Origin of the sequence: Amycolatopsis marina (genome assembly GCF_900111885.1) — a bacterium.
GTDB lineage: Bacteria > Actinomycetota > Actinomycetes > Mycobacteriales > Pseudonocardiaceae > Amycolatopsis > Amycolatopsis marina.
Genome location: NZ_FOKG01000008.1, coordinates 1 through 115,343 on the forward strand (window position 1 = coordinate 1; position 115,343 = coordinate 115,343).

The following is a 115,343-nucleotide window of genomic DNA, read 5'->3' on the forward strand; positions in this document are numbered from 1 at the left end:
CGCCGACTGGGTCCCATCGGGATGAGCGAGGAAAAGGACTCCGCCCAGATGGCCCGCGAGCAGGCCCAGGCCGATGCCGGGCACTCCGACGGCTCTGGGGACGAGGACGTGCGCGGCGTGGTTCCGCAGATCGAGCCGACTCCGGGAATGCCGGAACGCATGGGCGCGCGACGCCGTAAGGACCGCGTCATGAAGATCCTGCACACTCTTCCGCACGCGGCGCAGGAGGGCATCATCGAGTCCCTCACACCGGAGGAACAGCAGCACTACGGGGTGCACCCGCACATGCTTGTCGGCGCGGGCAGCCACCCGCGTCAGCAGGGTGGACCCGTGCCGACGCAGCACAGCGGGCAGTTGCCGACCGAGCAGATCGCGGATGTACCCGGCTCCGGCTGGCGCGAGCCCGGCCAGAGCGATTCACCGGGCAATGGCGGCACGGACGGATTCAGTGGCTCGCACCGGATCCGTCCGCGGGAGCCAGGTCAGGGACCTTCGTGAGTGATACCCGGCGGCCGCCTGCTTCGGCCGGCGGCGAGGACCCAGCAAGGCGAGGACTTCGATGAGTTCATCGGCCACCACGGCCAAGATCCCGGGTATCGGAATGTTGCGGGAAACCGGGAAGCTTTTCGCGCTCGGTCTCGACATTATTCGCGGGATCTTCCAGCGCCCGTTCCAGCTGCGTGAGTTCATCCAGCAGTCCTGGTTCATCGCCAGCGTCACCATCCTGCCGACGGCGCTGGTGGCGATTCCGTTCGGCGCGGTCATCTCGCTGCAGTTCGGTTCGCTGGCCCGCCAGCTGGGCGCGCAGTCCTACACTGGTGCGGGCAGTGTGCTCGCCACCGTCCAGCAGGCCAGCCCGCTGGTGACCGCGTTGCTGGTCGCAGGCGCAGGTGGATCCGCGATCTGCGCCGACATCGGCTCCAGGACCATTCGCGAAGAGATCGACGCGATGGAAGTGCTCGGCGTGTCCGCCGTCCAACGGCTGATCGTGCCGAGGGTCCTCGCCTGCATGCTGGTCGCGATGCTGCTCAACGGCATGGTCAGCGTCATCGGGGTGCTCGGTGGCTATTTCTTCAACGTGGTGCTGCAGGGTGGTACCCCGGGCGCCTACCTGTCCAGCTTCTCCGCGCTCGCGCAGCTACCCGACCTGTGGGTGGGAGAGATCAAGGCGCTGATCTTCGGGTTCATCGCCGCCATCGTCGCCTCCTACCGGGGGCTGAACCCCTCCGGTGGGCCGAAGGGTGTCGGTGATGCGGTGAACCAGGCGGTCGTCATCACGTTCCTGCTGCTGTTCGTGGTGAACTTCGTGATCACTCTGGTGTACCTCCAAATCGTTCCGCCGAAGTTGGGGTGAAGGAAAAAATGTCATCATTCACCCAGAACGCGAAGCGAGTCGCGAACCGGCCACTCGAGACACTCGACGTGCTCGGCGACCAGATGTCGTTCTACGCGCGGGCACTGGCCTGGATTCCGCGCACCCTGCGGCGCTACATGCGCGAGGTGCTGCGCCTGCTCGCCGAAGTGAGCTTCGGCTCCGGCTCGCTGGCGGTCATCGGCGGCACGGTAGGCGTGATGATCGGCCTGACCCTGTTCACCGGCGTGCTCGTCGGTATCCAGGGGTTCTCGGCACTGAACTCGATCGGCACATCGGCGTTCACCGGCTTTCTCACCGCGTTCTTCAACACCAGGGAGATCGCACCACTGGTCGCGGGGCTGGCGCTGTCGGCGACGGTCGGCGCGGGCTTCACCGCGCAGCTCGGTGCCATGCGGATCTCCGAGGAGATCGACGCGCTCGAGGTGATGGGCGTGCCGAGCGTGCCCTATCTGGTGACCACCCGGATCGTGGCCGGCTTCATCGCCGTCATCCCGCTGTACATCATCGGCCTGCTCAGTTCCTATGTGGCCTCCCGGTTGGTCGTGATCTATGTGTACGACCAGTCCGCGGGGACGTATGACCATTACTTCGAGCTGTTCCTGCCACCGCAGGACGTGTTCTATTCCTTCATCAAGGTGCTGATATTCAGTGTGTTGATCATCTTGACGCACTGCTACTACGGGTACCGGGCCTCCGGCGGCCCCGCCGGTGTCGGCGTCGCCGTCGGCAGGGCGGTGCGGCTGACCATCGTGACCGTTGCGGTCGTGAACTTCTTCATCGGCTTCGCCATCTGGGGCACCACGACGACGGTGAGGATCGCGGGATGAGTACGAAAGGCGCACTGGTCACGCTGCGGCGCAGACTCCTCGGGCTGGCACTCGTTGTGGTGCTCATCGGCCTCGTCGGGCTGAGCGTCGCGTTGTACAACAAGGCGTTCAGCAAGTTCGTCAACGTGACGTTGCAGGCAGGCGAGATCGGCAACCAGCTGATCGAGCGGTCCGACGTGAAGGTGCGCGGGCTGATTGTCGGCTCGGTGCACCAGATCAGGGTGACCGAGACGGGAGCGGAACTCGCACTACGGCTCGACCCTGCCTCCGCCGAGCTGATCCCGGGCAACGTCTCGGCGCGGTTCCTGCCCAAGACGTTGTTCGGCGAGCGGTTCGTCGCGCTGCAGATCCCGGAAAACCCCTCGTCGGAGTCCATTCGCGACGGTGCTGTCATTCCGCAGGACCGGACGTCCAGTGCGGTGCAGGTCGAGGAGGCCTTCGACTCACTGCTTCCGGTGTTGCAGGCAGTCCAGCCGCAGAAGCTCTCCAGCACTCTCACCGCGATCTCCACCTCGCTGCAGGGCCGGGGAAAGCCGCTCGGCGAGACGCTGTCCGAGCTGGGTGTCTACATTGGCGACCTGAACCCGCACCTGCCGGAACTGCAGGAGAACCTGACCGAGCTGGCCGCCTTCTCGGACAACCTCTCCGAGGCCGCACCGGACCTCGTGCAGACGCTGGAGAACCTGACGACGACCTCGCGCACGTTCGTGGAGAAGCAGCAGGCGCTGCAGACCATGTTCGGCTCCCTGACGACCGCGTCGATGGACCTGCAGGCCTTCCTCGAAGCCAACTCCAGCAACATCATCGCGCTCGGGAAGAGTGCCCGCCCGACGGCCGAGCTGCTCGCGAAGTACGCGCCCGAGTACCCCTGCGTCATCGGGCAGATGGCCGAGGTGCTGCCCAAGGTGGACGAGGCACTGGGCAAGGGCACCAGCAACCCCGGCCTGCGTGCGACGATCGAGATCACCGCCAACCGTGGCCCCTACAAGCCAGGTCAGGACGAGCCGGAGTTCAACGAGTCGCGCGGACCCCGTTGCTACGACATGAAGGAGTTTCCGCAGCCGTTCCCGCAGCACCCGCCGGAGGGGCCGATCGACGACGGCAGCGAGCATCCGGCCCCCGCCCGATCGCAGAACGACGGGTTGAACCCCGCGGCAAATGCCGCGAACGCGGGCGGTTACAACGGCGGCGGCGCCCCCGCGGGCAACCCGGCGCACACCTCGGCCGAGCACGATTTCCTGGCCCAGCTCGTCGGTCCGCAACTGGGTATGGCGCCGGATGACGTGCCCGGCTGGAGCAGCCTGCTGGTCGGGCCGCTGTACCGCGGAGCGGAGGTGCAGGTCTCGTGAACAGGACCGCGCCCGCTAGGACAGGGGAAGGATCATGAGGGGACTCGCCGCGCCGCTGGCCAAGCTGATCACCTTCATCGTGGTGACCGTGGTGTTCACCGCGGTGCTCGGGATGAGCATCGCCAACGTGAGCTTGAGTGACGCCAACACCTACTCGGCCCGGTTCGTCGACGCCACCCAGGTGCTCGAAGGTGACGACGTGCGCATCGCCGGCGTCCGCGTCGGCCAAGTGACCGGCATCGACATCGTCGACCGCAGGCAGGCCGAGGTCGAGTTCGAGGTCGACGCGGGGCGCGAGCTGCCCGCCGGGGTGACCGCGGCGATCAAGTTCCGGAACCTCGTCGGCCAGCGCTACATCTCCCTGGGCCGGGGCAGTGACGAGACCGGCGGGGTGCTCGATCCGGGCTCGACCATCCCGCTCGAGCGGACCAAGCCCGCCCTCGATCTCACCGAGCTGTTCAACGGGTTCAAACCGCTCTTCCGCGCACTGTCGCCGGAGGACGTCAACAAACTGTCCTATCAGGTCATTCAGGTGTTGCAGGGCGAGGGTGGAACCGTGGAGAGCCTGCTCTCCCACACCGCGTCGCTCACCAGCACCATCGCGCAGAAGGACCAGGTGATCGGTGAGGTCATCGACAACCTGAACAGCGTGCTGGACACCATCAACGCGCGCACCCCGCAGCTGAACGACCTCATCATCCGGTTGCAGCAACTGGTGTCCGGGCTCGCGGAGGACCGCAAGCCGATCGGTGACGCCGTCGAGTCGCTCGGCACGCTCGCCACCACGACCTCCGGCCTGCTGGCCGAGGCGCGCGAGCCGCTCAAACAGGACATCGAAGCACTGGGCACGCTCACCAAGAACCTCAACGACAGCGAGGCGATCGTCGAGCACTTCATCCAGTTCATGCCGGAGAAGGTCGCCACCCTCACCAGGACGGCCGACTACGGTTCGTGGTTCAACTTCTACCTCTGTTCCGCTTCGGGCAGCGTGCAGATCCCCGGCTTGATGAGCGCACCGGTCGACCTGCCGCTCGCCCCGGCGACCCGAGAGCGGTGTGGCGCATGAAGTCCTTCCAGAAACGGAATCCAGTACCCATCGCGGTCGTCGGAATCGTCCTGATGGTGCTGGGCCTCGTCGCCGCGATGAACTCCGACGACCTGCCGATCATCGGCGGGGGCACCACGTACACCGCGGAGTTCAGCGAGGCCGCCGGCCTCAAGGCGGACGACAGTGTGCGCGTCGCGGGCGTGAAGGTCGGCGCCGTGGACACGGTGGAACTGGCCGGTGACCGCGTACTGGTGACCTTCAAGGTCAAGGACGCCTGGCTCGGCGACCGCACGAACGCCTCCATCAAGATCCAGACACTGCTCGGCCAGAAGTTCCTCGCGCTGGACCCGGTGGGCAAGGAATCCCTCGACCCGGGAACGCCGATCCCGTTGGAACGCACGACAGCGCCCTACGACGTGCTCGAGGCGTTCCGCGGACTGTCCACAACGGTCGACGAGATCGACACCCAGCAACTCGCCGAGAGCTTCGAGGCGATCGCGGGCACCTTTGCCAACACCCCGGACGATGTCAGGGGAACCCTGTCCGGTCTCTCCGAGCTGTCGGAGACGATCTCGAAGCGTGATCAGCAGCTCGCCACCCTGCTGGCCAACACCCGCCAGGTGAGCCAGACACTGGTGGACCGCGACGCCGAGGTGACGAGGCTGCTGGAGGACGGCAACAAACTGCTGGAGGAGGTGGCCCTGCGCAAGCAGGCGATCACGGCGCTGCTGGATGGCAGCCGGACGCTGGCCACCGAACTGCAGGGCCTGGTGGACGACAACAACGAGCAGATCGGCCCGGTTCTGGGACAGCTGGACCAGCTGACGTCGATGCTGCAGCGCAATCAGGACGCGCTCGGTGAGGGCATCAAGAAGTTCGCCCCGTTCATCCGCGTGTTCACCAACACCATCGGTAACGGCCGCTGGTTCGACAACTACATCTGCGGCCTGCTCCTGCCCTCCGTCGGCCCGCTCAACGAAGAGGGGTGCAACCCCCGATGACCGACACACGTTTCGGCCAGCTTGCTCTGGCGAGGCGCGATCGTCCGGCCGTAGCCAGGCCTCAGCTGGGTGCGGGTGTCGCGTCGCATGGGTCCGCCGGCCTGCCTCCAGCCGCCCGAGCCCTTCGGACGGAACGCGCCCGCACCGGCTTGGTTGGTGATGCTCGATGACTGACACACGTTTCGGCCAGTCCCTGGCACGGGGTGTCGCCATCGCCTGCGTGCTCGCACTCGTGGTGGCGGGTGGCCTGTGGTGGACGCTCAAGGACGCGAGCGTCAAGCTCGTCACCGCCTACTTCCCGACCACGGTCGGCCTGTACGAGGGCAACGACCTGCGCGTGCTCGGTGTTCAGGTCGGTGAGGTCGTGTCCATCGAGCCGATGGGCGACAAGGTGAAGGTGGCGATGGAGTACGACCGGGCCGTGCAGGTCCCGGCCGACGCCAAGGCCGCCATCGTGGCCCCGTCCCTGGTCAGCGATCGCTACGTGCAACTTGCCCCCGCCTACACCAAAGGACCGGAGCTCGATGACGGCGCAGACATCTCGCTGGACAACACCGTCGTGCCGCTCGAGGTGGACGACCTCTCCGAAAGCCTGAGCCGGGTGAGCGAGGCCCTCGGCCCCAACGGCTCGAACAGCAACGGCGCGCTCTCCGACCTGCTGGACACGACGGCCGAGAACTTCGAGGGCAACGGCCAGGCACTGCATGACACGATCACCAAGCTGAGCCAGGCCGCGGGCACCCTCTCCGGAAACTCCGACGACCTGTTCGCCACCATCACCAACCTGAGTGAGTTCTCCACGACCCTGGCCAACAGCGACGGCCAGATCCGGCAGTTCGAACGGCAACTCGCCGACGTGAGCGGCTTCCTTTCGGGGGAACGGCAGAACCTGGCCGCGACCGTCAAGCAGCTGGGTACGACCCTCGGCTCCGTCGAGCAGTTCATCGAGGAAAACCGCGGCCAAGTCAAGTCCAATGTGGACAAGCTCGCGAGTGTGACGCGGGTGCTGGTCGAACAGCGCGGAGCCCTTGCCGAGATCCTCGACGTCGCCCCGGTCGGCCTCGGCAACCTCGTCAACACCTACAACGCCTCGTCCGGGACCCTGGACGCCAGGTCGAACCTGAACGAGCTCACCCAGCCGCCCATCGTGATGATCTGCAACCTGCTCAAGCAGACCCCGGACGCGCTCGACCTGCTCGGCGACGTCTGTGGCGAGATCGCCCCGCTGGTCGACGGAGTGGTGCCGCTGCCGTCGGTCGCGCAGACGATCAACGCGCTGGAGAACGGAAAGCTGCCACCGCTGCCGCTGCCACTGGCAGGTCAGGTCTACGGCACCGCCGGACAGGGAGGTGGCCAGTGATGCCTGCGAACGCGCGCCGCGGAGGCGCACGAAGGAAGCTCGCGGCCCTCCTGCTCTCCGGTGCGATCGTGCTGCCTGTCGCCGGCTGCAGCGACTTCGAGGGCATCTACGACATCCCGCTGCCCGGGGGTGCCGCGCTCGGCGAGGATCCGTACACGGTCACCGTCCGGTTCCGCGACGTACTTGACCTCGTGCCGCAGGCCGGAGTCCAGGTCAACAACGTGCCCGTCGGCCGGGTCGAGGAGATCCGCCTCGCCCCTGACGGCTGGACCGCCGAGGTGCTCGTGCTCGTCAACGGCGACGTGCGACTGCCCGCGAACGCGCTGGCCAACGTCCGGCAATCCAGTCTGCTCGGCGAGAAGTACGTCGAACTCGCCTCGCCTGCCGAGGACCAGGCCGTCGGTCAGCTCACCGACGGCGCCCTGATCCCGATCGAGCGCACCGACCGCAGCGTGGAGGCAGAGGAGATCCTCGGCGCACTGTCGATGCTGCTCAACGGTGGTGGTGTCGAGCAGCTCAACACCATCACCAAGGAGCTGAACAACGCGTTCGAGGGCAACGCCCCGGACCTCAAGGCGCTGCTGAACAACGCCAACGAGCTGGTGACGAACCTCGATACGCAGTCCGGCAACATCACCCGCGCCCTGGACAGCCTGAACCGTCTCTCCTCCACCCTGAACAACCAGAAGGACCAGGTCGTCACCGCGCTCGACGACCTCGCACCCGGTCTGCGGGTGCTGGAGGAACAACGCGGGCAGCTGGTGACGATGCTGCAGGCGCTGCGGGAGTTGTCCGGAGTCGCGGTCGAAACGGTGAACGCGAGCCAGGAGGACCTGGTCGCCAACCTCAAGGCGCTCCTGCCGACTCTGCGCAAGCTCGGGGAAGCCGGTTCGGACCTGCCGAAGGCGCTGGAGATCCTGCTGACGTTCCCGTTCACCGACGCCGCGGTGCCCTCGGTCAAGGGCGACTACTTCAACCTGTTCGCCACGATCGACCTGAACCTCGGTGAGGTGCTGGCCAACCTCGGCCGCAGCAGGCAGAACCCGTTGCAGGACGCGCTGCCGGAGGGACTGGCCGGTGGGTCGACCGACGCGGAGTCGCCGTCGGCTCCGCCGTTGCCCCTGCCCGACGCGGGCGGCCTGCTCCCGCAGGGGCCGTCAGGCGATTCGGGTGATGGCCCCAGCGGTGGGCAGACCCGGCCGCAGGAGACCGGCGTCGGCGGGATCTTCGGGCTGCTTTCAGGAGGTGCGGGCTGATGTTGGTGCGCAAGACGAGGATCCAGTTGATCGCGTTCGCGGTGATCGCGGTCGTGTCGGTGGTGTACGCACTGGCCCGATTCACCGAGGTGGACCGCGTGTTCGGCGCCGAGGGCTACACCGTACGGCTGCAGCTGGACGAGTCCGGCGGCATCTTCACCAACGCCGAGGTGACCTACCGCGGCTACAACATCGGCCGCGTCGGCGACCTGTCGCTGACCGCGGACGGTCTCGAGGCCGAGCTGAACATCGAGCCGGACATGCCCGCGGTGCCTGCCGACCTGCGGGCAGTGATCGCCAACCGTTCCGCGGTGGGGGAGCAGTTCGTCGACCTCCGCCCCGAAAGCGAGGGCGGGCCGTTCCTGGATGACGATTCGGTGATTCCGGCCGAGCGGGCGGCCACCCCCCTCGGCACCGACGAGCTGCTCGCCGACCTGACCGACCTGACCGACTCCGTGCCGGTCGACTCGCTGCGCACCGTCGTGGACGAGTCCTACACCGCCTTCCAGGGCACCGGCGACGATCTGCAGATCCTGCTGGACACCGCGAGGGACTTCACCAGGGCGGCACAGGAGAACCTGCCGCAGACGGTCAACCTGCTGGAGCAGGGGGGCACGGTGCTGCGGACGCAGAACGAGCTGGCCGGTTCGTTCAAGTCCTTCAGCAAGGACCTCAACGACCTCAGTGCGACGCTGAAGGAATCCGACGGAGACCTGCGGACCCTGGTCGACGTCACTCCGCAGCTGGCCAACCAGGTCAGCGAGGTGCTCGCCGAGTCCGGCCCCGGCGTCGGCGCACTGCTGGCGAACCTGCTCACCACGTCCAACCTGCTGGTGACCCGGCTCGACGGGCTCGAGCAGGGACTCGTGACCTATCCGCTGCTGAGTGTCGGCGCGCATTCGGTGGCGCCCGGTGACGGGACGGCGCACCTGGGACTGGTGCTCAACCTGTTCGACCCGCCGTCCTGCGTCAAGGGCTACCCGAAGGCGGAAGCCATGGCCGCGGGCGACGAAGGCGCTTACCGTCAGGGCAGCGAGACGACCCCGAGACCGCCGGATTCCGACGCCTACTGCGCCGAGCCGGCAGGCAGCCCGATCAACGTGCGCGGCGCGCAGAACGCACCGTACAACGGCGTTCCGGTCGCTCCGAGCGACGAGCAGGTGGCCGCGAACGCGAGCCGGTCCCAGGAGTCGCTGGCCTTCATGCGCGGGGTGCCGGGCGTGGCCGGTGGGCCGGGGCTTTCCCTGAACAGCCTGGGCGAACTCCTCGGTCTACCGGGCTGACGCTCATATCACATCGGCAACCTACTCTGGAGTATTATGAGTTCCGAGGAGCAGCGGACCGAGTCCGCCGCAGACGTCGATGAGACCGCCGACGTCGAACATGTCGATGACGAGCGTTCGGCGGACACCGCCGAGGACGGCTCCGGCGAGGCCGAGTCGAACGCCGACGGCCAGCAGGATGCGGAGAAGGCCGCCCGGAACGAGACGCTGAAGCGGCGTCTCGTATTCGGCTCGGCAGCGCTCGCGGCCGCCTCGATCATCGCTGCCGCTGTGTTCGGCGTCCTGTGGTGGATCGCCGCCTCGGACGACGACGCCGATCTTGCCCAGACCCGCGAGGAGATCGTGCGCGTCGGCAGCTCCGCGGTCCAGGCGTTCACCGAACTCGACTACACGAAACCGGACGAGTACTTCGACCGCTCCGCCGCGGCGGCCACCGGTGAGCTGGCCGAACAGATCAACGCGGGCCGGGAAGCCAACAAGAAGGCGATGGTCGAAGCCAAGACCACGGCCTCCACCAAGGTGCTGGACCTCGCCGTCGCCGAACTCAACGAGCACGAGGGCAAGGCGAGCTTCCTCGCCGCCATCCAGGTCGAGGTCAAGCAGGGCGAGCAGTCCAGCGTCAAAGCGATGCGGGTCGAGGTCCAGATGACGCGCGTCGAGGAGGACGGCGAGCAGACCTGGAAGGTCTCCGGGATCAGCCAGGTCCCCGTCGTCGGCGCCGCCCAGTAAGCCACGCAGATCGGAGAACCCGTTGTCACCGTCTCGCCGTAACCCCAATCCGGGTCCCTCGCGCCGCCCGAGGGTGGCTGGTCTGCGTAAGCCATCCAGCGGGCACAGCCCGAGTCCGAGCCCCCGCTCCGAGCAGGAGACCCCAGAGCGCGAGTCCGTGGCTGCGGAAGCGGTGGAGCCCACGTCCGACACCGCGTCGACCGAGCCCACCGCGTCGACCGAGAACGCTGATGTCGCCCAGCCTCCCGAGGCCGGCACCGCTGAGGCCGAGGTCGGCGAGGTGGACGCGCTGACCGGTGAGCCGGAGGTCGATCAGCAGCAGCCGAAGCCAAGTCCTCGCCGTAAGGCAAGGGACACGGGCGTCCCCAAGCCGTCGAGTGAAACCGAGATCGACACCGACCAGCTTGAGCAGGCTGATGCCGAGCCCGCGAAGGGCAGGGAAACCGATGCGGAGGAAGGCGCGGCCGTAGGAGCCACCGCCGTCACCGGTGGCGCCGGTTCGCGCCGATCCCGGACGCCGTTGATCGTCGGGCTGCTCGTGATCGCGGTGCTGTTCGCGGGGCTGGCCGTGTTCTTCCGTATCCAGGGCGCCGAGGCGCAGTCGGCCACGAACAACACCGCACTGGTGGATGTGGCCCGCACCGCGCAGGTCAAGCAGGAGACCGGTGCCGCCGTCGAGCGGCTGTTCTCCTACGACTACAACGACATGGAAAAGACCGAGAAGGCCGCGGACGAGCTGCTGCTCACCGACGAGGTCCGTGAGCAGTACGCGCAGCTGCTGTCGGAGGTCAAGCGGGAGGCGCCGAAGCAGAAGATGGTGGTGACCGCGAAGGTCACCCGCAGTGGAGTGATCATGCTGGACGACAACAGGGCCAAGGTCCTGTTGTTCATCGACCAGACCTCCACCAGGACGGACAAGAACCAGACTTCCGCAGGCGGGGCGCAGATGTCGGTGGACGCGGAGTTCCGCGACGGCGCATGGAAGATCACCAACCTGAACGCCTACAACGACCTTCCCCAGTCCGCTCCCGCGCCCGAGGGCGAAAAGGCTCCCGAAGGCAACTGACGGGCTGTCGGCGCACGGTCCTGTCGGCGCCGGACCCGGGTGATGAACCAGGTCGCGGCGATGATCAGCACTGCGAAAAAGAGCAGGCCACCCCCGAGAGCAACTTCACTCCGATGCCCGGGATCAGGCGACCGACCGTGCCAGGACGGCCTGGCAGAAAGCAGTACCCACGGTCGGTGTGGACAGGCTCACCCTGCGCCAACCGGAGCAGAACATGCCGTGACGCTTGACTCGTGGACCCGGTGGGTTCACGCTTACTGCCAACGGCCTCGCTCATGCGGGAAGCGGGACCGAAGACGTGACGACCGAGGCTGGGCCCCGTCTGGCGTGCCCCCTCGACAGACGCCGTCTTTGAAGCTAGACTGCTTCTTTGCGCTGCCCACTTTCAGGCTGCCCAAACGTGGTAGCTATGATGGCGGGCACCACCGCATAGAGAAGCTTGTCACGACCCGGCTTGCGCACGAGCTTGTGAGCAGCTTCTCGAACACACTGACAGTTCGTGTTATCAGTTGCTAACGCGGCTGCGCAACCGCTATGTCCCCGGAAGGACGCATCTTGGCAGTCTCTCCCGCGAACCAGGCCACTGCTGCGACCACCTCGGCTGTATCCGCCTCAGAGTCAACGGGAATTCCCGGAGCCCCCAAGCGTGTCTCCTTCGCGAAGATCCGCGAGCCGCTGGGTACCCCGAACCTGCTGGACGTGCAGCTTCGATCGTTCGAGTGGTTCACCGGCAGCGAGGCGTGGTTCGAACGCCGCGTCGAGGAAGGCGAGGAGAACCCGGTCGGCGGTCTCGAAGAGGTACTCAACGAGATCTCCCCGATCGAAGACTTCTCCGGCTCCATGTCCCTTTCCTTCTCCGACCCACGCTTCGACGAGGTCAAGGCCTCCGTCGAGGACTGCAAGGACAAGGACATGACTTACGCGGCGCCGCTGTTCGTGACCGCCGAGTTCGTCAACAACAACACCGGCGAGATCAAGAGCCAGACGGTCTTCATGGGTGACTTCCCCGTGATGACCGACAAGGGCACGTTCGTGATCAACGGCACCGAGCGTGTCGTGGTCTCCCAGCTCGTGCGGTCGCCCGGTGTCTACTTCGACACCAACGTCGACAAGACGACCGACAAGGACGTCTACAGCGTCAAGGTGATCCCGAGCCGCGGCGCGTGGCTCGAGTTCGACGTCGACAAGCGCGACACCGTCGGCGTGCGGATCGACCGCAAGCGCCGCCAGCCGGTCACCGTGCTGCTGAAGGCGCTCGGCTGGACCACCGAGGCGATCCGCGAGCGTTTCTCCTTCTCGGAGACGCTGCTCGCGACCCTCGAGAAGGACCACACCGCGGGTACCGACGAGGCGCTGCTCGACATCTACCGAAAGCTTCGTCCCGGAGAACCGCCCACCAAGGAGAGCGCGCAGGCCCTCCTGGAGAACCTGTTCTTCAAGGACAAGCGCTACGACCTGGCCAAGGTCGGCCGGTACAAGGTCAACAAGAAGCTCGGGCTGTCCACGTCCTACGACACGGGCACCCTCACCGAAGAAGACATCGTCACCACGATCGAGTACCTGGTCCGGCTGCACGCCGGCGAGGACAAGATGACAGCGCCGTCGACGGGTGACCAGGAGATCCCGGTCGAGACCGACGACATCGACCACTTCGGCAACCGCCGCGTACGTACCGTCGGTGAGCAGATCCTGAACCAGATCAGGGTCGGCCTCTCCCGCATGGAGCGCGTGGTCCGCGAGCGGATGACCACCCAGGACGTCGAGGCGATCACGCCGCAGACCCTGATCAACATCCGCCCCGTCACCGCGGCGATCCGGGAGTTCTTCGGGACCTCCCAGCTGTCGCAGTTCATGGACCAGAACAACCCGCTGTCGGGTTTGACCCAGAAGCGTCGCCTGAACGCGCTCGGCCCGGGCGGTCTGTCCCGTGAGCGTGCCGGTATGGACGTCCGCGACGTGCACCCCAGCCACTACGGCCGGATGTGCCCGATCGAGACGCCGGAAGGCCCGAACATCGGCCTGATCGGCTCGCTGTGTTCCTACGCGCGGGTCAACCCGTTCGGTTTCATCGAGACGCCGTACCGCAAGGTCGTCGACGGCCAGGTCACCGACCAGGTGGACTACCTGACCGCGGACGAGGAGGACCGGTTCGTCAAGGCGCAGGCCAACGCGCCGATCGACGACGACGGCCACTTCGTCGAGGACCGCGTGATGGCGCGGCGCAAGGGTGGCGAGGTCGAGCTGATCGACCCGCAGGACGTCGACTACATGGACGTGTCGCCGCGGCAGATGGTCTCCATCGCCACCGCGATGATCCCGTTCCTCGAGCACGACGACGCCAACCGTGCGCTGATGGGCGCCAACATGCAGCGTCAGGCCGTGCCGCTGCTGCGCAACTCGGCGCCGCTGGTCGGCACCGGGGTGGAGCTGCGTGCCGCCGTCGACGCCGGTGACGTGCTCGTCGCCGAGCAGGCCGGTGTGGTGGAGGAGCTGTCGGCGGACCTGATCACGGTCATGCACGACGACGGCACCCGCAAGAGCTACGGGCTGTACAAGTTCCGCCGCTCGAACGCGGGCACCTGCTTCAACCACCGCCCGATCGTCAACGAGGGCGACCGCGTCGAGAAGGGGCAGGTCATCGCCGACGGCCCCTCCACCGACAAGGGTGAGATGGCGCTGGGCAAGAACCTGCTCGTCGCGATCATGCCGTGGGAGGGCCACAACTACGAGGACGCCATCGTCATCTCGCAGCGGCTCGTCCAGGACGACGTCCTGACCTCGATTCACATCGAGGAGCACGAGATCGACGCGCGGGACACGAAGCTCGGCGCCGAGGAGATCACCAGGGACATCCCGAACGTCTCCGAAGAGGTGCTCGCCGACCTGGACGAGCGCGGCATCATCCGGATCGGTGCCGAGGTTCGCGACGGCGACATCCTGGTCGGCAAGGTCACGCCCAAGGGTGAGACCGAGCTGACCCCGGAGGAGCGCCTGCTGCGGGCGATCTTCGGCGAGAAGGCGCGCGAGGTGCGCGACACCTCGCTGAAGGTGCCGCACGGTGAGACCGGCAAGGTCATCGGCATCCGGGTGTTCTCCCGCGAGGACGACGACGAGCTGCCCCCCGGCGTGAACGAGCTGGTCCGGGTCTACGTCGCGAAGAAGAGCAAGATCCAGGACGGCGACAAGCTCGCAGGCCGCCACGGCAACAAGGGCGTCATCGGCAAGATCCTGCCGGTCGAGGACATGCCGTTCATGGAGGACGGGACCCCGGTCGACGTCGTGCTGAACACCCACGGTGTGCCGCGACGGATGAACATCGGCCAGATTCTGGAGCTGCACCTCGGCTGGCTGGCCTCACAGGGCTGGCAGGTCGACGGCGACCCCGACTGGGCGAAGAACCTGCCGCAGGAGCTCTACGACGTCGAGCCGGGTACGAACACCGCGACGCCGGTGTTCGACGGCGCGAAGGAGCAGGAGCTGACCGGGCTGCTCGGGTCGACCAAGCCCAACCGGGACGGCGACCGCATGGTGCAGCCGAACGGCAAGGCGACCCTGCTGGACGGCCGCTCCGGCGAGCCGTTCCCGTACCCGGTCGCGGTCGGCTACATGTACATCCTGAAGCTGCACCACATGGTGGACGACAAGATCCACGCACGCTCGACCGGTCCGTACTCGATGATCACCCAGCAGCCGCTGGGTGGTAAGGCACAGTTCGGTGGCCAGCGCTTCGGTGAGATGGAGTGCTGGGCGATGCAGGCCTACGGCGCGGCATACACGCTGCAGGAGCTGCTCACCATCAAGTCCGACGACGTGCTCGGCCGCGTGAAGGTCTACGAGGCCATCGTCAAGGGCGACAACATGCCCTCGCCGGGGATCCCCGAGTCGTTCAAGGTGCTGCTGAAGGAACTTCAGTCGCTTTGCCTGAACGTCGAGGTGCTTTCCAGCGATGGGGCCGCGATCGAGATGCGCGACTCCGATGACGAGGACCTCGAGCGCGCCGCCGCCAACCTCGGTATCAACCTGTCCCGCAACGAGTCGCCCTCGGTGGACGACGTCGTGCAATGACCGCGCGACCCGGACTGGGCCTGGTCTCCACAGGCCCAGTCCGGGAAGCCAACCCCTCTAGCCATAGGGATTCCTGGGGATTGACCCCAGGCCCCCGATCAGACCCCAAGGGGATGCAACGACGTGCTGGACGTCAACTTCTTCGACGAACTCCGGATCGGCCTGGCCACCGCAGACGACATTCGACAGTGGTCCTTCGGCGAGGTGAAGAAGCCGGAGACGATCAACTACCGCACCCTGAAGCCGGAGAAGGACGGGCTCTTCTGCGAGAAGATCTTCGGCCCCACCCGGGACTGGGAATGCTACTGCGGTAAGTACAAGCGGGTCCGCTTCAAGGGCATCATCTGTGAGCGTTGTGGCGTCGAGGTCACCAGGGCCAAGGTGCGTCGTGAGCGGATGGGCCACATCGAGCTGGCCGCCCCGGTCACTCACATCTGGTACTTCAAGGGCGTTCCGTCCCGCCTCGGTTACCTGCTCGACCTGGCCCCGAAGGATCTCGAAAAGATCATCTACTTCGCGGCCTACGTCATCACCAGCGTGAACACCGAGCTGCGGCACAACGACCTCCCGACGCTCGAGAACGAGATCAACATCGAGCGCAAGAACGTCGAGTCCAAGCGCGACGCCGACATCGAGGCACGGGCGCAGAAGCTCGAGGCCGACCTGGCCGAGCTGGAGGCCGAGGGCGCCAAGTCCGACGTCCGCCGCAAGGTCAAGGAGGGCGGCGAGCGGGAGATGCGCCAGCTCCGCGACCGGGCCCAGCGCGAGCTGGACCGGCTCGAGGAGGTCTGGACGACCTTCACCAAGCTCGACGTTCGCCAGCTGGTCGTCGACGAGCTGCTGTACCGTGAGCTGGTCGACCGCTACGGCGAGTACTTCACCGGTGGCATGGGCGCGGAGTCGATCCAGAAGCTGGCGACCGAGTTCGACGTCAACGCCGAGGCGGAGAGCCTGCGCGAGACGATCCGCAGCGGCAAGGGGCAGAAGAAGCTCCGTGCGCTCAAGCGGCTCAAGGTCGTCGCGGCCTTCCAGGCCACCGGCAACGACCCCCGTGGCATGGTCCTCGACGCCGTTCCGGTGATCCCGCCGGAGCTGCGGCCGATGGTGCAGCTGGACGGTGGCCGCTTCGCGACCTCCGACCTGAACGACCTGTACCGCCGGGTGATCAACCGGAACAACCGCCTCAAGCGACTGATCGACCTCGGTGCGCCCGAGATCATCGTCAACAACGAGAAGCGGATGCTGCAGGAGGCCGTCGACGCGCTGTTCGACAACGGCCGCCGCGGCCGTCCGGTCACCGGCCCGGGTAACCGGCCGCTGAAGTCGCTGTCCGACCTGCTCAAGGGCAAGCAGGGCCGCTTCCGGCAGAACCTGCTCGGCAAGCGCGTCGACTACTCCGGCCGTTCGGTCATCATCGTCGGGCCGCAGCTGAAGCTGCACCAGTGCGGTCTGCCGAAGGACATGGCGCTGGAGCTGTTCAAGCCGTTCGTGATGAAGCGGCTGGTCGATCTGAACCACGCGCAGAACATCAAGTCCGCCAAGCGGATGGTGGAGCGCTCGCGGCCGCAGGTGTGGGACGTGCTGGAAGAGGTCATCACCGGCCACCCGGTGATGCTCAACCGTGCGCCGACGCTGCACCGCCTCGGCATCCAGGCCTTCGAGCCGCAGCTGGTGGAAGGCAAGGCCATCCAGCTGCACCCGCTGGTCTGTGAGGCGTTCAACGCGGACTTCGACGGTGACCAGATGGCCGTGCACCTTCCGCTGTCCGCGGAGGCGCAGGCCGAGGCGCGCATCCTGATGCTGTCGGCGAACAACATCTTGTCGCCCGCGTCGGGCCGCCCGCTGGCCATGCCGCGTCTGGACATGGTCACCGGTCTGTTCCACCTGACCAGGCTGGACGAGAGCGCACCCGGTGCGGGTCTGGCGTTCTCCTCCACCGCCGAGGCGATCATGGCCTTCGACCGCAAGGTCATCGGCCTGCACGCTCCGGTGAAGATCAGGGTCACCGACCGGCAGCCGGCCAAGGCCGACGAGGCCGAGCTGGTGGAGAAGGGCTGGGAGCCGGGTCAACCCTGGCTCGCGGAGACCACTCTTGGCCGGGTCCTGTTCAACGAGTTGCTGCCCGCGGACTACCCGTTCATCAACGAGCTGATGCCGAAGAAGCGGCAGGCAGTCATCGTGAACGACCTCGCGGAGCGGTACTCGATGACCCAGGTCGCGCAGACCCTGGACCGCCTCAAGGACGCCGGCTTCTACTGGGCGACCCGTTCGGGTGTCACGGTGGCGATCTCCGACGTGCTCGTGCCCGAGGAGAAGCAGGGCATCCTCGACGAGTACGAGGGCAAGGCGAGCCAGGTCGAGAAGCGCTACCAGCGTGGTCAGCTCTCGCACACCGAGCGCAACAACGAGCTGGTGAAGGTCTGGGCGCAGGCCACCGAGGACGTCGCCAAGGTCATGGAGGCGCACTTCCCCGACGACAACCCGGTCGCGATGATCGTCAAGTCCGGGGCGGCGGGCAACATGACCCAGGTCCGGTCGCTGGCCGGTATGCGTGGTCTGGTGTCCAACCCGAAGGGTGAGTACATCCCGCGCCCGATCAAGGCCAACTTCCGTGAGGGCCTTTCGGTGGCGGAGTACTTCATCGCCACCCACGGTGCTCGTAAGGGCCTGGCCGACACCGCGCTGCGTACCGCCGACTCGGGTTACCTGACCCGTCGTCTGGTGGACGTGTCGCAGGACGTCATCGTTCGCGAGACCGACTGTGGCACCAGCCGCGGTATCAACATGATCATCGGTGAGGTCACCGCCGACGGCCGCGTCCTGCGCGACCAGCACGTGGAGACCAGCGTCTACGCACGCACCCTCGCCACGGACGCCGCGGACTCCTCCGGGAACGTGGTGCTCAACGCGGGTGACGACCTCGGCGACCCGGCGATCGAGAAGCTGATCTCCAGCGGGATCGTCAAGGTCAAGGTCCGCAGCGTTCTGACCTGCGAGTCCGCGGTCGGCGTGTGTGCCACCTGCTACGGCCGCTCGATGGCGACCGGTCAGCTGGTGGACGTCGGCGAGGCCGTCGGTATCGTCGCCGCGCAGTCCATCGGTGAGCCGGGTACCCAGCTGACGATGCGTACGTTCCACCAGGGTGGTGTCGCCGGTGACGACATCACCACGGGTCTGCCCCGTGTCACCGAGCTCTTCGAGGCTCGTGTGCCGAAGGGCAAGGCGCCGATCGCCGACGTCGACGGCCGCGTGCGGATCGAGGAGAGCGAGCGGTTCTGGAAGATCACGCTGATCCCGGACGACGGCAGCGAGGAGATCGTCTTCGACAAGCTGTCCAAGCGGCAGCGACTCGCGGTCGGGCCGAACGGCCCGCTCGCCGACGGTGACCACGTCGCGGTCGGTGCGCAGCTGCTGGAGGGTACTCCGGACCCGCACGAGGTGCTGCGTGTGATGGGCCCGCGGGAGGCGCAGATGCACCTGGTGGACGAGGTCCAGAAGGTGTACCGGGCGCAGGGTGTGTCGATCCACGACAAGCACATCGAGGTCATCGTCCGGCAGATGCTGCGCCGGGTGACGATCATCGACTCCGGTGCCACCGACTTCCTGCCGGGCGAGCTGCCCGAGCGGACGAAGTTCGAGGCGACCAACCGGAACTCCGTGGCCGAGGGTGGCGAGCCCGCCTCCGGTCGCCCGGTGCTGATGGGTATCACGAAGGCCTCGCTGACCACGGACTCGTGGCTGTCCGCGGCGTCGTTCCAGGAGACCACGCGTGTCCTGACCGACGCGGCGATCAACGGCCGTAGCGACAAGCTCGTCGGTCTGAAGGAGAACGTGATCATCGGTAAGTTGATCCCGGCTGGTACGGGCATCAACAAGTACCGCAACATCCAGGTGCAGCCGACCGAGGAGGCCAGGGTGGCGGCGTACGCCATCCCGTCCTACGACGACGGCTACTACACCCCGGACGTGTTCGGTACCGGTACCGGTGCGGCGGTCCCGCTGGACGACTACGACTTCGGTCGCGACTTCCGGTAGCCCCACCCGGCCTGGGCCCGCCCAGGCCACCCACCGACACGGCAGGAGCCCCCGCCCCACACAGGGACGGGGGCTCCTCCCGTTGGCGGGGGAGTGCGTTTAGCGGGCTGAATGTCGTCAGTGGGGCCCTGGTCCGACGTTGGTAGTCGGCCAAACCGGGCAAGAACGGGCAAATCGTTGACCTAACCTCTGGTGTTACTTCACCCTGCCGGGTGTCACATTCTCGAGTAGGTGGAGATCGCCCATGCACAGACGTATCGGCAGACTTCTCGTCGCGATGCTGCTCGCCCTCGCGACCTCGGTCGTGGGAGGCACGCTCGTCGCGGCGCCCGCTCAGGCAGACAGCTGCTACACCTGGGGGAGGACGCTGTCCCAGGGCATGTCCGGCAGCGACGTGCGACAACTGCAGATCCGCGTCTCCGGCTACCCCGGCTACGGCGGCGTGATCGCACTGGACGGCGAGTACGGTCCCGCGACGAAGGCGGCCGTCACTCGGTTCCAGCGGGCCTACGGGCTCGGCGCGGACGGGATCGCGGGACCCCAGACCTTCAACAAGATCTACGCCCTGCAGGACAGCGACTGCACACCGGCCAACTTCTCCTACGGTGAGTTGAACAACTGCAACTCCTCCTGGTCCGGTGGACCGTTGTCGGCGTCAGCGGCCAAGGCGAACGCCCTGGTGTCGATGTGGAAGCTGCAGGCGATGCGCCATGCCCTCGGTGACCATCCCATCCGCGTGACCAGCGGGTTCCGCAGCTATGCGTGCAACAACGCGGTCGGCGGCGCGCCCAACAGCCGCCACCTGTACGGCGACGGTGTCGACCTCGGCTCCGGCCCACACTCGCTGTGCACCCTGGCGAAGCAGGCACGCAACCACGGCTTCCGCGGCATCCTCGGCCCAGGATTCCCCGGCCACAACGACCACACCCACGTGGACCACCGCTCGAGCCGCTACTGGGACGCCCCCAGCTGCGGCATCTAACGCCCGAGGCGGCGCTCGTGCCGGGTCGCGTCCCAACGGCCCGGCACCCGTGACGACATTTAGCCCGCTAACTGCAGGTCCCGGCCCTGGACGTCGCAGGGGTGCGGGGAGTGCGTTTAGCGGGCTGGATGTCGTTCGGGGGTCACTTTTCGGCGGCGGCGGTGAGGGCATCCAGATGCGCGAGGAGGGTTCGGCCGGATAGCCGGCCGCCCTGGTGTTCGGTCGAGATCATCCCGCCGCCGTGGCGGAACTTCTTGCGCGGCGAGTACGACGACGAGTCGAACAAGGGGAAGATCTTCCGCTCCCATTCCAGGAAGGCCGGGTAGAGCGTGAGTCGTCGGTCGGCGACAGCCTGGGACACGCCGGCCGTGGAGAACCCGTCGTACGGGGTACTCGTGGCGGCCAGGCTGACCACGTAGTCGTACCGCCAGCGATATGAGTGCCCGCCGTGTTCGAACGACGTTGCACCGGTCACCCGCGTGCGTTGTTGCCGGGCGTGAAACGTGTACCCGCGATGTTCCCCGAGTACCTCGAGGTGGGTCCGCGGGAGTTTGTTGTCCTCCCAGGACGCCGGTATGGATCGGTCGTCGGCGGCCGCGGCGCGGCGGCCGCGGACAGTCGGGCCCGTCTTCACCAGCCATCCGTGCTTACGTGCCAGCAACGGCAGGATGAGTCGGAAGAGTTTTCCCGGTAGCCGACGCACACACCACCAGGCAAGAGCGAGGAAGGCCACGCCGACCAACGCCCACCCCGCAGGCCCGTCGGGCAGCCAATAGAGCAGCTCGTCCACCGGTCCGGTCAGCTCCTCACGTCAGATGTCCAGGTAGCCTTCGGTCTCTTCCTTGGAGTAGTCCGTACCGGTCTCGTCGTACTCGCCGGCCTTCTGCGCGTTCCCGGCGTTGCGCAGCAGCTTGTCCGGTCCGGCGTTCGAGCCGGTACCCAAGCCAGCCTGGGCGACCGCGGTGTCGTTGACCTGGCCGAGCATCGACTTGCCGAAGCCTCCCTGCAGGCGCCCGCCGAGCGCCCCGTCCTTGCCGTAGAACTTGTCCCAGGCCTTCGTGCTGCCGCCCATGATCGACATGTCCGCGTTCCGGCTCAGCTGACGGGACTCGTCCATCGCCCGCTTGAAGCCGGTGCGGAGGCTGCCCATCCGGGTCTTCAGGCTACGCAGGAACGCCAGGAAATCGTCCAGCAGCTTGCGCAGCTTGGCGATCATCCTGCTCACCTTGCTACCGGTGGACACGGCCCGCACCGTGGTGGCGGTGCCCGCGGCGGCGGTCGACGCCCCGGCCGTGGGAATCGCCGCGGCGAGCGCCGGGATCCAGATCATGATCAGCCAGGTGATGAGCTCGGTCAGCAGTGCCTTGACGAAGTCCTCCACAACGGTCATCACCATGCTGGACATCTGCAGCAGCTGGGATACCTCTCCCGCCTGCCCCGCGACACCGTCGATGCCTTTGGCGAACTCGCCGAGCTTCGTTCCCGCGGCTTCGGAAGCCTCACCGCCCCAGGTCTGCAGGGAGGTCTTCAGGTCTTCCTCGAACTTCTGCCGGAGCTCGACGACCCCCTTGCCGATGGCGTCGAAGTTCTCCGCGGCCTGTGACAACGCGGGCCCGTCACCGCTGACGAAATGAATCGCGTCCTCCAGCGGCTGGCACACACTGATCAGGAAGCCGAGTCCCTGACCGACGAGCCAGCCGATGGGATCGGTCGCGATCCCGAGCGCGGCACCACCGAGAGACTGGATGAGCCCGGAACTCTCCGACGCGAGGGCACTGATCTCCGAACCGGTCGCGCCGTCGCTGAGTTTCGAGCCCGCGTCGAAGGCCTTGACGGCGTTCCCGTAGAGGGGAACGGCTTCCTTGGCCTTGTCGCCAATGTCCTTCTCGCCGGTCTTGATGGTGACGCCACCGGCTTCGTGTTCCGTTTCGGCCATGTCCTCGTCCTTCGTGCAACTCAGGGGCCCCATGCCCTCATGTCGAACGGCGTCACCCACGGGAGCCGCGGTGGATCAGTTGTCGATCTGAACCTTGAGTCCATTGAGGAGCGCCTCGACCGCGTCCTCGTGTTGCTGGTAGCCCTCAGCTGCCTTGGTGAACTTGTCGGACCCCGACTGCAAACCGTCCTGGAGGCCGGTGAACAGGTCCTTCAGATCGCCCAGCATTTCCGTGTAGGTGCCCTTGACGAAGATGCCGACGACTCCCCACGACTGGTCGCCGACATCGGCTGTGTCGACGAGTCCGGCGATACCGGACGCGGTGCCCTTCTGGTTCGCGAGCTTGCCCGCATAGGTCCGCAGTTCGTCCTCGCTGACATTGAATCCACCGCTCACCAGGACTCCTCCTCGCCGAAATGTTCAACCATCATGACGCCCGTCCTCTACGACCACGGACTGCTCGCGGTGGTTCCGCGCATTCGCCTTTTCCCTGGCGACGACCATGGTGAGCAGCACTCCCGGTATCGCGGCGACGATCCCGAGCGCCATCAGGAGCCCGGCGTTCGTCGCGTTGGCCAGCAGCGGATTCGGCCACAGTGGACCGATGGCCACCCTGATGGTCTCTCCGGCGGCGGGCAGTTGTTCGAAAGCGAGCCATTGCACGTGATCGAGCACGTGGTTCTCCCCGTGCAGCAGGTACTCCCCGCTCACCGTCGTCCTGGAGGTCATCGAGCTGCCCTGGTGGCTACCGGTGACGTGAAGTTCGACGTCGTAGGCGAGGCCGATGAAGTACGTCAGCCCGTTGATCATCGTGTTGGCCGCCAGGATGAGGAAACACAGTGCTCCGCCGCCGAGGAACATCCGAGGCCAGACCGAATCGATGTCGCCGCCCGCCCGCCGCCTGCGCAGCCTGCCGAGCACGACGACCAAATAGGTGATCGCGAGCGGGGCGAACACGAGGAGGCTCACGATCGTGACCAGCCCGCTCACTCCGACAGCGACGACGAGCCAGGTGACGGTGGTCGCGATCCCCAGCAGCCACGCCAGCGTCAGCGCCCACGTCTTCGCTCGGCCACTCCACTTGCCGCCCAGATATCCCAGTCCGGCGGCCGCGCCATAGCCGAGAACGATCAGCGCGGGCAGTTGTTCTTCGAATGTCACCGGGACGCCCTCAGCGATCGTCGTCGAAGAGGTTCTTCAAGAAATCGTCGCCCTGACTCCCACCCGAACTCGGCGGCGGGGGAGCGGACGACCCGGGCCGGTCGTCGGCACGCAGGAAGGACTGCTCGGAGAAATCGTCGTGCTGTTCGGTCTCGGCGGGCTGCTGGGCGGGCGCGGCCTCCGCCACCCGCGCGCGCAGGTCCTCCATCGGCGTGCCCAGCAGTTCGGACTGCGTCTCGAGGACCTGTTCGGTGAGCTGCAGGTCACCGCCCATGTGCTGGTCGACGATGGTGGCCTGCATCCGGGCCGACTCGGCGACCGCCTGCTGCAGTGTGGACATCAGGGTCGCCGAAAGTGCCTGGGGGCGCTGCTTCAGTGCCTCCTCGGTGAGGGTGATGTCCTTGACGGACCCGCCGGGGCCCGCGACCACGGTCACCGACCGGTCGGGCGACACAGCCGTCGCCTCGAGTGCGGTCAGTTCGTTCTGCATCTCACCGATGCCGGCGAACTGGTCGTCGATCCGCTTGATTTTCGACTGGAACTGCTCGAACTGGGCAACGAGTTGCTCGAACTCCGCTGACAACGATTCCTCCGACTGGGTGCGGGCCTCGACGTTCGTCATATCTTCGCGCTCGCGGACCAGGATGATGCATCGGGTCTTGGAGTGGGGCGAGTTTCCCCCGTTTCGGTTCCGAACTTTCAGCTGGACATCAAGCAAGATCAGGTACACTCCGCGGTCGCGGGCCCCGGGGGTCTGCGTGCGGGGCCGCCAGGATGACGTCGTGACCGGGCCTCGCGGTGGCGCGGTGGCGCCCGCCTGCGCCGTTAACCCACCCCCGATGTGGCCGCGGTATGGACGGGCGGGTATCTTTGACGACCGTGCCCGGCAGGCGTCGGGCCGCTCCGTGTGCCATGCGTTCACGATGGGGTGCTCAGGCACCCGATCAACGGCCGAGGTGCCGCGGAGTTCCACGGAAATCCCGATGGGAAGTTACCGGATCCACGGATCCTGACGCGGGCCGACACGCCCGACCGCGGGGGCCGGGGAAGACACGTAAAAGCTAGACGCGACAGAGAGCTGGTCCATTGCCCACGATCCAGCAGCTGGTCCGCAAGGGCCGCCAAGACAAGGCTGCCAAGCAGAAGACTGCGGCCCTCAAGGGGAGCCCGCAGCGGCGTGGCGTGTGCACTCGCGTGTACACCACGACTCCGAAGAAGCCGAATTCGGCGCTGCGCAAGGTCGCGCGTGTGAAGCTGACCAGCGGCATCGAGGTCACCGCCTACATTCCCGGTGAGGGCCACAACCTGCAGGAGCACTCGATGGTGCTCGTGCGCGGTGGTCGTGTGAAGGACCTGCCGGGTGTCCGTTACAAGATCATCCGCGGTTCCCTCGACACCCAGGGTGTCAAGAACCGCAAGCAGGCGCGCAGTCGGTACGGCGCGAAGAAGGAGAAGAGCTAATGCCCCGCAAGGGTCCGGCCCCGAAGCGGCCATTGATCTCCGACCCCGTCTACGCCTCACCGCTGGTGACCCAGCTGGTGAACAAGGTGCTCAAGGACGGCAAGCGCTCGCTCGCCGAGCGGATCGTCTATGGCGCGCTGGAAGGCGCTCGCGAGAAGTCCGGCACCGACCCGGTCGTCACGCTGAAGCGCGCACTCGACAACGTGAAGCCCACCCTCGAGGTGAAGAGCCGCCGCGTCGGTGGTGCCACTTACCAGGTGCCGATCGAGGTCAAGCCCGGTCGTTCGACCACCCTTGCACTTCGTTGGATCGTTGCCTTCTCGCAGCAGCGCCGCGAGAAGACCATGATCGAGCGCCTGCAGAACGAGCTGCTCGATGCGAGCAACGGCCTCGGGGCCAGCGTGAAGCGCCGCGAGGACACCCACAAGATGGCCGAGTCCAACAAGGCCTTCGCCCACTACCGCTGGTAACGAAGGCTGGCGAGGGCAGCAAGGGCGATCCAGACCCGGCCCGGCCGGCCGAGTTGCCGACTCCCACGTTTGAGACAGGGGAACATTCTCGTGGCACGTGACGTGCTGACCGACCTGAACAAGGTCCGCAACATCGGCATCATGGCCCACATCGACGCCGGTAAGACCACCACCACCGAGCGGATCCTGTACTACACCGGGATCAACTACAAGCTCGGCGAGGTGCACGACGGCGCCGCGACGATGGACTGGATGGAGGAGGAGCAGAAGCGGGGTATCACCATTACCTCGGCTGCCACCACCACCTTCTGGGCCGACCACCAGATCAACATCATCGACACCCCCGGCCACGTCGACTTCACCGTCGAGGTCGAGCGCTCCCTGCGAGTGCTCGACGGCGCCGTTGCCGTCTTCGACGGCAAGGAGGGCGTCGAGCCGCAGTCCGAGCAGGTCTGGCGGCAGGCGGACAAGTACGAGGTTCCGCGCATCTGCTTCGTCAACAAGATGGACAAGCTGGGTGCGGACTTCTACTTCACCGTCGGCACCATCGAGGAGCGCCTCGGTGCCCGGCCGCTGGTCATCCAGCTGCCGATCGGCGCTGAGAACGACTTCCAGGGTGTCGTCGATCTGGTCCGGATGAAGGCTCTGACCTGGCGTGGCGATGTCAAGAAGGGCGAGGACTACGAGGTCGAGGACATCCCGGCCGACCTTGCCGACAAGGCTGTCGAGTACCGGGAGAAGCTGGTCGAGGCCGTTGCCGAGGCCGACGACGCCCTGATGGAGAAGTTCTTCGGCGGCGAGGAGCTCACCGAGGCCGAGATCAAGAACGGCATCCGGAAGCTGACGATCGCCCGCGAGGCCTACCCGGTGCTCACCGGTTCCGCCTTCAAGAACAAGGGCGTGCAGCCCATGCTCGACGCGGTCATCGACTACCTGCCGTCGCCGCTGGAGGTTCCGCCGGTCGAGGGCACGCTGCCCGACGGCGAGACCACCGTGGTGCGCGAGCCCTCCACCGAGGAGCCGTTCTCCGCGCTGGCGTTCAAGATCGCCGCGCACCCGTTCTTCGGCAAGCTCACCTACATCCGGGTCTACTCCGGCAAGATCTCCTCCGGCACCCAGGTCGTCAACGCGACCAAGGAGCGCAAGGAGCGCATCGGGAAGCTCTTCCAGATGCACTCCAACAAGGAGAACCCGATCGAGGTCGGCCAGGCCGGACACATCTACGCGGTCCAGGGCCTGAAGGACACCACCACCGGTGACACCCTCGCCGACCCGCAGAACCCGGTCGTGCTCGAGTCGATGACCTTCCCCGCGCCGGTCATCGAGGTCGCCATCGAGCCCAAGACGAAGGCCGACCAGGAGAAGCTCTCCACCGCGATCCAGAAGCTGGCCGAGGAAGACCCGACCTTCCAGGTCAACCAGGACGAGGAGACCGGTCAGACCATCATCAAGGGTATGGGCGAGCTCCACCTCGAGGTGCTGGTCAACCGGATGAAGACCGACTACAAGGTCGAGGCGAACATCGGTAAGCCGCAGGTCGCCTACCGCGAGACGATTCGCAAGACGGTCGACAAGCACGACTATGTGCACAAGAAGCAGACCGGTGGTTCCGGCCAGTTCGCGAAGGTGATCGTGAAGCTGGAGCCGCTCGAGACCACGGACGGTGCACTCTACGAGTTCGACAACAAGGTCACCGGTGGCCGCGTGCCGCGGGAGTACATCCCGTCGGTCGACGCGGGCGCGCAGGACGCCATGCAGTACGGCGTACTGGCCGGCTACCCGCTCGTCGGGTTGAAGTTCACCTTGTTGGACGGTGCGTACCACGAGGTCGACTCTTCGGAGATGGCATTCAAGATCGCCGGTTCGATGGCGATGAAGGAAGCCGCGAAGAAGGCGAGCCCGGTACTGCTGGAGCCGATGATGGCGGTCGAGGTGACCACGCCCGAGGACTACATGGGTGATGTCATCGGCGATCTCAACTCCCGTCGTGGCCAGATTCAGGCCATGGAGGAGCGGGCGGGGACGCGCGTCGTGAAGGCGCTCGTGCCGCTGTCGGAGATGTTCGGTTACGTGGGCGACCTGAGGTCTCGGACCCAGGGTCGTGCGAACTACTCCATGCAGTTCGATTCCTACGCCGAGGTTCCGTCGAACGTCGCGAAGGAAATCATCGCGAAGGCCACGGGAGAGTGAGCATCGCAGTGAGCGCCAGCGAGCGAGGAGCGGAGCGATTCCGGGGCCTTCGATCAGGCGCAGTGGCTACGGGCGAATAGTCCGTTAGCCCGCGGGCGCGAGGGGGCTTCCTGAGGTCCGCACAACCGACCAGTTAGGTCGCCGTTCGACAGCCACGTCGGCCGGCGAGCAAGCTAAAAAGTCCAGGAGGACATTCCAGTGGCGAAGGCGAAGTTCGAGCGGAGCAAGCCGCACGTCAACATCGGAACCATCGGTCACGTCGACCACGGGAAGACCACTCTGACCGCGGCGATCACCAAGGTTCTGCACGACAAGTACCCCGAGCTGAACCAGGCTTCGGCGTTCGACCAGATCGACAACGCGCCGGAAGAGAAGCAGCGCGGCATTACGATCAACATCTCGCACGTCGAGTACCAGACCGAGAAGCGCCACTACGCGCACGTCGACGCTCCTGGTCACGCTGACTACATCAAGAACATGATCACCGGTGCCGCTCAGATGGACGGTGCGATCCTGGTGGTCGCGGCGACCGACGGCCCGATGCCGCAGACCCGCGAGCACGTGCTGCTCGCGAAGCAGGTCGGCGTGCCGTACATCGTCGTGGCGCTGAACAAGGCCGACATGGTCGACGACGAGGAGATCCTCGAGCTCGTCGAGCTGGAGGTCCGTGAGCTGCTGTCGAACCAGGACTTCCCGGGCGACGACGCCCCGGTCGTCAAGGTTTCCGGCCTCAAGGCCCTCGAGGGTGACGAGAAGTGGGCCGAGACGATCATCGAGCTCATGCAGGCCGTCGACGACAACGTGCCGGACCCGGTGCGTGACCTCGACAAGCCGTTCCTGATGCCCGTTGAGGACGTCTTCACGATCACCGGTCGTGGCACCGTCGTCACCGGTCGTATCGAGCGCGGCATGGTGAACGTCAACGAAGAGGTCGAGATCGTGGGTATCCGCGAGAAGGCCACCAAGACGACCGTCACCGGTGTCGAGATGTTCCGTAAGCTGCTCGACTCGGGTCACGCTGGTGACAACGTCGGTCTGCTCCTGCGTGGCATCAAGCGTGAGGACGTTGAGCGCGGCCAGGTCGTCGTGAAGCCCGGCACCACCACGCCGCACAACTCCTTCGAGGGCTCGGTGTACATCCTGTCCAAGGACGAGGGTGGCCGTCACACGCCGTTCTTCAACAACTACCGTCCGCAGTTCTACTTCCGTACCACCGACGTGACCGGCGTCGTGACCCTCCCCGAGGGCACCGAGATGGTCATGCCGGGCGACAACACGGACATCAGCGTCGAGCTGATCCAGCCGGTCGCCATGGACGAGGGTCTGCGGTTCGCCATCCGTGAGGGTGGCCGGACCGTTGGCGCGGGCCAGGTCACCAAGATCAACAAGTAGTTTTCGGTGAGACCCGGGGGCAACTCACCCCCGGCTTTCACTTGAAAAACTGCGTGTGCGAGACTATTAGGGTTGCTCGTTACGGGGCGGCCGAATCTCTGTGGAGATCGGCCGCCCCCGCGCGAGTGCCCGGGGCTCGTGATCACCACGAGTCGGAAGCGGTGGACGTTCGCGTGCACCGGCTTCCAGTTACCGAGAGACCTACCGGCACACGACGATCCTGCGGGATCGGTCTGCGCACGGGGCGCGACACGCCCGACCGCGTGGACCGGAGACAGGCTCGTTGACGTGCGGGATAGCGGCACGAGACGACCCCCTTGGCCGCCCGAACGTCGCGAGACGGATCGGCGATCGAGGGTGGGCCGGCAGGGTCTGCCCGAGAAGTCGATTCTCGGGTTGGCCGAGGACAGAGACGAAGGAACGAGCTGCCACCATGGCGGGACAGAAGATCCGCATCCGGCTCAAGGCCTACGACCACGAGGCGATCGATGCCAGCGCGCGCAAGATCGTTGAGACGGTGACGCGCACCGGCGCCTCGGTCGTTGGCCCGGTGCCGCTGCCCACCGAGAAGAACGTTTACTGCGTCATCCGCTCGCCGCACAAGTACAAGGACTCGCGCGAGCACTTCGAGATGCGCACGCACAAGCGTCTGATCGACATCCTCGACCCGACGCCGAAGACGGTGGATGCGCTCATGCGCATCGACCTTCCGGCGAGCGTCGACGTCAACATCCAGTAAGCGCGTTGGGCGAGCGGCGGAGATAAGAGACTCATGTCTGACAGGCAAGTGAAGGGCATCCTGGGCACCAAGCTCGGCATGACGCAGGTCTTCGACGAGAACAACCGGATCATTCCGGTGACCGTCGTGCAGGCCGGGCCGAACGTGGTGACCCAGGTGCGCAACCAGGAGACCGACGGCTACAAGGCCGTACAGCTGGCTTTCGGCGCTATCGACCCGCGCAAGGTCAACAAGCCGGTGAGCGGTCACTTCGGCAAGGCCGGTGTGACCCCGCGGCGTTACCTCGTGGAGCTGCGTACGACCGACGCCGAGACCTACGAGGTCGGCCAGGAGATCACCGCTGAGGTGTTCGACGCCGGCGCCGTGGTCGACGTGACCGGAACCAGCAAGGGCAAGGGCTACGCCGGTGTCATGAAGCGGCACGGCTTCAAGGGCCAGGGCGCCAGCCACGGTGCCCAGGCCGTGCACCGCAAGCCTGGCTCGATCGGTGGCTGTGCCACCCCGGGCCGTGTCTTCAAGGGCATGCGGATGGCCGGCCGGATGGGCAACGACCGAGTGACCACCCAGGGTCTGACCGTGCACGCCGTGCGTGCCGAGGACGGGCTGCTGCTGATCAAGGGTGCGTTGCCCGGCCCCAGGGGCGGCGTGGTGTTCGTCCGTAACGCCGCGAAGGGTGGTGCAACCTCATGAGCACGCTCGAACTGAAGACCCCGGCCGGTAAGGCCGACGGCACCGTCGAGCTGCCCGCCGAGATCTTCGACGTGCAGGCCAACGTGCCGCTGATGCACCAGGTCGTGGTGGCCCAGCAGGCCGCCGCGCGCCAGGGCACGCACTCGACGAAGACCCGTGGCGAGGTCGCGGGCGGCGGCAAGAAGCCGTACCGCCAGAAGGGCACCGGCCGGGCCCGTCAGGGTTCGATCCGCGCGCCGCAGTTCGTCGGTGGTGGCACGGTGCACGGCCCGAGGCCGCGCGACTACGACCAGCGCACTCCGAAGAAGATGAAGGCCGCCGCACTCCGTGGCGCCCTCTCGGATCGGGCCCGCGCAGGGCAGTTGCACGTGGTGACCGAGCTGGTCAGCGCCGACGCTCCGTCCACCAAGGGCGCGAAGCAGGCACTGGCGGCCGTGACCGAGGCCAAGCGGATCCTCGTGGTGCTGCATCGCGACGACGAGTTCGGCTGGCGGTCCGCGCGCAACCTCGACTACGTGCACCTGATCACGCCGGACCAGCTGAACACGTACGACGTGCTGGTCAACGACGATGTGGTCTTCACGAAGGCGGCGTTCGACGCGTTCGTCGCAGGCCCGGCAAAGGGCAAGGGTGCCAAGGCGAGCGCCCGCTCCAGCGAGGTCTCGGAAGGGAGTGACGAGCAGTGAGTTCCGTGGCGATCCCCGACCCGCGCGACATCTTGCTCGCGCCGGTGATCTCCGAGAAGTCCTACGGGCTGCTCGAGGACCACAAGTACACGTTCCTGGTTCGCCCGGACGCCAACAAGACCCAGATCAAGATCGCGGTCGAGAAGGTGTTCGGTGTCAAGGTGGTCAGCGTCAACACGTTGAACCGCCAGGGAAAGCGTAAGCGCACCCGGTACGGCTTCGGCAAGCGCAAGGACACCAAGCGCGCTGTCGTGACTCTGTCGGCCGAGAGCAAGCCGATCGAGATCTTCGGCGGCCCCGCCGCGTAAGGGACTGAGCAGACAATGGGCATTCGCAAGTACAAGCCGACAACGCCGGGCCGGCGTGGCTCGAGCGTCTCCGACTTCGCCGAGATCACTCGGTCGGAGCCGGAGAAGTCGCTGCTGCGTCCGCTGCACGGCCGTGGCGGTCGCAACTCGTCCGGCAAGATCACCACCCGGCACAAGGGTGGCGGCCACAAGCGCGCGTACCGCGTCATCGACTTCCGTCGCAATGACAAGGACGGCGTGCCGGCCAAGGTCGCGCACATCGAGTACGACCCCAACCGCACCGCGCGGATCGCGCTCCTGCACTACGCCGACGGGGAGAAGCGCTACATCATCGCCCCCGAGAAGCTGAAGCAGGGCGACCCGATCGAGAACGGCCCGCGCGCCGACATCAAGCCGGGCAACAACCTGCCGCTGCGCAACATCCCGGTCGGCACCGTGATCCACGCGATCGAGCTCCGCCCCGGTGGCGGCGCCAAGATCGCGCGGTCCGCCGGTGCCCGGGTGCAGCTCGTCGCCAAGGACGGTCCCTACGCCCAGCTGCGGATGCCCTCGGGCGAGATCCGCAACGTGGACGTGCGCAACCGGGCCACGGTGGGCGAGGTCGGTAACTCCGAGCACTCGAACATCAACTGGGGCAAGGCAGGCCGTAGCCGCTGGAAGGGCAAGCGCCCGACCGTCCGTGGTGTCGTGATGAACCCGGTCGACCACCCCCACGGTGGTGGTGAGGGTAAGACCTCCGGTGGTCGCCACCCGGTGAACCCGAACGGTAAGCCGGAGGGTCGTACCCGCCGCCGCAAGCCGAGCGACCAACTGATCGTCCGCCGCCGGCGTACCGGCAAGAAGCGCTGAGCAGGGAGGTAGAAGCATATGCCGCGCAGCCTGAAGAAGGGCCCGTTCGTGGACGACCACCTGCTCAAGAAGGTGGACGTGCTCAACGAGTCCGGCAAGAAGACCGTCATCAAGACCTGGTCCCGCCGCTCCACGATCATCCCGGACTTCCTGGGACACACGATCGCGGTGCACGACGGCCGTAAGCACGTCCCGGTATTCGTCACCGAGGCGATGGTGGGTCACAAGTTGGGCGAGTTCGCTCCGACGCGGACCTTCAAGGGTCACATCAAGGACGACCGCAAGTCGCGCCGCCGCTGAGCGGGCACGAGAGACACATAGGGAAGCAGATGAACGCCCAGAACAACGCCACGGCGACGGCAGAAGAGTTGCCGACCGCCGTCGCGCGGGCTCGCTTCGTCCGGGACTCGCCGACCAAGGTGCGCCGGGTGATTGAGCTCATCAAGGGTCGTAGCGTCAGCGAGGCCCTGGCCGTGCTCCGGTTCGCGCCGCAGTCGGCCAGCGACCAGCTCGCGAAGGTGATCGCCAGCGCAGCGGCCAACGCCGAAAACAACCTCGACCTCGACCCGGACACGTTGTGGATTCGCAACGCGACGGCGGACGAGGGTCCGACGCTCAAGCGCATTCGTCCGCGGGCCCAGGGGCGCGCGTACCGGATCCGCAAGCGCACCAGCCACATCACGGTGATCGTGGAGTCGCGGCCCAAGTCCGAGAAGAGCGCAGCGAAGTCCAAGAGCGGTAAGAAGAAGGCAGGTGGCCGGTAGTGGGCCAGAAAATCAACCCGCACGGCTTCCGGCTGGGAATCACCACTGACTGGAAGTCGCGCTGGTACGCCGACAAGCAGTACGCGGAGTACGTCGCCGAGGACGTGAAGATCCGCAAGCTTCTGTCCACGGGCATGGAGCGCGCGGGCATCTCCAAGGTCGAGATCGAGCGCACTCGTGACCGCGTTCGCGTCGACATCCACACCGCCCGGCCGGGCATCGTGATCGGCCGCCGTGGTGCGGAGGCCGACCGGATCCGTGGCGCGCTGGAGAAGCTCACCAAGAAGCAGGTGCAGCTGAACATCCTCGAGGTGAAGAACCCCGAGGCCGACGCCCAGCTCGTCGCGCAGGGTGTCGCGGAGCAGCTGTCCAACCGGGTGGCCTTCCGTCGTGCGATGCGCAAGGCGATCCAGACCTCGATGCGCTCGCCGCAGGTGAAGGGCATCCGGGTGCAGTGCGGTGGTCGTCTCGGCGGTGCCGAGATGTCCCGGTCGGAGCACTACCGCGATGGCCGCGTTCCCCTGCACACGCTGCGTGCCGACATCGACTACGGCTTCTTCGAGGCCAAGACGACCTTCGGCCGTATCGGTGTGAAGGTGTGGATCTACAAGGGTGACATCGTCGGTGGCCTCAAGGCCAAGGAGGCGCGCGACGCCGCCGCGGCCGCCGAGCGCGCCCCGCGTCGTGACCGTCCGTCCCGTCCGCGCCGTTCCGGCGCCTCGGGCACCACGGCCACCTCCACCGAAGCCGGCCGGGCCGCGGCAGCAGCCCAGGGTGGCGGGCGTACCGACACGGAGGCCGCGACCAGCGAGGCGCCCGCCGTGGCGTCGCCGGACGCGGCAGAGAAGACGGAGGGCTGACGCGTGCTAATCCCACGCAAGGTCAAGCACCGCAAGCAGCACTCCCCGAAGCGCTCCGGTGCCGCCAAGGGCGGCACGAAGGTGACCTTTGGTGAGTACGGCATCCAGGCGCTTGAGCACAGCTATGTGACCAACCGGCAGATCGAGTCCGCTCGTATCGCCATGACCCGGCACATCAAGCGTGGCGGGAAGATCTGGATCAACATCTTCCCCGACCGCCCGCTCACGAAGAAGCCTGCCGAGACCCGCATGGGTTCCGGTAAGGGTTCGCCCGAGTGGTGGGTGGCCAACGTGAAGCCAGGCCGGGTGATGTTCGAGATGAGCTTCCCCAACGAGCAGGTGGCTCGCGAGGCGCTGCGCCGCGCGATCCACAAACTGCCGATGAAGTGCCGAATCGTGACCCGTGAAGGTGGTGAGTTCTGATGGCGAAGGCAGGAGCCGTTGCGGCCTCAGAACTTCGTGAGCTCTCGGCTGAGGAGCTTGTGCTGCGGCTGAAGGAAGCCAAGGAGGAGCTGTTCAACCTCCGGTTCCAGATGGCCACCGGGCAGCTGGACAACAACCGTCGGCTGCGCACGGTTCGGACGGACATCGCGCGCATCTACACCGTGATGCGCGAGCGCGAGCTCGGGCTGTCCGTTTCACCAGATGACTCAGAAGGCGAAGAGGGTGCCGCATGAGCGAGAAGGCTGAGGAGCTCGCGAAGCAGCCGGTACAGAAGGTCGATTCCGACCGGAACTACCGCAAGATCCGAGAAGGCTACGTCGTCTCGGACAAGATGGACAAGACGATCGTGGTCGAGCTCGAGGACCGCAAGAAGCACGCGCTGTACGGCAAGGTCATGCGCTCCACCACCAAGGTGAAGGCGCACGACGAGGAGAACACCGCCGGTACGGGTGACCGTGTGATTCTGATGGAGACGCGCCCGCTGTCGGCCACCAAGCGCTGGCGGCTCGTGCGGATCGTCGAGAAGGCCAAGTAGTACGCAGTTCTAGGCCGCGAAGGCCCAGTTAGACCGAGTTTGTCAGGTCGGAAATCTGGCAGACCAAGAATGGTCAGGAGAAAGAAGTGATTCAGCAGGAGTCGCGACTACGAGTCGCCGACAACACGGGTGCCAAGGAGATCCTGACCATCCGCGTGCTCGGTGGTTCGGGGCGGCGCTATGCGGGTATCGGCGACATCATCGTCGCTACCGTCAAGGACGCCATTCCGGGTGCCAACGTGAAGCGCGGAGATGTGGTCAAGGCCGTCATCGTCCGCACGGTCAAGGAGAAGCGTCGTCCGGACGGTTCGTACATCCGCTTCGACGAGAACGCCGCCGTGCTCATCAAGAACGACAACGAGCCCCGCGGAACCCGCATCTTCGGCCCGGTCGGCCGCGAGCTGCGCGATCGGAAGTTCATGAAGATCATCTCGCTCGCGCCGGAGGTGTTGTGATGAAGGTGAAGAAGGGCGACACGGTCGTCGTCATCGCCGGCAAGGACAAGGGCGCCAAGGGCAAGGTCATTCAGGCCTACCCGGAGCGTGAGCGGGTCCTGGTCGAGGGTGTGAACCGGATCAAGAAGCACACCCGGATCTCGCAGACCCAGCGTGGCGCGCAGTCCGGCGGCATCGTGACCCAGGAAGCCCCCATCCACGTGTCGAACGTGCAGGTCGTCGATTCCGACGGCAAGCCGGCCAGGGTGGGCTACCGCATCGGCGAGGACGGCAAGAAGGTTCGCGTCTCGCGCAGGAACGGTAAGGACATCTGATGACGGCCCCGACGAGCACTGAGAAGATCACGCCGCGGTTGAAGACCCGGTACCGCGAGGAGATCGCAGGCCAGCTCCGCGAGGAGTTCAGCTACGCCAACCCGCACCAGATTCCCGGTGTGGTCAAGGTCGTGGTGAACATGGGCGTCGGTGACGCCGCTCGGGACAGCAAGCTGATCGAGGGCGCCATTCGCGACCTGGCGACCATCACCGGTCAGAAGCCCGAGGTGCGTAAGGCCCGCAAGTCGATCGCCCAGTTCAAGCTTCGTGAGGGGCAGCCCATCGGCGCCCGCACGACGCTGCGTGGCGACCGGATGTGGGAGTTCCTCGACCGCCTGCTGACGATCGCGCTGCCGCGTATCCGCGACTTCCGCGGACTCTCGCCCAAGCAGTTCGACGGCAACGGCAACTACACGTTCGGCCTGACCGAGCAGTCGATGTTCCACGAGATCAACCCGGACGCCATCGACCGCCCGCGCGGTATGGACGTCACCGTTGTCACCACAGCCACGACGGACGACGAGGGCCGGGCGCTGCTGCGCAAGCTCGGCTTCCCGTTCAAGGAGAACTGAGCGATGGCCAAGAAAGCGCTGATCCACAAGGCCGCCAAGAAGCCGAAGTTCAAGGTTCGCGGTTACACCCGCTGCCAGCGTTGCGGGCGCCCGCACTCGGTGTTCCGCAAGTTCGGCCTCTGCCGGATCTGCCTGCGCGAGATGGCGCACGCGGGCGAACTGCCCGGCGTGAGCAAGTCCAGCTGGTAAAGGCCGTACCACAAACTCCCAGTTCGCCACAGGCCCAGGCCGAGTGCCAGGGAACCAGGGCGAGAAAGGTTGACAGGTCACCATGACGATGACCGACCCGATCGCAGACTTCTTGACCCGTCTGCGTAACGCGAACTCGGCGTACCACGACGAGGTTGTGCTTCCGCACTCCAAGATCAAGGCGAACATCGCCGAGATCCTCAAGCGCGAGGGCTACATCGCTAGCTTCCGCGATGAGCCGGGCGAGAAGCACAAGAACCTGGTCGTGGAGCTGAAGTACGGCCCGAACCGTGAGCGCAGCATTGCTGGTTTGCGCCGGGTGTCCAAGCCCGGTCTGCGGGTGTACGCAAAATCGACCGAACTGCCCAACGTTCTGGGTGGCCTCGGCGTCGCGATCATCTCGACGTCCGCCGGCCTGCAGACCGACCGGCAGGCCAAGCGCAACGGCGTGGGCGGCGAAGTCCTCGCCTACGTCTGGTGAGGAAGGGGGACTAAGGCATATGTCACGCATTGGGAAGTATCCGGTCCCCGTCCCTTCCGGGGTCGAGGTGACCATCGACGGTCAGCTGATCACCGTCAAGGGGCCCAAGGGCACCCTGTCGCACACCGTTGCCGAGCCGATCACGGTCCAGCGCGGCGAGGACGGTTCTATCGAGGTCAAGCGCCCGGATGACGAGCGCGAGAGCCGTTCGCTGCACGGTCTGACCCGCACCCTGGTGAACAACCTGGTTGTCGGCGTCACTGACGGCTACGAGAAGAAGCTGGAAATCCACGGCGTCGGTTTCCGTGTGCAGGCCAAGGGTTCGGACCTCGAGTTCGCCCTGGGCTACAGCCACCCGGTGAAGATCGCCGCGCCTGAGGGCATCACCTTCAACGTGGAGAGCCCCACCCGGTTCTCGGTGACCGGCATCGACAAGCAGAAGGTCGGGCAGACCGCGGCGGTTATCCGCAAGCTGCGCCGCCCGGATCCCTACAAGGGCAAGGGCTTGCGCTACGAGGGTGAGCGCATCCGTCGCAAGGTCGGAAAGACGGGTAAGTGATCATGAGCGACACGACTATCAAGCGCAAGCCGGTCGGCAAGGACATCTCGACCCGCCGTCGCGTTGCCAAGGCCCGCCGCCACTTCCGTCTTCGCAAGAAGATCAGCGGCACGGACCAGCGTCCGCGCCTCGTGGTCAAGCGGTCCTCGCGGCACATCACGGTCCAGCTCATCGACGACCTCGCCGGGCACACCCTGGCTTCGGCGTCGACCCTGGAGGCGGACGTGCGCGCGCTGTCGGGCGACAAGAAGGCCAAGGCCGCGAAGGTCGGCGAGTTGGTCGGCGCACGCGCCAAGAGCGCGGGCATCACAACCGTGGTGTTCGACCGTGGCGGCAACGCCTACCACGGGCGGATCGCGGCACTGGCCGACGCAGCCCGCGAAGCCGGGTTGGAGTTCTGACGTTATGCAGTTGCTGGTGAATGGAAGGAAAGCCTGATGCCGGGACGTACACGGCAATTCGGCGGAGGCCAGGGCGGCCCCGGCGGTCAGGGCGGCAACGACCGCAATGACCGGCGCGACCGCAGGGACCGTCGTGATGGTGGCCGTGGCGGGGCGGCCCAGGACAAGACCCCGCACCTCGAGCGCGTCGTAGCGATCAACCGCGTCGCCAAGGTCGTCAAGGGTGGCCGGCGCTTCAGCTTCACCGCGCTCGTCGTCGTCGGCGACGGTGACGGCCAGGTCGGTGTCGGCTACGGCAAGGCCAAGGAGGTTCCCGCGGCGATCGCCAAGGGTGTCGAGGAGGCGAAGAAGAACTTCTTCCGCGTGCCTCGCATCGCCGGCACGATTCCGCACCCCATCCAGGGTGAGGATGCCGCGGGTGTGGTGCTGCTCCGTCCCGCCAGCCCCGGTACCGGTGTTATCGCCGGTGGCCCGGTGCGTGCGGTGCTGGAGTGCGCCGGTGTGCACGACGTGCTGTCGAAGTCGCTCGGTAGCGACAACGCCATCAACATCGTGCACGCGACCGTTGCAGCGCTGAAGGGCCTGCAGCGTCCCGAGGAGGTCGCGGCCCGCCGTGGCCTGCCGCTCGAGGACGTTGCTCCCGCCCGGATGCTGCGTCAGCGTGCGGGTCAGGGGGTCTGAGATGGCTCAGCTGAAGGTCACCCAGATCAAGAGCAAGATCGGCGCCAAGCAGAACCACCGGGACACCCTGCGCACCCTCGGGCTGCGCAAGATCCGGCAGTCTGTGGTGCGTGAGGACACCCCCCAGGTCCGTGGCCTCGTTCACGCGGTGCGGCACCTGGTGACTGTGGAGGAGGTCAAATAATGGCCATCAAGATCCACCACCTCCGGCCGGCACCGGGATCGAAGACCGACAAGATTCGCGTCGGCCGCGGTGAAGGTTCCAAGGGCAAGACCGCCGGTCGTGGCACGAAGGGCACCAAGGCCCGGAAGAACGTGCCCGCCGGCTTCGAGGGTGGGCAGCTGCCCATCCAGATGCGGCTGCCGAAGCTGCGTGGCTTCAAGAACCGGTTCCGTACCGAGTACCAGCCGGTGAACGTGGGCGACATCGCCCGCGTCTTCGCCGACGGTGGCAAGGTCGGCGCCGAGGAGCTCGCCGCCAAGGGTCTTGTCCGCAAGGGCAAGCTCGTGAAGGTGCTCGGCAACGGTGAGGTCGGCAGCGTCAAGCTGGACGTCACCGCCGATGCCTTCTCCGGCAGCGCCAAGGAGAAGCTCGAAGCCGCTGGTGGTTCCGCCACCACGAACTGAGCCACTTCGGCACAGTTATCGCTCGACAGGGCCCGCCCCCGGTTCACGAACCGGAGGCGGGCCCAAGTCGTTTCCCGCCCCTCACCGCTGTCCACGCCCACCACAGCCACCGCCAGCCGCCCCAGTCGCATCCAGCGCCCCCCAGCCCCAGCGCCCCTACCCGAGCGGCCCCGGAATCCTCCCGCCCCCGCCCCCGGTGCGCGTTTAGCGGGCTGGATGTAGGCCCCGCCGCTTGCTCGCCGCCACGCCCGCTACCTGCATTTAGCGGGCTAAATGCACTTCCTGGGCAGGCGCGCGCTCATCCGAGCACCCCTCACCTGATCGGCCCCCTTCAATGGTTGGGAGTCTGGAGAGCCGAAAGGGGTTACTGGCCGGTTGGTCTATACCTCCAGTGCTGAGTCGATACCGTCGGGCCCGCAAACCTGAACCGATTCCGATGCGGGTTCTCCCGCAGGAAGGTCACGGGAATGGCGAATTCGACAATCACGAGAACCACGGGAAGGCGACGGCTTTCCGCGCTGATCGGCGGGGTCGGCACGATGGGCCTCCTGCTGACTGGAGTCACAGCTGCGCAGGCTGCGCCTCAGGAAGCCGAGCACTGCGTCTACTCGGCGTCCACGCAGACCTACACCTGCCATCACAGCCTCACCGAGGCCACGGCCACCGGCAACCGGCTCGCGAAGGCGCAGGGCGATGTCATCGGGGCCACGGTCTTCGAATTCCGCGACTATGGCGGGGCCTCGTTGACGATCACCGTCCCCAAACCGTGCCCCAAGAATGACCGGGTCGATTTCTGGTTGGACCTCGACGAGTGGAAGAACTCGATCTCCTCGGTGCAGGCCTGGTCGTCGTGCTGGATCTGGCTGTATCCGGAGTCCGGTGGCCGAGCCGGACCGTTCAAGGACAAGCATCCGGACGTCGGTAGCTATATCGACAACCGCACGGCCACGGTCGGACTGAGCTGAGCAAGGAGGGATCATGGCAAGGACACGACGACTCGGTGCGACGTTCGCCATTGCCGCACTGGCGGCCGGCGCGATGCTCTCGCCTGGAGTGGCCGCGGCCGAGGACCAGCCGACGGTGCGACAGTTGCTGGAACAGTGCGAGCAGGGAAGAACGGATGTGTGCGAATTCCATCCGAGCGGCTCGCCCGAGGTCTACCGCGGTTCCTACCAGCTGGCCGGTGGCTCGCAGAACTGCTCCCCAGGCAAGTCGACGCGAGTGATTCGCTGGGAGTCCTCCCAGACGACCACCAACAGCGTGGGAGTGACCATCTCGGCGAAGGCCACTCTCGGGGAGGTCTTCGAGGTCGGCTTCGAGACCAGTTACCAGCGTGAGTGGAGCTGGACCACTTCGAAGGCCGACGAGATCCGCCACGAACTGGGCCCGTACCAGGCAGTGGACATCTTCGCGGCACCGATGCGGCAGAAGGTGCGCGGAACGTACGAGATGCACTTCGGTGACCGCTACTACGGCCACTACTACTGGTACGTGCACAACGTCGTGATCGACGGGCCGGACTCCAACCCGGCCTGGGACGTCAAGGTCCAGGAGACCAGCACCGACTGCTAGGAGCATTCAGCCCGCTGAACGCGTTTCGGGGCACAGGTGACCCCTGACCGCGTTTAGCGGGCTGAATGTCGTCTCGGCCGACTGTGGACGCGGCCCGCGGGCGGCGTCTCCGGGCGCGGTACTTGGGGGTTCGGGGCCAGCAAGTCCCGACCTCCGTCGGTATTTGCCGTATGCGTTGCCGGGTGCCACGGCGGGGCTGTTAGAGTCGGCGACACGCTTCGGGACAGATGTGCCCCGAAGCGTTCCTGGCTTGCCCAGTCAGTGAAAAGTGTGTTCCTGCCGGTCATGTGCCGGCCAAGCCGATCGTCGGTTGATCACCGACGACGCCGAGGAGGTCCCCCGCGTGCTCAGCGCCTTCCGCTCGGCTCTCGCGACGCCGGACCTGCGCAAGAAAATCCTGTTCACGCTGATGATCGTGGCTGTGTACCGAATTGGTGCAGTCACTCCAGCGCCTGGGGTTTCCTATCCCAACGTGCAGGCTTGTCAAGCGCAGGTCGAAGAACAGGGCATCTACTCGCTGCTGAACCTGTTCAGTGGTGGGGCGCTCCTGCAGCTGTCCATCTTCTCGACCGGCATCATGCCGTACATCACCGCGAGCATCATCGTTCAGCTGCTCACTGTGGTGATTCCCCGTTTTGAGGAACTGAAGAAGGAAGGACAGGCCGGGCAGAGCAAGCTCACGCAGTACACCCGGTACCTGACCATCGCCTTGGCGATCCTCCAGGCCACCGGTGTCGTGGCGCTCGCCGATCGCGGCGCGCTGTTCCAGGACTGCCCGCAGTCGGTCATCCCGGACAACAGCGTCTACGCACTCGCGCTGATCGTCGTCACGATGACCGCCGGTACCGCGGTCATGATGTGGCTGGGCGAGCTGATCACCGAACGTGGTGTCGGTAACGGCATGTCGGTGCTGATCTTCCTGAACATCGCCGCGCGCATCCCGGCGGAGGGCGCCAACATCCTGAACAACCAGGGTGGCCTCGTCTTCACGTTCGTCTGCTTCCTCGCGCTGGCGATCATCGCGAGCGTCGTGTTCGTCGAGCAGGGGCAGCGCCGAATCCCGGTGCAGTACGCCAAGCGGATGATCGGACGCCGGATGTACGGCGGAACCTCGACGTACCTGCCGATCAAGGTGAACCAGGCAGGTGTCATCCCGGTGATCTTCGGATCGTCGCTGCTGTACCTGCCGGACCTGATCAGCCGTTTGGTCGGGGACCCGAACAGTGCGTCGGGGTGGCAGGTCTTCCTGCAGAACTACGTGGTCGACCAGTCGAGCTTCGTGCACATTCTGCTGTACTTCTCGCTGATCATCTTCTTCACCTACTTCTACATCACGATCACCTTCAACGTGGACGAGCGTGCGGAGGAGATGAAGAAGTTCGGCGGGTTCATCCCTGGCATCAGGCCGGGACGACCGACCGCCGAGTACCTCAACTTCGTGCTCAGCCGGATTACCTTCCCCGGCTCGATCTACCTCGGTTTGGTAGCGATCCTGCCGAACTTCTTCTTGTCCATCACGAACGAGGGGAACAATCAGAACTTCCCGTTCGGTGGCACAGCCGTGCTCATCATGGTCGGTGTTGGACTCGATACCATGAAGCAGATCGAAAGCCAGCTGATGCAGCGCAATTATGAAGGGTTCCTCCGATGACGCGAGTGGTTCTCGTCGGTCCGCCAGGCGCGGGAAAGGGCACCCAGGCAGCGGCGCTGTCCGAGAAGCTCGGTGTTCCCCATATCTCCACCGGTGACCTCTTCCGTGCGCACGTCGGCGAGCAAACGCCGCTGGGTCAGGAAGCGAGGCGGTACCTGGATTCGGGTGAACTCGTTCCTGATTCGGTCACCAACGAGATGGTGCGTGAACGACTCAACGAGCCAGACGCCAAGGTTGGCTTCCTGCTCGACGGCTTTCCGCGCAACACGAAGCAGGCCGAAGTGCTTGGTGAGATGCTCGCCGAATTCGACACCGCGCTCGACGCTGTCATTCAGCTGCAGGTCGCCGAGGATGTCGTCGTGCAGCGTCTGCTGTCCCGCGGTCGATCCGACGACACCGAGGACGTGATCCGGCGCCGTCAGCAGGTGTATGCCTCGGAGACCGCGCCGTTGCTCGAGCACTACTCCGACATCCTGGTCACCGTCGATGGCGTCGGTGATGTCGACGAGGTTTCGTCACGGGTGTTGGACGCATTGCGTAACCGCGAGTGAATCTCAGTGGATTTCGTATCGTCCAGATGTTCCGGCGTGGGCGCATGATCGAGATCAAGACGCCTGGTGAGCTGGAGGCGATGCGCGCGGCCGGGTTGGTGGTCGCGCGTACGCTGGCGGCCGTCACCGCGGCTGCCCGGGCCGGAGTGACGACCGCTGAGCTGGACGAGTTGGCCGAGCAGACCATCCGGGATGCGGGCGCGACTCCGTCCTTCAAGGGGTACCACGGCTTCCCGGGGTCAATCTGTGCGTCGTTGAACGAGCAGATCGTGCACGGAATCCCGTCCGAGGAACAGGCGCTCTCCGAGGGTGACCTGCTCTCTGTGGACTGCGGCGCGATCCTGGACGGGTGGCATGGCGACTCTGCCGTGACCATCGAGGTTGGCGTGGTCTCGGAATCGGACAGGGCACTGTCCGCGGCTACCAAGGCCGCGATGTGGGCAGGTATCGAGTCGGTGTCCCCGGGCGGTCGACTGACCGACATTTCGCATGCCGTGCAGAAGGCTGCGGAGCGTGTGGGCAGGGCCGACGGGATCGAGTACGGAATGATCGCCGAGTACGGCGGCCACGGAATCGGCAGCCAGATGCACATGGAGCCGTTCTTGCCCAACCTCGGCAAACCGGGGAAGGGGCCGAAGCTGAAGGTCGGCATGGCACTGGCCGTCGAGCCGATGCTGACCGGCGGCACCGGCGAAACCGTCGAGTTGGCCGACGGCTGGACGGTTGTGACCGCCGACGGATCCAGGGCAGCCCACTGGGAACACACCGTCGCGATCACCGAAGAAGGCCCGTGGGTACTCACCGAGCCCGAGCCTGCCGCCTGAAACTTCCGCCGGTCACCTCTAGCGCGCTGACGACATTTAGCCCGCTAAACGCACCCACCCAGGCCGAACGGCCATCGTAACGGCGTTACGGACAGCCCTGGCGCGACGTCCGGGTTTCGGGCATCCTGAGAGGGACACGCACCTGTGAATCCGTCTGCGACCGGTCGGTCCGGCCCGCTAGATCGGCCCATTGTCGCCGGTCACCGCCTTGTCAGGGCTGAACGAGTCCTGCCTGCGTAACACAGACGGACCCCGATTGGGGGGCGCGACACAGGTTGCGTACACTGTCAAGTCGGCATGCTCATCACGTCGGGTCCATCGCGCTCGTGAACTCTCGCGGCATTTGGGGTCGGGGTGACGTGCGTGCTGGCAACAAGCCAGGTAAGCACTCACCGCTCAACTAATCACGAAACGCGGAGGACATGGGCAAGAAGGACGGGGCCATCGAGGTCGAGGGCCGCGTAATCGAGCCGCTTCCCAACGCGATGTTTCGCGTCGAGTTGGAGAACGGCCACAAGGTCCTTGCACACATCAGCGGCAAGATGCGGCAGCACTACATTCGTATCCTGCCTGAGGACAGGGTTGTTGTAGAGCTCTCGCCCTACGACTTGTCCCGTGGTCGCATCGTCTACCGCTACAAGTGATCACGGCGAGCAGAGCACAAGCAGGAGAGCAGGAGACGTGAAGGTTCAACCGAGCGTCAAGAAGATCTGCGACAAGTGCCAGATCGTCCGGCGTCACGGCCGGATCATGGTGATCTGCGACAACCTGCGGCACAAGCAGCGGCAGGGCTGATCACCAGCACTCGTTCAGAGTGGATTGACAGCTAAACACATCTCCCCGCACCTGCCGGGTCGCCCAGCGATCCGGTTCACCCTCGGGCTTCAGGCCGAGGCCGGGACACCAACCGCGCAAGCGGGTGGCACGACAGCGAGTCGGTCCCGGGATGGACGGGGAGCAGACCTGAAGAACGAACTGATAGAGGAGCACATCGCCCATGGCACGACTCGCTGGCGTTGATCTCCCCCGCGAGAAGCGGTTGGAGATTGCGCTTACCTACATTTTCGGCATTGGCCGGACCCGCTCGAAGGAAATGATCGCTGCGACGGAACTGAACGCGGACACCCGCGTGAAGGACCTCGCCGATGAAGACCTTGTGAAGCTGCGGGACTACCTCGAAGAGAACTACAAGGTCGAGGGTGACCTTCGCCGCGAGGTGAACGCCGACATCCGCCGGAAGATCGAGATCGGATGCTACGAGGGTCTGCGGTGGCGCCGTGGTCTTCCCGTGCGTGGTCAGCGCACGAAGACCAACGCGCGCACCCGGAAGGGTCCGAAGAAGACGGTCGCCGGCAAGAAGAAGGCTGGCAAGAAGTGAGTGTCCGCGGCAAGAAGGTCGTGCAGATCGGCGGCGTCCAGCGTCGCGGCACGACCTCGTGCGTTTCGCCGAAGGCGCTCTACGCCCGCCCGATGGCACTGCGCCAGCTGTACACCGACGCCGGTTCTGTGATCCGGCGCGGACAGCGGGAAGCCAGGGAAGCCGCCGTCGCTCACCACGAGAACTCGCGCTAACGAGGAGAATCACCCAGACATGCCACCGAAGACACGCGCCGCCGGCGCGAAGAAAGTCCGGCGCAAGGAAAAGAAGAACGTTGCGCACGGCCACGCGCACATCAAGAGCACGTTCAACAACACCATCGTCTCGATCACCGACCCCACCGGTGCGGTGATCTCTTGGGCGTCCTCCGGGCACGTCGGCTTCAAGGGCTCGCGTAAGTCCACGCCGTTCGCCGCGCAGATGGCTGCCGAGAGCGCTGCCCGCAAGGCTGCTGAGCACGGCATGAAGAAGGTTGACGTGTTCGTGAAGGGCCCCGGCTCCGGCCGGGAGACCGCGATCCGTTCGCTGCAGGCGGCCGGGCTTGAGGTCGGCACCATCCAGGACGTGACCCCGCAGCCCCACAACGGCTGCCGCCCGCCCAAGCGGCGCCGGGTCTGAGGAACGGGGAGGAGTAAGAAGAAATGGCTCGTTACACCGGCCCCGCGACTCGTATCTCGCGTCGCCTCAAGGTTGACCTCATTGGCGGCGACCAGGCATTCGAGCGTCGTCCTTACCCGCCCGGCCAGCACGGCCGTGGCCGGATCAAGGAGAGCGAGTACCTGCTTCAGCTTCAGGAGAAGCAGAAGGCTCGTCACACCTACGGCATCCTCGAGCGGCAGTTCAGCCGCTACTACAAGGAGGCCGCGCGTCGCACCGGCAAGACCGGTGAGAACCTGCTGCAGATCCTCGAGTCACGGCTCGACAACGTGATCTACCGGGCGGGCATCGCTCGCACCAGGCGGCAGGCGCGGCAGCTGGTCAGCCACGGCCACTTCCTGGTCAACGGCAAGAAGGTCAACGTGCCCAGCTTCCAGGTGAGCAAGTGGGACATCATCGATGTCCGGCCGAAGTCGCTGCAGATGCTGCCGTTCGTGGCCGCCAAGGAGTCCTTCGGCGAGCGCCCGATCCCGGGCTGGCTGCAGGTCGTGCAGTCCAACCTGCGGGTTCTGGTCCACCAGCTCCCCGAGCGTGCGCAGATCGACGTTCCGGTTCAGGAGCAGCTGATCGTCGAGTTCTACTCGAAGTGATCCCTGCCGGGCCGCAGGGCCTGGTGGAGATCGGGCGGTGGCGCCCAGAGTGCGCCACCGCTACGCCATACCTTTCGGCGTCAAATGGCGGGCGTCGGCAGGAGAGGAAGAAAGAACAATGCTGATTTCACAGCGGCCGGGTCTCGGCGAAGAGACTGTCAACGAGACACGGTCCCGGTTCACGATCGAGCCGCTCGAGCCAGGCTTCGGCTACACGCTCGGCAACTCGCTGCGGCGCACGCTGCTGTCGTCCATCCCGGGCGCAGCGGTGACCAGCATCCGCATCGACGGCGTGCTGCACGAGTTCACCACGGTTCCCGGGGTGAAGGAGGATGTCACCGACATCATCCTGAACCTGAAGGAACTGGTCGTGTCCTCCGAGGAGGACGAGCCGGTCACCATGTACCTGCGCAAGCAGGGCCCGGGTGAGGTCACCGCAGCGGACATCGTGCCGCCGGCCGGTGTCACCGTGCACAACCCCGATCTGCACATTGCCTCGCTCAACGGCAAGGGCAAGTTGGAGATCGAGCTGGTCGTCGAGCGTGGCCGCGGATACGTGCCCGCCCTGCAGAACAAGCAGGCTGGCGCGGAGATCGGCCGGATCCCGGTCGACTCGATCTACTCGCCGGTCCTCAAGGTGACCTACAAGGTCGAGGCGACCCGTGTCGAGCAGCGCACCGACTTCGACAAGCTGATCCTCGACGTGGAGACGAAGCCGTCGATCACGCCGCGGGACGCGGTCGCATCGGCCGGTAAGACGCTGGTGGAGCTGTTCGGTCTCGCCCGCGAGCTGAACGTGGACGCCGAAGGCATCGAGATCGGCCCCTCGCCGCAGGAGGCAGACACCATTGCCGCCTACGCGATGCCGATCGAGGACCTGGACCTCACGGTCCGGTCGTACAACTGCCTCAAGCGCGAGGGCATCCACACGGTTGGCGAGCTGGTGTCCCGCAGCGAGGCGGACCTGCTCGACATCCGGAACTTCGGTGCGAAGTCGATCGACGAGGTGAAGCTCAAGCTCGTCGGCCTGGGCCTCGCGCTCAAGGACAGCCCGCCCGGGTTCGACCCGACGGCGGCCGCCGCCAGCTACGACGGCGAGGGCTGGTCCGAGGGCGTCGACAGCATCACCGACGGTATTTCGGACAACGGCCACGACGATGGCCAGGATTACGCAGAGACGGAGCAGCTGTAAGGCCAGCTACGGTCCGTCCGCCGGGGACCTCCCCGGCGGACGGACCTGGCCTCCAGCTGAACAGCTGAACTAGGAGAACCGATGCCCACCCCCACCAAGGGAGCCCGTCTCGGCGGGTCGCCGGCCCACGAGCGGTTGATGCTGGCGAACCTTGCCACGTCGCTGTTCGAGCACGGCCGCATCACCACCACCGAGGCCAAGGCCCGGCGGATGCGGCCGCTCGCTGAGAAGCTGATCACCAAGGCCAAGCGTGGTGACCTGCACAACCGGCGGCAGATCCAGCGGGTCATCCGCGACAAGGCCGTCGTGCACAAGCTGATGGCCGAGATCGGTCCGTTCTTCGTCGACCGCAACGGCGGGTACGTGCGGATCACCAAGACGATGCCGCGCAAGGGCGACAACGCCCAGATGGCGGTCATCGAACTGGTGTCCGAGAAGACCGCGACCGCCGAGGCAGAGGCCGCGCGGAAGACGAAGTTCGCCAAGGACGAGCCGAAGCAGGACGCGACTGAGGCCGCCGCTGAGACCACTGAGGCTGCCGAAGCCACAGCGGGCATCGACGTGGAGGAGACTTCCTCCACCGAGAACGCCCCTTACGGTGAGGGCAGCCACGCGGCCCTGGAAGACGGTGCGCAGCCCGAAGGTTTCCCGATCAAGGGGAACGAGGGCTCGAAGCTCTACCACACGCCGGAGAGCTCGCACTACAAGCAGACAACGGCCGAAGTCTGGTTCGCCAGTGCCGAGGCCGCCGAAGCTGCGGGCTTCCAGTTGCCGCCGTCGCAGCGCGGTTCCGAGGACGAGTCCTGACAGCTGCTGACATCCCGGACGAGCCCGCCACTCCCTACGGGGAGGGCGGGCTCGTCCGTCTGCGTCTCGATGTCAGTTACGACGGTACTGACTTCTCTGGCTGGGCCCGGCAGCCGGATCGGCGAACCGTTCAGGGTGTCCTCGAGGCGGCGCTGGCCCACCAACCTCCAGGCGCCGCCGTCCCCCGCTCGGTAGTCGTCGCAGGCCGAACTGACGCCGGTGTCCACGCCACCGGTCAGGTCGTCCACGTCGACGTGGCGCCTTTAGCGGGCGAAACGTCCTCGGGGCGGATGAAGGTGGACGAGTCCGGCATCCCTGACCTGGAACGCATGCGGCATCGGTGGAATCGGTACCTGCCCGCAGACGTGCGAGTGCTGGACGCGTCCCTGGCCCCTGCCGGGTTCGATGCCCGCTTCTCCGCGGTGCGGCGGCATTACCTCTACCGGGTGTCGGATGCGCCCTGGGGAGTCGATCCGCTGCGGCGACGGGACACGTTGGCCTGGGGCCGACCGCTGTCTGTTGACGCCATGAACGAGGCCTCGAAGGCCTTACACGGTCTGCATGACTTCGCTGCGTTCTGCAAGCAGCGTGAAGGGTCCACGACCATCAGGGAGCTGCAGCAGCTGCTCTGGCGACGGGTGGACGAATACTTGGTTGAGGTGTCGGTGTCAGCCGACGCGTTCTGTCATTCGATGGTGCGGAGCCTCGTAGGCGCGCTACTGCTGATTGGTGACGGTCGTCGAGACAGAGCGTGGCCAGAACGTCAGCTGGGTAGCAGAGTCCGGCACAGTGCCGTAGCGCCCGCGCACGGGCTCACGCTAGTCCGGGTGGACTACCCGCCCGACGACGAGTTGGCTGCACGCGCGGACCAAACCCGAAACGTTCGCTCAACTCCCGGACAGGCGGACACAAGCTCAGCTCGCTGAGTTCTGGGCGACTGCTTCGGAAACAGCGCGCAGGATCTCCTGGAAATCTGACGCGAGCAGGTCAGCGTCGACGATGACGAAGCGCCATCCCTCTGCTGCGACCCGTCTTCGGCGTTCGCGGTCGCGGATCATCTGGTCGGGATCGAGATGCCAGCGTCCGTCGTATTCCACCGCCACTTTTGCTTTGAGTATCGCCATGTCGAGACGCGCGAGAAACCGTCGTTTCCGACGCACTATGTGCTGCGGAACGGGATCGAAACCACCGATGACGAGCACGACACGGAGTTCCGATTCCGGTAGCGACTCGGATCGTGGATCGGCCATGTCGAGAGCGCATCTAGCCAGCCGAATTCCGCGATTTCGCCGATTCAGTAGCGAGCGTGCCAACGTGGAGCGTCGGACCAGACCGGACCGTAGAAACGCGTCAACATCTGGAACGGCGATGCGTAGCCGACGAACCCATCCGCTTTTGCGAGGCGAGAGTCGAAGCATCAGATCGAGTGTTATCCGTGGTGGGCGGGCGATGCGAATGCCGTGCCACGGACGTGACTCTCGGCGGGTAACGGCAGTACGCCGGACGCGGATTCCGTCGATGGGACCGAATCTGTACTTCTCAGGCACCACGAACTCAACCGGGTCGTTAGGCTTTGCGAGTTGGACGCCGCGCACCGTGGCAGCGGAACGGCCAGTCAGGACGGCTTCCTTCGGAACGATGAGAGCCGCACCCCGGCACCGGAGCTCATGGGTGACCGGGACGTCAGCGCGTACGTAGACGTCCTGGAATAGGCGGCGAAAAGCGGGACCACGAAGCCTGCCGGCAGTCACCAGGCCGGCACGTCGTGCTTCGGATCCGCGGAAGACCTCGGTGGGTGCGTCGAGAATGTTGTTTTTGGTCACGAGGACAGAGTCGGAGTGCGCTCTGACAATTTCTCCGCATGATCCGCGACTGCCCGAAAATTGTGGATAACTCCATGAGTTGTCCACAATTGCACTTTAGGGCTTGACTGATCGGCAACCTGGATGCTGCCTCGATCCAGTGCCCCGCTGAGTGCGTTTAGCGGGCTAACTGCACTCGCCGAGCCACAAGGCCAGGGGGAGCACTCAGCCCGCTAAACGCGGTCCTTGCGGACTCAGTCGCCGCGGCGGACCGGGCCGAGGAGTTGTTGTTCCTTGGATGTCGTGACCAGTCGGAGCGGGCGCCAGAGGTTGCGTCCCAGCGCGACGACCTGATCATCCTTCAGTGTGGTTAGCTGCCGCATCATCTGCGGCGGCAGCCGCCAGATACGCGCAGCCAGTTCCGCCTGCCCCGCCGGCAGTCTCTGCATCAACACGAGGTCAGCGGCGTTCGCCGTCGCCCCAGCCTGAGGGTGCAGGTACGGCAGCACATATACCGTGGTCTGCCACGGGGAGCGAGGCGGAAAAAGGTCCTGCGGTGTCGGCCCTCCGTCGTGGACAACAAGCAACGGCGCGTCCTCGGACGGTCGTGGCAGCTCCACCGGAGAGAGGCGCCGGATCTGCACCAACGGCGACGGCCGTCCGTTCGACTGGGTTCCCGCCGCCTTCGAGAGCAGTTGCCACGCTGTCGGACGGCCTGTGGCGATCACGATCCACGCACCCACAGCCATGGCCCTGAGCGCCACTTGGCGGGCCAGATACAGGCCGCCCACAAGGACGATCCTGGTCGGCGTCGAGCGCAACGCCGAAATCGTCAACGGCTCGCCCTGCAGACCTGAGCCGAGGACAATTCCACCACGGTCACCCGATGGGCTGATCGCGTCCAGCAGTGCCGGGTCGACCGTGAATTCCGGGGCGACACCGGTGTTCTGGTTCGCGTCGCGGAGCCGCGAGCTCATGGGGTTCCTCCCATCGGCAACGTAGCTGCGAAACCTTCGAACTGAAGGCCGCGCAGCGGGGTGAGTGCCACGCCCATCCGGCTGGAGATCGTGTTCAGTCGCTCGTCCGCGGCCTCGAGCTCCCTCGGGTTGCGCGCGCTCACGCGCACCACGCCGCGCAGGCCGACCTCACCCTCATCGGCTGCGGGGGAAATCGACATCGCGACGGTGGCGGAAAGGGCACGGACACTGGTCAGGGCATTCAGACTGCTGGTGATTCGCCCCTTCGGCCAGTTGGTGATCGCATAACTGGTGTGCCCGATGCCTGCGGCGGTTACTCCTGTCCACCGCTCCTGCATGTTCACGCGTGCGCCGGACCCGGCGACCCCGGTGAGTTCCGCGGCGGAGATTCCCGCCCGCAGTAGTTCGTCCGGATCCAGTGGCCGTGTCGGAACGCCGCTGGACTCCAACGCGTTGCGCACGCGGGACAGCGCTCCGATCAGGGCCCGGTGGGCTCCGACTACGCCGCCGCCACGTTCCCGGACAGCGGAAGGGCACCTCCTGGGGTCCAGGCGGATCGCGACCCATGTCGTCCGGCGAGCTGCCGCCGGCAACGGACCGAGAACCTCCAGGTACGAACTGAGCGCGGGGGAGTCCGACGGCAACGCCGCGCTGCCCGGGTAGCAGTGCCAGATGACCTGAATGGAGTCCAGGACCACACCGCGATCCTCCAGACACGGGGCGAGCGCCGACAGTGGCAGGCTCGGCGCGCCTCCAGCCTGTGTGATCAGTCCAGGCGCGGGCTCCACCATGAGCACGGCCGTCCACGTTCCGTCGTTCCAGGCGAGTCCCACCTGCTGGCGCTCGTGGTCCACGCCATGTGCGACGACAAGATCCGGAACGGCGAGTCGAAGAAGGTTGACGCGAGGGTCGTCGGGGCCGGTAACCGAGTCGCCCTCTGCTGCGATGGCCTCGAGGCTCGTCGGCGCGACTGGCTCGGCCACCCGATCGTGGGATCTCAGGGTGAACCGCATGGTGAGGTTTGCCCACTGGGTAAACCACTGCCCGCCCCAACGAAGGAACGCGATCACCAAGGCCACTGCCAGAATGCCGATGCCGACGTACACGAGTGAGCTGTTGATCGCGATCAGAATCAGTCCGATCGCGAGCCCGATCTCGAGGACGATCAGGTTGGCAACCGGTAGCGGGCCGAGCCGCGCACCGAGCGACCGCCGCCGTGCGGGCGGTGCGACTGGACTGGGGGCGGGTTCCGGTGCGCCCCCGTCTCGCCGTGGAGGTTGCTGGCCTGGCGGTGGTCCACCCGGCCCCCCGGGGCCGCCAGGTCCCTGTGGTCCCCCCGGACCTCCTGGTCCACCGCCTGGTCCGCCTGGTCCTCGCGGCCGCTGTGGCGGACCGGGAGGGCGTCCCGGCGGGGGCTGCGGCCCCGGCGGCGGACCCGGCGGACGTGGAGGAGTGGTGACGGACATCCGCGCGTTCTCTTCCCCTCGTTGGTGCTACTCGGCTGGAAAGCCGGTCCCGAGGAGTCAAACATTAGCTGGAGTTGGTAGAAAGCCCACACCAGACGGTCCCCGTACGACTATCCTGCGGAACCGTACCGCGACTGGGAGAGCTGTAGGTCGAGAATGCCGTCAACACCGACAACTAAGTCTCAGGTCCACGCGTACCAGTTCGTGCTGCGCCGCATGCAGTCCGCGCTGGTCCGCAGGGACGCTGTGATGCTGCACGACCCAATGCGCACGCATTCCCGGGCCACCATCGTGGGTGTGGTGTTGAGCGCACTGGCCATGCTCGGTTTTATCATCTTCGGCCTGTTCAAACCGTCGCCGCAGGCGCCCGGTCCGGGCAGCATCGTGATCGCGGAACAGTCCGGTGCGATCTACGTCATGGCGGGCAGCCCGAAGAAGCTGATCCCGACCTTCAACCTGGCCTCGGCCCGGCTGTTGCTGATGGCGCAGACCGACCAGGAGGGCGGTCAGGGGGGGCCGCCCGCGGGTGGGGCTGCCGCCGCGCCTGCCGAGGCCGTCCAGCCGACGGTCATTCCCGACGAACAGCTCAAGGACATCCCGCGCGGTCGTTTGCACGGCATACCGAACGGCCCCGAGTCGTTGCCGACGCCCGACATGCGCGTCTCGCCCGAGTGGGCCGTTTGTGACGAGATCGGCTTGGACGAGTCGTTGCCGGATCCGACCAGCATCAACGTGAACGAGACGACGGTTTTCGCCGGTGTGTCCGATCTCGGCGCGGAACTCGCCCCCAACGAGGCCATTCTTGCCACATCCGAGAACGATGAGACCTACCTCATCTACCGCCTTGTCGACAATCCCAATCAGCCGAACGCGAATACCGTGCGGGCCAAAGTGGACCTGTCGAAGGGATCGGTTCGTACCGCGCTCGGTTTGAACGCCAGCCCCCGGCAGATCTCGATGGGCCTGCTCAACGCGATCCCAGAGGTCAACGCGCTCAACCCGCCAACGATTTCGGGCGCCGGAACCAGCAACAGTTTCGGGCTGAGCGGCCTGTTCGTGGGCGACGTTTTCTCGGTGTCGCGGACCGGGGATGCCGACGAGTACTGGGTGATCACCAAGTCCGGAATCCAGCAGGTTTCCAAGGCTGTCGCCGACATGATCCGCTACGAGGAGTCGATCAGTGCTGACGAGATCGACTCGGTACGGCCGGACGCGGTCTCGAACATCCCCGTGTTGAGCCCGAACGACCCGAACTATCTCCAGGTGAGTGAGTATCCGCAGTCGGTTCCCACGGTGCTGGAGGCGGCGAAGTATCCGGTGACGTGTCTCGGCTGGAATGTGGCCGGCGAGGGAGTGAACCGGGACGGGCAGACCAAGGTTTACGTCGGCGCCGAACTGCCAGGACCGAAGAACGAAGAGGATGACTCTGCCGCGGTCGAGATCGGTCAGCCCAGCCCGGACGGTCTGCAGATCGACAAGTTCTACCTGCAGCCGGGCATGGCCGCAGTCGTGCGTTCGGTGACCGCCAAGGAGACCTTCGACAAGGGGGCTATCCAGCTGATCACCGACCGTGGAATGCGGTACGGGGTGCCGGACCTGAGGACAGCGCAAGGACTGGGACTGGATCCGCAACAGCCTGCGCCCGACAACATCATCCGCTTGTTGCCGACCGGTGCTTCACTGAACACCCAGGACGTGTTGCGGACCTTCGACAGCGTGCCCGTCGAGAAGAACGCCGGTACGTTCACGGAGCCGAAGCCGCAGGCCGCGGGGAACTGAGCCGGATCGGAACCCCTGAGTGAAGTCGGGCGTCTCAGGAGCGACGGTGACGGTTTGACGCGAGTGGGAGGTTCCGTGGCGACCTTCAGGATCGACGCAGCGGCAGTCGGTGAGTATGTCAGCGGCATTCGCCGCGCTGCGGACGATCTGGAGTCTGCCGCGCGTGTTCCCCGTGCAGGGGAGCTGACAGCGGACGCCTTCGGGGCTGTCGGGCGTGAGCTTGGGGTGCACGATGCATACTTCCGTGCGGCCGAGGTGCTGCGTTCACAGTTGCGTGCCGGAGGTCAGGCACTCGGGTCTTCGTCGGACGCGCTGGACGAAGTCGTCCGGAAGCATTCGGACGGTGACGATGAACGTGCCGAGGACATCCGGAGGGCAGGGCGGCTGTGAACTCGCTATTGCTACCGCCATTCCCCGGGGACGGCGACGAGGGGGACGCGTTTCGCGGGCTGAATGCTCCCGTGGGTGCGCCGGTAGGTGAACGCCGTGGCCAGAACCCGGTGGATTCGGATTCAGGAGCGGAACCCGCTGTCTCCTCCGCGGCCACGAAGATGCTCGACGGGGTGCGGGACGGTGACGACATCGCGACGGCAATTGCCGACCATCTGAGCTATCTCGAAGACCTGTGTGACCTCCTCGGAACCACGGACATCGTCGCGAACAGCTTCACTCCACTGCTCGGCAGGTGGACCGAGCTCGAAGCCGAGGCCGGACGGTGGCGGGAGGTCGCTGGGACCGTCGCCACCGCATCCCAGGAGGCTGATGCACCGCTGGGCAGGTTGGACGGCGCCTGGGAGGGCGAGGACGCCGATGCCTTTGTTGCCTACATCAGGCGAGTGGTGGCGGCAGGTGGTGAGGTTCAGGACGCGATCGGGGTACTCGCCTCAGCGTTGGAAGAGACCGCCACAGGTGTTCGCCAAGTCGCACTGGACATGGCGGAAGTCCTGGTGGACACGGCGGAGACCGTGTCCGAGTCGGCGGCAATGGCCACCGATGGCGAGAACAGGGCGAGGTCTCAGCTGGAGGAGGCACGCCGGCACATCGACGCTTTGTCCAGCGCAGCGTCCGACGTCCTACACGACTTCATGCGACTGTGTGCCGCAATCGGAGATGACGAGAACGGCGGTTCGCAGTCGCGGGAGGCTCAACTGGCACGCCGGTATCCGGACGAGCGCTTCCGGTTCGCCGATGTTGCGGCGGATGCCAGTAGCAGCCAAGACGTGACGAGGTCGAACGAGCAGGCTGAGGGCGTGTCGGTAGGAGGGACGACGAACGGGGAGCCCGTCGAGTCCGGTGGAGTTGGGGGTGGAAGCTCGTCCGGCGATGGTGCTGCCGCTGCTCAGCCGGTGGGTGTAGGTGACAGGGAGCCCGAACGTCCTGCTGGCGAGGCACAACGGCAGTCAGGTTCCGCGGGTGCGGCCGAGTTCGGCGCCGGAGCTTTGACGGGTGCGGCCGCGGGTGCTGTCGCGGGTGGCGCCGCGAGGGCCGCGGCCGCACCGATGATGGGCGGAATGATGCCGATGGGCGCAATGGGGGGAGCGTCGGGTCAAGGTGGGGACAAGGAGCATCGCACCAAGCAGCGCGTCGTGACGGAGCCGAACGAGCTGTTCGGGCGACCGGAGCAGGTAGCGCCTCCCGTCATCGGCGAGGAGAAGCCGAAGTAGTGCAGTTAGCCCGCTAAACGCACCCAGGCCACCCCGGTGACGGTGCTGCCGACGCGGGGCGCGGAGTGCAGTTAGCCCGCTAAACGCGCTTCCGTGCTGACGGTCAGGTTGGTTCGGGGCGGTTGCGGCGGATCGTGTGGATCACGAACAGGGTGATGCCCAGGGCCACCAGTCCACCCCCGGCACCGGCGAACGCCACGATCATCGGAGTCTGGTCACCCTCGTGTGTGGGCGGGAGGTCCGAGGGCAACTGCACGGGCTGTGCCGCGGCCATGCCCTCCTCCTCCGGAACCGTCGCGGTTAGGGCGGCAACGGGGTTGATCACGCCGTGGCCCACGAAGTTGTCCCGGCCTCCCGGCGCCGCCGGGTGTTGTGCGGTGCTCTTGATGCGGTTGATCACCGCTTCGGCGTTCAGGTCGGGGAACTTCGCCCGCACCAGTGCCACCACGCCGGAGACGTACGGTGCCGCGAAGCTGGTCCCCTGAATGGGCGTCGGTTCCCCATTGCCCTCGACCGTCCGGTTGGCCAGCTTGTCCGAATCTTTGGCTGGGTCCAGCGAGATGATGTCCGTACCGGGTGCGGCGACGCTCACCCACGGCCCGTGCACGCTGAAGTCCGCCACACCGCCCGTCTGATCGATGGCCGCCACCGACAGCACGTGATCGGCGAACCACGGCGGCGTCACAATGGACTGCGGCACCTTCGGATCGAGCTGATTGTTCTGTTTGCACGTGTCGCCGGTGTTGCCCGCGGCCGCGACCACGACGATGTCGCGGAGGTAGGCATCGGACACGGCGGCCTGGAGGCGCTTCTCCGGGTCGGTGATTATCCCGTTCGCGGCGCGGCAGTTGTTGATCGAGATGTTGATGACCTTGACCCCGGAAACCTTCGCCGCGAACGCGACGGCTTGGGCCAGCGTGTCCACCGTGCCGGCCGCGTCCGCCTCGCCCTGCTGCCTGCCGGGGCTGTCCTGAGCAGGCCCGGTGCCGGGAGCGATCAACCGGTCGGCTCCGCCGCCGGGTTGACCGCCTCCGCCGTCTCCCGGCTTCTCGCTGTCGCCTGCCGGCGGATCCTCGGCATCGTTCGACTGCGCGGTGTCTTCCTGCGCGGGCTTGTAGTTCTGGCTTGACTGCCGGATGGAGACGATGGTCGAGTCGGGCGCGACACCGGTGAAGCCGATCTCGGGGTTGGTCGGGTTGGCAGCGATGATCCCCGCGACCTCGGTGCCGTGGCCGTCGCAGTCCTCCAGTCCGGGACCCGGCGGAACGTTTTTGACGTAGTCGGCACCGGCCTCGACGCGGCCCTGGAAGAACGGGTGCGGCGTGACCCCGGTGTCGATCACCGCGACCTTGACCGGCTCCCCGCTGCTGTACTTGCCCGCGTAACCACCCGTCGCCGAGCGCGCCAGTTTCTGCGCCTCTTCGATCCGCAGGTACTGCTGTCCCCATGGCTTGTTCGGCAGGACGACGTTGTCGTCCAGTTCCGCTCTGCGGACGCAGCCGATCTCCTGCACATAGTTCTTGTCCGGTTGGTCACTGGCGGCCGGGAACATGCCGCCGTCCACCGATGGTGGTTCGGCGTAGTGCCCGCCCTCGTCCGCCGGGATCGACGGCTGTGCCAATGCCAGCGGCGCGGTCACGCCAGGCGACAGGGCGCCGATACCGGCCGCGAGCAGCACCGCGGTGAGGCGCCGTGCGGGGCCTTTCGCGTGCACGTGCGTTCTCCTAGCTCCCATGACCGAACTGCCGGAATCAGAGGATGTCGAGGTGGCGCAGTGTGGAGTACAGCCCCATCACAGCGAGGGCGAACGGGAGCACGGTCGCGATGCAAATGGCTTCGATGATCTCCACGGTGCGGCGCATCGGCGGTGAGAAGCGCTGGTTCGGGAAGATCACGCCGACGACGAGTGCGCCCGCGGCGACCAAAATCAGTGCGCCGAACACCCACAGCACCCGGCCGAGCGGGTCCTCGGCGAACAGCCAGCCGAGCAGAATGCCGCCCGCCGACACCATTCCGGTGGTGAGCAGTGCGATGGCCTGGCTGCCGTTCGCATAGGACCGGGCCCGCAGCAGCAGCACCAAAGTGGCGACCACGCCGGTGATGATGCCGAACACACTGGGCGAGGTTGCCGTGATGATGGCCGAGATCGCCGCCACCGAACCGCAGCCGATCAGCAGACCGGTCATGTAGTTGTGCGCGATGTTCGTACGCCGCTCGATGGCCGAGTAGTCCGGGAAGCCGGTGTCCTCCTTGAGTTCCTCTGCGGTACCCGGAACGTGCGGCAGAGGTAACTTCGCCAGCCAGATCGTCGCCCTCGGCAGCATCGAGATGAACGCCAGGGAGAACGCCGCGGTGCCTGCTGCGATCCCGGGTGCGGGGTGTGCGATCAAGGTGGCGAACGCGAACGCGATCAGCCCGAGTGCGCCTGCGGTCGCGGCCGCGATGAACGTCGTGATGCCTGCGCCGATCACCAGGATCGCCACTGCAGCCACCACGACCACGAGGCCGCTGGCCAGGAGCAGGTTTGCCCGCACCGACACACCCGGCACGATGTGGAACCCGCTGACGAACGCCATCGGGAGACCACCCGCGGCGGCGATCAGCACACCCGTCGACTCGGCGTTGTAGGCCTTGGCCAGCGTCGCCCCCAGGGCAATACAGGCGATGGCCCCGATGCCCCCCGCGATCGCGGGGACCAGCGAGGACCCGCCGAACATCGCGCCGCCCATGAACAGGGCCAGTGCGGCGGTGACCAGTGCGAGACCCCCGGCGATGTGGCCGATGCGCTGGGCGGTCTCCTTCGTCCACGGTCGGAAGCTGTCCGGATCGGATTCGGCGATCGCGTCGACGACGTCGTCGTAGAGGGGTGGTGGCGGGTTCTCGTTGCGCTTGCGCAGTTGCAGCAACTCGCCGTCGATCACGCCGAGCGAGGCGAGTGTCCGGCTGGGGTCCAGCGGTGCGTCCCCGAGTTTGGCCAGCGCCCACCCGCCGTGCCGGGCGCCGCCGTCCGGCGTCGCCTCTCTGGCCATCTCCAGCAGCATCGGCAGCAGGTCGGCCACTGCGACGTCAGCGGGCAGCGCTACGTCGATCCGGGTGCGCGGAGCCACGACCGTGACCCTGCTGAAAACCGTCGTGCCCGTCGCCACCTGCTGGCCCCCTAGCTAGAGAGAATGCTGTGTTGCACCCGGGTACTTATACCGAACTCCTGGGCGCACATCATCGTCCGCCCGGAAGTTACCGGCAAAGGTGTCCACTTCGCGTGCTCGTGCCGGATGACGTGCCAACCTCGGTCAAACCGCCCACACTGTCGGTGCCGGGCTCTAGTATTAGCGCATCGGACGGGGGCGTGTGGGCTTTTCGCCGAAAGCGGCCGGAGTGGTTCGTCACCCGGTCTGTGCATGTCAGTGCTTGTTCAGGATGGCGCGCGGTTCGCTACCGTGTGGACCCGGTCGCGTTCACGTCGGCCGCCATCGCCGAGTTGAATGAGGGGTCCTTCGGTGAGCACGCTGCAGTTCAAGCGGTCGCCTCGACTTGCCGCACCGCGCCCACCCGGTGGCGAGGTGCACCTCGAGCCGCCACCGGAGATCCCCCGGACGATCCCGGGCAACATCCTGATGAAGCTGATGCCGGTGGTCATGGTGGTGGCCATGCTCGGCATGGTCGTCTTCATGTTCACCAGCGGCGGCGCGATGTCGCGTAGCCCGCTGTTCCTGATGATGCCGCTGATGATGATGATGTCGATGGTCGGGATGTTCGCCGGTGGGGGCGGTAAGGGCGGCGGCGCCAAGAAGGCCGAGATGAACGAGGACCGCAAGGACTACCTGCGATACCTCGGTCAGATGCGGGACCGCGCCAGGGAGGCGATGGTCGAGCAGCGCGCCGCGCTCGAGTGGGTGCACCCCGATCCGCAGACTCTGTGGTCGCTGGCCACCAGCAGGCGGATGTGGGAGCGCAGGCAGAACGACCAGGACTTCCTGCACCTGCGGGTCGGCCGCAGCTCGCACCGGCTCGCCACGCGACTGGTGCCCCCGCAGACCGGCCCCGTCGACGAACTCGAGCCGATCGCGACCCTGGCGCTGCGCCGCTTCGTGCGCGCGCACTCGATCGTGCCCGACCTGCCCACGCAGATCACTCTGCGCGGGTTCGCGGCCGTGAGTATGCAGGGTGACCGGGAACTCACCCGTGGGCTCACCCGCGCCATGCTCGGACAGTTGCTCACGTTCCACAGCCCCGACGACGTACTGCTGGCCGTGGCCACCGCTGGCCGGGCCAAGGACGAGTGGGAATGGGCGAAGTGGCTGCCGCACGCCCAGCACCCGACGATGTCCGACGGTATCGGTCAGCTCCGGATGATGGCCGGATCGTTGGCCCAGATCGAGCAGTGGCTCGACGAGGAACTGCGCGACCGCCAGCGGTTCTCCCGCAATGCCACTCCACCGCCGGACCAGCCGCACGTCGTGATCGTGATCGACGACGCCGACGTCACCAGGGAAGAGCAGATCATCCTCGAGGAGGGGCTGGTCGGGGTCACCCTGATCGACCTCTCCGACTCCATCGGCAACCTCGCCGCGCGCCGCGGGCTGCGGCTGGTCGTGGAGGAGGACCGGCTCGGCGCACGCAGTGCGGGCGGTGTTGAGTGGTTCGGTCGGCCGGACACGCTCAGCGTGGTGGAGACGGAGGCACTCGCCCGCAAGCTCTCGCCTTATCGCGTCGGATCGGCCGCGGCCGAGGCGAGCGAGGACGAGCCGCTGCTGTCCAATCCCTCGCTGCTGGAGTTGCTCGGCATCCCGGGCGATCCGATGACGTTCGACGTGCAGCAGGCTTGGCGCCCGCGGCCCGTACGGGACCGCTACCGAGTTCCGTTCGGCGTGGGCGAGTACGGGCAGCCGGTGGAACTGGACATCAAGGAAGCGGCCATGGAGGGCATGGGACCGCACGGCCTGTGCATCGGGGCGACCGGTTCCGGTAAGTCCGAGTTCCTGCGCACGCTGGTGCTCGGCATGCTGGCCACACACTCCTCGACCGCGTTGAACTTCGTCCTCGTCGACTTCAAGGGTGGCGCCACCTTCCTCGGCCTGGACCAGGCGCCGCACGTTTCCGCGGTCATCACCAACCTGGCCGACGAGGTCACGCTCGTCGACCGCATGAAGGATGCGCTGGCCGGGGAGATGAACCGGCGCCAGGAGGCGCTGAAGAACGGCGGCAACTTCAAGAACGTCTGGGAGTACGAGAAGGCCAGGGAGAACGGCGCCGACCTCGACCCGCTGCCCGCGCTGTTCATCGTCGTCGACGAGTTCTCCGAGCTGCTGTCCGCGAAACCGGACTTCATCGATCTGTTCGTCGCGATCGGACGGCTGGGCCGGTCGCTGCAGATGCACATGCTCCTGGCGTCCCAGCGCCTGGAGGAGGGCAAGCTGCGCGGTCTCGACTCGCACCTGTCGTACCGGATCGGTCTGAAAACGTTCTCCGCGGCTGAGTCCCGCGCGGCCATCGGCGTGCCCGATGCGTTCGAGCTGCCCTCGGTGCCCGGTGGCGGTTACCTCAAGTACGACACCTCGACCATGGTGCGCTTCAAGGCGTCCTATGTGTCCGGTCCCTACCGGCCGGCCGGTATCAAGGCCGCAGCGCCGGGTTCGGCGGTGGTACGGGCGGACAAGCGCCCGCAGCTGTTCGTCCCGGACTACATCGAACTGCCCGCCGAGCCCGAGCCGGAACCGGAGCAGCTGGAGCAGCAGAAGCCGGAACCACAGTCCGAGGAGGCGGTGGAGCCGAGCGAGCTCGACGTCATCGTCAACCGGCTGATCGGTCAGGGCCCGCCCGCACACGAGGTGTGGCTGCCGCCGCTGAAGGAGCCGAACTCGCTGGACACCCTGCTCCCGAACCTCAACCCGACCGAGGACCGTGGGCTCTCGCCCGTCGGATTCTTCGGCAACGGGCGGCTGCAGGTGCCGATCGGCATCGTCGACCGGCCCTACGAGCAGCGCCGGGATCCACTGTGGGCCGACTTCTCCGGCGCAGCCGGACACGGTGTGCTCGTCGGCGGGCCGCAGTCGGGCAAGTCGACCATGCTGCGAACGCTGATCATGTCGATGGCGCTGACACACACGCCGGAGGAGGCGCAGTTCTACTGTGTCGACCTCGGTGGTGGCACCCTGGCCGGGCTCGAGGACCTCCCGCACGTCGGTGGTGTGGCGGTCGCCCGCCGCGAGCCGGACAAGGCGCGCCGCATCGTCGCCGAGCTCACCACGCTGGCCAACGAGCGGGAGTCCCGCTTCGGCGCGATGGGCATCGACTCGATGAACGAGTTCCGTAACCGCAAGCGCCGTGGGGAGATCTCCGCGGAACAGGACGGCTTCGGTGACGCGTTCCTCGTCGTCGACGGCTGGCGGGCGCTGCGCGACGACTTCGACGAGCTCGAGCCGCAGATCACGAAGCTGGCCGTGCAGGGCCTGACCTACGGGGTGCACGTCATCATCGCGTCCAACCGGTGGGCCGACATCCGCCCGGCGATCAAGGACATGCTCGGCACCCGGTTCGAACTGCGCCTCGGTGACCCGAGCGAGTCCGACATCGACCGGCGTGTCGCGGTGAACGTGCCCGCGGGGCGGCCTGGTCGCGGTCTGACCCGGGACAAACTGCACATGCTCACCGGACTGCCGAGGATCGACGGTTCCAGCGACGCCGAGGATGTCGGCGCCGGGGTGGCCGACGCGGTGGCGAAGATCAAGGCGGCGTGGAAGGGCAGGCATGCCCCGCAGGTGCGACTGCTGCCCGAGCTCATGCCCTACGAGGAGTTGCTGGCCGAGGACAAGCACCGCAACAGCAAGCTCGTGCCGATCGGTGTCAACGAGGACGAACTCGCGCCCGTCTATCTGGACTTCGATGCCGAGCCGCACTTCATGGCGTTCGCGGACGGCGAGTCCGGCAAGACGAACCTGCTGCGGCAGATCGCGCGTGGGATCACCGACCGGTACACCAAGCAGGAAGCGGTCATCATCCTGGTCGATTACCGGCGCACCATGCTCGGTTACGTCGACGGTGACCAGTTGCTGGGCTACGCGGTGTCGGCGAACCAGCTGACCGAGATGATGAAGGACGTCGCCGGGTCGATGTCCAAACGGCTGCCCGGACCGGACGTCACCCAGGAGCAGCTCAAGACCCGGTCGTGGTGGACTGGGCCGGAACTGTTCCTGATGGTCGACGACTACGACCTCGTGGTGACGCAGACGAACAACCCGCTCAAGCCGCTCTCGGAGTACCTGGCTCAGGCCAAGGACGTCGGTCTGCACATGATCGTGGCGCGCCGTACCGGCGGTGCCTCGCGTGCGTCGTTCGACCCGATCGTCGGCAAGCTGAAGGAAATCGCGGCTCCCGGCCTCATCATGAACGGTTCCCGGGACGAAGGTGCGCTGCTGGGCAACGTCAAGCCCGGTCCGATGCCACCGGGACGAGGGACGTTCGTCAGCCGCAAGGTTGGCAAGCAGCTCATGCAGGTCTCCTGGATCAACCCCGAATAACCGACGGCCTCCGGTTGCGAACAGGGCCGCGGGGTTCTGCGCGCCCGCCGGGGAGTGCGTTTAGCGGGCTAAACGCACTCCCCGGCCCGGGGCGGCGATGTGTGACCTCGGAGCCGGGGCGGTTGGGGATCTGGGAGAGTGACGCGGGGATCGAGAGCACGATGGGCGGGAGCGGCCGGTGACGTTGCGGGTGGCGGTGGACTTCGGGACATCGAGCACCTGTGTCGTCGCGTCGGTGAACGGTCGCGAACCCCAGGTCGTCGTGGTGGATGGCCAACCGCTGCTGTCCTCGGCCGTGTACGCCGCTCCTGACGGGACGCTGTTCGTCGGCCAGGAGGCCGAGCGGCAGGCCGCGGTCGACCCGTCTCGTTACGAACCGCACCCCAAACGACGGATCGACGAGGGGGAACTGCTGCTCGGTGCCACTGTGCTGCCGGTGCTGGACGTCGTGCACGCCGTTCTCCGGCGCGCGGTCACCGAAGCACGCAGGCTTGCCGGCGGAGCAGAGGTCGACCTCCTGGTCCTGACCCATCCCGCACAGTGGGGGGCGATGCGCACCCGCCTGCTGCGCCAGGCGGCGGGCAGGTTGGCACACGAGGTGGCGCTCGTGCCCGAACCCGTCGCCGCCGCGGTCTTCCACGCCGCGACGCACGCTCCGACCGACCTCGGCCAGGACCGCACCGTTGAGTTCAGCGGGCACGTGGGCGACACCATCGCCGTGCTCGACGTCGGCGGCGGCACGGTCGACGCCAGCGTCGTGCGCAGGATGCCGGCCTCCGGCCCCGGGCCTCGCCGTGGCGGATTCCAGGTGCTGGCCACTCGCGGTGATCCAACCTTCGGTGGCGCCGACGTGGACCAGGCGTTGCTCGAGCACGTCGGCTCCCTGGTGTCGTCGGCCGACCCCCAGGCATGGCGACAGCTTGTCGAAGGCAGGGAGCTGACCGATCGCCGCCGGCGTCGTGTGCTGCGCCAGGACATTCGCGGTGCGAAGGAGACACTGTCCAGGCACGCCTACACCGATGTGCCGATGCCGCCGCCCTTCGCCGACGCGCACGTCACGAGGGAAGACCTGGAGCGGCTGGTCGCGGCCCCGCTGGGCCGTGCCGTCGACCTCACCACGACCACGATCGAGGCCGCCAAGATGCGAGCGAAGCAACTCACCGCGATCTTCCTGGTCGGTGGCTCCAGCAGGATTCCGATGGTCTCCCGCCTGGTGCACGAAAGGACGGGTGTGGTGCCGACCACCCTCGACCAGCCGGAGACCGTGGTTGCCCGCGGCGCACTCCGGGCCGTGCTGATCGATCCCGATCGCACCGGTGCGCTGCCCGGCGCATCCGCGGTCCGCCCGGGGACGGCCCGTCAGTCCGGCGAGCAGCGCACCGAGATCGTCGGACCCAGGGAGATACCCCGGTCGGCGTACCGGCCGCAGCAGGCCCGGCGGGGGAGCAACCCGCCACCGGCACCGGCACGGCCTCCTGCGGCGCGCGGTGCGACCACGTCGATGTCCGCGCCGCCTCCCGGGCAGCAACGGCCGCCTGCTCCGCCGCCAAAGCCCGCCACCGAGAACGGGGGTCTGCGCCGCCAGTTGCCCTGGCTGCTCGGGGCAGGTGTGGCGCTGGCCGCCGCAGTGGCGGCCGTGCTGGTCCTGACGCTGGACGACATACCGGACGGGCGCACGTTCGCGCAGTACAACTACAGCTTCGTCGCGCCCCCCGAGTGGACCCAGACCGGGGACAACGTCGCCGATCGACAGGTGATCGTGAAGCCGACCGATGCCGTGGGCGCCGACGATCTGGTCGTGGTGCAGGAGTTCGAACTGCCCTACGACGGTGTCGCGGAACACGACCGCCTCGTACAGGAGTTGCGGACCCAGATCGACAGCAGCACGGGCAGCGAGTTCGCCGACTTCGCCCCGGGAACCGAGTTCGCCGGTAAGGACACCGTGTTCTATCGGGAGTTGAAGTCCGGGGCCACCGTCGACTGGTATGTGGTCACCCAGGCGAACACGCAGGTCAGCGTGGGGTGCCAGTATGTGGCAAACCGTGACCGGGTAGCGGGAGCGTGCGAGCAGATCGTGCGGACACTGGAGATCAGGGCGGAATGATCAGCGACGAGGCCACGCGGCTGACCGCCACCGTTCAGCATGCCGTCACGTTCAGTAGCCGAACCGTGGGAGAGGTCAAAGCCCGCAACGAGCGGTACCGGGCGGAAAACGCACGGCAGGTTTCCGGGGCGACCTCGGCCGCTGCTGCCACTCCGGAACACCTTCGCGCCGCCGCACGCCGGTTCCGTATCGGCCAGGGGCTGCCTCTCCCTGAGGCCGAAGAGCGGGTCCCGGTGCGCCGTACACGGCAAACCGAACCTCCAATGGGTGACGAGGAAGCGGACTTTTCGCAAGCGCGAATCATGGTTCGCGAGGACGGAACGCCACCGCCGCCCTCGTTTTACCGGGACTGAAACTGTTGTGTCCCAAGGGATGTGAGCGATCTTGGCAGCGGCGTACCAGGCCGCGGAATCCCCTGTTCACCTGCGGTTCCCGCAATGAGCGTTCACGCTAGCAACTACTTGCGAGCAAACGGGGACAACGCGGAACCAGTCATGGCAGGGTCTTCGTCGTAGGCACGTACGAACGAAGATGAGTACGGCATCCACCAACGAAGGGGGTAACTCCGAATGAGCGGTTTTAAGGGCGAGATCGCCCAGTTCACGCAGGCCGAGAAGGACGTTGTCGACACCAAGAACGCGATGGTGCAGAACCTGAACACTCTGCGCGACAACATCGAGGCGACGCAGGCCGGCTGGTCCGGTCGTGCGGCTGAGGCGTTCAACAACGTGATGATGCGGTTCGACGAGAACTCGCGAAAGATGTACGAGTCGCTCGAGGGCATCGGCACCCTGCTTGAGCAGGCCGGTAGCAAGTACGAGGCCGCGGAAGAGGCACAGCTCGAAGCCGTGCAGAGCGCCTCGCGGGGCATGGAAGGCCTCTGAGCCAGCTTCGGCTTTCGCGATTGTCCGCAAAACCACTGACTTTCAGAATCATAGGAGGGTGAAATGCCGAACGGCATTGTCGTTGATTACCAGACCATCAACACCGCGGCTGAGGACTGCAACAAGACCGGTGGTGAGCTCGGTTCGCTGTTCGAGGACCTCAAGTCCAAGCTGAACCCGCTGATCAACACCTGGGAAGGTGAGGCGCAGGCCTCCTACCTCGAGCTGCAGACCAAGTGGGACCAGTCCTTCGAGGACATGAAGCAGCTGCTCGCGCAGATCGCCGCGGTGCTGCCGCAGATCGCCGACGGTTACCAGGGCACGGAAAAGGGCGTCACAGGAATGTTCTGAGCCTTTCCGGCGATGCTCCACAGACGACAGTGCCCCCAGCTCTCGAGCCGGGGGCACAGTCGTGTTCAGGGCTTGCTATTTCGGTGCGCCGACCTCGAACTCGGGCTTCTCGTTCAGCACTCTGATGGACACCGACTTCGACTCTCCGGAGACCTCGACAGTGCACTCGAAGGTCGTTCCATTGCGGACCGGCTGGTCGTCCGGACACACGGGATTGCTGACGTCGTGCTCGCCGTAGCTGTCCCGCAGCACGGTCGCGACCCCATGCTGCAGGGACTCCTGATCCAGCACGTCACCCCGGAACGCGCCCAGCAGCCAGGCGGTCACCCCGCTTGCGCCGAGGACGAAAGTGATCGCGCCGGCGACAAGAAGCGTTTTGCGCTTGCCGCGCTTCGGCGCCTGCTCTGGCGAGGGGGTGCCGAACGCACCCAAGCCACCGTACTGAGACTGGAACGACCCACCGTAGTTGGGCGCAGGTCCCTGTGGCTGGTGTGGGGCGGGTCGCGGGGGTCCCTGGTCCACACCAGGCGGCCGCCACCAGCCCGGTGGCCCGCCGGGTGGTTGAGTCATCGCTTCACCTCACGCACGTGTCGTACGTCCGGGCGGCAGGTCCGTTCAGCCATCATTCTGGATCTTCCCGAGTCTGTCGTAGAAGTCACTGACCGCCGCGCGATCCTTCAGCACGGTGACCTCGTCGTCGTCCGGTACGGGCGGCAGGTCGTTCTCGGTCGGCGGCTCGAGGACCTGGTAGGCCATCCGCACCTCCAGCTCGTGGCCGTCGCCGGTGACGGTGCCGTTCATCTCGATCCGCTGGAGCTTGTCATCCGGGCCGAGCACGATGAGCGCCGTCAGGGGCTCCGACCTCATCTGCTCGCTCACGTTGGCGAGCAGTTTTTCGGGGACGCCGATGACCTCGTACTCGAGAAAGGTCCGCAGCGGGATCTCCGCGGTCAACTCGACGCTGCCGTCGGGCAGGCTCTTGGCCTCTTTGGCCGCGCGGCCGGCCTCGACCGCAGCCGCGACGCTGTTCAGCATCTTGCAGACCTTGTTGTACCCCGCCCAGAAACACTCGCCGTAGTTGTGGCCCGTGTACGGCATGGACACCCATGGCGTCGGAGCGAGACTGGAGTAGTGCGGCCCGAGGCGTAGGTACTCCACCTCACTCCCGGCCGGGTGATAGGAGTCGAGGAACGTGCCGGAGTCCCGGTTGGAGTGGTTTTTCGACAGGCGGGCAGGCGGGCTGCCGAATTGCACGGCCGTGATGGTGTCGTCGGCCTTCTTGTCGTCGATCCTGATGAAGGAGTCGAGTGTGCTCTTGCGCGGTTCGTTGCCGGTGAAGTCCTCGCTGAGGTGCTGCAGCTTGTCGGCGAACTTCGCACTGACGTACTCCGCGGCCTCGGCGCCGTCGGGAACAGGGGTCGCGGTGTGGGCCGTGCCGCAGGCCGAGGTCACCAACGCGACACCGGTCGCCAGCGCCGCCAGCGCCCTCGCTCGACGACGGCCGGACCTCGCGTCAGGTCGGTTGGTCACCGTGAATCCCCCTGGTTGTCACGAGCGGTCTGCTGCGTCAGACTAGTATGAGTACCGGCGGGGACCCCCCGCTTTGACCCTCATTCCGGCGGCCGAGTATCTTCATAAGCTGTTGTGCGCTGCGGCGCGTACGCGCTAGGCCCGCACGGAACCCACAAGCAATGTTGACGACGAGGTAGACCCTTGCCCACGTACAGCCCCAAGCCCGGCGACGTCACTCGTGCCTGGCACGTGATCGACGCCGAGGATGTCGTGCTCGGCCGGCTCGCGACCGAGGTCGCCACGCTGCTGCGCGGCAAGCACAAGCCCACCTACGCTCCGCACGTGGACACCGGTGACTTCGTCATCATCGTCAACGCCGAGAAGGTGGCGCTGACCGGCCACAAGCGTGAGCAGAAGTTCGCTTACCGCCACAGCGGTTACCCAGGTGGTCTGCGTAAGCGGTCCTTCGGTGAGCTGCTCGACAGCCGTCCCGAGCGTCTGCTCGAGAAGGTCGTCAAGGGCATGCTGCCGAAGAACAAGCTTGGCCGCGCCCAGGGTAAGAAGCTCAAGGTCTACGCAGGCCCTGAGCACCCGCACTCGGCGCAGCAGCCCCAGCCGCACGAGATCACCAAGATCGCTCAGGTGACCAAGTGAGTGAGGAACAGTCTGTGACCAGCACCGAGACCGAGGTTGTCGCCTCCACGGAGACGCCCGAGGCCGTCGCGACCAGTGAGACGCCGGCCGCGCCGAAGCCGTCGCGCGCCGCTGGTGGCGCTGCCCAGACGGTCGGCCGCCGCAAGGAGGCCGTCGTCCGCGTGCGGCTCGTCCCCGGCTCCGGCGAGTTCAAGCTCAACGGCAAGAGCCTCGAGGAGTACTTCCCGAACAAGGTGCACCAGCAGCTCATCCGTGAGCCCCTGGTGACCGTCGAGAAGCCCGAGTCGTTCGACATCTTCGGCAACCTGCACGGCGGCGGCATCTCCGGCCAGGCCGGCGCGCTGCGCCTCGCGATCGCCCGTGCGCTCGTCGAGGTGGACGCGGACGACCGCCCCGCGCTGAAGAAGGCCGGCTTCCTGACCCGGGATGCCCGTGCCACCGAGCGTAAGAAGTACGGCCTCAAGAAGGCCCGTAAGGCTCCGCAGTACAGCAAGCGCTGACGCGCCCAGGTACTGCGACCGCCGCGACGTTGCATCGTCTCGGCCGGAAGCAACCTCCGGAAGCGCTCATCCGTCATTCGGATGGGCGCTTCCGTGCTTTCCGCTCCCTGTCGCCGCCGTCCCCGGCTCCACCCCCCGAGTGCATTTAGCCCGCTAACTGCACTCCCCTGCCTCCAGGACGGTGGAGCGCGTTTAGCGGGCTAAATGCACTCCGGGGGTGAGGGCGAGGGGGGCGGATCGGGCGTTGCCGGGGCCGCTAGGTTGTCGGGGTTGTTCGGATGCGGGGTAGTCCCGCACAAGGAGGTCGACAGATGGCTCGCCTATTCGGCACGGATGGGGTCCGGGGTCTCGCCAACGGTGAGCTCACCCCCGAACTCGCGATGTCCGTCGCGGCCAGCGCTGCTCGTGTGCTCGCCGCTCACGACCGCTCCCACCGCCCCGTAGCGGTTGTCGGTCGCGACCCCAGGGCCAGTGGCGAGATGCTCGAGGCCGCCGTGGTCGCCGGACTGACCTCGGCGGGGGCTGATGTCATCCGGCTCGGCGTGCTGCCGACCCCCGGCGTTGCCTACCTCGTCGGCGCGCTGTCCGCGGATCTCGGCGTGATGATCTCGGCGTCCCACAACCCGATGCCGGACAACGGCATCAAGCTGTTCGGCGACGGCGGGCACAAGCTGCCCGACGGTATCGAGGACGAGATCGAGGCAGCCCTCAGCGCCGCCCCGATCCGGCCGACCGGTGCCGAGATCGGCCGGGTCATCCAGGCCGATGACGCCGTCGACCGCTATGTCGCGCATCTGATCGAGGCCAGCCCCCAGTCGCTCGCCGGCATCCGTGTCGTCGTGGACTGCGCGAACGGGGCCGCCTCCACCACCGCTCCCGAGGTGTACCGCAAGGCGGGCGCCGAGGTCATCGCCCTGTACGCGGAGCCGGACGGCGTGAACATCAACGACGGCTGCGGATCGACGCATCCGGAACGGCTCAGCGAAGCCGTGCTCGCACATGGCGCGGACCTCGGCATCGCCCATGACGGCGACGCCGACCGCTGCCTTGCCGTGGACGCCGCGGGCAACCTCGTCGACGGCGACCAGATCATGGCGGTGCTGGCTATCGCCATGTCCGAGGCAGGCGAGCTGGTCGACGACACCCTGGTCGCGACTGTGATGAGCAACCTCGGTCTGCACCTCGCGATGCGCGAGCACGGGGTCGCACTGCGGACCACCGCTGTGGGTGACCGTTACGTGCTTGAGGAGCTACGCACCGGTGGCTTCTCCCTCGGTGGCGAGCAGTCCGGGCACGTCGTGCTCCCCGGTTACGCGACCACCGGCGACGGACTGCTCACCGCCATGCGGTTGATGGCCAGGGTCGCGGCCACCGGCAAGTCGCTCGCCGAACTCGCGGGCGTGATGCGGCGACTGCCGCAGGTCCTGATCAACGTGAAGGTCGCGGACAAGGCGGCCGTGGCCGCCTCCCAGGCCGTCCGGGACGCCGTCGACGCGGTGACCGCTGAACTCGGCGACGAGGGCAGGGTGTTGCTGCGCCCCTCCGGAACCGAACAACTGGTGCGGGTCATGGTCGAGGCGCCCGCCGAGGACACCGCCCAAGCCGCGGCCGACCGGCTCGCCGGGGTTGTCTCCACCGCCTCCTGAGACACCGTTTCGTCCGCTTCTCCCGAACCGCCTGCGCCCGTTTCCGCCGCTCGGTACATTCTGTGTGCGCGCATCAGCGCAGCGTCAGCGACGGTAGTGGAGGGGAGCCATGGCGGGCGGCCATTCAGTGGAGACCGATGGGCTGGCACTCGCGGCCGGCGCTTTGAACGACGTGCCCCGGCGGGCACTCGAAACGCCGCTGCGCGCGGTCAAGGACGTCCAGATCGGTCCGGCGGACTTCGGGCGGGCCCACGGTGAGTGCTCCAGGCCCTACACCGAAGGGGTGATGAAGCTGGCTGCCTGTGCCGAGACGTACCTGGCCGCGGCTGAAGAGTTCGGCAACCGGTTCGACAGCGCCGGTGCGCAGTATGTGGCGAACGAGGATCAGGCCGCCGGCGAGATGGGGAGGTACTGATGAGTCTCGCCGCGGTGGGAGACGGCGCGGCGGACATCCCGAGTCGTCAGGAAGTGGAACAACTTCTGGACGACCCGAATCCACGAGGAGAGATCCAACGTGGTTTCGCCCTGCGCTACCTCGACTATGTCGAGGAGGACCCGACAGCGTACGGATTCCGCGACGAGGCGGATTTCCACGCGTTCAAAGAGAAGTACAAGGAACGGCTCTCCATCAGTGACGGGGATCTGTTTCGTTCCTTGGCCGGTGCCGAGGACGACGTTCAGTACTACTACACGAAGGCCAAGGAAGATCACGACAAAATCCGCGCCGATGCCAGGCAGGGTGATCGGGACGCCGTCAATGGTGGCGCGAGCGCATTGGAAGCGATCCGGGGCAGAAGTTCCGAGGCTAATCCCGGTGCCGCCAACTCGAACGAGATACTCGATGCCGGGCTGTCCGGGCTGAGGGCCTTCGACGTATGGCTGCCGCTGTACAACCGGTCGTTGGCGATCATCGGTGGCGGTGCCGCCGTTCCGCTCGAAGAGATCTACCGGCTCTACGACGAGCAGCGCGACATTCCGTTCGACAAGTTCGATGCCGGAGCCGGGGAGCTGGCGACGTTGCGTGATGCGATCGACGGCTCGTCGGCAGAGGTGGAAGGAAAGCTCCAGAGCGCCTTTTCCACGTGGGAGGGTGCTGCCGCCGATCAAGCACGCGAGTATCAGCGGGGCTTCACGGAGAAGACCTCGGTGGTTGCCGATGCCATCGGCACATCAGCCGAAGGCCTACGACACACACTCGGCTCTGTGGGGAAGTTCTGTCAGGAGAAGGCGGACTGGGTTCTCACCTACTACTTCGATTCCTTCGGTGACATCACCGCGCAGGACATGGAACGTCTTGTTCGAGTCGCCGAGGGGCACGGTAGCCAGAACGACATCATTCACTGCATCGGATTTCTGGGGATCGAGGCGAAGAACCGGTTCAATGACGACTGGGGCGGCCTTGATCAGGAGACAGTGGATTTCATTGTCGAGCAAGCAGGAGTCTGGCTCAGGGATGTTTTCTGCACGTGGTTCGGGGAACATCTCAACAACTACCGGATGATGTGCGAGAACATCAGGGTGGCGGTCGACGGCGCGTGGAGCGCCTTTCCGGAAATGCTCGCCCGAATTCCGGAGAACCCTTACGCCGAACTCGGCACCATCGTTGCTGCCAAGCAGTCGCCGCCCGCGGGACCGCCTGCGCCCGGTGGCCCGGTCGCCGGGCAGACCGTCGGAGCGGGTGGCGGTGCGGTGTCCCCGCCCGGTACGGGTGGAGCGGGTTCCGACGTGCCGGCCCCGGCTGTTCCCGCACCGGCCGTGCCCACCGCGGTCACGGAGCCCGCCGCGAACGTGCCCACTTCGGACACCGTGCCTCAGGCCACTCCCTCCGTAGTGCCCGAGCCGGAATCGAAGGACTTGCCGAGCGAACCAGGGGTCCTGACCATCTCGCACGGGGACTACGAGATTTCGCTGAGCATGCCGACTGACGACGGCACGATGGAAATCACGCTGGATGACGGTTCCGGCGCGCCCCAGGACTATGTTCTCGATTTCGCCGCGCAGAGTCCGGATCTTGCTGCCGAGCCTGAAGGCAGGGAAGCGTTCGGTCCTGCCGGCACCCCGCACGAGGACGACCGGCACCGCCCGAATGCCGACGGAAGGATCCAGGTCGAGGACGGTGGTCTTCGGGTCGTTGCCGAGCAGCCGGACGGGCCGGACGGCGACACCGTGGTGACCGTTGATGACGGCAGGGGCGAGCCCACGACGTACACACTGGGCGCCGAAGCAAGGCCGCAAACGGTTGAGCACGCGGGCGCTGGGGATCCGGCTGAACCCGCACCGACCGGTGCGGCTCGGGCTGCCGAGCAGGTGACCAGCCCCCAATCGGTGTCCGGGCAGAGCGGAGTGGCAGCGGGTGCGGCGGTCGGAGACATCAGCCGTGGCGCGATGGCGGGTGATCCGGAGCCCGGCGTCCCGGTGTCCGGAGCCGACGTCGGTGGGTCGCCACGTCAGCCGGCACCGGGCGCGGGGCTTGGATCCGCGCCCGGTGGTGCCGCCCCTGCAGGGGGTGACCAGAGCACCTCAGCATCCACCGGCATGGGCATGATGGGTGGTGCAGGCGGCGCGGCCGGAGGTTCCGGGGGTGACCAGGAGCGAGGTGCGGGCGCCTACCGGGTCGCCGGAGACATTTTCGATACCGGAGGCTTCGGCGACCGCATCAGCGGAACGCTGGGCGTCGAAGAAGACCATGACCGGTCAGCGGACGAGCGATAGCTGACACCGGCCGAAGGAAAGCACATGGACTCCACGGAGAACTTGCAGCAGCTGCGCAGCAGACTCGGCTCGATCGGCCGGGAGAACAGCGAGCGGCTCGCACTCATCGAGCAGCGAGCGGCCAAGGCCGCCAAGGAGAGCAAGGACACCACCCAGCGACTCGCGACGGACACCGACGAGGTCCTTGCCCGCCTGAGCGAACGTGCTCAGCGCGTCAAGAACGCGGGCGGCTGGGCTACCGAAGGCAGTGTCGCCAAGTCGACCGTTGAGGAGAACGACTTCGGCTTCGACGAGGACGACCAGGCGCGGGAGCCGCAGCCGGACGCCGCTCCCGCAACTCGTCCGCTGCCACCTGTGCCGCCCACTCCGCCGGTGGTGGCCCCGCCGATGGCGCCCGCGAGAGCAGCCAGTGTCAGGCACGTGCGCAGAGCACCCGTCGAGGAGGAGGACTATGCCCAGACCGACTGGACCGCTGACTGAGCGTGGCTGAGACCGCTATGGGCGATCGGCCCGCTCTCGACATCCCCCGGCGCGCACTGACCGCGTACCTGCCCGACCGCGCGGAGCGGGACGAGCCCGCGTTCACCTGGACCGATCGTGCCGGTGCCGAGCACACCCTGAACTGGACGGCCCTGCTCGCGCGAGTGCAGGCGCTCGCCGCCAGGTTGCGGTCCGTCGCGACTCCCGGTGACCGGGTCGCCGTGCTCACCCGTCAGGACCTGGACTACGTCGTGGGCTTCCTCGGCGTGCTGTACGCGGGTCTGGTCGCGGTGCCGTTGTTCGCCCCCGAGACCCGGGCGCACCGGCCACGGTTGACCGCCGCCCTGCGGGACAGCGCGCCCTCGGTGTGGCTGACCTCTGTCCGTGGCGAAGACCGGCTGCGTGAGTTGGTTGAGAACGAGGCACTGCCCGCTCCCGCGTACGTGATCGCGGTGAACGAGGTACGGGATGGTCCCGGCGGGCCCCCGGCCGACGTCGGCCTGGGTGACGCGGCCTATCTGCAGTACACCTCGGGCTCCACCCGCGATCCGGCTGGAGCGGTGATCACCCACCGAGCCCTGACTGCCAGCGTCTGTCAGGTCGCCGCGGCCTACGACGTGCATCGGGGCACGACCTGCGCGGGCTGGATCCCCTTCTCCCATGACATGGGCCTGATCCAGCTGCTCTGTGTGCCGGTGTTCACCGGAGCACGGTCGGTCTTCATGGAGCCGCTGGAGTTCATCCGCAGGCCACGGCGGTGGTTGGAGCAGTTGTCCGGCTACCCGGACGTCTTCACCGCGGCCCCCAACTTCGCTTACGACCTCGCCGTGGACGCCGTCCCCGCGCCCGCGCGGGCCGGTCTGAATCTCTCCGCAGTCCGGGTCGCGCTCAATGGGAGCGAGCCGGTGCGGCCGGCCACGATCGATGCGTTCGCCGACGCCTTCGGGCCGTGCGGATTCGCGCCCGTGGCGCACCGCCCTTCCTACGGGCTCGCAGAGGCCACGGTCTATGTCTCCAGCGCGGGCCCGGAGGGACCGATCGTCACGGAGTTCGACCGAGTCGCGCTCGCACGTGGCAGGGCCGAACCGCCCGCGACGAAGCAGGACGCGCGCGGTCTCGTGTCCGTGGGCCGCCCGGTCGGGCAGCTGGTGCGGATCGTGGACCCCGACGCGTGCCGGCTGCGTCCCGACGGCCAGGAGGGCGAGGTCTGGGTGCACGGCCCCCATCTCGCCGAGGGCTACTGGCGCAAGCCGGAGAGCACGGCGACGACGTTTAGCGGGCTAATTGCAGATCCCGCGCCCGGGGTGCCACGGGACGGGTGGCTGCGCACCGGAGACCTCGGCCTGGTTCATGAGGGGCAGCTTTACATCACGGGTCGGCTCAAGGACGTCATCGTCATCGACGGACACAACCACTATCCGCAGGACATCGAGGACACCGTCGCCGGTGCCGATGCGGCGATCCGCCGGGACCGGATCGCGGCGTTCGCCGTGGACGGCGCGGGTGGTGAGGGGGTGATGGTGGTCGCCGAGCACGTCCGTGACGCCGACCTCACCGAACTGGATCGCCCGCGCATCGCGACGGCCGTCCGGAGGGCGGTCGCCGAGCACCACGACCTGGCCCTGCGCGCGTTCGAGCTGGTCGGCCCCGGAAATGTGCCGCGGACGTCCAGCGGGAAGGTCGCGAGGTTAGCGGCCCGGCAGCGTTACGGGCCGCGGTGAGGCCGCGAATCCCGGAGATAATGGCCGCATGGGCAACGACGAGGCTTCGGGGCAGGCAGCGCACATCGGCGATATCCGGAAGATCGTCTGTGACTCACTGCTGCTGGACCCCGCGGCGATCGATGACACGACACCGCTGGCCGACGTCGGGGTGGACTCGAAGCGGCGGGTGCAACTGCTCGCCACGCTGGAGATCCACTACGAGGTGACCATCGACCTCGACGAGCGCGACCGGATGACGACGGTGGCCGGTATCGCGGAGGTCCTCGAGGAGGCCCTTCGGGGCAAATCGGCCATCTCCGAGGGGTGACCACGGTACATTTCGTGTGCATCTGCGACGGCACCGAATCGGGCTGTGGTGCGTCGTAGGTCCGGACACGCACCCGGAAGACCTCAGAACAGGGGGAGCGCGCGGTGGGCGCACAGGGCGAGGGTTACAAGACAGACGCCGACGCTATGGCGGCCGCGTCGAAGCGGATCGCGGAGTTGGCTGAGGATCTTCCGGACGACAACAAGGATCTCGGCGACACCAAGGTGAACGCGGCGGGCTTCGGTGAGGCGCACGGCGAGCACGCCACCAGCTACACCACCGGAGTGAGCACCCTCGACGCCGCGGTGAAGGGCCTCGGTACCACCCTCAACGGTTTCGCGGGGCGAATCGGTGGCGCGGGCACCGCCTACACCGCCGGTGACGACGCGCGGACCGGCGACATGAACGCTGCGGGGAGGCAGTAATGGCCAAGTCGTGGGAGGAAGTCAAGACCGTCCTCGACGATCCGGGAGTCTCGCCGGAGACCAAGCAGATGCTGCTGTCCTCGTGGCTGAACACGCCCGAGGGTTGGCAGGCGGACCGCGATGAGGTCGATGAGTACTCGGAGGCCTACAACGCCTATCCGTTCGGCTTCGGCCCCGGCAACGTGGACGAGATCTACGACAGCGCGCAGCAGGAGGCGGAGCAGGCCAGCTACAACGATCGTGAGCAGGGCGAAGCCGTCGACCAGGGCAAACAGGACCTGGAGGATGCGCGGCCACCCGCGGCCGGTGGCGTGGGGACCAAGACCTCCGACGAGCTGCTTGACACCGCGGTGGCGGCGCTGAAGGTTTTCGAGAACTTCGGCCCACTGCTGGCGGAACTGCCGGGCGACTGTGTCGGGCAAACCAGGCCACTCGATTTCAACACCGACATCAAGAAGCGCTTCGACGAACAGCGCGGCATCAGCTTCGAGAACTTCCTGACCGACGCCGAGCGGTTCAGCACCGGGGCGACAACGGTCGACACGACCATGCGGGATACCCAGGGGCAGCTGAGCTCCCTGTTCCAGAACTGGACCGGTGACGCGGCGGACGCGGCGCACGATCACTACACCGAGAAGATCGCGCCGAAGGCACAGGAACTCAGCCGGGACCTCACCGATGCCGCGGAAGCGGTCGAACTCGCCGTGGACACCGTGTACCAGCTCGTGAAGGGCAAGGCCGACGCCGTCAACGAGCTCTACACCGATCAGGTGGGCAAGGCCGACCTGGCGATGGCCAAGAAGGTCATCAACATCGCCAACGGTTCCGCTGCTGGCATGGACGAACTCAACGACGTCGCGGGCTGGATGGACGTCAACTTCGGCACCAACCTGCGCGAGACCCTCAACGACGACGGGTGCTGCGACGACGACGAGATCAAGGAAGAGGGGATCCGGCTCGCCAAGCAGTGGATCCAGAACCAGTTCAACCCGGACATGTGGGACTGGCTGTACCTGTCCTTTGACAAGACCTGCACCGACAGTCTCGAGCTGGTGAACCAGGCGTACGAAGCGCTGGACGAGGTCATGGGCGATCTGGAGAACGAGTTCCAGGGTGCGTCCGACCAGCCGCCGCCCGGCGAGAAGGAGGAGCGTGGGGGCGGTGGTGACACCGGCGGTGGCGGTGGTACCGGTGGCGGCGGCACCGGAGGTGGCACTGGGGGTGGCACCGGCGGAGGTACCGGTGGCGGTGGTACAGGCGGCGGGGGTGACGTTCCGACCACCGAGCAGCCCGGCACGAATCCGGTCACCGGAAAGCCGCTGGAGGTCGATCCCGAAACCGGCAAGCCCTACCCGATCGACCCGGAGACAGGTGAGGCGATCAAGGACGCGGGTGACGACCGGGACACCCTCACCGTTGAGCAGGGTGACAAGACAATCTCGATGAACGAGCCCGACGCCGAGGGCGAGATGGAGATCTCCGTCGACGACGGGACCGGCGAGCCGAAGGAATACAAGCTGGACTTCAGTGCCGAGGAGGAAGGCGCCGAAGGCGAGCAGTCCGGTGAGTTCGGGCCGGAGGGCAGCAAGGACGGCGCGGAGCAGATCTACCGGCCCGGTCCCGACGGGAAGATCCACATCGAGGACGGGAACCTCAAGATCACTGCCGAGCAGCCGGAAGGCCCGGACGGCCCGACGGTCGTCACCGTCGACGACGGCAGCGGGGAGCCGACGACGTACACCCTCGGCGAGGAGAAGGCCGAGGACAGCGCTGCGCGCGCCGGTGAACCTCGTCCGGGCGGTCCGCGAGGCGATGCCGTGGCCGGCGGGGCGGGCGACTCCGGTACCGGGGACTCCTCCGGCAGTGCGGAAGGCAGCGAGGACATCCGCACGATGCCTGCTCCAGCCGAAGGTCCGGAATCTGTCTCCGACGAGGCAGATGTGGCAGAGGACGGCGCTGTCGAGGGCGGAGCGGGCGGTGGCGGCGGCGATGGTGCCGCAGGTGGTGGCTCGGGGCCCGGTGGAGACGATGCGAGCAGTGAAGGCACGGCCGGTGACGGTGGTGGACCGACCGAGCCACAGTCCGTCGGCGCAGGGGCGAGCGGTGGCGTCGCGGCCGGAGTGGACGCAGGAGGCGTGTCGTCCGGGATCGGCGGTGCCGGTGAAGCGGTCATGGACGGCGGGGTGCAGACCTCGGCCAGCGCCCCGGCTGCGGCCGGGCTCGGGACGGCACCGGGCGGCGTCGCGGAACCGGTCGCGGCCGGTGCGGCGCAGGGTGCATCCGGTGGAATGGGCGGCGGCATGGGCATGATGGGCGGTGGCGCGGCCGGCGGTGGCGGTGGCGGCGGTGACCAGGAACGAGGCTCCAGCCAGTACCGGCTGGACGGTGGAATCTTCGAGACCAGCGCAAGCACCAACCGGATCAGCGGTTCGCTGGACGACGAGGGCGACCGTTCGATCAGCTACGAGCGATGACGGCGCGCAGGCGGCGGGGTTGAGGAGGACTCATGGACATGTCGGGACGTGTCGAGCGCATGCGGGCGACACTGGGGGCGCTCGTACGGGAACAGTCCGATCGGCGAGAGCTGCGTGACCGTCAGGGCCAGGAGTTGAAGGCCCGCTCCCAGGAGTACATGACGAAGCAGGTCCAGGCGGCCGAGCGGTACGTCCAGCACCGGCGGGAACTGGGTAAGCGCAAGGAAGAGGCAGGTGGCTGGGCGACCGAGAAGACGTTGTCGGACAAGAGCAATGTGATGGGCTTCGGGCCGGAGGACCCGGAGGAGGCTCCCGCGGCCGGGTTCGCCCAGTACACGGCCCCCGTTCCGGTGGCACCCGCCGTGCCGACGCCAGAGCCGCCTCCGGCAGCGGGGGGCTGGCAGGAGCCTCCGTCACCACCCCCGGCTCCGGCCGCTCCGGCACCGGCGGTCGCGGAGGAACCGAAGGCGCCGAAGCGGCCGGGCCGCCACGCGCGTCCGCAGGAATCCTTCGACGACGACGACTTCTCCAACAACAGCTGGATGAAGTAACGCGCTTGGGTGGACGTCAGGTCGGGACGGGATCCTGGCTGCTGTCGACCGCGATCGACGCCTGCTTGAGGTCGGCGTCCAGCAGTGGACGGTAGCTGTTGCTGCCGGTGAGGTGGGTCAGGAAGAACGCGGTGAACAGCGCGCGCACCAGGCGCTGGGTGGGCCGGTGTGGCTTGCCGTGCAGCAGCAGCTGGCTCCAGTGCCGCCCTTCGGTCACCCCGAGGTGCGAGGACTTGGCGATGGTGCGCAGTTGCACAGGGCCGCGCCAGGCTCGGGCGATGGCCTCAGCGTTGCTGGGAGCGGGCGTCACCAGATCCTCGTCGGCGACGAGGTGCAGCCCTGGCGCGTCGATGGCGCGGGCGGCCTCGGTGGCAGGAGGGACGGTCTGCGCGGCAGCGATGGTCGCGACGGCCTTGATCCGTGCGTCCTGTTCGGCAGCGGCCAGCACCGCGGCACCGCCGCCGATGGAATGACCGGCGAGTCCGAGTGCGGCAGGGTCGACGCTGATGCCCGCAGGACCGAGCCGGACACCGGTGACGATATCCAGCGTGCTGTGCAGATCGGCGGCGAAAAGGCGGTGCGACGGAACCGGACCGCGCTGCGTCGCGGGGGCGGCCGCGACGATTCCCCAGCTGGCGAGGTGTCGCAGCAGGCCGAGGTAGCGGTCGGGGGACTGCAGCCAACCGTGCCCGAAGACGACGGCGGGCAGGTTCAGCCCGCTGGTCGGCGTGAAGACCACACCGGGCAGCCCGACGAGGGCGAGGTCGCCGCGCAGCACCTCGTGGGGCCCGGGGTGGGACAGCTGCTCGAGTAACCGCTTGGGCTTGGGAGCCATGGCGCGAGCGTAACTGTTCCGGCGCCCGGTGGCCGGGCAGGCTGGGGAAGTGCATTTAGCCCGCTAACTGCACTCCGTCCGGCCCAGCTCCCAGGGCGACGTGCTTCGGCGGTTGAGACCCGGGGGTGCGTTTAGCCCGCTAAACGCACCCCCCGGGCTCCCGAGGCGGGCGGGTGTCGAGCCGGTCGAGGCGGCTGGAGGGGGCTCGTTACGCTGGTATGCGTGTGCGGAATCGTGGGATATGTGGGCCATCGCCAGGCGCTCGACGTCGTTCTCGGCGGCCTTCGGCGAATGGAGTATCGAGGGTATGACTCGGCGGGCGTCGCCGTTCTCGACGGCGCGGGCGCGCTGATCGTCGAGCGTAAGGCGGGCAGGCTGGCCAATCTGGAGGCCGCCCTGGACGAGGTCGGCCGGGACGGTTTCGGCGGAACCGCGGGCATGGGGCACACCCGATGGGCCACCCACGGGGCACCCGTGGACCGCAACTCCCACCCGCATCGCGATGCTTCCGGTCAGGTCGCCGTCGTGCACAACGGCATCATCGAGAACTTCGCCGCGCTGCGGGCCGAGCTGGAGTCCGACGACATCGAGCTGACCAGCGACACCGATTCCGAGACCGCCGCGCACCTGGTCGCCCGTGCCTACAGCTCCGGACCCACCGAGGGGGATCTCCCCGCCAGCGTCGGGGCCGTCTGCCGCCGTCTCGAGGGTGCGTTCACGCTGGTCGTCACTCACGCGGACGATCCCGACCGCATCGTCGCGGCCCGCCGGTCATCCCCGCTCGTGGTGGGTGTCGGCGAGGGGGAGACGTTCGTCGCCTCCGACGTCGCCGCGTTCATCGAGCACACCCGGGAGGCGGTCGAGCTGGGGCAGGACCAGCTCGTGGTCATCTCGCGCGACGGGTATGAGGTGACCGACTTCGTCGGCGAGCCTGCGCAGGCCAAGCCGTTCACAGTGGACTGGGACCTGTCGGCCGCCGAGAAGGGCGGCCATGAGTACTTCATGCTCAAGGAGATCGAGGAGCAGCCCGAAGCGCTGGCCAACACGCTGCGCGGGCACTTCGACGGTGGCCGTATCATCCTCGACGAGCAGCGGATCTCCGATCAGGACCTGCGCGACGTCGACAAGGTCTTCGTCGTCGCGTGTGGATCCGCCTACCACTCCGGCCTGGTGGCCAAGTACGCGATCGAGCATTGGACCAGGCTGCCGGTGGAGGTCGAACTCGCCAGCGAGTTCCGCTACCGGGACCCGGTGCTCGATCGCGACACCCTGGTGGTGGCGGTGTCCCAGTCCGGCGAGACGGCCGACACGCTGGAGGCGGTCCGGCACGCACGGGAACAGAAGGCGCGGGTGCTCGCGGTCTGCAACACGAACGGGGCACAGATTCCCCGTGAGTCCGACGCGGTGCTCTACACCCATGCGGGGCCGGAGATCGGCGTGGCGTCGACGAAGGCGTTCCTCGCCCAGATCGCGGCCAACTACCTGGTCGGATTGGCCCTGGCGCAGGCTCGCGGCACCAAGTACCCCGACGAGGTGGCCCGCGAGTTCGCCGAACTCGAGGCCATGCCGGCCGCCGTGCAGAAGGTGCTGTCCACGGTGGAGCAGGTGCGGGCCCTGGCGCGGAACATCGCCGATTCGAAGGCGATTCTGTTCCTCGGCAGGCACGTCGGTTTCCCGGTTGCCCTCGAGGGTGCGCTCAAGCTGAAGGAACTCGCCTACATGCACGCCGAGGGCTTTGCGGCGGGCGAGCTCAAGCACGGGCCGATCGCGCTCATCGAGGAGGGGCTGCCAGTCGTCGTGGTGATGCCCTCCCCGAAGGGCCGCGCCGTGCTGCACGCCAAGCTGGTCTCCAACATCAGCGAGATCCAGGCGCGGGGAGCGCGCACGATCGTGATCGCGGAGGAGGGCGACGAGACGGTGCGTCCGTTCGCGGACGAACTCGTCGAGATCCCCGCGGTGTCGACGCTGCTGCAGCCGCTGGTCTCGACGGTTCCGCTGCAGGTGCTCGCCGCCGAGATCGCGAAGACCCGCGGTTACGACGTCGACAAGCCGCGCAACCTGGCCAAGTCCGTCACCGTGGAGTGAGCTTCGAGACGACCGGAGGACAGCGTGCAGGGAATCTGGATCACCGAACGGATTCGCGACGCTGAGCAGCGGTTGCTCGCCGTCACGCCGGAAGGCGCCCTGATGTACCGGGCCGCGTTCGGGCTGGCCGTCCACGCGGCAGAGATGCTCAAGGAGCATGCGGGACGGGTGGCCGGTCGGCGAGTCGCATTGCTGGTCGGCGCGGGGAACAACGGCGGCGACGCACTGTGGGCGGGTGCGTTTCTGCGCCGACGTGGTGTGGGCGTCACGGCGCTCCTGCTCGCTGCCGACCGCGCGCATCCCGCAGGCCTGGCCGCGCTGCGTAGAGCGGGTGGGCGTGTGTTGCCCGCCGAGGACGGTGCGTCCGTGCTCGAGCAGGCCGATCTGGTGATCGACGGCATTGTCGGTATCTCCGCGAGCGGTCCCCTGCGGCCCGGTGCCGCGAACCTGCTCGAACACATCAGCGCGCCCGTGCTCGCGGTGGATCTGCCCAGCGGTGTGGACCCGGACACCGGCACGGTCGACGGTCCTGCGATCACAGCAGCGCGCACCGTGACCTTTGGTGCCCGGAAGCCGGTGCACGTCCTGAACCCGGCGCGGTGCGGTGACGTGGACCTGGTGGACATCGGGCTCTCCGGGGAGCTCGGAGAACCCGACCTGCTGCGACTGGACACCGCGGATGCTGCCGGTGCCTGGCCGGTGCCCGGCCCCGAGGACGACAAGTACACACAGGGCGTGGTGGGGATCGCCGCGGGGTCGGCCGCTTTCCCCGGTGCGGCGGTGCTGGCTGCCGGAGCCGCCGTCCGCGCCACGTCGGGCATGGTGCGTTACGCGGGGCCGGCCGCGGACGTCGTTCGCGATCACTGGCCGGAGGTCGTGGCCACCGGTTCTGTGTTCGACGCGGGCCGGGTGCAGGCATGGGTGGTCGGTCCCGGCATTGGAACGGGCCGCGAGGGGCGTGAGGTGCTGGAGCATGCCCTTGCTCAGGGCGTGCCTGTGTGCGCCGATGCCGACGCGATCACCATCATCGCGAACTCGCCCGAGGTGCTCGACGCCAGGGAACCGGGCACGCCGTTGCTGCTCACCCCACACGCAGGGGAGTTCGAGCGGTTGACCGGGCGCCCTCCTGGGTCGGACAGGGTCTCTGCGGCGCGTGCGGCGGCAGCTCGGTTCGACGCGGTACTGCTGCTCAAGGGGCATTGCACCGTGGTGGCGGATGCGGGTGGCCGGGTGCTGGTCAATCCGGCACGGGGGTCCTGGCCCGCCACGGCCGGGTCCGGTGACGTCCTGTCCGGGATGACCGGCGCGCTGCTGGCGGCACGGCTGGACCCGTGGCTTGCGGGCGGGGTGGCCGCCTACGTCCACTCGCTGGCCGCCGAACGCGCCGCCCGAGGCGTGCCCGTGCCGGCCTCCGGCATCCTCGACGCGATCCCGGAGGCGGTCCGCACCATCCGCGCGCTCGGGCAGGGCTGAGTGCGTTTAGCGGGCTAAATGCACCCACGAGCACCCCGACGGGCCGGGAGTTATCGGATTATGTGTTAACACGGCGGCGGTGTTCTGGTAGGAATGCCGCGATGGGTGACTTGGGCGACACCGGCGGCGTCGAGGCGCTTCCCGACACGATGGCGGTGTCGGTGCTCCGTGGGGTGCATGACGTCATCCTGGAACGGCGTCCCGTGCCCACTCCGGCACCGGACGAGGTGCTTGTGCGCGTCCACTCCGTCGGCACCTGCGGTTCCGACGTCCACTACTACGAGCACGGCCGGATCGGCGACTTCGTCGTCGAACAGCCGCTCGTCCTCGGCCACGAACCCAGCGGTGTCGTCGTCGCGCGGGGCGCGTCCGCCACCCGGCACGACATCGGCACCCGGGTCGCGCTCGAGCCGGGTGTGCCCTGCTCCCACTGCGCCGAATGCCGCCTCGGCCGCTACAACCTGTGCCCCCGCATGCGGTTCTTCGGCACTCCGCCGATCGATGGCGCCTTCTGCGAGTTCGTCACCCTTCGCGAGGACTTCGCCCACCCCGTCCCCGAAGCACTCAGCGACGACGCAGCGGGCCTGCTGGAGCCCCTGTCCGTCGGCGTGTGGGCCTGCCGCAAGGCCAGGGTCGGGCCGGGCTCGCGGGTGCTCGTCACCGGTGCGGGTCCGATCGGGCTGGTCGCGGCACAGACGGCGCGAGCATTCGGAGCCACCGAGGTGGTGGTTACCGACGTCAATTCCGGACGTCTGCGCGTGGCCGCCGAACTGGGCGCGACCGCGACGATCGACGTGTCGACTACCGACCTGGCCGAGTCCGGGTTCGAGCCGGACGTCCTGCTCGAGTGCTCCGGCGTCGCCGCGGCCGCCGCGCAGGCCATCCGCCGGGTCGGCCGGGCGGGCCGGGTCGTGCTTGTCGGCATGGGCGGTGACGAGATCCCACTGCCGCTGGCGCATGTCCAGGGGTTCGAGGTCGAGGTCACCGGCACGTTCCGCTACGCCAACACCTGGCCGACGGCGATCGCGCTCGCGGCGGGAAGTGAGATCGACCTCGATCGGTTGGTCACCCACCGGTTCGGCCTGGCCGAGGTGGAGCAGGCGCTCACCGTCGCTCGCCACGACGAAACGGTGATCAAGGCCGTGGTCCGGCCACAGGAAACCATCCATGGATAAGGTGCGCCCGCCGCGCGGTGACCGGGCTGCGGTCGAGCGCAGGCGCCAGGAGGTGCTGGACGCAGTGATCGCGCAGGGCGAGGTGCGGATCGACGATCTCACCGAGCGCTTCGGCGTGAGCCTGATGACCATGCACCGGGACCTCGACGAACTGGCCGATCGCCGCTTGCTGCGCAAGCTTCGCGGGCGCGTTGCCGCCTATCCGGCACTCACCATGGAGACCGCGAAGCGCTTCCGGGTGGGGCTGCACCGGGAGCTCAAGGTGGCACTGAGTGCCGCCGCTGCCGAGGAGATCGACCGGGGACAGACCCTGATCATCGACGACTCGACCACGTTGTTCCCGCTCGCTCGCGGGCTCGGCGCACGCGAACCGGCCACTGTGATCACCCACTCGCCCGACGTCGCCAGGTTCGTCTCGGCCGCGACCGACGCCGAGGTGGTGCTGCTCGGCGGTCGCTACACCGAATTCGACTCCTGCGTCGGCCCGGACACGGTCGCCGCACTGCACAAGGTGCGCGCGGACACCGCCGTCCTCTCGGTCACCGCCCTGGCCGGCGGACACCTTTACCATCCGGTTCGCGAGTACGCCGAGGTCAAGACCGCCATTCTCCAAGCGTGCAGGCGGGCTCTGCTGGTGGTCGACCATTCCAAGTTCGGCCGGACCGCGACCTACGCGCACGGGGACGCCGGAGACTTCGATCTGGTGCTCACCGACGACGAGACACCGGCCGAGGAGATCAAGGCAATCCAGGCGCTGGGAACCCGTGTCCGGACAGTCAGTGTGAGAAACGAGGAGCGGCCATGACGGCTGACAGACAGACCCTGGTGGCCGGGGTCGATTCGTCCACCCAGTCCACCAAGGTGATGGTGTGCGACGCGGACACCGGTGAGGTGATCCGCAGCGGCCGGGCAGAGCATCCGGACACCACCGAGGTCGACCCCCAGGTGTGGTGGGACGCGCTCGGCGCGGCCTCCGGCGGGCTGCTCTCGGGTGTGCGGGCGGTCGGAATCGCGGGGCAGCAGCACGGCATGGTGACCCTCGACGAGAAGAACAGCGTCGTTCGGCCCGCCCTGTTGTGGAACGACACTCGTTCCGGGCAGGCGGCGGCCGATCTCACCGACGAACTGGGCGGCCCGCAGGTGTGGGCGGATGCGGTCGGAGCGGTGCCGGTGGCCAGCTTCACCATCACCAAACTGCGCTGGATGGCCGAGCACGAGCCCGGTCTGGCCGACCGCGTCGCCCGCGTGCTGCTGCCGCATGACTGGCTCACCTGGCGGTTGCTCGGCGACGGCGCGGAGCCCGTCACCGACAGGGGGGACGCCTCGGGCACCGGGTACTACTCGGCCGCCTCCGCCGCGTACCGCACGGACCTGCTCTCCCACGCGTTCGGCGGCCGGACACCGGAGCTGCCCAGGGTGCTCGGGCCAGCCGAAGCGGCCGGGCACACCCCCGACGGCGTGCTCGTGTCGGCGGGCACCGGCGACAACATGGCGGCTGGACTGGCGCTGGAGCTGGACGAGGGTGACGTCGTGGTGTCGCTCGGCACCAGCGGCACGGTGTTCGGCGTCAGCGAGACGCAGCCGGCCGACCCGTCCGGCACCGTCGCCGGGTTCGCCGACGCCACCGGCCGATTCCTGCCACTGGCCTGCACACTCAACGCCGCCAGGGTCCTCACCGCCACCGCCAGCATGCTCGGTACCGACCTGGCCGGGCTGGACCGGCTCGCGCTCACGGCCGAACCGGGTGCGGGCGGGCTCACACTGCTGCCGTACCTCGACGGCGAGCGCACCCCGAACCTGCCCGACGCCAGCGGGAGCCTGATCGGGTTGCGCAGGGCCAACATGACCCAGGAGAACCTGGCCAGGGCCGCGGTGGAAGGGATGTTGTGCGGGCTTGCCGCAGGCCTGGACGCGTTGCGTGCGCACGGGCTCGTCGCGCGCAGGGTGCTGCTCATCGGCGGCGCGGCACAATCGGCCGCCGTGCGTGCGGCCGCGCCTGCCGTTTTCGGCGTGCCCGTCGCCGTCCCGCCACCGGGTGAGCATGTCGCCATCGGAGCGGCACGCCAGGCCGCGTGGGCACTGTCCGCGTCCACCAGTTCCGGGCAGGCCGATCCGCCGCGCTGGCAGGGCAGCGCGACCGTGCACCTGGACGAGCCCACCTCTGCCGAGGCGGCGGCCGGGGAGCAGGCCAGGCACCGGCATGCCGAGGCACGCGAGCAGGTGCACGGCATGCCTCGAAGTTGACATCCTTTTCCCTGCCAAGGGCTGACGTGGCGCGCACCACCATGGCCGGCCAGGGGAGGGGCTCGGCAGCTGTGGGAAACTCGGCAGTGTTATGAACGCTGACCTGCACCGACGCGCCGAGGTCCTTATCGACCTGGACGCCATCCGGCACAACATCGCGCTGCTCGCCGAGCGAGCGGCCGCGTCCGGCGCCGCGACCATGGCCGTCGTCAAGGCGGACGGTTACGGCCACGGAGCTGTACCGGTGGCGCGCGCCGCCGTCGACGGGGGCGCGACCTGGTTGGGGACCTGTTCTCTCGCCGAGGCGCTGGACCTGCGGGCGGCGGGGGTCACGGTGCGCCTGCTGAGCTGGCTGGACAGCGACGACGTGGACTTCGCGCCCGGTATCGAGCAGGGCGTGGACCTCGCGGCCAGCTCGATGGGCGAGCTGAGCCGGATCGCCGCCGCCGCGAGCAGGACCGGTGCCCGGGCCCGGGTGCACCTCAAGATCGACACGGGACTCAACCGCAACGGGTGCCCCCCGGAGAGCTGGCCGCAACTGGTCAAGGCGGCCGCCGCGGAGTCGGATGTGGACGTAGTAGCCATTTGGTCGCATCTCGCGTGTGCGGACGAGCCGGGGCACCCGTCCATCGACCTGCAGGCCGCGCGGTTCGACACCGCGTACTCGCAGGCACGCGAGGCCGGGCTCAATCCCTTGCGGCATCTCGCGAACTCGGCCGCCACCCTGACGCGCCCCGACTTGCACTTCGACCTCGTGCGTCCCGGGATCGCCGGATATGGGCTCAATCCCGTGTCCACCGACGACGACCTGCGGCCCGCGATGACCTTCCGGTCCACAGTGGTCCTCACAAAGCGCATCGCGGCGGGCGAGTCCGTCTCCTATGGACATACGTGGACCGCGAGCCGGGACACCACGTTGGCACTGGTTCCGGCCGGGTACGCCGACGGTGTTCCGCGCACTCTTTCCGGGCGGATGAGTGTCTGGCTCGGTGGTATGCGCCGCCCGGTGGTCGGCCGTGTTTGCATGGATCAGATCGTGGTGGACTGTGGCGACGACGAACCGCCGGTCGGGGCCGATGTGGTGCTGTTCGGCGCCGGTGCGGAGGGCGGTCCGACCGCACGGGAGTGGGCGGACACGATCGGCACCATCGACTACGAGATCGTCACCGGCATGTACCGGCCGCGAGTGCACCGGCGGTACCTCGGAGGTGCGGGGCGATGACTCCATCACGCCGGATTCTCGGAATCGCCGGCGGAGTCGGGGCAGTGCTCACCGGGACCGTTGCCGCCGCGCTCGCGGTGACGACCCAACAACGCCGAAACCGGGTGGACCCGTTCGTGGACGAGCCGCTCGGCCAATTGCAGCCGGATCGCACCTCGACCGTGGCCGCCGACGACGGAACGCCCCTCGCGGTCTCCGAGGTCGACCCGGAAGAGGAGGCGGAGCCGGCACTGACCGTCATCGGCGTCCACGGTTTCGCGCTGTCCCAGCTCAGTTGGCACTTCCAGCGCCGTGACCTCGCCTCGCTGCGCCTGCCCGGCGTTCGGCAGGTCTACTACGACCACCGGGGGCACGGCCTTTCCGGCCCTGCCTCGCAGGAGAGCAGCACTATCGAGCAGTTGGCGAGGGACCTCGACGCGGTGGTGCGAGCCGTCGCCCCCGAAGGGCCGATCGTCCTGATCGGACACTCGATGGGCGGCATGGTGATCATGGAGCTGGCCCAGCAGGTTCCCGAGTTGTTCGCCGACCGGGTGCACGGGGTGGCCCTGATCGCGACGGCGGCGGGTGAGGTCGGTGCACGAGGACTCCCGCGGTCGCTGCTGTCGAAGTACAACCCTCTCACCAGAGGGGTCGGCGAACTCGCGGGCTGGCAGCCGGGACTTGTCGAGTTCGCGCGTGCCGCGGGTGGCCAGCTGACCCGCCAGGCGATCCGCAGCCTCGCGTTCGGCGGGCGGGATGTCAGCCCCAAACTCGTGGACTTCATGCTGGAGATGCTCGCGGTCACCCCGGTCCGCGGGCTGGTGAACTTCGTGGACACCCTGGGCAGTCACAACCGCTACGCCGCGCTCGCCGGGTTGAAGAACACGCACGTGCTGGTGATCGGGGCGGCCGACGACCGGCTCACGCCGTTCTCTCACGCCGAGCGGATGGCGGCCGAACTGCCCGACGCCGAACTCGTCCGGGTGCGCGGTGCCGGGCACATGGTGCAGCTGGAACAACCCGAACTGGTGAACAGTCACCTCATCGACCTGCTGCAGCGTGCGTCCGGTGTCGACGGGGTTGGTGTGGACGGCGGGATCCGGACTCGGGAACGGGGCAGGTGGTGGCGATGGTGAGCATGGAACTGGCGACCGCCGAGGACACGATGGCATTCGGCCGTGCACTCGGCGCCCGGCTACGGCGGGGTGATCTGGTGTTGTTGGCCGGCCCACTCGGCGCGGGCAAGACGACACTGACGCGGGGTATCGCCGAGGGGCTCGGTGTGCGGGGCAGGGTCAGCTCGCCGACGTTCGTCCTGGCGCGGGTGCATCCGGCCGGAACGGCGGAGAACGGCGGAGGCGTACCGCTGGTGCACGTGGACGCCTACCGCCTCGGTGGGGACCTCACGGAACTCGACGATCTCGACCTCGATGCCGACCTCGAGCGGTCCGCCGTCGTGGTGGAGTGGGGCGAGGGCTCCGCGGAGCGGCTGTCGGAGAACTACCTGGTCGTCCGCCTCGACCGCCGTCAGGACAGCGACGACGAAACCCGCACCCTCTCCCTCGAACCGCACGGCACCTGGTCCGAGCGCACCCCAGAACTACATTTAGCCCGCTAACTGCAGGTCAGAGGGCCGGTCCCGGAACTGGGCCGTGGGTGCGGCTGGGCCGGGGACGACATTCAGCCCGCTAACTGCGGGTCCTGGGGGTGACGATGCCTTCGGCTGTGCCGAGGGCCACGACGTCGCTGGGACGCAGGCGGAGTTGGTCGGCTGTGGCGGGCACCTCGTCCGGGGCTCTTTTGAGGATGGAGGCCGCCGCCTCCGGCGAGGTCACCGAGAAGTAGCTGTCCGGCGTCATCCACGTCCGCCCCGGCGCGGCGAAAGCCAGTGCACCGCCCGAGCCGCCTTCGCCGATCACCAGCGTCGACACCGGCACCCGCGCCGAGGCCACCGCCGCGAACACCTCCGCGATCGCCCCGCCGATCCCCGCCCGCTCCGCTGCGGCGTCGTTGGCCGCGCCGGGCGTGTCCACGAGGGTGAGTACCGGAATGCCGAGCCGGTCGGCGAGCCGGATCAGCCGCGCGGCCGTGCGGAAGCCTGCCGGAGTTGTGGCCGTGCCGCACTGCGCGGCGTAGGCGATCACCTGCCCGGCCCGGCGACCGAACCCACACGCCACCCCCGGATCCACGCCGCCACCGCAGCGGTCGCCGCTGATGCCCTCCCTGTGGTCGAAGTAGTCGTCGAGATAGGCCTCGGCACGCGGGCGCTGTTCCGTCCTGGCGGCCCGCACCGCAGCCCACCCGGACATCGGCTCGGTGCCGGCGCCAAGCGCCCTCGGCGGGACAGGGACCCCGCCACGGGGCGCGGTCAGCAGACGCAGCCAGCTCGCCAGGGTGCCCGGCAGGTCCTCCGGGGAAACGAGCCGGTCGACGTGCCCGCCCGCGAACTGGCTCTCCGCCGTGTACGCCGCCGCTGCGCTGTCGTCCCCGGCAGGACGGACTCGTGAACCCGCGAATCCGACCTGTGCTCCTGGCAGGGCCAGCGTGACGTCGGCCCCCGCACCGAGCGTGGCCCAGCCGCCACCCGTCGTCGGATCCCGCAACACGGCCACGTGCGGCAGACCCGCTCCCCGGACGCGGGCAGCGGCCGCGGCGATCCGCTGCAACTGCGAGAGCGCCGCCATTCCCTCCTGCATCCGGCTGCCCCCGGTCGCCACGGCCGTGACCACCGGCAGGCGGTAGTGGATCGCGTAATCGAACGCCGCCTCGATCCGGTCGCCCGTCCGCCTGCCGAGCGAGCCACCGAGGAACCCGAACTCGAACACCACCAGCACCGCGGCGACCCCGCCGACGTCGCCGGTCCCGCACACCACGGACTCACGCTCGCCGGTGCGCTCGGCCGCGCGGTCGCGGGCGTCGTCATAGCCTGCCCAGCCGATCGGCCCGTCGGTCTCCGCAGCGGCCTGGTCCACCAGCGGAAGGTCGGTGAAACCCTCCGCGAACTCCTTGATCAGCTCCCGCGCGGATTTGCGGTCAGGCATGCAGGGCTCGCTTCAGCACCTTGCCCATGTCGTTGCGTGGCAGGGCATCCACGAAGTGCACGACCCTCGGTCGCTTGTGCGGCGCCAGCAGCCGGGACACATGGTCGGCCAGTTCCAGCTCGTCCGGCCGCGCTCCGGACGGCACGATCCAGGCCACGATCCGCTCGCCCAGATCCGGGTCCGGCTCGCCGGTCACGGCCGCCTCGCTCACACCGGGATGCTCCAGCAGCGCGTTCTCGATCTCGCCCGCGCCGATCTTGTAGCCACCGCTCTTGATCAGGTCGGTGGCCTTGCGCCCGACGATGCGCAGGTAGCCGTCCGCGTCCCTGACGGCCATGTCGCCGGTCCGGAACCAGCCGTCCACGAACGCCTCCGCCGTGGCATCCGGGCGATTGAGGTACTCGGTGAACAGATTGGCTCCACGCACCTGGATCTCACCGACGGTCTCCCCGTCGCTGTCCTCGATCGGCGTCCCGTTCTCTTCCACGAGGCGCACCTCGACGCCGCGCAGCGGCACGCCGACCGTCCCCGGCCTGCGTTCCCCGTCCGCGCGCACGCTGGTGTTCATCAGCGTCTCGGTCATGCCGTACCGCTCCACCACCTGCTGCCCGGTGGCGGCCGTGATCCGCTCGTGGTCGTGCACAGGCAGGGCAGCCGAACCGGACACCAGCAGCCGTGCGCCCGCGAGCGCATCGCGCAGCGCCGGATCGTCCTGCACCTCGGCGGCGATCCGGTGGTACATCGTCGGCACGCCGAACATCATCGTGGCGCCGTTCGCGAGTTCCTCGGTGAGCGGTGCGGTGGCGAAGCGGCCGAGGTGACGAACCTCCGCGGCCCGTCGCAACGGACCGAGCACGCCGAGGATCAGCCCGTGTACGTGGAACAGGGGCAGGGCGTGCACCAGCACGTCCTCGGCGCTCCACTGCCATGCGTCCTCGAGCGCGTCGAGAGTCTCGGCGATGGCTCGGCGGGGCAGCACCACGCCCTTCGGCGGGCCCGTGGTTCCGGAGGTGTAGACGATCAGCGCCGGAGATTCGGGGCCAGGCTCGTCGGGCAGCGCACCAGCGGAGCCGGTGAGTGTGACGTCCGTGCGGTGCAGTTCGCGCAATCCGGCGGGCAGTTCGGCGCCTGGCTCCGCGAGTACGCGTACCGGGCTGCTGTCGGTGACGATATGGGCGAGTTCGCGTTCGCCGATCTTCGGGTTGACCGGCACCGCGGGCACCCCGGCCAGCAGGGCGGCGACCACCGCGACGCTCGTCTCGATCGTGGCCGTGGCCCAGACCGCGACGCGCACCGGCGTCTCGCCCGTCCCCCGCAGTGCGCGCAGCTCCCGCGCCAGCGTTCCGGCCACTTCGGCCAGTTCCGCATAGGTCAGTGCGCGGTCGCCGAACCGGAGGGCCTGCTTGGCCTGCGTCGACTTCTCCTGTAGTGCCGGGAACAGCACGCTCACCCGAACTCCTTCTCGTCGTCGTTCTCAGCCGAAACCCGGCACGATCATGACCAGCCACACCACCGCGGGCATCACCGCGACAATGATGCCGCCGTAGACCATCAACTGCCGGAAGAATCGATCGCGATCCACCTCCGCCGCGTTGGCGAGTACCAGCGCGCCATTGGTGCTGAACGGACTGACGTCCACCACGGTCGAAGCGACGGCCAGGCCGACGATCATGCCGATCGGCCCGATGGTCCCCTGGTCGAGGAAGGGCACCGCCAGCGGGATCAGCGCGCCCATGATGCCCACCGAGGAGGCGAACGCGGACACGATCGCGCCGATGTAGCAGAGCAGTAACGCCGCCAGCAGCGGGATGGCGACGTTGCCGACCGCGTTACCCGCGTACTCGATGGTGCCCAGTTCTTGCAGAACCCCCACGTAGGTGAGCACTCCGCAGATCAGGAGCACCGTCGGCCAGGTGATCTCGGTGACGGCCTTGCGACTGCTTTCGGACCAGAACACACTGAGCAGCACGGCCAGCGTGATCGCCGTGAGCCCGACGTCGAGGTCGAAGACCAGGGTCGCGACGACCAGTGCGGCAAGACTGAGCAGGGTCGCGATCCTGGCCGGATTCAACCGGAAAGTTTCGGTCAGCTTGGTGCCCGCGGTGGCCGCAGTGGCCGCTCCCGGACCGCCCGTTCCGATCGTGCCTGGTGCGATCTCGTCCGTGGTGCTGGTCTCCCGGCTCAGCCGCAGGCCGCCGAACACCACGAACACCACCGCTGCGATCACGAGGTTCACCGCGAAGCTGGCGGCGAACAGGACGAGTTCGCTGCCCGCCAGGGCCTCCCGCTCGACGATGCCGTTGACGATCGTGCCGTAGATGCTGATCGGCGAGAACCCGCCCGCCTGCGCGCCGTGGACGACCATCGCGCCCATGAGCAGCGGGTGGATCCCATAGCGGGCGGCGAAGCCGAGCGCGATGGGCGCGACGATCGCGACAGCGGCAGGACTCACCGCACCGATCGCGGTGAGCGTGGCGCTGATACCGAACATGACCCAGGGGATCAGCGCCAGCCGCCCGCCGACGAGCCGGATCGCCGCGTGCACCAGCCAGTCCGTTGTGCCGTTGGATCTCGCGATGGCGAACAGGAAAGTCACCCCGACCAGCACTACGAACAGGTCTGCGGGGAACCCGCTGAAGATCGCGTCGGCGTCCATGCCTCCCGCGAGGGTGCCGACGGCGAACGCGGCTGCGAAGGCCAGCGCACCCATGTTGATCGATTTGGTGGTCGCGATGACGAACACGACCACGAGAACAAGGATGGAGATCAGTTCGGCGGACATCAGGCTCCCGTCGTTGGGCGCCGCACCGGCAGCGGATCGGTCGATGTTGGTCGAGAGCCAGAGGCCTGGCGGACCAGTGGTCAAGTGGCTGAACCACTTTGCGGTGTCGTGGTTCACAATGTCAAGAAGAAACTGGACAACTGGCTGAGCCACTTGGCCGCGTTCGTGCTCACGGGCTGTTATCCTGCGAGGAAGAACCGGGCGAAGTACGAGGGGGATCTGTGTCCGACGCCTTGCGGCCGATGGCCCGTTCCCGCTTGTACGAGCAGGTTCTGGAGCGCATCCGGGACTACGTGTCCGACGGCAAGCTCGGGGTGGGTGATCGGCTGCCACCGGAACGGGAACTGGCTCAGCGGCTGGGGGTCAGCCGGGCGTCGGTGAAGCAGGCGATCGTGGTCCTCGAGGTGCAGGGCTTCGTCGAGGTACGGCACGGCGGCGGCACCTACCTGGTGCGCGACACGCTCGACGCGGAACCGGTGGAGCAGCTCGTCGAGCGGCGCAGGCGGCTGCCCGACGTGCTGGAAGCGCGCGAGGCCATGGAGACGAAACTCGCCGAACTGGCCGCACAGCGGCGGACGAAGGACGACCTGGACGCCATGGAGGCCGCGCTGGCCCACATGCGTGTCGAGGTCGACGCGGGAGAGTCCGGCGTCGAGGGCGATCGGCGATTCCACGCCGCGGTGACGGCGGCAGCGCACAGTTCACTGCTCGCGGAGTTCATGCGGACGATCGCCGAGCAGATCACCGAGAGCCGGACCGAGTCCCTGCGCCAGCCTGGCAGGCCGAAGCGCTCGCTCGCACAGCACCAGCGGATTTTCGACGCGATCAGCCTCGGTGACGCGAAAGCGGCGGCAGCCGCGATGCGCAGGCACGTGCGAACCGTGGCGAAGGTCCGGTTGCTCAGCTGGAACCCGGACGAGGAGCAGGGAGCCGCGCCGGACCAGCCCTGAGCACCCGCCGAAGCCGAGCCGCGGCAGGTTGTGTGTGGACGCGGGCACGGGGGGTCGTACGCTCGTCACGTGCTTGTTCTCGCCATCGACACCGCGACCCCCGCCGTCACCGCGGGAGTGGTCGCGCTGGAACCGTCCGGCGTCAGGGTGCTGGGTACGCGGGTCACCCAGGACGCGCGGGCGCACGGTGAACTGCTCACCCCGCACGTGCTCGAGGCCGTCGCGCAGGCCGGAACGCACCTGCGCGAACTCGACGCGATCGCCTGCGGCATCGGGCCGGGTCCCTACACCGGCCTGCGGGCCGGGATGGCCACCGCGGGCGCGCTCGGGCACAGTCTGGGTGTGCCGGTGTATCCGGTCTGCAGTCTCGACGCGATCGCGGCCGAGGTCGCGACCGGCGACCAGAACGCGCCATTCGTCGTCGTGACCGACGCGCGTCGCAAGGAGGTCTACTGGGCCACCTACGACGCCTCGGGTGCGCGGACGGACGGACCTGGCGTGCAGCGGCCCGCCGAGCTGGCGGTCAGGCTCGCAGCCGGGACCGTGGCCGCAGGACAGGGCGCAGAACTGCACCGGGAGGCGCTCGGTGTCACGGTGCTCCAACCGGCCACTCCCACGGTCGCCGGCCTTGTCCGGGCGGCGCGCGAAGGTCTGCTCGCGGGGACACCACCCGGCCCACTGACGCCGTTGTATCTGCGCAGGCCGGACGCCCAGGAACCGGGACAGCGGAAGCGGGTGACGGCGCTGTGAGATTGGAACCGTTGCGCCGCAAACACATTCCGAGATGCGTGGCACTGGAGAAGCTGCTGTTCCCCGGCGACAGCCCGTGGAGCGCACACGCCTTCCACGCCGAACTGGACGCAGGCGCCCACTACGTCGCGGCCGTCACCGAGGACGACGTGCTCGCCGGGTACGCGGGGCTGGCGATCATGGGACCGCCCGCCGACCCGGAAACCAGCCTCCACACCATTGGTGTCGATCCCGAGTTCCAGGGCGCGGGCGTGGGAACGGCCTTGCTGCGCGCGGTGTTGCGGCGGGCCGACGAACTCGGGGCACCGGTGTTCCTGGAGGTGCGGACGGACAACGAGCGGGCAATCGGTCTGTACGAGCGGCACGGATTCCAGCGTCTCGGGTTGCGCAGGCGTTACTACCAGCCCTCCGGTGCCGATGCCTACACGATGAAGCGGCCGCCCGTGCGCGTGGCCGAGGCGGGGGAGGCGACGGCCTGATGGCGCGGATCGTGCTGGGAATCGAGAGTTCCTGTGATGAGACCGGAGTCGGTCTTGTGCGCTTGCACGGGGACGGAACGGTCGAACTGCTGGCCGACGACGTCGCCTCGAGCGTGGAGCAGCATGCCCGTTTCGGCGGGGTGGTGCCTGAGGTCGCGAGCCGCGCACACCTGGAAGCCATGACTCCAACCGCGGAGCGGGCCCTCGCCACCGCCGGGCTCTCTTTGTCCGATGTAGACGCCATCGCGGTTACCGCGGGCCCCGGCCTCGCTGGTGCGTTGCTGGTTGGCGTCGCGGCGGCCAAGGCCTACGCGGCCGCGCTGAACGTACCGCTGTTCGGCGTCAACCATCTCGCGGGGCACATCGCGGTGGACACCTTGCAGCACGGGCCATTGCCGTCGCCATGTCTGGCGCTGCTGGTCTCCGGCGGGCACACCCAGTTACTTCGGGTGGACGACGTCGCCACCACGATCACCGAAATCGGCTCCACTGTGGACGATGCGGCCGGTGAGGCTTACGACAAGGTGGCCAGGGTACTCGAACTGCCCTATCCCGGCGGTCCTCCGATCGACACGGCGGCGAGGCGGGGAAACCCGGCCGCGATCGCCTTTCCCCGGGGAATGACGGGGCCGAGAGACGCGGCGTTCGACTTCTCCTTCTCCGGGCTGAAGACCGCGGTGGCGCGCTGGGTCGAGGCAGCGGAGCGACGTGGCGAGACGATCCCGGTCGACGACGTGGCGGCGTCGTTCCAAGAGGCCGTCGCCGACGTGCTGACCGCCAAGGCCGTCCGAGCGGCCACGGAAGCGGGGATCGGCACCCTCGTGATCTCCGGCGGTGTCGCCGCCAACTCCCGGCTGTCCACACTGGCCGCCGAGCGATGCGTGGAGGCCGGGATCGAACTGCGGGTGCCACGGCCCAGGCTGTGCACCGACAACGGGGCGATGATCGCCGCACTCGGTGCGCACGTACTGGCAGCGGGAGTGAAGCCGTCCGCGTTGGATCTTTCTGCCGATCCGTCGTTGCCGGTGAGCACCATCTCGATCTGAGACCGTGGTCGTCCCACCTCGGCGGTTGACCTTCGAGTGGCTTGAACGCACAGAATCGCGGTCATGGACGAGAACGACGCATCGCTGAGCATCGGAGCCTTCGCACGCAGGGTCGGGCTCACACCCAGTGCCCTGCGCTTCTATGACGACTGTGCCGTCTTGCGGCCTGCCCGCGTCGACCAGGCAACCGGATACCGGTTCTACGGCGAGTACCAGGAGCCCCGGGCGGTCCTGTTGCGCAGGTTGCGGTCGACCGGTCTGCCGTTGTCGGAGGTCACGAGCGTGCTGGACGGCTCCGCGGAGGACACGCGCACCCTGCTGCGGGAACACCTGCATCGGATGCGGGCGCAGGCCAACGCGGCGCAGGAGGCCGTAGCGGAACTGTTGCGCTCGTTGCCGGTACCGGAACTGGAGGCAGTGCTCGGCGGTCCGGAGTTGGCCAGCGCGATACGGCAGGTGGTTCCGTCCGCGGCGACACGGGAGGGCTATCCGGTTCTCGGTTGCGTGTTGATCGAGTTCGCCGATGCCGAGGTGCGGCTGGTCGCGACAGACCGCTACCGGCTGGCGATGCGGGTACTGCTGCCACGATCCCTGCGTGGTGATCCGGCGCGGCTGTTGGTGCCGGCGCCCGAACTGGCAAGACTTGGTTCCTGGGCCGCTCGCGCGGGAGACGTGGCGGTGGAGTTCAACGCGGGGGAGGCGCGATTGCGCGCGGGTGCGGAATCGGTGTCACTGCCCATTGTGGACGGGGACTTTCCCGCATATCGCGAAATTCTCCGCGGACTCGACGTGGCGCCGCACCGGATCATCGTCGATCGGACAGCGCTGCGTGCCGCGCTGGCCGACGGTGTGCGGCGGGTGCTGCTGCGGGCCGATGGGGAGGAACTCGTCGTGGAGCGGGAGCACGAGTGCGCCACAATGCCCGCGATCTGTCAGGGCAGGCCGCCCAGGATCGCGTTCGACCCGGCTGTTCTCGGCCCCGCGGTGGAGGCAGGGGTCGGTCCCGATGTACTGCTCGAGATCGCGGGTGTCGCCCAGCCTGTGGTCGTGCGTTCGGCGGATCAGGGCAGCTTTACGACACTGGTGATGCCGGTGGCAACCGAGGACTCGGAGTTCGCTGGGGACAACGGTGGACACTGACAATGTGGTGGTGCAGCTGTGCATCCAGGGGATGCGGGCCGAAGGGGACGGTGCCGCGGAGCGGGCCGATCGGGTGGGCGATGCGCGGGTCACGAGTTTCTACCCGTCGTTGCACGCCAACATCGGCCGTGCCTGCCTCGAGCTTGACCGGGCGGATGAGGCCGGGGAGCAGTTCCGCCTTGCGGCGGAACGGATCGTGGACCTCCCGGCGGGGCCGTACACCGAATGGCTCCGCGACGCGATCGCGGAGGGCCCGCGCGTGACGGCCGCCGACACGTGACAGTCGTCCCCGGCTCCAGTTGGTACGTCTGCAAGTACCCCCATGCAAGATCGTTTGCGTCGTCAGCCGCTACCAAGGCGACTCGCCTTGGTAGCGGCTGAGGGCGGTGTGGATCTTGCATGGATGTACTTGCAGGCGCTCCTAGCGGCGCGTGGGCAGGATCAGGACGTCGTCGGCCTTGACGAAAGCGACGCGGTGGCCGAACTGGATCTGCACGTAGCGGGTCTTGCCACGGACCACCTGGTGCTGGGCCGGGTCGAACGTCACCGCGCGGTAGTACTCCGAGCCGGTCACCTGAGCGACCGAGTAACGCTGCCCCTCGGGCAGCGAGTACTGCAACGGCACGATGTCCTGCACCGGCACGCCATCGGGGTATGCCGCGGGTTCCGGGTAGGCCCGGCCGTACACCGGCACCGGCCCCTTGCCGGGCACCGCGACCGCCATCTTGCCCATGGCGGCGTGCGCGGCGGGAGCGCTGCGCGGGTTGTGGAACCAGCCCTTCTGCCCGAGGTACCAGACGGCGGTCCACTCACCGCGGACCTCGGCGACGGCGTACTGCTGCCCGGTCTCCATCCGGCTGCCGATGTCGGATACCCGCATCGTGGCGGGCGATCCGTCGGGGCGCAGGCCGATGTCGGAGAGCAGCGGGGCGTCGGCACTGGGTTCGGTGTGCAGCACGACCGAGCCGGAACCGCGTGCGGGACAGAGCTCCAAAGGAGCATCCCGGTCACAGCCGAAGAAGGCGGGCTGGTTGGCCTCGAACCTGGGCGCGATCGTCACGAGCTGTGTGTCCGCCGCGACCGGTCTGCCCTGCAACGGGGCGCCGAGCAACTCGAAGTAGTGTGCCCAGTTCCAGTAGGGGCCCGGGTCCCAGTGCATGCCGGCGACCCGATCCGGAGTGGTGCCCGGGATGTTGTCGTGGCCGAGGATGTGTCCGCGATCCAGCGGGATGTCGTGCAGGTCGGCCAGATATCGCACCAGTTTCGCCGAAGTGCGGTACATCGCCTCGGTGTACCAGGTGCCCTTGGCGGCGAAGCCCTCGTGCTCCAGTCCGACCGACTTCGCGTTGACGTACCAGTTGCCCGCGTGCCAGCCGACGTCCTTGGTCTTGATGTGCTGCGCGATGTGCCCGTCGGCGGATCGGAGCGAGTAGTGCCAGCTGACGTAGGTGGGGTCCTGCACCAGATCCAGAACGGTGTCCCAGTAACCCTCGGTGTCGTGAATGATGATGTAGTCGACGTCCTGGCTCTCGGGGCGCTGTGCCTTGTCATGATTGCCGTAGTCGTCGCCGTCGAGTCGTTGGTACGGCGCAGGAATCCACTCGCAGGAGATCGTCGGCGGACATTCCACATCGGACTTTCCGGTGTCGCGGAGTCCGAGTTCCGCCAGTTGCTCCTTTTCGGGGGCCAGACCGGGCTGTGCCGCGAGCCGGACCTGCTGGCCGTCATCGGTGACCCGCTGCTCGCCCGAGGTGATCACCCCGAACACCTCGTCGGCGAAAGCGGCCGCAGCGGCGGTGTCCGAGCCCCCGCTGTAGCGCGCCACCGCGCCGTACCAGTCCTCGGCACCGCCGGACCTCGGCTGCTCGCCGAGTTCGCGCTGGTAGTGCGCGAGGACAGCGGCGCCACCACGGATGTTCGCGGCCGGGTCGGCGCGCAGCGTGTCGGTGGCGATGCCGGTGAGGTCGGCCGCGAGGTCGATCGTCTGCAGCGCCTCGACCGGTTCGGCGGGCTCCGGTTCGGCCGGGTGGAGGACGTCGCGGGCGTCGTCGCCGCGGGGGTCCTCCTTGCCGTCGTCGTGATGGGTACCCGCGCCGGCCGTGCGCAGATCGGTCAGGTGCATCGGCCCGTACCCGGCGCTCGTACTGGGCGTGCCCGCGTTGTGGTCCCACCGCGATTGCAGGTAGGAGACGCCGAGCAACACCTCCTCCGGAACGCCGAACTCCGCAGCCGCCGCGCTGAAGGCCTGCTGGCGGTGCTGGTCAGGGGCCGCGGCGCCGGCGCCGGACGGGACCGCCAGCGCGAGGCCCGCGCTGACCGCGGTGATCGACAGTGCGACGAGGGCACGACGCGTCGTGCGGGAACCAAGGGACATGGCGACCCTCTCGATGGGAGCAAGGAGAGTCAGAACCTAACAAAGAACATATGGGTCGCGTAAGAAATATGCCTCGTTCGGCGGCGCGACCGAGGTCGGGTCGCGCCGCCGAACGAGACGTGTTCAGGCCGGGTCGACCTCGGTGAGCCCGGGGCGGCGGTCGGCCACGACGAACGACGCACGGGTCCGGACCGGGGAACCCGGCTCGGTCACCTTGTCGAGCACACGGAAGTCCGCCCGCAGGTCGTTGCGGGTGATCCGGGTGCGCACGTACCCGCGCTGCTGGTTGAAGAACTTGATGTGCGGATTGCGCTGCAGGTTGGGGTCGGTCGAGGGGTCGGAGTCCTTGCCGTTGCCGCCGGAGGTGATGGACGTGGTGACCAGCTCGGTGCCGACGCAGGCACTGTCCGGGTCGGTGTAGTCGGCCTTGAGCTCGTTGGCCCAGTGTGTGTGCACATCACCGGTCAACACCACCGGATTACGTACGCCGCCCTCGATCCAGCCCTGGGTGATCCGCTCCCGCGATCCCTGGTAGCCGTCCCAGCCATCCATGCTCCTTGCGCCGGAGGCGCTGAGCCGCTGGGCGAAGAACACCTGCTGGCCGAGGATGTCCCAGCGGGCCCTGGATGCACGGAAGTTGCGCAGCAGCCAGGCCTCCTGCTCGTCTCCGGTCAGGGTGCGGGCCGGGTTGGCGGCGTCTTCGCAGACCTTCCAGCCGTCGTCGCAGGCCTGGTCGTCGCGGTGCTGCCGCGTGTCGAGCATGTGGAAATTGGCGAGTGAGCCCCAGGAGACCTTGCGGTACAGCTGGATCTCCGACCCGGACGGCTTGCTGCGCCTGCGCAGCGGCATGTTCTCGTAGTAGGCACGGAAGGCGTTGGCCCTGCGCTGGATGAAGTCCGGCTGCGGGATGTGCGGCTTCTCGTAGATGTCACCCGCCCAGTTGTTGTCCACCTCGTGGTCGTCGGGAACGACCAGCCACGGGGCCACCGCGTGTGCGGCGCGCAGGTCCGCGTCGCTGCGGTACTGGGCGTAGCGCTGCCGGTAGTTGGCGAGTGACTCGGTCTCCGGGCCGGAGTGGTCACGCACGTTGCCGTCGGGGGAGATGTAGACCTGCGGTTTGTACTCGTAGACGTAGTCCCCGAGGTGCAGCACCAGGTCGGGTTCGTCGGCGGCGAGGTGGCGGTACGCGGTGAACCAGCCGTGCTCGAACTGCGAGCAGGAGGCGAAGCTCATCGCGAGGCCGGAGCCGAACACGCCGATCAGCGGGGCCGTGCGCGTGCGGCCGGTCTCGGAGACGTGCCTGCCGACGCGGAAGCGGTAGAAGTACTCCCAGCCGGGGAGCAGGCCCGCGACCTCGGCGTGCACGGCGAAACCGTGGTCGGGCCCGGTGCGCTCGTGCCCACGGCGCACTACCTTGCGGAACCGCTCGTCCAGTGCCAGTTCCCAGTGCACCTCGACGTTCCGGGAACCCATCCCGCCGAAGCCGTCCTCGGCGAGGGGGTCGGTGGCGAGGCGGGTCCACAGTACGACGCTGTGCTGGTCGGGGTCACCGGAGGCGACTCCGAGGGTGAACGGGTCACCGGCGGGTGTTCTCCCCGTGCCCGAACCCGCGGCCGGGGTGGCGGCGGCGAACGAGCCGGTCAGCCCGGTGGCGACAGCGGCTGCGCCGACGGCCGCGCTCCCGGCGAGCACGTGACGGCGTGAGGTCGTCCTGGGTGTGTTGTCACCTGATTCGGTCACGGAAAAGCTCCCCATGGTGGTCGAGTCAGTCAGATCTAGGACAGCCTGCGACGCCGTCATGGCTACCGCCCCCCGATCAAGTGAGCGCCCGGTGAACTTTCCCGCCGGTTCCCCTGGCCGCGCGCAGGTGAGAGGAAGTGCGTTTAGCGGGCTAAATGCACTTCCGGGGTCGGGGACGGCACGCGGTGTGGCGGCGCTGAGATGGTCTTGGGGGACCCTGGTTGCGCGGCTAGCACTCACGTCGCTAGAGTGCTAATTGCACGGCACCAAACACGCCCCGGCACCCGCGACGGCGGGGGTGGTAGGCGCCGTAACCGTGAGACGACGGGCTTGCGGGTTCCGACCGAGCGTATGCGAGCGAGGATTCCGCAGGTCCTGAATCGAGCACTGCAATCAGTTACGTACCTGCCGACGCTTTCGACGACCCGTGGAGGTCAACCCGGTGAGCGTGAACATCAAGCCGCTCGAGGACAAGATTGTTGTCCAGACGAGCGAGGCCGAGGAGACGACGGCTTCCGGTCTCGTCATCCCCGACACTGCGAAGGAAAAGCCCCAGGAGGGCAAGGTCCTGGCCGTAGGCCCGGGCCGCATCGACGACAAGGGCAACCGCGTCCCGGTGGACGTCAAGGAAGGCGACGTCGTCATCTACTCGAAGTACGGCGGCACCGAGGTCAAGTACAACGGTGAGGACTACTTGATCCTGTCCGCCCGCGACGTGCTGGCCGTCATCAACTGACGATCGGCATCAGCGTCGAACGCCCCGGAGTCCCGCATAGCCGGGGACCGGGGCGTTTCGTCGTCCAACCCCGAAAGGTAAGCGGAACAGGCTATGCCTAAGCAGATCAATTTCGACGAGGACGCTCGTCGCGCGCTCGAGCGCGGGGTGAACCAGCTGGCCGACGCGGTCAAGGTCACCCTCGGCCCGCGCGGCAGGCACGTCGTGCTGGACAAGAAGTTCGGTGGGCCGACCATCACCCTCGACGGTGTCACGGTCGCCCGCGAGATCGAACTCGACGACCCGTACGAGAACCTGGGCGCCCAGCTCGTGAAGAGCGTCGCCACCAAGACCAACGACGTCGCCGGTGACGGCACCACCACGGCGACCGTGCTGGCGCAGTCGCTGGTCAAGGTCGGCCTGCGCAACGTCGCGGCCGGCGCGAACCCGGCCGCCCTCGGCCGGGGGATCGAGGAGGCCGCCGAGAAGGTCGTCGAGATCCTCAAGGAGAAGGCGACCCCGGTCAAGGGCCGTGACAACATCGCCCAGGTCGGCACTGTCACCTCGCGTGACGCCACCATTGGCGCCCTGCTCGGCGAGGCTGTCGAGCGGGTCGGCGAGGACGGCGTGATCACCGTGGAGGAGTCCTCCACGCTGGCCACGGACCTCGAGATCACCGAGGGTGTCCAATTCGACAAGGGCTACCTCTCGGCGCACTTCGCGACCAACCCGGAGGAGCAGCGGGCGATCCTCGAGGACGCCTACATCCTGCTGTGCCGGGAGAAGGTCTCGGCGCTGGCCGACCTGCTCCCTGTGCTGGAGAAGGTCGTCGAGGCCAAGAAGCCGCTGCTGATCATCGCCGAGGACGTCGACGGCGAGGCGCTGTCCACCCTCGTGGTGAACTCGCTGCGCAAGACGATCAGCGCCGTCGCGGTGAAGGCACCGTTCTTCGGTGACCGCCGCAAGGCGTTCCTGGACGACCTCGCGGTCGTCACCGGCGCCGAGGTCATCTCCGCGGAGGTCGGCCGGAAGCTGTCCGAGACCGGTCTCGAGTCGCTGGGCCGCGCCCGCCGCATCGAGATCACCAAGGACGTCACCACGATTGTCGACGGTGCGGGCACCAAGGCGGACCTCGAGTCCCGGATCGCGCAGATTCGCAGGGAGATCGAGAGCACCGACTCCGACTGGGACCGGGAGAAGCTGCAGGAGCGCCTCGCCAAGCTGGGCGGCGGTGTCGCGGTCATCAAGGTCGGCGCGGCCACCGAGACCGAGCTGAACGAGCGCAAGCACCGCATCGAGGACGCGGTGGCGGCCACCAAGGCCGCGGTCGAGGAGGGCATCGTGCCCGGCGGCGGTTCGGCGCTGGTGCACGCGGTCAAGGAGCTCGACGACTTCGCCAAGGAGCGCACCGGTGACGAGGCGCTCGGCGTGATCATCGTCCGCGACGCGCTCACCGCGCCGCTGCATTGGATCGCCAGCAACGCCGGCTACGAGGGCGCGGTCATCGTGTCCAAGGTCAAGGAGCAGAACTGGGGCCAGGGCTTCAACGCGGCCACCGGTGAACTGACCGACCTGCTCGCCGCGGGCATCGTCGACCCCGTGAAGGTCACCCGCTCCGCGGTGGCCAATGCGGCCTCGATCGCCCGGCTGGTGCTCACCACGGAGGCCTCCGTGGTGGACAAGCCCGCCGAGGACGACGAGGGTGCCGGCCAGGGTCACGGCCACTCGCACTGACGAACACCAGCACGACCCGAACGGGCCGGCACTTCCACGAGGAAGTGTCGGCCCGTTCATTTTGTCCGTTTCGTGCAGCTCCGTCCCGTTCGCTGGGGGCCGGGAAGTGCGTTTAGCCCGCTAAACGCACTTCTCAGGCCGTGAAGCCGCCGTCGACGGTGATCGACGTGCCGGTCACGTAGCGGGCTCCCGGACCGGCTAGGTAGGCGACCGCCGCGGCGATGTCGGCGGGCTGCGCGAACCGGCCGAGTGGGATGTCGGCCAGCTGACTCGGTGCCGTTGGCCCGTCGGCCGGGTTCATCTCGGTGTCCGTCGAACCGGGGTGCACGACGTTCGCGGTGATGCCGCGCGGCCCGAGGTCCCTGGCCAGCCCCTTGCTCAGCCCAGTCAGTGCCGACTTGCTCGCCGAGTACAGGCTCAGGCCGGGAAATGCCGCCCGATCGGCCAGGTCGCTGCCGATGCTGATGATCCTGCCGTCCGGCTGTGCACCCGCGGTCATGTGTCGCACGGCCGCCTTCGCCGCCACGAGTACTGATCCCACATGGATCGCCAGTGTCCGGTCGATCAGTTCTGGGGTCAGGTCGTCGATCGGCAGGGCCGGGAAGATTCCGGCGTTGTTCACCAGGATGTCCAACCCGCCGAAGGTCGCCGCCGTCGTGTCCACGGCGGCCGTCACCGCTGCGGCGTCCGCGCTGTCCGCCTGGACCGCCAGCGCCTTGCGCCCGAGTCCTTCGATCTCGCCGACCACTCCGGCCGCGCGTTCTGCCGCCGACTCGTACGTGATCGCGACGTGGGCGCCCTCGCGTGCCAGCCGTGCCGCGATCGCCGCGCCGATTCCCCGGCTGCCCCCGGTCACCAGAGCCACCTTGCCGTCCAGTTCGGACATCTCAAACCCCTTTTCTGTATCGGTCGATACATAATTGGAGCGCGACACGCCCTGAGTCAAGCACTTTTGTGTCGATCGATATAGAATGCGAGTCATGTCACCCCGAGGACGGCCACGTGCATTCGACCGCGAGGCCGCACTGGTCCGCGCCATGCACGTGTTCTGGGAACGCGGTTACGAGGGAACCTCGCTCGCCGACCTCACCGCGGCGATGGGGATCAACTCGCCGAGCCTCTACGCGGCGTTCGGCGGCAAGGAGGCGCTCTTCCGCGAGACCGTGCGGCTCTACGGCAACACGCACGGCGGCAAGACGACGCGCGCCCTCCGCGAGCAGCCGACCGCGCGGGCCGCGGTCGACGCCATGCTGCGGTCCAACGCCGAGACGTACGCCGATCCCGACCTGCCCAGCGGCTGCATGATCGTGCTGTCGGCCACCAACTACACCCCGAGCAACGAGGGAGTTCGTGACTTCCTCGCCGAGATGCGCAAGGACGGCATCGACGACCTGCGGCAGCGGCTCAAGCAGGGAATCGCCGACGGTGATCTGCCCGCGCACGCCGATGTCGAGGGCATGGCCGCGTTCTACGGCACGGTGCTACACGGGCTGTCCATCCAGGCGAGGGACAGCGCGTCCATCGACGAGCTGATTGGGGTCATCGATACCGCCATGGCGTGCTGGGATCGCTTCGCCGGCGCGGAGACAGGTGCTGCCGAACGCTGAACGGGGTGGCACCGAAAGGCGCCACCCCGTTCAGTCCCCTGCCGTGGTTCTGCTGTGCTACCTGCTCGCGTCAACTGCCTGCCAAGGTCAGCGCCCGCTTGCCGGACTTGATGATGTTCTCGCGTTCCGATTCCGACAGTCCGCCCCAGATGCCGTACGGCTCGTGTACAGCCAGCGCGTGGCTGCGGCACATTTCCAGTACTGGGCAGGCTTGACAGATCGCTTTTGCCCTCGCTTCCCGCCTTGCTCTTGCAGGCCCCCGCTCCCCGTCCGGATGGAAGAAGGACCCGCTGTCCATCCCCCTGCATGACCCCTCGAGTTGCCAGTCCCACACATCCGCGTTCGGGCCAGGGAGTCTGCGCGTGTCTGCCATCGTGACCGCCTCCGCTGTCCGGCTCCATCAGCGCCGGACTCTGCAGTTGTTTGGTGCGACTCTGCGGACGGAACGTGTCAACGTCAGGTTCGGAGTTGGGCCCTCATCTCCCGATCCGCCCCCCCTGCCGTTGAGCCGCCCGTCCGCTACTCCATTCGGTGCAACGGGCGTAACGTTAGAACCGCGCCAAGAGTTGTTCAAGAGGATCCTGACGATTCAACCGTTAGGCTTCCCCCGGATGTGTGAGCAGGCTGGAGACCCGAGGTTGCCGGTATGGGGCCAGGCCGGGATATTGGGCGGCGTGGGATCCGAGTCTGGCTCAGGTCACGCAGCCGGCGATAGGCCGGCTGCGCGGGCTCCCACTTCAACCATCGGCATCTCGACCGCGCCGACCCGCGCAAGCGCACCGGTTGACTCCCCGGAACCCACGCTGCCGGTCGCCTCGGTCGCCCGGCGCCTCGGTGTCGCTCCCTCGACCCTGCGCACCTGGGACCGGCGCTACGGGCTCGGGCCGAGCCGGCACACCGACGGCCGTCACCGGCGCTACGGCTCCGCCGACATCGGCAGACTGGAACTGATGCAGCGGGCCCTGTTGCGTGGCGCTTCGACAGCCGAGGCGGCGCGATACGCCCTGCAACGGATGCCGAAGGCACCACCGGACGCCACGCCGCGTCCGGCCGCTCCCGCACCGCCGCCGACCATGTCGCTGCGGATCGACACCCCGGACGGCGCCGTCGTGCTACCCGCCGAGGAACCTCCCGGTGCCGCCGAGGACGGCGGCATTTTCGGCCCGTCCAGGTTCGCGCGCAGGCTCAGCGCCGCGGCGCTGGCCATGGACGTGCACGGGGTGCAGCGTCTGCTCGCCGAGGCCATCACCGAGGACGGACCGCTCTACGCCTGGGAGGAGGTCATCCATCCGGTGCTCTCCGCGCTCGGTGGACGTGGCAGGTCCACTGGTGACTCCACGGGTGCCGCGGTGGAGCACATGCTCGGCGAATCCGCCTTGGCGGCACTGATCAGGGCGACTCCCGTGCTCGCTGCGCCCAGGAACCGGCGCCCGATCCTGCTCGGCTGCGTACCCGAGGAACGTCAGGGGCTGCCACTGCACGTGCTGGCCGCGGGACTCGCCGGGCGCGGACTGTTCAGTCAGGTGCTGGGGCCCGCGCAGCCCGCCGACGTGCTGGCGGTCGCGATCCGCAGGGTGCTGCCGTCCGCGGTCGTGCTCTGGGCGCAGCGCGGCAGTGCGGCCGATCCACGGCTGTTCACCAGGCTTTCCAGGGGACGGCAGCGCAGCAGGATGTTCGCCTCCGGCCCGGGCTGGGATCCGGCCCGTCTCCCGCCGAAGGTCGAGTTTCTCGGCGAGCCGCCGGCTGCCGTGGAACGCATCGAGTACGTCCTGCTCGGCACGGGATGACGGCCACCGGAGAATCCGGCCGGATCACCGAAGACCGACTGCGGCGCGTGGCCTTCGGTGATCAGCCCTCGATCGACGAGCGTGTCCTGGCGGCCGCGGCTCGGGGTGCGGCCCGTAGCCGCTGGCTCGCGGCAGTCGTCCTCGGTGCGCAAGGGCGTTATGCCGCGGCCGCGACCCTGCTCGGCGAGTTGATCCGCACCGATCCGCCGCTGGTTGGCGGCCTCGCGTGCGCCACACTCGCCGCGCACAGACGGCAACTGGGCGGGCATGCGGCGGCGCTGCCGCTCGACGGCGCGGCCCTGCTCCGTGCGGGGCGGGCCGACGCGGCGGACTCGTGGGACCCGGACGGGATCGACCTGGCGGGTGCTCGCGCGGACGCACTGCTCGGTCTGGCGGCCGACAACCTCGCACTCGGCAGGCCCGATGTGAGCCGGCGGCTGCTCGCCGCCGCCGATCCGGACCGCGCCGGTTGGCGCGGGCGGGTCCGGGCAGGCTGGGTACGCGCCGAGGTCGAACTCGTCTGCGGAAATCCCGGCGCCGCTGTGCCGCCGGCGGAGGCGTCCGCGCAACTCGCCGCGGCCAGGACCGCCGTGCGGCACGGGGTGAAATCGGACCTGGTGCTGGCGGCCGCGCTCGCCGCGACGGGCGAGACCGCCGCCCGGCAGCGGGCCGCCGAACTGGCCGACGGCGCGGCGGCGGTCGCCGGACGCCATGGTCTGCGCTCGTTGGCGTGGCCCGCAGGCCTCATCGCGGCGGATCTCGAGCCCACCGACGCCGAGCGGCATCGCTCTCAGGTTACTGACGAGTTATACGCTGTGTTACTGGCGACTGACCCAGCCGGACGTCGTCTCGCCCGCGAATCTCCTTGGGTACCGTGGTGACTGTGTTTCCTGCGTCACACGGCCGATACCGACATCCGGGCGAGGCTTTCTCAAAAAAAGCCACCGGATCGTGTCAAGGTTCCGCCCAAAGCGTCCGATAGGGATAGGGAATGTCACCCGGCTGCAGGAAGGAAACCCCGTGACGACGGTCTTGATCTGCGACGACCGACGCAGTGTTCGCGAAGGGCTCACCCGCGTGATGTCTGCCGTCCCCGGCGTCAGTCGCATCGACTGTGTAGCGCACGGTGACGAGTTGCTTGCCCGGTACTCCCGGCAGCCGGTAGATGTCGTGCTGGTCGGCACCCAGCGCGCGGTGCCGACCGGCGTCGAGGCGACACGTCGCCTTGTGTCCGCGAACCCGCAGGCGAATGTCATCGTGTTCGGCGCGCCGGACGACGCGGGCAGCATCGCGGCCGCGATCGCCGGTGGCGCTCGCGGCTACCTGCGTTGGGACGCCTCGCGTCCCGAACTCGTCGCCGCGCTCGCGCACACGCTGGCCAGCACCTCCGTACCCGCACCCCGACAGCCCTCCGACCCTGGTGTGCAGCTCACCGAGCGCGAGCTCCAGGTACTGCGCGGGATGAGCCAGGGCAAGAGCAACGGCCAGATCGGCCGCGAGCTCTACCTCTCGGAGGACACCGTGAAGACCCACGCCCGCAGGCTGTTCCGCAAGCTGGGCGTGCGCGACCGGGCGCAGGCCGTTGCCCACGGCTTCCGCCGCGGTCTCGTCTCCTGAACTTCCGAGTAGTTCCGGCAGCCTGATCGGCATGGAGGCACCAGTTCTGGTGCCTCCATGCCGGTTTCGTATGCCTGTCTGCAAGTTTTGTTGAACTTTCGAGAACAAGGAGTAAGCTCCGGAGTCCGCGTCGAACCGAGACGCGCCGGCGCCGACCGTGAGCTAGTGCCGGCAGAGCCGGAAGGTACGGTAGGTATCACCGGCGTGAGGGATGTTCTTGGCCGCACGCCGGCCTCTTTGCACGCCTACACGTAACACCGGGACTGTTGTCTGCGATGGCCAATGTGGGGGATGGACTGGACGAGCCAGTCGCCGCCGCTGTCGAGGGTGAACCTCAGGCAGTTGAGCGGCTGCTGGCCGCTATCCGTCCCCTCGTGGTGCGGTACTGCCGCGCCAGGGTCGGAAGACAGGAACGTTCGTTTGCTTCGGCTGACGATGTCGCGCAGGAGGTGTGTCTCGCGGTGCTTACGGCATTGCCCTCGTACCGTGATCAGGGCCGCCCTTTCCTGGCCTTCGTCTACGGCATCGCTCAGCACAAGGTGGCCGACGCCCATCGGGCGGCCGCACGCAACCGGTCCGAACCGGTGGCCGAGGTACCTGACGAGATCGAGGTCGGGATCGGCCCCGAGCAGCGCGCCCTGCAGGGCGAGTTGAACGAGCACATGTCGCAGTTGCTCCGGGTCCTGCCCGACAAACAGCGAGAGATCGTGGTGTTGCGTGTGGTCGTCGGACTCTCCGCGGAGGAGACCGCGGAGGCGGTCGGATCGACTCCGGGTGCGGTAAGGGTCGCCCAGCACCGTGCACTCGCCAGGCTTCGCAAGGTGCTCGCCGCTGAGGAGGTGGTCTGAGTGACGGAACGGGATGACCAGCGCACACGCGCATTCGACGCTACGCCCGATACGGAGTCTGATGAGAGTGCGCCCGTCACAGGCCGGTTCACGGTGAGCGACAACGATCCCTCCGGCACTGCCGTGTCCAACGGCTCCGGTACTCCGGTCGAGGACGAGTACTCCACGCCCCCGGATCTCTCCCTGGTCCAGGCGGATGACGCGCTGCTCGACGCGCTCGGCGGTTCCGACCCCAAGGTGGCCGACGGCTTCGGTGACCAGGAACTCAACGCCCTGCTGCTCGCCTGGCGCAGGGATATCGACAGTGAGCCGTTCCCGGACCTGATGGACGCCGACGAGGCGGCGACCACCGTCCGCACGGCGACCCTGGCGAAGCGGCACGCGGCAGGCGGCCGCAGGCGCAGGATGCTGGTGCCGGTGGCAGCGGCCGCGGCGGTGCTGGCGATCGCCTTCACCGGCAGTGGCCTCGCGGCGCGTGACGCACAGCCCGGGGACACGTTGTGGGGGCTCACCAAGGTCCTCTACGCCGACCACGCCCGGTCCGTCGAGGCCGCGGCCGCGGTGCGGATCGACCTGCAGCAGGCTCAGCTGGCGATCACCCAGGGCCGGTTCGACGAGGCCAGGCAGGCTCTCGAGCAGGCGCGGCTGTCGCTGGGCGAGGTGGCGGCCGAGGACAACGCCGATGTGTTGCGTGCCCAGCACCTGGAGCTCTCCCTCCGGCTGAACGAGCCGGAGACACCGAGCAAGGAGACACCGAAGAAGCCGTCGGAGCCGGGGGTCACCCAGAGCCCGCCGCCGGACGAGACGACCAGTGGTGGTTCCACGCCGACGCCGACTCCGGCTCCGGAGTTGCCGCCGGGCACGACCACGAACCCGCCGCCGTCCTCCACGTCCTCGTCGCCGCCGCCGTCGACGACCCAGTCCGGTGACGGCACCGGGACCGAAAGTCAATCCGGCAGCAGCCCGCGAAGTGATACCGACTCCGACGGTGCCCAGCCGGTCGCGCCAGCGGCACCCTGATCCGCCGCGGTGACACAGCGCACGAAAAGGGGCGCGTGACCCCAGGGGTCACGCGCCCTTCTTCGTGAGTTCGGCCTCAGTATGCGCTCTCGGTCGCGGTCACTCCGTCGGCGAATCCGCGGCAGTAGTCCCAGCTGACGTAGTCGGACGGGTTGGGATCGAACGCGGGCTCGTGCGGCCGCATCCGGCCGTCGGCGAGCAGTTGCTCGAGACTGGCGCGCAGCAAGTGCCAGTCGTGATAGTGCGGTTGGTCACATTCGCCGCAGTCCACCACGATCCCACGCACCCCTCGCGGAGCCAGAAGAGCCTGGTAGACCGCCAGATCGGAGAGATCGGCGAGCAGTTCGGCGCGCTCGTCGGCGCTGATGGGTTCGCCCGGCTCGTCGTCCAGGGCAGCGATCTCCCTGGCCGGGTCGTCCGGGTCGTTGGCGAAGGGGTCTGGGGGCAACACGTCGTGCGGCACGGCCTGCACGGTACCCGGCGGCCCCCGGGGTACGTCCAGATACCATCGATAACAACCCCGAGCAGTACCTGTCCACGTCGAGGAAGGCCAACCGCCAGTCATGACGAGCGAGTTCACCGCCGCAGTTCCCGACAAGTTCGCCATGCTCGGACTCACCTTCGACGACGTGCTACTCCTGCCCGCCGAGTCGGACGTGATGCCGAGTTCGGTGGACACCGCCACCCGCCTCTCCCGCAACGTCACGCTCCGGGTTCCGTTGATCAGTGCCGCGATGGACACCGTGACCGAGGCCCGCATGGCCATCGCCATGGCGCGCCAGGGCGGCATGGGCGTGCTGCAGCGCAACCTCCCCATCGAGGAGCAGGCGGCGGCCGTCGAGGTGGTGAAGCGGTCCGAGGCCGGCATGGTGACCGACCCGGTGACCTGCTCGCCGGACGACACGCTCGCCGAGGTCGACGCGCTCTGCGCCCGCTTCCGCATCTCCGGTGTTCCGGTCACCGACGCGGCCGGACTCTTGGTCGGCATCATCACCAACCGGGACATGCGCTTCGAGGTCGATCACAGTCGTCAGGTCAGCGAGGTGATGACGAAGACCCCGCTGGTGACGGCACAGGTCGGCGTCACGGCCGACGTCGCACTCGGCCTGCTGCGCAGGCACAAGATCGAGAAGCTGCCGATCGTCGACGGCGCGGGCAAGCTGCGCGGGCTCATCACCGTCAAGGACTTCGTCAAGACCGAGCAGTACCCGAGCGCCACGAAGGACCCCGACGGCAGGCTGCTGGTCGGCGCGGCCGTCGGTGTCGGCGCGGACGGGCACCAGCGGTCGATGGCGCTGGTCGACGCGGGTGTGGACGTGCTGATGGTGGACACCGCGCACGGGCACTCCAGGGCCGTGGTGGACACCGTGGCGCTGCTGAAGAAGGAACTGGGCGACACGGTGGACGTGGTCGGCGGGAACGTGGCCACCCGGGCGGGTGCTCAGGCGCTCGTGGACGCCGGCGCCGACGGTGTGAAGGTCGGTGTGGGTCCCGGCTCGATCTGCACGACGAGGATCGTGGCCGGTGTCGGCGTACCGCAGATCTCGGCGATCTACGAGGCGGACCAGGCGTGCAGGCCCGCGGGTGTGCCGGTGATCGGCGACGGCGGCATCCAGTACTCCGGGGACATCGCCAAGGCGATCGCGGCGGGTGCGTCCAGCGTCATGCTCGGCAGCCTGCTCGCGGGAACCGCCGAGTCGCCCGGTGACCTGATCCTGGTCAACGGCAAGCAGTACAAGACCTACCGGGGCATGGGCTCGCTCGGCGCGATGCAGGGGCAGGGCGAGCGCAAGTCGTACTCCAAGGACCGCTACGCGCAGGACGACGTGCTGTCCGAGGACAAGCTGGTGCCGGAGGGCATCGAGGGCCGGATCCCGTTCCGGGGCCCGCTGGCCACCGTCGTGCACCAGCTGGTCGGCGGGCTGCGGATGGGCATGGGCTACGCGGGTGCGCAGACCATCTCCGAGCTGCAGCGGGCGCAGCTGGTCCGGATCACCGCGGCGGGTCTCAAGGAAAGCCACCCGCACGACATCACCATGACCGTCGAGGCGCCGAACTACACGTCACGCTGACCTGCAGTTAGCGGGCTAAATGCACTTTTGAGGGCGGTGGGCGGCCGCGATCGGGCGATGACGACAATGGTGCGCGGCAGTGCAGGGTGGCGAGAAGGGACTTGACGTGCGTGATCTGGTCGAGATCGGCATGGGGCGTACCGCGCGGAGGGCGTACCAGCTCGACGACATCGAGATCGTGCCCTCCCGGCGCACGCGCTCGTCCGGCAATGTCTCCACCGCGTGGCAGATCGACGCCTACCGGTTCGACCTGCCGCTGGTGACGCACCCGACCGACGCGATCGTCTCGCCGGACACCGCGGTGGCGGTCGGGCAGCTCGGTGGGCTCGGCGTGCTCAACGCCGAGGGCATCTGGGCCCGGCACGAGGATGCCGAGGGCGCGCTCGCCCGGATCACCGACGCCGCCGAACGCAGCCTCGCCGACGACGACCCGACCGCGCTCGTGCGGCTGCTGCAGGAGTTGCACGCGGCCCCGCTGCGGATGGACCTGGTCAGCAAGGCCATCCAGACCGTGCGCGACTCCGGGGTGACGGTCGCGGCGCGGGTGAGCCCGCAGCACGCCGCGGAGTTGACGCCGGACCTGCTCGCTGCCGGGGTGGAGATCCTCGTCGTGCAGGGCACCATCGTCTCGGCCGAGCACGTGGTGACGGACTCGCCCGACGTGGAGCCACTCAATCTCAAGGAGTTCATCGCCGATCTCGACGTGCCGGTGGTCGCCGGCGGTGTGAGCGACTACC

General features: G+C 67.6%; 114 protein-coding genes and 3 pseudogenes (1 of these 117 running past the window's edge). 96 read left to right on the forward strand and 21 right to left on the reverse strand.

Going from position 1 to position 115,343, the window contains the following annotated elements; genetic code table 11:
• From BM199_RS14505 to BM199_RS14570, 14 genes and pseudogenes are all read left to right on the forward strand, one after another.
• A pseudogene (locus BM199_RS14505) lies at positions 1–498 on the forward strand (ABC transporter ATP-binding protein); the annotation flags it as partial.
• Between the two features lie 61 nt (positions 499–559).
• Positions 560–1,354, forward strand: coding sequence for an MlaE family ABC transporter permease (locus BM199_RS14510; RefSeq protein WP_091673750.1), 795 nt, complete (start codon positions 560–562; stop codon positions 1,352–1,354).
• Between the two features lie 8 nt (positions 1,355–1,362).
• Positions 1,363–2,202, forward strand: a complete 840-nt coding sequence (locus BM199_RS14515) for an MlaE family ABC transporter permease (RefSeq protein WP_091673751.1) — start codon at positions 1,363–1,365, stop codon at positions 2,200–2,202.
• The gene (locus BM199_RS14520) at positions 2,199–3,551 is read left to right on the forward strand and encodes an MCE family protein (RefSeq protein ID WP_091673752.1); all 1,353 of its coding nucleotides are present in this window, start codon (positions 2,199–2,201) and stop codon (positions 3,549–3,551) included. The genes BM199_RS14515 and BM199_RS14520 overlap by 4 nt, the downstream gene beginning before the upstream one ends.
• A 34-nt stretch (positions 3,552–3,585) precedes the next feature.
• A complete protein-coding gene (locus BM199_RS14525; RefSeq protein WP_091673753.1) occupies positions 3,586–4,617 on the forward strand; it encodes an MCE family protein in 1,032 nt (343 codons plus the stop codon).
• Positions 4,614–5,600, forward strand: a complete 987-nt coding sequence (locus BM199_RS14530; protein ID WP_091673754.1) for an MCE family protein — start codon at positions 4,614–4,616, stop codon at positions 5,598–5,600. Before BM199_RS14525 ends, BM199_RS14530 begins: the two co-directional genes overlap by 4 nt.
• A gap of 166 nt (positions 5,601–5,766) precedes the next feature.
• The gene (locus BM199_RS14535; RefSeq protein WP_091673755.1) at positions 5,767–6,960 is read left to right on the forward strand and encodes an MCE family protein; all 1,194 of its coding nucleotides are present in this window, start codon (positions 5,767–5,769) and stop codon (positions 6,958–6,960) included.
• Entirely contained in the window at positions 6,960–8,216 is a 1,257-nt protein-coding gene (locus BM199_RS14540; protein ID WP_091673756.1) for an MCE family protein, read from the forward strand. The genes BM199_RS14535 and BM199_RS14540 overlap by 1 nt, the downstream gene beginning before the upstream one ends.
• Positions 8,216–9,499 (forward strand): MCE family protein, encoded by a 1,284-nt coding sequence (locus BM199_RS14545; protein ID WP_091673757.1) that lies wholly within the window; start codon positions 8,216–8,218, stop codon positions 9,497–9,499. Before BM199_RS14540 ends, BM199_RS14545 begins: the two co-directional genes overlap by 1 nt.
• A 36-nt stretch (positions 9,500–9,535) precedes the next feature.
• Entirely contained in the window at positions 9,536–10,228 is a 693-nt protein-coding gene (locus BM199_RS14550) for a hypothetical protein (protein ID WP_245788365.1), read from the forward strand.
• A gap of 157 nt (positions 10,229–10,385) precedes the next feature.
• Positions 10,386–11,294 carry a hypothetical protein gene (locus tag BM199_RS14555; protein ID WP_245788366.1) on the forward strand — a complete coding sequence of 303 codons (909 nt, stop codon included), beginning with the start codon at positions 10,386–10,388 and terminating at the stop codon, positions 11,292–11,294.
• 555 nt (positions 11,295–11,849) lie between these two features.
• Positions 11,850–15,359 (forward strand): DNA-directed RNA polymerase subunit beta, encoded by a 3,510-nt coding sequence (gene rpoB, locus BM199_RS14560; protein ID WP_091673759.1) that lies wholly within the window; start codon positions 11,850–11,852, stop codon positions 15,357–15,359.
• Positions 15,360–15,482: 123 nt separating this feature from the next.
• Positions 15,483–19,394 (forward strand): DNA-directed RNA polymerase subunit beta', encoded by a 3,912-nt coding sequence (locus tag BM199_RS14565; protein WP_091673760.1) that lies wholly within the window; start codon positions 15,483–15,485, stop codon positions 19,392–19,394.
• Positions 19,395–19,638: 244 nt separating this feature from the next.
• Positions 19,639–20,376, forward strand: coding sequence for a D-Ala-D-Ala carboxypeptidase family metallohydrolase (locus tag BM199_RS14570; protein ID WP_091673761.1), 738 nt, complete (start codon positions 19,639–19,641; stop codon positions 20,374–20,376).
• 142 nt (positions 20,377–20,518) lie between these two features.
• Here the strand turns inward: BM199_RS14570 and BM199_RS14575 are convergent, their stop codons facing one another.
• The 5 genes from BM199_RS14575 to BM199_RS14595 form a co-directional block, all read right to left on the reverse strand.
• Positions 20,519–21,166: a hypothetical protein gene (locus BM199_RS14575; protein WP_091673762.1), complete on the reverse strand. Its 648-nt coding sequence runs from the start codon at positions 21,164–21,166 to the stop codon at positions 20,519–20,521.
• Between the two features lie 21 nt (positions 21,167–21,187).
• Positions 21,188–22,312 (reverse strand): hypothetical protein, encoded by a 1,125-nt coding sequence (locus BM199_RS14580; protein WP_091673763.1) that lies wholly within the window; start codon positions 22,310–22,312, stop codon positions 21,188–21,190.
• A 75-nt stretch (positions 22,313–22,387) separates the two neighbouring features.
• On the reverse strand, positions 22,388–22,708 hold the full coding sequence (locus BM199_RS14585) for an ESX-1 secretion-associated protein (RefSeq protein WP_091673764.1): 321 nt from the start codon (positions 22,706–22,708) through the stop codon (positions 22,388–22,390).
• Positions 22,709–22,732: 24 nt separating this feature from the next.
• Positions 22,733–23,473, reverse strand: a complete 741-nt coding sequence (locus BM199_RS33880) for a hypothetical protein (RefSeq protein ID WP_091673765.1) — start codon at positions 23,471–23,473, stop codon at positions 22,733–22,735.
• Between the two features lie 10 nt (positions 23,474–23,483).
• On the reverse strand, positions 23,484–24,056 hold the full coding sequence (locus BM199_RS14595; RefSeq protein WP_091673987.1) for a YbaB/EbfC family nucleoid-associated protein: 573 nt from the start codon (positions 24,054–24,056) through the stop codon (positions 23,484–23,486).
• Positions 24,057–24,559: 503 nt separating this feature from the next.
• On the opposite strand from BM199_RS14595, the gene rpsL reads away from it, so the two are divergent.
• From rpsL to truA, 39 genes are all read left to right on the forward strand, one after another.
• Positions 24,560–24,934, forward strand: coding sequence for a 30S ribosomal protein S12 (gene rpsL / locus BM199_RS14600; protein ID WP_003102113.1), 375 nt, complete (start codon positions 24,560–24,562; stop codon positions 24,932–24,934).
• Positions 24,934–25,404, forward strand: a complete 471-nt coding sequence (gene rpsG / locus BM199_RS14605) for a 30S ribosomal protein S7 (RefSeq protein ID WP_091673766.1) — start codon at positions 24,934–24,936, stop codon at positions 25,402–25,404. Before rpsL ends, rpsG begins: the two co-directional genes overlap by 1 nt.
• A gap of 90 nt (positions 25,405–25,494) precedes the next feature.
• The gene (gene fusA, locus BM199_RS14610; RefSeq protein WP_091673767.1) at positions 25,495–27,594 is read left to right on the forward strand and encodes an elongation factor G; all 2,100 of its coding nucleotides are present in this window, start codon (positions 25,495–25,497) and stop codon (positions 27,592–27,594) included.
• Between the two features lie 198 nt (positions 27,595–27,792).
• Positions 27,793–28,986: an elongation factor Tu gene (gene tuf, locus BM199_RS14615; protein WP_091673768.1), complete on the forward strand. Its 1,194-nt coding sequence runs from the start codon at positions 27,793–27,795 to the stop codon at positions 28,984–28,986.
• Between the two features lie 433 nt (positions 28,987–29,419).
• A complete protein-coding gene (gene rpsJ, locus BM199_RS14620) occupies positions 29,420–29,725 on the forward strand; it encodes a 30S ribosomal protein S10 (RefSeq protein WP_003883485.1) in 306 nt (101 codons plus the stop codon).
• Between the two features lie 33 nt (positions 29,726–29,758).
• A complete protein-coding gene (gene rplC / locus BM199_RS14625) occupies positions 29,759–30,415 on the forward strand; it encodes a 50S ribosomal protein L3 (RefSeq protein ID WP_091673769.1) in 657 nt (218 codons plus the stop codon).
• Entirely contained in the window at positions 30,412–31,101 is a 690-nt protein-coding gene (gene rplD, locus BM199_RS14630; RefSeq protein WP_091673770.1) for a 50S ribosomal protein L4, read from the forward strand. The genes rplC and rplD overlap by 4 nt, the downstream gene beginning before the upstream one ends.
• Positions 31,098–31,409, forward strand: coding sequence for a 50S ribosomal protein L23 (gene rplW / locus BM199_RS14635; RefSeq protein ID WP_091673771.1), 312 nt, complete (start codon positions 31,098–31,100; stop codon positions 31,407–31,409). The genes rplD and rplW overlap by 4 nt, the downstream gene beginning before the upstream one ends.
• 15 nt (positions 31,410–31,424) lie before the next feature.
• The gene (rplB, locus tag BM199_RS14640; protein ID WP_091673772.1) at positions 31,425–32,258 is read left to right on the forward strand and encodes a 50S ribosomal protein L2; all 834 of its coding nucleotides are present in this window, start codon (positions 31,425–31,427) and stop codon (positions 32,256–32,258) included.
• 18 nt (positions 32,259–32,276) lie between these two features.
• A complete protein-coding gene (rpsS, locus tag BM199_RS14645; protein ID WP_026468892.1) occupies positions 32,277–32,558 on the forward strand; it encodes a 30S ribosomal protein S19 in 282 nt (93 codons plus the stop codon).
• Positions 32,559–32,587: 29 nt separating this feature from the next.
• Positions 32,588–33,022, forward strand: a complete 435-nt coding sequence (rplV, locus tag BM199_RS14650; protein WP_091673773.1) for a 50S ribosomal protein L22 — start codon at positions 32,588–32,590, stop codon at positions 33,020–33,022.
• Positions 33,022–33,882 (forward strand): 30S ribosomal protein S3, encoded by an 861-nt coding sequence (gene rpsC, locus BM199_RS14655; protein WP_091673774.1) that lies wholly within the window; start codon positions 33,022–33,024, stop codon positions 33,880–33,882. Before rplV ends, rpsC begins: the two co-directional genes overlap by 1 nt.
• Before the next feature lie 3 nt (positions 33,883–33,885).
• Positions 33,886–34,305 carry a 50S ribosomal protein L16 gene (rplP, locus tag BM199_RS14660; RefSeq protein WP_091673775.1) on the forward strand — a complete coding sequence of 140 codons (420 nt, stop codon included), beginning with the start codon at positions 33,886–33,888 and terminating at the stop codon, positions 34,303–34,305.
• Entirely contained in the window at positions 34,305–34,559 is a 255-nt protein-coding gene (rpmC, locus tag BM199_RS14665) for a 50S ribosomal protein L29 (RefSeq protein ID WP_091673776.1), read from the forward strand. Before rplP ends, rpmC begins: the two co-directional genes overlap by 1 nt.
• Positions 34,556–34,861, forward strand: a complete 306-nt coding sequence (gene rpsQ / locus BM199_RS14670; RefSeq protein ID WP_091673777.1) for a 30S ribosomal protein S17 — start codon at positions 34,556–34,558, stop codon at positions 34,859–34,861. Before rpmC ends, rpsQ begins: the two co-directional genes overlap by 4 nt.
• An 86-nt stretch (positions 34,862–34,947) precedes the next feature.
• Positions 34,948–35,316 carry a 50S ribosomal protein L14 gene (gene rplN / locus BM199_RS14675; protein WP_024876329.1) on the forward strand — a complete coding sequence of 123 codons (369 nt, stop codon included), beginning with the start codon at positions 34,948–34,950 and terminating at the stop codon, positions 35,314–35,316.
• Complete coding sequence (rplX, locus tag BM199_RS14680) at positions 35,316–35,630, forward strand: 50S ribosomal protein L24 (protein ID WP_091673778.1); 315 nt, start codon at positions 35,316–35,318, stop codon at positions 35,628–35,630. The genes rplN and rplX overlap by 1 nt, the downstream gene beginning before the upstream one ends.
• On the forward strand, positions 35,630–36,202 hold the full coding sequence (gene rplE / locus BM199_RS14685) for a 50S ribosomal protein L5 (RefSeq protein ID WP_091673779.1): 573 nt from the start codon (positions 35,630–35,632) through the stop codon (positions 36,200–36,202). The genes rplX and rplE overlap by 1 nt, the downstream gene beginning before the upstream one ends.
• A 3-nt stretch (positions 36,203–36,205) precedes the next feature.
• Entirely contained in the window at positions 36,206–36,391 is a 186-nt protein-coding gene (locus BM199_RS14690) for a type Z 30S ribosomal protein S14 (protein ID WP_091673780.1), read from the forward strand.
• 82 nt (positions 36,392–36,473) lie between these two features.
• Complete coding sequence (gene rpsH, locus BM199_RS14695) at positions 36,474–36,872, forward strand: 30S ribosomal protein S8 (RefSeq protein WP_091673781.1); 399 nt, start codon at positions 36,474–36,476, stop codon at positions 36,870–36,872.
• Between the two features lie 19 nt (positions 36,873–36,891).
• Positions 36,892–37,431: a 50S ribosomal protein L6 gene (rplF, locus tag BM199_RS14700; RefSeq protein WP_091673782.1), complete on the forward strand. Its 540-nt coding sequence runs from the start codon at positions 36,892–36,894 to the stop codon at positions 37,429–37,431.
• A 2-nt stretch (positions 37,432–37,433) separates the two neighbouring features.
• Entirely contained in the window at positions 37,434–37,832 is a 399-nt protein-coding gene (rplR, locus tag BM199_RS14705) for a 50S ribosomal protein L18 (RefSeq protein ID WP_091673783.1), read from the forward strand.
• Between the two features lie 36 nt (positions 37,833–37,868).
• A complete protein-coding gene (gene rpsE / locus BM199_RS14710) occupies positions 37,869–38,513 on the forward strand; it encodes a 30S ribosomal protein S5 (protein WP_091673784.1) in 645 nt (214 codons plus the stop codon).
• 1 nt (position 38,514) lies between these two features.
• A complete protein-coding gene (gene rpmD / locus BM199_RS14715; protein WP_091673785.1) occupies positions 38,515–38,697 on the forward strand; it encodes a 50S ribosomal protein L30 in 183 nt (60 codons plus the stop codon).
• Positions 38,697–39,140, forward strand: coding sequence for a 50S ribosomal protein L15 (gene rplO / locus BM199_RS14720; protein ID WP_177242623.1), 444 nt, complete (start codon positions 38,697–38,699; stop codon positions 39,138–39,140). Before rpmD ends, rplO begins: the two co-directional genes overlap by 1 nt.
• Positions 39,141–39,607: 467 nt before the next feature.
• Positions 39,608–40,105, forward strand: coding sequence for a hypothetical protein (locus BM199_RS14725; RefSeq protein ID WP_245788367.1), 498 nt, complete (start codon positions 39,608–39,610; stop codon positions 40,103–40,105).
• 13 nt (positions 40,106–40,118) lie between these two features.
• Entirely contained in the window at positions 40,119–40,712 is a 594-nt protein-coding gene (locus BM199_RS14730) for a hypothetical protein (protein WP_245788368.1), read from the forward strand.
• Between the two features lie 343 nt (positions 40,713–41,055).
• Positions 41,056–42,363, forward strand: coding sequence for a preprotein translocase subunit SecY (secY, locus tag BM199_RS14735; RefSeq protein WP_091673990.1), 1,308 nt, complete (start codon positions 41,056–41,058; stop codon positions 42,361–42,363).
• Positions 42,360–42,914: an adenylate kinase gene (locus BM199_RS14740; protein WP_091673787.1), complete on the forward strand. Its 555-nt coding sequence runs from the start codon at positions 42,360–42,362 to the stop codon at positions 42,912–42,914. Before secY ends, BM199_RS14740 begins: the two co-directional genes overlap by 4 nt.
• Before the next feature lie 44 nt (positions 42,915–42,958).
• The gene (gene map / locus BM199_RS14745) at positions 42,959–43,738 is read left to right on the forward strand and encodes a type I methionyl aminopeptidase (RefSeq protein ID WP_091673788.1); all 780 of its coding nucleotides are present in this window, start codon (positions 42,959–42,961) and stop codon (positions 43,736–43,738) included.
• A gap of 422 nt (positions 43,739–44,160) precedes the next feature.
• Positions 44,161–44,382: a translation initiation factor IF-1 gene (gene infA, locus BM199_RS14750; RefSeq protein ID WP_009948665.1), complete on the forward strand. Its 222-nt coding sequence runs from the start codon at positions 44,161–44,163 to the stop codon at positions 44,380–44,382.
• Between the two features lie 37 nt (positions 44,383–44,419).
• Positions 44,420–44,533 carry a 50S ribosomal protein L36 gene (rpmJ, locus tag BM199_RS14755; RefSeq protein WP_091673789.1) on the forward strand — a complete coding sequence of 38 codons (114 nt, stop codon included), beginning with the start codon at positions 44,420–44,422 and terminating at the stop codon, positions 44,531–44,533.
• A 202-nt stretch (positions 44,534–44,735) separates the two neighbouring features.
• The gene (gene rpsM / locus BM199_RS14760; RefSeq protein ID WP_091673790.1) at positions 44,736–45,116 is read left to right on the forward strand and encodes a 30S ribosomal protein S13; all 381 of its coding nucleotides are present in this window, start codon (positions 44,736–44,738) and stop codon (positions 45,114–45,116) included.
• On the forward strand, positions 45,113–45,310 hold the full coding sequence (locus tag BM199_RS14765) for a hypothetical protein (RefSeq protein WP_091673791.1): 198 nt from the start codon (positions 45,113–45,115) through the stop codon (positions 45,308–45,310). The genes rpsM and BM199_RS14765 overlap by 4 nt, the downstream gene beginning before the upstream one ends.
• A gap of 19 nt (positions 45,311–45,329) precedes the next feature.
• Positions 45,330–45,734, forward strand: coding sequence for a 30S ribosomal protein S11 (gene rpsK, locus BM199_RS14770; protein ID WP_091673792.1), 405 nt, complete (start codon positions 45,330–45,332; stop codon positions 45,732–45,734).
• A gap of 23 nt (positions 45,735–45,757) precedes the next feature.
• Entirely contained in the window at positions 45,758–46,363 is a 606-nt protein-coding gene (gene rpsD, locus BM199_RS14775) for a 30S ribosomal protein S4 (protein ID WP_091673793.1), read from the forward strand.
• Positions 46,364–46,481: 118 nt separating this feature from the next.
• Complete coding sequence (locus tag BM199_RS14780; RefSeq protein WP_091673794.1) at positions 46,482–47,555, forward strand: DNA-directed RNA polymerase subunit alpha; 1,074 nt, start codon at positions 46,482–46,484, stop codon at positions 47,553–47,555.
• 81 nt (positions 47,556–47,636) lie between these two features.
• Positions 47,637–48,362 (forward strand): 50S ribosomal protein L17, sunset domain variant, encoded by a 726-nt coding sequence (gene rplQ, locus BM199_RS35320; RefSeq protein WP_091673795.1) that lies wholly within the window; start codon positions 47,637–47,639, stop codon positions 48,360–48,362.
• 11 nt (positions 48,363–48,373) lie between these two features.
• Positions 48,374–49,288, forward strand: a complete 915-nt coding sequence (truA, locus tag BM199_RS14790; protein ID WP_091673796.1) for a tRNA pseudouridine(38-40) synthase TruA — start codon at positions 48,374–48,376, stop codon at positions 49,286–49,288.
• Positions 49,289–49,300: 12 nt separating this feature from the next.
• On the opposite strand, the pseudogene BM199_RS35205 reads toward truA, so the two are convergent.
• The 3 genes and pseudogenes from BM199_RS35205 to eccE form a co-directional block, all read right to left on the reverse strand.
• Positions 49,301–50,185, reverse strand: a pseudogene (locus BM199_RS35205) (hypothetical protein); the annotation flags it as partial.
• Positions 50,186–50,418: 233 nt separating this feature from the next.
• Positions 50,419–51,141: a hypothetical protein gene (locus tag BM199_RS14800; RefSeq protein ID WP_091673798.1), complete on the reverse strand. Its 723-nt coding sequence runs from the start codon at positions 51,139–51,141 to the stop codon at positions 50,419–50,421.
• Positions 51,138–52,319, reverse strand: a pseudogene (gene eccE / locus BM199_RS14805) (type VII secretion protein EccE); the annotation flags it as partial. The gene BM199_RS14800 and the pseudogene eccE, both read right to left, overlap by 4 nt.
• Before the next feature lie 444 nt (positions 52,320–52,763).
• On the opposite strand from eccE, the gene eccB reads away from it, so the two are divergent.
• The 3 genes from eccB to BM199_RS14820 all read left to right on the forward strand — a co-directional run bounded on the left by eccB (position 52,764) and on the right by BM199_RS14820 (position 56,050).
• Positions 52,764–54,386 (forward strand): type VII secretion protein EccB, encoded by a 1,623-nt coding sequence (eccB, locus tag BM199_RS14810; RefSeq protein WP_091673799.1) that lies wholly within the window; start codon positions 52,764–52,766, stop codon positions 54,384–54,386.
• A 75-nt stretch (positions 54,387–54,461) separates the two neighbouring features.
• Positions 54,462–54,776: a hypothetical protein gene (locus BM199_RS14815; RefSeq protein ID WP_143101834.1), complete on the forward strand. Its 315-nt coding sequence runs from the start codon at positions 54,462–54,464 to the stop codon at positions 54,774–54,776.
• A gap of 71 nt (positions 54,777–54,847) precedes the next feature.
• Positions 54,848–56,050: a WXG100 family type VII secretion target gene (locus BM199_RS14820; RefSeq protein WP_091673801.1), complete on the forward strand. Its 1,203-nt coding sequence runs from the start codon at positions 54,848–54,850 to the stop codon at positions 56,048–56,050.
• A gap of 103 nt (positions 56,051–56,153) precedes the next feature.
• On the opposite strand, the gene BM199_RS14825 is transcribed toward BM199_RS14820, so the two are convergent.
• Positions 56,154–57,785 (reverse strand): S8 family serine peptidase, encoded by a 1,632-nt coding sequence (locus BM199_RS14825; protein ID WP_091673802.1) that lies wholly within the window; start codon positions 57,783–57,785, stop codon positions 56,154–56,156.
• A 16-nt stretch (positions 57,786–57,801) separates the two neighbouring features.
• Positions 57,802–59,196: a type VII secretion integral membrane protein EccD gene (gene eccD / locus BM199_RS14830; protein ID WP_091673803.1), complete on the reverse strand. Its 1,395-nt coding sequence runs from the start codon at positions 59,194–59,196 to the stop codon at positions 57,802–57,804.
• Positions 59,197–59,547: 351 nt separating this feature from the next.
• Here eccD and eccCa point away from each other — a divergent pair, with 351 nt between their 5' ends.
• From eccCa to BM199_RS14855, 5 genes are all read left to right on the forward strand, one after another.
• Positions 59,548–63,567 carry a type VII secretion protein EccCa gene (gene eccCa, locus BM199_RS14835; protein ID WP_091673804.1) on the forward strand — a complete coding sequence of 1,340 codons (4,020 nt, stop codon included), beginning with the start codon at positions 59,548–59,550 and terminating at the stop codon, positions 63,565–63,567.
• 178 nt (positions 63,568–63,745) lie between these two features.
• Complete coding sequence (locus tag BM199_RS14840) at positions 63,746–65,671, forward strand: type VII secretion-associated protein (RefSeq protein ID WP_091673805.1); 1,926 nt, start codon at positions 63,746–63,748, stop codon at positions 65,669–65,671.
• Positions 65,668–66,024, forward strand: coding sequence for a hypothetical protein (locus BM199_RS14845; protein WP_091673806.1), 357 nt, complete (start codon positions 65,668–65,670; stop codon positions 66,022–66,024). Before BM199_RS14840 ends, BM199_RS14845 begins: the two co-directional genes overlap by 4 nt.
• Positions 66,025–66,240: 216 nt before the next feature.
• A complete protein-coding gene (locus tag BM199_RS14850; protein ID WP_091673807.1) occupies positions 66,241–66,555 on the forward strand; it encodes a WXG100 family type VII secretion target in 315 nt (104 codons plus the stop codon).
• 63 nt (positions 66,556–66,618) lie between these two features.
• Complete coding sequence (locus BM199_RS14855) at positions 66,619–66,906, forward strand: WXG100 family type VII secretion target (protein WP_091673808.1); 288 nt, start codon at positions 66,619–66,621, stop codon at positions 66,904–66,906.
• Positions 66,907–66,981: 75 nt separating this feature from the next.
• Here the strand turns inward: BM199_RS14855 and BM199_RS14860 are convergent, their stop codons facing one another.
• Entirely contained in the window at positions 66,982–67,476 is a 495-nt protein-coding gene (locus tag BM199_RS14860) for a DUF4333 domain-containing protein (RefSeq protein ID WP_091673809.1), read from the reverse strand.
• A 45-nt stretch (positions 67,477–67,521) separates the two neighbouring features.
• Positions 67,522–68,436 (reverse strand): hypothetical protein, encoded by a 915-nt coding sequence (locus tag BM199_RS14865; protein WP_245788371.1) that lies wholly within the window; start codon positions 68,434–68,436, stop codon positions 67,522–67,524.
• A 183-nt stretch (positions 68,437–68,619) separates the two neighbouring features.
• Between BM199_RS14865 and rplM the strand changes: the two genes are divergently transcribed.
• The 11 genes from rplM to BM199_RS14920 all read left to right on the forward strand — a co-directional run bounded on the left by rplM (position 68,620) and on the right by BM199_RS14920 (position 79,891).
• The gene (gene rplM / locus BM199_RS14870) at positions 68,620–69,072 is read left to right on the forward strand and encodes a 50S ribosomal protein L13 (RefSeq protein ID WP_091673810.1); all 453 of its coding nucleotides are present in this window, start codon (positions 68,620–68,622) and stop codon (positions 69,070–69,072) included.
• A 14-nt stretch (positions 69,073–69,086) separates the two neighbouring features.
• Complete coding sequence (gene rpsI, locus BM199_RS14875) at positions 69,087–69,572, forward strand: 30S ribosomal protein S9 (RefSeq protein ID WP_091673993.1); 486 nt, start codon at positions 69,087–69,089, stop codon at positions 69,570–69,572.
• 311 nt (positions 69,573–69,883) lie between these two features.
• Entirely contained in the window at positions 69,884–71,218 is a 1,335-nt protein-coding gene (gene glmM / locus BM199_RS14880; RefSeq protein ID WP_091673811.1) for a phosphoglucosamine mutase, read from the forward strand.
• Between the two features lie 109 nt (positions 71,219–71,327).
• The gene (locus tag BM199_RS14885) at positions 71,328–71,633 is read left to right on the forward strand and encodes a hypothetical protein (RefSeq protein WP_091673812.1); all 306 of its coding nucleotides are present in this window, start codon (positions 71,328–71,330) and stop codon (positions 71,631–71,633) included.
• On the forward strand, positions 71,633–73,930 hold the full coding sequence (locus tag BM199_RS14890; RefSeq protein WP_091673813.1) for a hypothetical protein: 2,298 nt from the start codon (positions 71,633–71,635) through the stop codon (positions 73,928–73,930). Before BM199_RS14885 ends, BM199_RS14890 begins: the two co-directional genes overlap by 1 nt.
• Before the next feature lie 24 nt (positions 73,931–73,954).
• Positions 73,955–74,410 carry a hypothetical protein gene (locus tag BM199_RS14895; RefSeq protein ID WP_091673814.1) on the forward strand — a complete coding sequence of 152 codons (456 nt, stop codon included), beginning with the start codon at positions 73,955–73,957 and terminating at the stop codon, positions 74,408–74,410.
• 17 nt (positions 74,411–74,427) lie between these two features.
• The gene (locus BM199_RS14900) at positions 74,428–76,131 is read left to right on the forward strand and encodes a fatty acyl-AMP ligase (protein WP_091673815.1); all 1,704 of its coding nucleotides are present in this window, start codon (positions 74,428–74,430) and stop codon (positions 76,129–76,131) included.
• A gap of 28 nt (positions 76,132–76,159) precedes the next feature.
• On the forward strand, positions 76,160–76,441 hold the full coding sequence (locus tag BM199_RS14905) for an acyl carrier protein (RefSeq protein WP_091673816.1): 282 nt from the start codon (positions 76,160–76,162) through the stop codon (positions 76,439–76,441).
• A gap of 104 nt (positions 76,442–76,545) precedes the next feature.
• The gene (locus BM199_RS14910) at positions 76,546–76,866 is read left to right on the forward strand and encodes a hypothetical protein (protein ID WP_245788372.1); all 321 of its coding nucleotides are present in this window, start codon (positions 76,546–76,548) and stop codon (positions 76,864–76,866) included.
• Positions 76,866–79,340, forward strand: coding sequence for a WXG100 family type VII secretion target (locus BM199_RS34915; protein WP_091673817.1), 2,475 nt, complete (start codon positions 76,866–76,868; stop codon positions 79,338–79,340). The genes BM199_RS14910 and BM199_RS34915 overlap by 1 nt, the downstream gene beginning before the upstream one ends.
• 32 nt (positions 79,341–79,372) lie before the next feature.
• Complete coding sequence (locus BM199_RS14920; protein WP_245788374.1) at positions 79,373–79,891, forward strand: hypothetical protein; 519 nt, start codon at positions 79,373–79,375, stop codon at positions 79,889–79,891.
• 16 nt (positions 79,892–79,907) lie between these two features.
• On the opposite strand, the gene BM199_RS14925 is transcribed toward BM199_RS14920, so the two are convergent.
• The gene (locus tag BM199_RS14925; protein ID WP_091673818.1) at positions 79,908–80,726 is read right to left on the reverse strand and encodes a dienelactone hydrolase family protein; all 819 of its coding nucleotides are present in this window, start codon (positions 80,724–80,726) and stop codon (positions 79,908–79,910) included.
• 222 nt (positions 80,727–80,948) lie between these two features.
• Here BM199_RS14925 and glmS point away from each other — a divergent pair, with 222 nt between their 5' ends.
• From glmS to tsaE, 8 genes are all read left to right on the forward strand, one after another.
• The gene (gene glmS, locus BM199_RS14930) at positions 80,949–82,811 is read left to right on the forward strand and encodes a glutamine--fructose-6-phosphate transaminase (isomerizing) (RefSeq protein ID WP_091673819.1); all 1,863 of its coding nucleotides are present in this window, start codon (positions 80,949–80,951) and stop codon (positions 82,809–82,811) included.
• Positions 82,812–82,835: 24 nt separating this feature from the next.
• Entirely contained in the window at positions 82,836–84,284 is a 1,449-nt protein-coding gene (locus BM199_RS14935; protein WP_091673820.1) for an NAD(P)H-hydrate epimerase, read from the forward strand.
• A 101-nt stretch (positions 84,285–84,385) separates the two neighbouring features.
• On the forward strand, positions 84,386–85,459 hold the full coding sequence (locus BM199_RS14940; protein WP_091673821.1) for an NAD(P)-dependent alcohol dehydrogenase: 1,074 nt from the start codon (positions 84,386–84,388) through the stop codon (positions 85,457–85,459).
• On the forward strand, positions 85,452–86,264 hold the full coding sequence (locus BM199_RS14945) for a DeoR/GlpR family DNA-binding transcription regulator (protein WP_091673822.1): 813 nt from the start codon (positions 85,452–85,454) through the stop codon (positions 86,262–86,264). Before BM199_RS14940 ends, BM199_RS14945 begins: the two co-directional genes overlap by 8 nt.
• Positions 86,261–87,703, forward strand: a complete 1,443-nt coding sequence (xylB, locus tag BM199_RS14950; RefSeq protein ID WP_091673823.1) for a xylulokinase — start codon at positions 86,261–86,263, stop codon at positions 87,701–87,703. The genes BM199_RS14945 and xylB overlap by 4 nt, the downstream gene beginning before the upstream one ends.
• A 91-nt stretch (positions 87,704–87,794) precedes the next feature.
• Positions 87,795–88,925 carry an alanine racemase gene (gene alr / locus BM199_RS14955; RefSeq protein WP_091673824.1) on the forward strand — a complete coding sequence of 377 codons (1,131 nt, stop codon included), beginning with the start codon at positions 87,795–87,797 and terminating at the stop codon, positions 88,923–88,925.
• Positions 88,922–90,040 carry an alpha/beta fold hydrolase gene (locus BM199_RS14960; protein ID WP_177242624.1) on the forward strand — a complete coding sequence of 373 codons (1,119 nt, stop codon included), beginning with the start codon at positions 88,922–88,924 and terminating at the stop codon, positions 90,038–90,040. The genes alr and BM199_RS14960 overlap by 4 nt, the downstream gene beginning before the upstream one ends.
• Positions 90,034–90,522, forward strand: a complete 489-nt coding sequence (gene tsaE, locus BM199_RS14965) for a tRNA (adenosine(37)-N6)-threonylcarbamoyltransferase complex ATPase subunit type 1 TsaE (RefSeq protein WP_177242625.1) — start codon at positions 90,034–90,036, stop codon at positions 90,520–90,522. Before BM199_RS14960 ends, tsaE begins: the two co-directional genes overlap by 7 nt.
• A gap of 70 nt (positions 90,523–90,592) precedes the next feature.
• Here the strand turns inward: tsaE and BM199_RS14970 are convergent, their stop codons facing one another.
• The 3 genes from BM199_RS14970 to BM199_RS14980 are packed head-to-tail and all read right to left on the reverse strand — an operon-like array spanning position 90,593 to position 94,727.
• Positions 90,593–91,945 (reverse strand): carboxyl transferase domain-containing protein, encoded by a 1,353-nt coding sequence (locus BM199_RS14970; RefSeq protein ID WP_091673826.1) that lies wholly within the window; start codon positions 91,943–91,945, stop codon positions 90,593–90,595.
• Entirely contained in the window at positions 91,938–93,389 is a 1,452-nt protein-coding gene (locus BM199_RS14975; protein WP_091673997.1) for an acyl-CoA synthetase, read from the reverse strand. Before BM199_RS14975 ends, BM199_RS14970 begins: the two co-directional genes overlap by 8 nt.
• 30 nt (positions 93,390–93,419) lie before the next feature.
• Positions 93,420–94,727, reverse strand: a complete 1,308-nt coding sequence (locus BM199_RS14980; protein ID WP_091673998.1) for an SLC13 family permease — start codon at positions 94,725–94,727, stop codon at positions 93,420–93,422.
• A gap of 221 nt (positions 94,728–94,948) precedes the next feature.
• On the opposite strand from BM199_RS14980, the gene BM199_RS14985 reads away from it, so the two are divergent.
• The 6 genes from BM199_RS14985 (at position 94,949) to BM199_RS15010 (ending at position 99,372) form a co-directional block, all read left to right on the forward strand.
• Complete coding sequence (locus BM199_RS14985; protein WP_091673827.1) at positions 94,949–95,677, forward strand: FadR/GntR family transcriptional regulator; 729 nt, start codon at positions 94,949–94,951, stop codon at positions 95,675–95,677.
• A 69-nt stretch (positions 95,678–95,746) separates the two neighbouring features.
• On the forward strand, positions 95,747–96,427 hold the full coding sequence (gene tsaB, locus BM199_RS14990) for a tRNA (adenosine(37)-N6)-threonylcarbamoyltransferase complex dimerization subunit type 1 TsaB (protein ID WP_091673828.1): 681 nt from the start codon (positions 95,747–95,749) through the stop codon (positions 96,425–96,427).
• Positions 96,424–96,906, forward strand: coding sequence for a ribosomal protein S18-alanine N-acetyltransferase (gene rimI, locus BM199_RS14995; RefSeq protein ID WP_091673829.1), 483 nt, complete (start codon positions 96,424–96,426; stop codon positions 96,904–96,906). The genes tsaB and rimI overlap by 4 nt, the downstream gene beginning before the upstream one ends.
• A complete protein-coding gene (gene tsaD, locus BM199_RS15000; RefSeq protein WP_091673830.1) occupies positions 96,906–97,952 on the forward strand; it encodes a tRNA (adenosine(37)-N6)-threonylcarbamoyltransferase complex transferase subunit TsaD in 1,047 nt (348 codons plus the stop codon). Before rimI ends, tsaD begins: the two co-directional genes overlap by 1 nt.
• Before the next feature lie 63 nt (positions 97,953–98,015).
• Complete coding sequence (locus BM199_RS15005; protein WP_091673831.1) at positions 98,016–99,092, forward strand: DNA polymerase III subunit beta family protein; 1,077 nt, start codon at positions 98,016–98,018, stop codon at positions 99,090–99,092.
• A complete protein-coding gene (locus tag BM199_RS15010) occupies positions 99,082–99,372 on the forward strand; it encodes a hypothetical protein (RefSeq protein WP_091673832.1) in 291 nt (96 codons plus the stop codon). The genes BM199_RS15005 and BM199_RS15010 overlap by 11 nt, the downstream gene beginning before the upstream one ends.
• 141 nt (positions 99,373–99,513) lie before the next feature.
• Here the strand turns inward: BM199_RS15010 and BM199_RS15015 are convergent, their stop codons facing one another.
• Complete coding sequence (locus BM199_RS15015) at positions 99,514–101,466, reverse strand: N-acetylmuramoyl-L-alanine amidase (protein ID WP_091673833.1); 1,953 nt, start codon at positions 101,464–101,466, stop codon at positions 99,514–99,516.
• A gap of 123 nt (positions 101,467–101,589) precedes the next feature.
• Complete coding sequence (locus BM199_RS15020; protein ID WP_245788375.1) at positions 101,590–103,206, reverse strand: alkaline phosphatase D family protein; 1,617 nt, start codon at positions 103,204–103,206, stop codon at positions 101,590–101,592.
• A gap of 442 nt (positions 103,207–103,648) precedes the next feature.
• Here BM199_RS15020 and groES point away from each other — a divergent pair, with 442 nt between their 5' ends.
• Together groES and groL are read left to right on the forward strand one after the other, a co-directional pair.
• Positions 103,649–103,942, forward strand: a complete 294-nt coding sequence (gene groES, locus BM199_RS15025; protein ID WP_026360373.1) for a co-chaperone GroES — start codon at positions 103,649–103,651, stop codon at positions 103,940–103,942.
• A 93-nt stretch (positions 103,943–104,035) separates the two neighbouring features.
• Positions 104,036–105,655 (forward strand): chaperonin GroEL, encoded by a 1,620-nt coding sequence (gene groL, locus BM199_RS15030; protein WP_091673835.1) that lies wholly within the window; start codon positions 104,036–104,038, stop codon positions 105,653–105,655.
• Between the two features lie 133 nt (positions 105,656–105,788).
• On the opposite strand, the gene BM199_RS15035 is transcribed toward groL, so the two are convergent.
• Positions 105,789–106,541 (reverse strand): SDR family NAD(P)-dependent oxidoreductase, encoded by a 753-nt coding sequence (locus BM199_RS15035; protein ID WP_091673836.1) that lies wholly within the window; start codon positions 106,539–106,541, stop codon positions 105,789–105,791.
• 94 nt (positions 106,542–106,635) lie between these two features.
• Here BM199_RS15035 and BM199_RS15040 point away from each other — a divergent pair, with 94 nt between their 5' ends.
• Positions 106,636–107,262, forward strand: coding sequence for a TetR/AcrR family transcriptional regulator (locus BM199_RS15040; protein ID WP_091673837.1), 627 nt, complete (start codon positions 106,636–106,638; stop codon positions 107,260–107,262).
• A gap of 70 nt (positions 107,263–107,332) precedes the next feature.
• Here BM199_RS15040 and BM199_RS15045 read toward each other — a convergent pair whose 3' ends face one another.
• A complete protein-coding gene (locus BM199_RS15045; RefSeq protein WP_091673838.1) occupies positions 107,333–107,635 on the reverse strand; it encodes a WhiB family transcriptional regulator in 303 nt (100 codons plus the stop codon).
• A 430-nt stretch (positions 107,636–108,065) separates the two neighbouring features.
• Here BM199_RS15045 and BM199_RS15050 point away from each other — a divergent pair, with 430 nt between their 5' ends.
• The 5 genes from BM199_RS15050 (at position 108,066) to BM199_RS15070 (ending at position 112,534) form a co-directional block, all read left to right on the forward strand.
• Positions 108,066–109,049 carry a MerR family transcriptional regulator gene (locus BM199_RS15050; protein WP_245788386.1) on the forward strand — a complete coding sequence of 328 codons (984 nt, stop codon included), beginning with the start codon at positions 108,066–108,068 and terminating at the stop codon, positions 109,047–109,049.
• Entirely contained in the window at positions 109,046–109,930 is an 885-nt protein-coding gene (locus BM199_RS15055) for a hypothetical protein (RefSeq protein ID WP_245788376.1), read from the forward strand. Before BM199_RS15050 ends, BM199_RS15055 begins: the two co-directional genes overlap by 4 nt.
• Positions 109,931–110,069: 139 nt before the next feature.
• Entirely contained in the window at positions 110,070–110,666 is a 597-nt protein-coding gene (locus BM199_RS15060; protein ID WP_003073605.1) for a response regulator transcription factor, read from the forward strand.
• Between the two features lie 275 nt (positions 110,667–110,941).
• Positions 110,942–111,514, forward strand: a complete 573-nt coding sequence (locus tag BM199_RS15065) for a sigma-70 family RNA polymerase sigma factor (RefSeq protein WP_091673840.1) — start codon at positions 110,942–110,944, stop codon at positions 111,512–111,514.
• Between the two features lie 93 nt (positions 111,515–111,607).
• Positions 111,608–112,534 carry an anti-sigma-D factor RsdA gene (locus tag BM199_RS15070; RefSeq protein ID WP_091674000.1) on the forward strand — a complete coding sequence of 309 codons (927 nt, stop codon included), beginning with the start codon at positions 111,608–111,610 and terminating at the stop codon, positions 112,532–112,534.
• Positions 112,535–112,610: 76 nt separating this feature from the next.
• Here BM199_RS15070 and BM199_RS15075 read toward each other — a convergent pair whose 3' ends face one another.
• Positions 112,611–113,006 (reverse strand): DUF5319 domain-containing protein, encoded by a 396-nt coding sequence (locus BM199_RS15075; protein ID WP_177242626.1) that lies wholly within the window; start codon positions 113,004–113,006, stop codon positions 112,611–112,613.
• A 91-nt stretch (positions 113,007–113,097) separates the two neighbouring features.
• On the opposite strand from BM199_RS15075, the gene guaB reads away from it, so the two are divergent.
• Together guaB and BM199_RS15085 are read left to right on the forward strand one after the other, a co-directional pair.
• Positions 113,098–114,606 (forward strand): IMP dehydrogenase, encoded by a 1,509-nt coding sequence (gene guaB, locus BM199_RS15080; RefSeq protein WP_091673841.1) that lies wholly within the window; start codon positions 113,098–113,100, stop codon positions 114,604–114,606.
• Between the two features lie 106 nt (positions 114,607–114,712).
• Positions 114,713–115,343, forward strand: the 5' portion of a protein-coding gene (locus BM199_RS15085; protein ID WP_091674002.1) for a GuaB3 family IMP dehydrogenase-related protein. Its footprint extends 521 nt past the window's final position; the window shows 631 of its 1,152 coding nt (coding positions 1–631); it begins with the start codon at positions 114,713–114,715; its stop codon lies off the right edge, out of view.

Coding starts and splice junctions, on each gene's coding strand:
- BM199_RS14510 (WP_091673750.1), top strand. CDS start 560: ATGAGTTCATCGGCCACCACGGCCAAGATCCCGGGTATCGGAATGTTG.
- BM199_RS14515 (WP_091673751.1), top strand. CDS start 1,363: ATGTCATCATTCACCCAGAACGCGAAGCGAGTCGCGAACCGGCCACTC.
- BM199_RS14520 (WP_091673752.1), top strand. CDS start 2,199: ATGAGTACGAAAGGCGCACTGGTCACGCTGCGGCGCAGACTCCTCGGG.
- BM199_RS14525 (WP_091673753.1), top strand. CDS start 3,586: ATGAGGGGACTCGCCGCGCCGCTGGCCAAGCTGATCACCTTCATCGTG.
- BM199_RS14530 (WP_091673754.1), top strand. CDS start 4,614: ATGAAGTCCTTCCAGAAACGGAATCCAGTACCCATCGCGGTCGTCGGA.
- BM199_RS14535 (WP_091673755.1), top strand. CDS start 5,767: ATGACTGACACACGTTTCGGCCAGTCCCTGGCACGGGGTGTCGCCATC.
- BM199_RS14540 (WP_091673756.1), top strand. CDS start 6,960: ATGCCTGCGAACGCGCGCCGCGGAGGCGCACGAAGGAAGCTCGCGGCC.
- BM199_RS14545 (WP_091673757.1), top strand. CDS start 8,216: ATGTTGGTGCGCAAGACGAGGATCCAGTTGATCGCGTTCGCGGTGATC.
- BM199_RS14550 (WP_245788365.1), top strand. CDS start 9,536: ATGAGTTCCGAGGAGCAGCGGACCGAGTCCGCCGCAGACGTCGATGAG.
- BM199_RS14570 (WP_091673761.1), top strand. CDS start 19,639: ATGCACAGACGTATCGGCAGACTTCTCGTCGCGATGCTGCTCGCCCTC.
- BM199_RS14580 (WP_091673763.1), bottom strand. CDS start 22,312: ATGGCCGAAACGGAACACGAAGCCGGTGGCGTCACCATCAAGACCGGC.
- rpsG (WP_091673766.1), top strand. CDS start 24,934: ATGCCCCGCAAGGGTCCGGCCCCGAAGCGGCCATTGATCTCCGACCCC.
- rpsJ (WP_003883485.1), top strand. CDS start 29,420: ATGGCGGGACAGAAGATCCGCATCCGGCTCAAGGCCTACGACCACGAG.
- rplC (WP_091673769.1), top strand. CDS start 29,759: ATGTCTGACAGGCAAGTGAAGGGCATCCTGGGCACCAAGCTCGGCATG.
- rplD (WP_091673770.1), top strand. CDS start 30,412: ATGAGCACGCTCGAACTGAAGACCCCGGCCGGTAAGGCCGACGGCACC.
- rplB (WP_091673772.1), top strand. CDS start 31,425: ATGGGCATTCGCAAGTACAAGCCGACAACGCCGGGCCGGCGTGGCTCG.
- rpsS (WP_026468892.1), top strand. CDS start 32,277: ATGCCGCGCAGCCTGAAGAAGGGCCCGTTCGTGGACGACCACCTGCTC.
- rplV (WP_091673773.1), top strand. CDS start 32,588: ATGAACGCCCAGAACAACGCCACGGCGACGGCAGAAGAGTTGCCGACC.
- rpmC (WP_091673776.1), top strand. CDS start 34,305: ATGGCGAAGGCAGGAGCCGTTGCGGCCTCAGAACTTCGTGAGCTCTCG.
- rpsQ (WP_091673777.1), top strand. CDS start 34,556: ATGAGCGAGAAGGCTGAGGAGCTCGCGAAGCAGCCGGTACAGAAGGTC.
- rplX (WP_091673778.1), top strand. CDS start 35,316: ATGAAGGTGAAGAAGGGCGACACGGTCGTCGTCATCGCCGGCAAGGAC.
- rplE (WP_091673779.1), top strand. CDS start 35,630: ATGACGGCCCCGACGAGCACTGAGAAGATCACGCCGCGGTTGAAGACC.
- BM199_RS14690 (WP_091673780.1), top strand. CDS start 36,206: ATGGCCAAGAAAGCGCTGATCCACAAGGCCGCCAAGAAGCCGAAGTTC.
- rpsH (WP_091673781.1), top strand. CDS start 36,474: ATGACGATGACCGACCCGATCGCAGACTTCTTGACCCGTCTGCGTAAC.
- rplF (WP_091673782.1), top strand. CDS start 36,892: ATGTCACGCATTGGGAAGTATCCGGTCCCCGTCCCTTCCGGGGTCGAG.
- rplR (WP_091673783.1), top strand. CDS start 37,434: ATGAGCGACACGACTATCAAGCGCAAGCCGGTCGGCAAGGACATCTCG.
- rpsE (WP_091673784.1), top strand. CDS start 37,869: ATGCCGGGACGTACACGGCAATTCGGCGGAGGCCAGGGCGGCCCCGGC.
- rpmD (WP_091673785.1), top strand. CDS start 38,515: ATGGCTCAGCTGAAGGTCACCCAGATCAAGAGCAAGATCGGCGCCAAG.
- rplO (WP_177242623.1), top strand. CDS start 38,697: ATGGCCATCAAGATCCACCACCTCCGGCCGGCACCGGGATCGAAGACC.
- BM199_RS14725 (WP_245788367.1), top strand. CDS start 39,608: ATGGCGAATTCGACAATCACGAGAACCACGGGAAGGCGACGGCTTTCC.
- BM199_RS14730 (WP_245788368.1), top strand. CDS start 40,119: ATGGCAAGGACACGACGACTCGGTGCGACGTTCGCCATTGCCGCACTG.
- BM199_RS14740 (WP_091673787.1), top strand. CDS start 42,360: ATGACGCGAGTGGTTCTCGTCGGTCCGCCAGGCGCGGGAAAGGGCACC.
- map (WP_091673788.1), top strand. CDS start 42,959: ATGATCGAGATCAAGACGCCTGGTGAGCTGGAGGCGATGCGCGCGGCC.
- infA (WP_009948665.1), top strand. CDS start 44,161: ATGGGCAAGAAGGACGGGGCCATCGAGGTCGAGGGCCGCGTAATCGAG.
- rpsM (WP_091673790.1), top strand. CDS start 44,736: ATGGCACGACTCGCTGGCGTTGATCTCCCCCGCGAGAAGCGGTTGGAG.
- rpsK (WP_091673792.1), top strand. CDS start 45,330: ATGCCACCGAAGACACGCGCCGCCGGCGCGAAGAAAGTCCGGCGCAAG.
- rpsD (WP_091673793.1), top strand. CDS start 45,758: ATGGCTCGTTACACCGGCCCCGCGACTCGTATCTCGCGTCGCCTCAAG.
- BM199_RS14780 (WP_091673794.1), top strand. CDS start 46,482: ATGCTGATTTCACAGCGGCCGGGTCTCGGCGAAGAGACTGTCAACGAG.
- rplQ (WP_091673795.1), top strand. CDS start 47,637: ATGCCCACCCCCACCAAGGGAGCCCGTCTCGGCGGGTCGCCGGCCCAC.
- BM199_RS14800 (WP_091673798.1), bottom strand. CDS start 51,141: ATGAGCTCGCGGCTCCGCGACGCGAACCAGAACACCGGTGTCGCCCCG.
- eccB (WP_091673799.1), top strand. CDS start 52,764: ATGCCGTCAACACCGACAACTAAGTCTCAGGTCCACGCGTACCAGTTC.
- BM199_RS14825 (WP_091673802.1), bottom strand. CDS start 57,785: ATGGGAGCTAGGAGAACGCACGTGCACGCGAAAGGCCCCGCACGGCGC.
- BM199_RS14845 (WP_091673806.1), top strand. CDS start 65,668: ATGATCAGCGACGAGGCCACGCGGCTGACCGCCACCGTTCAGCATGCC.
- BM199_RS14850 (WP_091673807.1), top strand. CDS start 66,241: ATGAGCGGTTTTAAGGGCGAGATCGCCCAGTTCACGCAGGCCGAGAAG.
- BM199_RS14855 (WP_091673808.1), top strand. CDS start 66,619: ATGCCGAACGGCATTGTCGTTGATTACCAGACCATCAACACCGCGGCT.
- BM199_RS14860 (WP_091673809.1), bottom strand. CDS start 67,476: ATGACTCAACCACCCGGCGGGCCACCGGGCTGGTGGCGGCCGCCTGGT.
- glmM (WP_091673811.1), top strand. CDS start 69,884: ATGGCTCGCCTATTCGGCACGGATGGGGTCCGGGGTCTCGCCAACGGT.
- BM199_RS14885 (WP_091673812.1), top strand. CDS start 71,328: ATGGCGGGCGGCCATTCAGTGGAGACCGATGGGCTGGCACTCGCGGCC.
- BM199_RS14890 (WP_091673813.1), top strand. CDS start 71,633: ATGAGTCTCGCCGCGGTGGGAGACGGCGCGGCGGACATCCCGAGTCGT.
- BM199_RS14895 (WP_091673814.1), top strand. CDS start 73,955: ATGGACTCCACGGAGAACTTGCAGCAGCTGCGCAGCAGACTCGGCTCG.
- BM199_RS14900 (WP_091673815.1), top strand. CDS start 74,428: ATGGGCGATCGGCCCGCTCTCGACATCCCCCGGCGCGCACTGACCGCG.
- BM199_RS14905 (WP_091673816.1), top strand. CDS start 76,160: ATGGGCAACGACGAGGCTTCGGGGCAGGCAGCGCACATCGGCGATATC.
- BM199_RS34915 (WP_091673817.1), top strand. CDS start 76,866: ATGGCCAAGTCGTGGGAGGAAGTCAAGACCGTCCTCGACGATCCGGGA.
- BM199_RS14920 (WP_245788374.1), top strand. CDS start 79,373: ATGGACATGTCGGGACGTGTCGAGCGCATGCGGGCGACACTGGGGGCG.
- BM199_RS14925 (WP_091673818.1), bottom strand. CDS start 80,726: ATGGCTCCCAAGCCCAAGCGGTTACTCGAGCAGCTGTCCCACCCCGGG.
- BM199_RS14940 (WP_091673821.1), top strand. CDS start 84,386: ATGGGTGACTTGGGCGACACCGGCGGCGTCGAGGCGCTTCCCGACACG.
- BM199_RS14945 (WP_091673822.1), top strand. CDS start 85,452: ATGGATAAGGTGCGCCCGCCGCGCGGTGACCGGGCTGCGGTCGAGCGC.
- xylB (WP_091673823.1), top strand. CDS start 86,261: ATGACGGCTGACAGACAGACCCTGGTGGCCGGGGTCGATTCGTCCACC.
- alr (WP_091673824.1), top strand. CDS start 87,795: ATGAACGCTGACCTGCACCGACGCGCCGAGGTCCTTATCGACCTGGAC.
- BM199_RS14960 (WP_177242624.1), top strand. CDS start 88,922: ATGACTCCATCACGCCGGATTCTCGGAATCGCCGGCGGAGTCGGGGCA.
- tsaE (WP_177242625.1), top strand. CDS start 90,034: ATGGTGAGCATGGAACTGGCGACCGCCGAGGACACGATGGCATTCGGC.
- BM199_RS14970 (WP_091673826.1), bottom strand. CDS start 91,945: ATGCCTGACCGCAAATCCGCGCGGGAGCTGATCAAGGAGTTCGCGGAG.
- BM199_RS14980 (WP_091673998.1), bottom strand. CDS start 94,727: ATGTCCGCCGAACTGATCTCCATCCTTGTTCTCGTGGTCGTGTTCGTC.
- tsaD (WP_091673830.1), top strand. CDS start 96,906: ATGGCGCGGATCGTGCTGGGAATCGAGAGTTCCTGTGATGAGACCGGA.
- BM199_RS15005 (WP_091673831.1), top strand. CDS start 98,016: ATGGACGAGAACGACGCATCGCTGAGCATCGGAGCCTTCGCACGCAGG.
- BM199_RS15015 (WP_091673833.1), bottom strand. CDS start 101,466: ATGTCCCTTGGTTCCCGCACGACGCGTCGTGCCCTCGTCGCACTGTCG.
- groL (WP_091673835.1), top strand. CDS start 104,036: ATGCCTAAGCAGATCAATTTCGACGAGGACGCTCGTCGCGCGCTCGAG.
- BM199_RS15035 (WP_091673836.1), bottom strand. CDS start 106,541: ATGTCCGAACTGGACGGCAAGGTGGCTCTGGTGACCGGGGGCAGCCGG.
- BM199_RS15040 (WP_091673837.1), top strand. CDS start 106,636: ATGTCACCCCGAGGACGGCCACGTGCATTCGACCGCGAGGCCGCACTG.
- BM199_RS15045 (WP_091673838.1), bottom strand. CDS start 107,635: ATGGCAGACACGCGCAGACTCCCTGGCCCGAACGCGGATGTGTGGGAC.
- BM199_RS15055 (WP_245788376.1), top strand. CDS start 109,046: ATGACGGCCACCGGAGAATCCGGCCGGATCACCGAAGACCGACTGCGG.
- BM199_RS15065 (WP_091673840.1), top strand. CDS start 110,942: ATGGCCAATGTGGGGGATGGACTGGACGAGCCAGTCGCCGCCGCTGTC.
- guaB (WP_091673841.1), top strand. CDS start 113,098: ATGACGAGCGAGTTCACCGCCGCAGTTCCCGACAAGTTCGCCATGCTC.